At 55.4% G+C, this 115,343-nt stretch carries 98 protein-coding genes, 6 tRNA genes, 3 pseudogenes and 1 riboswitch (1 of these 108 only partly in view); of the genes and pseudogenes, 53 read left to right on the top strand and 54 right to left on the bottom strand.

The window, feature by feature from the left end:
* From DCS96_RS05565 to DCS96_RS05575, 3 genes are all read right to left on the bottom strand, one after another.
* On the bottom strand, positions 1 to 654 hold the 5' portion of the coding sequence (locus DCS96_RS05565; RefSeq protein ID WP_116473328.1) for an alcohol dehydrogenase family protein. 483 nt of this gene lie to the left of the window's left edge; the window shows 654 of its 1,137 coding nt (coding positions 1–654); the start codon lies at positions 652 to 654; its stop codon lies off the left edge, out of view.
* A gap of 122 nt (positions 655 to 776) precedes the next feature.
* On the bottom strand, positions 777 to 1,130 hold the full coding sequence (locus DCS96_RS05570) for a DUF1622 domain-containing protein (protein WP_116473329.1): 354 nt from the start codon (positions 1,128 to 1,130) through the stop codon (positions 777 to 779).
* A gap of 62 nt (positions 1,131 to 1,192) precedes the next feature.
* The gene (locus DCS96_RS05575; protein ID WP_116473330.1) at positions 1,193 to 1,873 is read right to left on the bottom strand and encodes a YoaK family protein; all 681 of its coding nucleotides are present in this window, start codon (positions 1,871 to 1,873) and stop codon (positions 1,193 to 1,195) included.
* Between the two features lie 296 nt (positions 1,874 to 2,169).
* Here DCS96_RS05575 and DCS96_RS19075 point away from each other — a divergent pair.
* Positions 2,170 to 2,250, top strand: a pseudogene (locus tag DCS96_RS19075) (hypothetical protein); the annotation flags it as partial.
* A 6-nt stretch (positions 2,251 to 2,256) separates the two neighbouring features.
* Entirely contained in the window at positions 2,257 to 2,889 is a 633-nt protein-coding gene (locus DCS96_RS19080; RefSeq protein ID WP_456300735.1) for a tyrosine-type recombinase/integrase, read from the top strand.
* A gap of 327 nt (positions 2,890 to 3,216) precedes the next feature.
* Here the strand turns inward: DCS96_RS19080 and DCS96_RS05585 are convergent, their stop codons facing one another.
* Positions 3,217 to 4,809, bottom strand: a complete 1,593-nt coding sequence (locus DCS96_RS05585; RefSeq protein ID WP_116473332.1) for an ABC-F family ATPase — start codon at positions 4,807 to 4,809, stop codon at positions 3,217 to 3,219.
* A gap of 358 nt (positions 4,810 to 5,167) precedes the next feature.
* Complete coding sequence (locus DCS96_RS05590) at positions 5,168 to 5,614, bottom strand: barstar family protein (protein ID WP_157953588.1); 447 nt, start codon at positions 5,612 to 5,614, stop codon at positions 5,168 to 5,170.
* A 462-nt stretch (positions 5,615 to 6,076) separates the two neighbouring features.
* On the opposite strand from DCS96_RS05590, the gene DCS96_RS05595 reads away from it, so the two are divergent.
* The 18 genes and pseudogenes from DCS96_RS05595 (at position 6,077) to DCS96_RS05685 (ending at position 32,468) form a co-directional block, all read left to right on the top strand.
* On the top strand, positions 6,077 to 7,261 hold the full coding sequence (locus tag DCS96_RS05595) for a capsular biosynthesis protein (protein ID WP_198649932.1): 1,185 nt from the start codon (positions 6,077 to 6,079) through the stop codon (positions 7,259 to 7,261).
* A gap of 337 nt (positions 7,262 to 7,598) precedes the next feature.
* On the top strand, positions 7,599 to 7,901 hold the full coding sequence (locus DCS96_RS05600) for a DVU3141 family protein (RefSeq protein WP_232818187.1): 303 nt from the start codon (positions 7,599 to 7,601) through the stop codon (positions 7,899 to 7,901).
* A 27-nt stretch (positions 7,902 to 7,928) separates the two neighbouring features.
* Positions 7,929 to 9,647, top strand: coding sequence for a polysaccharide biosynthesis/export family protein (locus DCS96_RS05605; RefSeq protein ID WP_232818188.1), 1,719 nt, complete (start codon positions 7,929 to 7,931; stop codon positions 9,645 to 9,647).
* Between the two features lie 11 nt (positions 9,648 to 9,658).
* Positions 9,659 to 10,447, top strand: coding sequence for an ABC transporter permease (locus DCS96_RS05610; protein ID WP_116473336.1), 789 nt, complete (start codon positions 9,659 to 9,661; stop codon positions 10,445 to 10,447).
* Positions 10,444 to 11,130 carry an ABC transporter ATP-binding protein gene (locus tag DCS96_RS05615; RefSeq protein ID WP_116473337.1) on the top strand — a complete coding sequence of 229 codons (687 nt, stop codon included), beginning with the start codon at positions 10,444 to 10,446 and terminating at the stop codon, positions 11,128 to 11,130. The genes DCS96_RS05610 and DCS96_RS05615 overlap by 4 nt, the downstream gene beginning before the upstream one ends.
* Before the next feature lie 177 nt (positions 11,131 to 11,307).
* The gene (locus tag DCS96_RS05620; protein WP_232818189.1) at positions 11,308 to 12,408 is read left to right on the top strand and encodes a chain-length determining protein; all 1,101 of its coding nucleotides are present in this window, start codon (positions 11,308 to 11,310) and stop codon (positions 12,406 to 12,408) included.
* Positions 12,409 to 12,864: 456 nt separating this feature from the next.
* Positions 12,865 to 14,205: a hypothetical protein gene (locus tag DCS96_RS05630; protein WP_116473339.1), complete on the top strand. Its 1,341-nt coding sequence runs from the start codon at positions 12,865 to 12,867 to the stop codon at positions 14,203 to 14,205.
* A 311-nt stretch (positions 14,206 to 14,516) separates the two neighbouring features.
* Positions 14,517 to 16,925 carry a coiled-coil domain-containing protein gene (locus DCS96_RS05635; RefSeq protein ID WP_198649933.1) on the top strand — a complete coding sequence of 803 codons (2,409 nt, stop codon included), beginning with the start codon at positions 14,517 to 14,519 and terminating at the stop codon, positions 16,923 to 16,925.
* Between the two features lie 66 nt (positions 16,926 to 16,991).
* Complete coding sequence (locus tag DCS96_RS05640) at positions 16,992 to 19,163, top strand: glycosyltransferase (RefSeq protein WP_198649934.1); 2,172 nt, start codon at positions 16,992 to 16,994, stop codon at positions 19,161 to 19,163.
* A gap of 64 nt (positions 19,164 to 19,227) precedes the next feature.
* Positions 19,228 to 22,143 (top strand): glycosyltransferase, encoded by a 2,916-nt coding sequence (locus DCS96_RS05645; protein ID WP_116473342.1) that lies wholly within the window; start codon positions 19,228 to 19,230, stop codon positions 22,141 to 22,143.
* A gap of 14 nt (positions 22,144 to 22,157) precedes the next feature.
* A complete protein-coding gene (locus DCS96_RS05650; protein ID WP_157953591.1) occupies positions 22,158 to 23,648 on the top strand; it encodes a class I SAM-dependent methyltransferase in 1,491 nt (496 codons plus the stop codon).
* Positions 23,649 to 23,745: 97 nt separating this feature from the next.
* Positions 23,746 to 25,758, top strand: a complete 2,013-nt coding sequence (locus tag DCS96_RS05655; protein ID WP_157953592.1) for a glycosyltransferase family 2 protein — start codon at positions 23,746 to 23,748, stop codon at positions 25,756 to 25,758.
* Positions 25,759 to 25,871: 113 nt separating this feature from the next.
* Complete coding sequence (locus DCS96_RS05660; protein ID WP_116473345.1) at positions 25,872 to 26,786, top strand: glycosyltransferase family protein; 915 nt, start codon at positions 25,872 to 25,874, stop codon at positions 26,784 to 26,786.
* A gap of 30 nt (positions 26,787 to 26,816) precedes the next feature.
* Positions 26,817 to 28,958, top strand: coding sequence for a capsular polysaccharide biosynthesis protein (locus tag DCS96_RS05665; RefSeq protein ID WP_116473346.1), 2,142 nt, complete (start codon positions 26,817 to 26,819; stop codon positions 28,956 to 28,958).
* A gap of 88 nt (positions 28,959 to 29,046) precedes the next feature.
* Positions 29,047 to 30,207 (top strand): hypothetical protein, encoded by a 1,161-nt coding sequence (locus tag DCS96_RS05670; RefSeq protein WP_116473347.1) that lies wholly within the window; start codon positions 29,047 to 29,049, stop codon positions 30,205 to 30,207.
* Positions 30,204 to 31,613, top strand: a complete 1,410-nt coding sequence (locus tag DCS96_RS05675) for a cytochrome P450 (RefSeq protein WP_116473348.1) — start codon at positions 30,204 to 30,206, stop codon at positions 31,611 to 31,613. The genes DCS96_RS05670 and DCS96_RS05675 overlap by 4 nt, the downstream gene beginning before the upstream one ends.
* Positions 31,610 to 31,957 (top strand): hypothetical protein, encoded by a 348-nt coding sequence (locus tag DCS96_RS05680; protein WP_116473349.1) that lies wholly within the window; start codon positions 31,610 to 31,612, stop codon positions 31,955 to 31,957. Before DCS96_RS05675 ends, DCS96_RS05680 begins: the two co-directional genes overlap by 4 nt.
* Before the next feature lie 160 nt (positions 31,958 to 32,117).
* Positions 32,118 to 32,468: pseudogene (locus DCS96_RS05685) on the top strand (four helix bundle protein).
* Positions 32,469 to 32,575: 107 nt separating this feature from the next.
* On the opposite strand, the gene DCS96_RS05690 reads toward DCS96_RS05685, so the two are convergent.
* Positions 32,576 to 34,264 (bottom strand): SLC13 family permease, encoded by a 1,689-nt coding sequence (locus DCS96_RS05690; protein WP_232818190.1) that lies wholly within the window; start codon positions 34,262 to 34,264, stop codon positions 32,576 to 32,578.
* Between the two features lie 158 nt (positions 34,265 to 34,422).
* Here DCS96_RS05690 and cysD point away from each other — a divergent pair, with 158 nt between their 5' ends.
* The 3 genes from cysD (at position 34,423) to cysQ (ending at position 38,398) form a co-directional block, all read left to right on the top strand.
* Positions 34,423 to 35,322 carry a sulfate adenylyltransferase subunit CysD gene (cysD, locus tag DCS96_RS05695; RefSeq protein ID WP_116473351.1) on the top strand — a complete coding sequence of 300 codons (900 nt, stop codon included), beginning with the start codon at positions 34,423 to 34,425 and terminating at the stop codon, positions 35,320 to 35,322.
* Entirely contained in the window at positions 35,322 to 37,232 is a 1,911-nt protein-coding gene (cysN, locus tag DCS96_RS05700) for a sulfate adenylyltransferase subunit CysN (protein WP_116473352.1), read from the top strand. Before cysD ends, cysN begins: the two co-directional genes overlap by 1 nt.
* Before the next feature lie 365 nt (positions 37,233 to 37,597).
* Positions 37,598 to 38,398 carry a 3'(2'),5'-bisphosphate nucleotidase CysQ gene (cysQ, locus tag DCS96_RS05705; RefSeq protein ID WP_116473353.1) on the top strand — a complete coding sequence of 267 codons (801 nt, stop codon included), beginning with the start codon at positions 37,598 to 37,600 and terminating at the stop codon, positions 38,396 to 38,398.
* Positions 38,399 to 38,562: 164 nt separating this feature from the next.
* Here the strand turns inward: cysQ and DCS96_RS05710 are convergent, their stop codons facing one another.
* Positions 38,563 to 39,423: a universal stress protein gene (locus tag DCS96_RS05710; protein WP_116473354.1), complete on the bottom strand. Its 861-nt coding sequence runs from the start codon at positions 39,421 to 39,423 to the stop codon at positions 38,563 to 38,565.
* 210 nt (positions 39,424 to 39,633) lie between these two features.
* On the opposite strand from DCS96_RS05710, the gene DCS96_RS05715 reads away from it, so the two are divergent.
* The 4 genes and pseudogenes from DCS96_RS05715 to DCS96_RS05735 form a co-directional block, all read left to right on the top strand.
* Positions 39,634 to 40,059, top strand: a complete 426-nt coding sequence (locus DCS96_RS05715) for a YbjN domain-containing protein (RefSeq protein ID WP_116473355.1) — start codon at positions 39,634 to 39,636, stop codon at positions 40,057 to 40,059.
* A 429-nt stretch (positions 40,060 to 40,488) separates the two neighbouring features.
* Positions 40,489 to 40,576 (top strand) — tRNA-Ser (locus DCS96_RS05720).
* Between the two features lie 377 nt (positions 40,577 to 40,953).
* Positions 40,954 to 42,654, top strand: coding sequence for a cation:proton antiporter (locus DCS96_RS05725; protein ID WP_116473356.1), 1,701 nt, complete (start codon positions 40,954 to 40,956; stop codon positions 42,652 to 42,654).
* 351 nt (positions 42,655 to 43,005) lie between these two features.
* Positions 43,006 to 43,395 (top strand): annotated as a pseudogene (locus tag DCS96_RS05735) (group II intron maturase-specific domain-containing protein); the annotation flags it as partial.
* A gap of 159 nt (positions 43,396 to 43,554) precedes the next feature.
* On the opposite strand, the gene DCS96_RS05740 reads toward DCS96_RS05735, so the two are convergent.
* From DCS96_RS05740 to prmB, 5 genes are all read right to left on the bottom strand, one after another.
* The gene (locus DCS96_RS05740; RefSeq protein ID WP_116473359.1) at positions 43,555 to 43,851 is read right to left on the bottom strand and encodes a YfcL family protein; all 297 of its coding nucleotides are present in this window, start codon (positions 43,849 to 43,851) and stop codon (positions 43,555 to 43,557) included.
* The gene (locus DCS96_RS05745; protein WP_116473360.1) at positions 43,852 to 44,976 is read right to left on the bottom strand and encodes an ATP-NAD kinase family protein; all 1,125 of its coding nucleotides are present in this window, start codon (positions 44,974 to 44,976) and stop codon (positions 43,852 to 43,854) included.
* A gap of 8 nt (positions 44,977 to 44,984) precedes the next feature.
* The gene (locus DCS96_RS05750; RefSeq protein ID WP_116473361.1) at positions 44,985 to 45,515 is read right to left on the bottom strand and encodes an elongation factor P hydroxylase; all 531 of its coding nucleotides are present in this window, start codon (positions 45,513 to 45,515) and stop codon (positions 44,985 to 44,987) included.
* 219 nt (positions 45,516 to 45,734) lie between these two features.
* Positions 45,735 to 46,820 (bottom strand): chorismate synthase, encoded by a 1,086-nt coding sequence (gene aroC / locus DCS96_RS05755; RefSeq protein WP_116473362.1) that lies wholly within the window; start codon positions 46,818 to 46,820, stop codon positions 45,735 to 45,737.
* 16 nt (positions 46,821 to 46,836) lie between these two features.
* Positions 46,837 to 47,763: a 50S ribosomal protein L3 N(5)-glutamine methyltransferase gene (gene prmB / locus DCS96_RS05760; RefSeq protein ID WP_116473363.1), complete on the bottom strand. Its 927-nt coding sequence runs from the start codon at positions 47,761 to 47,763 to the stop codon at positions 46,837 to 46,839.
* Between the two features lie 55 nt (positions 47,764 to 47,818).
* On the opposite strand from prmB, the gene smrB reads away from it, so the two are divergent.
* Positions 47,819 to 48,343 (top strand): endonuclease SmrB, encoded by a 525-nt coding sequence (gene smrB, locus DCS96_RS05765; RefSeq protein ID WP_116473364.1) that lies wholly within the window; start codon positions 47,819 to 47,821, stop codon positions 48,341 to 48,343.
* 138 nt (positions 48,344 to 48,481) lie between these two features.
* Here smrB and DCS96_RS05770 read toward each other — a convergent pair whose 3' ends face one another.
* The 6 genes from DCS96_RS05770 to fadI form a co-directional block, all read right to left on the bottom strand.
* Positions 48,482 to 48,697, bottom strand: coding sequence for a DUF1107 domain-containing protein (locus DCS96_RS05770; protein ID WP_116473365.1), 216 nt, complete (start codon positions 48,695 to 48,697; stop codon positions 48,482 to 48,484).
* A gap of 36 nt (positions 48,698 to 48,733) precedes the next feature.
* Positions 48,734 to 49,246, bottom strand: a complete 513-nt coding sequence (sixA, locus tag DCS96_RS05775; RefSeq protein ID WP_116473366.1) for a phosphohistidine phosphatase SixA — start codon at positions 49,244 to 49,246, stop codon at positions 48,734 to 48,736.
* 440 nt (positions 49,247 to 49,686) lie between these two features.
* Complete coding sequence (locus DCS96_RS05780; RefSeq protein WP_232818191.1) at positions 49,687 to 49,827, bottom strand: TIGR02808 family protein; 141 nt, start codon at positions 49,825 to 49,827, stop codon at positions 49,687 to 49,689.
* 72 nt (positions 49,828 to 49,899) lie between these two features.
* Positions 49,900 to 50,100, bottom strand: a complete 201-nt coding sequence (locus tag DCS96_RS05785; RefSeq protein ID WP_116473368.1) for a hypothetical protein — start codon at positions 50,098 to 50,100, stop codon at positions 49,900 to 49,902.
* Positions 50,101 to 50,210: 110 nt separating this feature from the next.
* The gene (gene fadJ, locus DCS96_RS05790) at positions 50,211 to 52,346 is read right to left on the bottom strand and encodes a fatty acid oxidation complex subunit alpha FadJ (protein WP_116473369.1); all 2,136 of its coding nucleotides are present in this window, start codon (positions 52,344 to 52,346) and stop codon (positions 50,211 to 50,213) included.
* Positions 52,343 to 53,656, bottom strand: a complete 1,314-nt coding sequence (fadI, locus tag DCS96_RS05795) for an acetyl-CoA C-acyltransferase FadI (RefSeq protein ID WP_116473370.1) — start codon at positions 53,654 to 53,656, stop codon at positions 52,343 to 52,345. Before fadI ends, fadJ begins: the two co-directional genes overlap by 4 nt.
* Positions 53,657 to 53,831: 175 nt before the next feature.
* Here fadI and DCS96_RS05800 point away from each other — a divergent pair, with 175 nt between their 5' ends.
* Positions 53,832 to 54,401: a sigma-70 family RNA polymerase sigma factor gene (locus tag DCS96_RS05800; RefSeq protein ID WP_116473371.1), complete on the top strand. Its 570-nt coding sequence runs from the start codon at positions 53,832 to 53,834 to the stop codon at positions 54,399 to 54,401.
* Positions 54,394 to 55,122 carry a DUF3379 family protein gene (locus DCS96_RS05805; protein ID WP_116473372.1) on the top strand — a complete coding sequence of 243 codons (729 nt, stop codon included), beginning with the start codon at positions 54,394 to 54,396 and terminating at the stop codon, positions 55,120 to 55,122. The genes DCS96_RS05800 and DCS96_RS05805 overlap by 8 nt, the downstream gene beginning before the upstream one ends.
* Positions 55,123 to 55,177: 55 nt before the next feature.
* Here the strand turns inward: DCS96_RS05805 and DCS96_RS05810 are convergent, their stop codons facing one another.
* Complete coding sequence (locus DCS96_RS05810; protein ID WP_116473373.1) at positions 55,178 to 55,735, bottom strand: porin family protein; 558 nt, start codon at positions 55,733 to 55,735, stop codon at positions 55,178 to 55,180.
* 206 nt (positions 55,736 to 55,941) lie between these two features.
* On the opposite strand from DCS96_RS05810, the gene putP reads away from it, so the two are divergent.
* Entirely contained in the window at positions 55,942 to 57,405 is a 1,464-nt protein-coding gene (gene putP / locus DCS96_RS05815) for a sodium/proline symporter PutP (protein WP_116473374.1), read from the top strand.
* 170 nt (positions 57,406 to 57,575) lie between these two features.
* The gene (locus DCS96_RS05820; protein WP_116473375.1) at positions 57,576 to 58,853 is read left to right on the top strand and encodes an outer membrane protein transport protein; all 1,278 of its coding nucleotides are present in this window, start codon (positions 57,576 to 57,578) and stop codon (positions 58,851 to 58,853) included.
* Between the two features lie 38 nt (positions 58,854 to 58,891).
* Here the strand turns inward: DCS96_RS05820 and DCS96_RS05825 are convergent, their stop codons facing one another.
* Positions 58,892 to 59,494, bottom strand: a complete 603-nt coding sequence (locus DCS96_RS05825; RefSeq protein WP_116473376.1) for a thymidine kinase — start codon at positions 59,492 to 59,494, stop codon at positions 58,892 to 58,894.
* Positions 59,475 to 61,052: a Na+/H+ antiporter NhaC family protein gene (locus DCS96_RS05830; protein ID WP_116473377.1), complete on the bottom strand. Its 1,578-nt coding sequence runs from the start codon at positions 61,050 to 61,052 to the stop codon at positions 59,475 to 59,477. The genes DCS96_RS05825 and DCS96_RS05830 overlap by 20 nt, the downstream gene beginning before the upstream one ends.
* 70 nt (positions 61,053 to 61,122) lie before the next feature.
* Positions 61,123 to 61,294: riboswitch (Lysine riboswitch) on the bottom strand.
* 557 nt (positions 61,295 to 61,851) lie between these two features.
* Here DCS96_RS05830 and DCS96_RS05835 point away from each other — a divergent pair.
* Entirely contained in the window at positions 61,852 to 62,253 is a 402-nt protein-coding gene (locus tag DCS96_RS05835; protein WP_116473378.1) for an H-NS family histone-like protein, read from the top strand.
* An 854-nt stretch (positions 62,254 to 63,107) separates the two neighbouring features.
* Positions 63,108 to 64,187, top strand: coding sequence for a PLP-dependent cysteine synthase family protein (locus DCS96_RS05840; RefSeq protein WP_116473379.1), 1,080 nt, complete (start codon positions 63,108 to 63,110; stop codon positions 64,185 to 64,187).
* 133 nt (positions 64,188 to 64,320) lie between these two features.
* Here the strand turns inward: DCS96_RS05840 and pyrF are convergent, their stop codons facing one another.
* The 6 genes from pyrF to cmk all read right to left on the bottom strand — a co-directional run bounded on the left by pyrF (position 64,321) and on the right by cmk (position 69,451).
* The gene (pyrF, locus tag DCS96_RS05845) at positions 64,321 to 65,031 is read right to left on the bottom strand and encodes an orotidine-5'-phosphate decarboxylase (RefSeq protein ID WP_116473380.1); all 711 of its coding nucleotides are present in this window, start codon (positions 65,029 to 65,031) and stop codon (positions 64,321 to 64,323) included.
* A 31-nt stretch (positions 65,032 to 65,062) separates the two neighbouring features.
* Positions 65,063 to 66,232, bottom strand: coding sequence for a lipopolysaccharide assembly protein LapB (gene lapB, locus DCS96_RS05850; RefSeq protein WP_116473381.1), 1,170 nt, complete (start codon positions 66,230 to 66,232; stop codon positions 65,063 to 65,065).
* An 8-nt stretch (positions 66,233 to 66,240) separates the two neighbouring features.
* Positions 66,241 to 66,528, bottom strand: coding sequence for a LapA family protein (locus DCS96_RS05855; RefSeq protein ID WP_116473382.1), 288 nt, complete (start codon positions 66,526 to 66,528; stop codon positions 66,241 to 66,243).
* Between the two features lie 112 nt (positions 66,529 to 66,640).
* Entirely contained in the window at positions 66,641 to 66,946 is a 306-nt protein-coding gene (gene ihfB, locus DCS96_RS05860; RefSeq protein ID WP_332870193.1) for an integration host factor subunit beta, read from the bottom strand.
* A 43-nt stretch (positions 66,947 to 66,989) separates the two neighbouring features.
* Positions 66,990 to 68,663, bottom strand: a complete 1,674-nt coding sequence (rpsA, locus tag DCS96_RS05865) for a 30S ribosomal protein S1 (RefSeq protein ID WP_116473384.1) — start codon at positions 68,661 to 68,663, stop codon at positions 66,990 to 66,992.
* A 107-nt stretch (positions 68,664 to 68,770) separates the two neighbouring features.
* Positions 68,771 to 69,451: a (d)CMP kinase gene (cmk, locus tag DCS96_RS05870; protein ID WP_116473385.1), complete on the bottom strand. Its 681-nt coding sequence runs from the start codon at positions 69,449 to 69,451 to the stop codon at positions 68,771 to 68,773.
* A gap of 218 nt (positions 69,452 to 69,669) precedes the next feature.
* On the opposite strand from cmk, the gene ribA reads away from it, so the two are divergent.
* Positions 69,670 to 70,278, top strand: a complete 609-nt coding sequence (ribA, locus tag DCS96_RS05875; protein ID WP_116473386.1) for a GTP cyclohydrolase II — start codon at positions 69,670 to 69,672, stop codon at positions 70,276 to 70,278.
* Between the two features lie 81 nt (positions 70,279 to 70,359).
* Here the strand turns inward: ribA and DCS96_RS05880 are convergent, their stop codons facing one another.
* Genes DCS96_RS05880 through ptsP form a run of 3 tightly spaced genes read right to left on the bottom strand, consistent with a single transcriptional unit; the run spans position 70,360 to position 76,240 of the window.
* Positions 70,360 to 72,090, bottom strand: coding sequence for a PTS fructose-like transporter subunit IIB (locus DCS96_RS05880; protein WP_116473387.1), 1,731 nt, complete (start codon positions 72,088 to 72,090; stop codon positions 70,360 to 70,362).
* Between the two features lie 11 nt (positions 72,091 to 72,101).
* Positions 72,102 to 73,037, bottom strand: a complete 936-nt coding sequence (pfkB, locus tag DCS96_RS05885; protein WP_116473388.1) for a 1-phosphofructokinase — start codon at positions 73,035 to 73,037, stop codon at positions 72,102 to 72,104.
* Complete coding sequence (ptsP, locus tag DCS96_RS19040; protein ID WP_232818193.1) at positions 73,034 to 76,240, bottom strand: phosphoenolpyruvate--protein phosphotransferase; 3,207 nt, start codon at positions 76,238 to 76,240, stop codon at positions 73,034 to 73,036. Before ptsP ends, pfkB begins: the two co-directional genes overlap by 4 nt.
* Before the next feature lie 170 nt (positions 76,241 to 76,410).
* Here ptsP and cra point away from each other — a divergent pair, with 170 nt between their 5' ends.
* Positions 76,411 to 77,388 (top strand): catabolite repressor/activator, encoded by a 978-nt coding sequence (cra, locus tag DCS96_RS05895; RefSeq protein ID WP_116474544.1) that lies wholly within the window; start codon positions 76,411 to 76,413, stop codon positions 77,386 to 77,388.
* 38 nt (positions 77,389 to 77,426) lie between these two features.
* Here the strand turns inward: cra and DCS96_RS05900 are convergent, their stop codons facing one another.
* The 5 genes from DCS96_RS05900 to sohB form a co-directional block, all read right to left on the bottom strand.
* Positions 77,427 to 78,116, bottom strand: a complete 690-nt coding sequence (locus DCS96_RS05900) for an SDR family NAD(P)-dependent oxidoreductase (RefSeq protein WP_116473389.1) — start codon at positions 78,114 to 78,116, stop codon at positions 77,427 to 77,429.
* Between the two features lie 21 nt (positions 78,117 to 78,137).
* The gene (locus tag DCS96_RS05905; RefSeq protein ID WP_116473390.1) at positions 78,138 to 78,674 is read right to left on the bottom strand and encodes a cytochrome b; all 537 of its coding nucleotides are present in this window, start codon (positions 78,672 to 78,674) and stop codon (positions 78,138 to 78,140) included.
* A 79-nt stretch (positions 78,675 to 78,753) separates the two neighbouring features.
* The gene (locus DCS96_RS05910) at positions 78,754 to 79,404 is read right to left on the bottom strand and encodes a TIGR01621 family pseudouridine synthase (RefSeq protein WP_116473391.1); all 651 of its coding nucleotides are present in this window, start codon (positions 79,402 to 79,404) and stop codon (positions 78,754 to 78,756) included.
* A gap of 124 nt (positions 79,405 to 79,528) precedes the next feature.
* Positions 79,529 to 79,619 (bottom strand) — tRNA-Ser (locus DCS96_RS05915).
* Positions 79,620 to 79,713: 94 nt separating this feature from the next.
* Positions 79,714 to 80,736 carry a protease SohB gene (gene sohB, locus DCS96_RS05920; protein ID WP_116474545.1) on the bottom strand — a complete coding sequence of 341 codons (1,023 nt, stop codon included), beginning with the start codon at positions 80,734 to 80,736 and terminating at the stop codon, positions 79,714 to 79,716.
* A gap of 213 nt (positions 80,737 to 80,949) precedes the next feature.
* On the opposite strand from sohB, the gene DCS96_RS05925 reads away from it, so the two are divergent.
* The 4 genes from DCS96_RS05925 (at position 80,950) to DCS96_RS05940 (ending at position 85,084) form a co-directional block, all read left to right on the top strand.
* Positions 80,950 to 81,717, top strand: coding sequence for a YciK family oxidoreductase (locus DCS96_RS05925; RefSeq protein ID WP_116473392.1), 768 nt, complete (start codon positions 80,950 to 80,952; stop codon positions 81,715 to 81,717).
* A gap of 102 nt (positions 81,718 to 81,819) precedes the next feature.
* Complete coding sequence (locus DCS96_RS05930) at positions 81,820 to 82,716, top strand: LysR family transcriptional regulator (RefSeq protein WP_116473393.1); 897 nt, start codon at positions 81,820 to 81,822, stop codon at positions 82,714 to 82,716.
* Between the two features lie 81 nt (positions 82,717 to 82,797).
* Positions 82,798 to 83,934: a MalY/PatB family protein gene (locus DCS96_RS05935; protein ID WP_116473394.1), complete on the top strand. Its 1,137-nt coding sequence runs from the start codon at positions 82,798 to 82,800 to the stop codon at positions 83,932 to 83,934.
* 172 nt (positions 83,935 to 84,106) lie between these two features.
* Positions 84,107 to 85,084, top strand: a complete 978-nt coding sequence (locus DCS96_RS05940; protein ID WP_116473395.1) for a TAXI family TRAP transporter solute-binding subunit — start codon at positions 84,107 to 84,109, stop codon at positions 85,082 to 85,084.
* 125 nt (positions 85,085 to 85,209) lie between these two features.
* Here DCS96_RS05940 and DCS96_RS05945 read toward each other — a convergent pair.
* Both DCS96_RS05945 and DCS96_RS05950 read right to left on the bottom strand, forming a co-directional pair.
* Positions 85,210 to 85,300 (bottom strand) — tRNA-Ser (locus DCS96_RS05945).
* Between the two features lie 52 nt (positions 85,301 to 85,352).
* The gene (locus DCS96_RS05950) at positions 85,353 to 85,562 is read right to left on the bottom strand and encodes a hypothetical protein (RefSeq protein ID WP_116473396.1); all 210 of its coding nucleotides are present in this window, start codon (positions 85,560 to 85,562) and stop codon (positions 85,353 to 85,355) included.
* 126 nt (positions 85,563 to 85,688) lie between these two features.
* Between DCS96_RS05950 and DCS96_RS05955 the strand changes: the two genes are divergently transcribed.
* Together DCS96_RS05955 and DCS96_RS05960 are read left to right on the top strand one after the other, a co-directional pair.
* Positions 85,689 to 86,210, top strand: coding sequence for an HPP family protein (locus DCS96_RS05955; protein WP_116474546.1), 522 nt, complete (start codon positions 85,689 to 85,691; stop codon positions 86,208 to 86,210).
* Between the two features lie 242 nt (positions 86,211 to 86,452).
* Positions 86,453 to 87,235 (top strand): nucleoside-binding protein, encoded by a 783-nt coding sequence (locus tag DCS96_RS05960; RefSeq protein ID WP_116473397.1) that lies wholly within the window; start codon positions 86,453 to 86,455, stop codon positions 87,233 to 87,235.
* Positions 87,236 to 87,299: 64 nt separating this feature from the next.
* Here DCS96_RS05960 and DCS96_RS05965 read toward each other — a convergent pair whose 3' ends face one another.
* From DCS96_RS05965 to seqA, 4 genes are all read right to left on the bottom strand, one after another.
* Positions 87,300 to 88,163: a hypothetical protein gene (locus tag DCS96_RS05965; RefSeq protein ID WP_198649935.1), complete on the bottom strand. Its 864-nt coding sequence runs from the start codon at positions 88,161 to 88,163 to the stop codon at positions 87,300 to 87,302.
* Positions 88,164 to 88,539: 376 nt separating this feature from the next.
* The gene (gene astE / locus DCS96_RS05970; RefSeq protein WP_116473398.1) at positions 88,540 to 89,565 is read right to left on the bottom strand and encodes a succinylglutamate desuccinylase; all 1,026 of its coding nucleotides are present in this window, start codon (positions 89,563 to 89,565) and stop codon (positions 88,540 to 88,542) included.
* 589 nt (positions 89,566 to 90,154) lie between these two features.
* Positions 90,155 to 91,798, bottom strand: coding sequence for a phosphoglucomutase (alpha-D-glucose-1,6-bisphosphate-dependent) (gene pgm / locus DCS96_RS05975; RefSeq protein ID WP_116473399.1), 1,644 nt, complete (start codon positions 91,796 to 91,798; stop codon positions 90,155 to 90,157).
* A gap of 18 nt (positions 91,799 to 91,816) precedes the next feature.
* Positions 91,817 to 92,311 carry a replication initiation negative regulator SeqA gene (seqA, locus tag DCS96_RS05980; protein WP_116473400.1) on the bottom strand — a complete coding sequence of 165 codons (495 nt, stop codon included), beginning with the start codon at positions 92,309 to 92,311 and terminating at the stop codon, positions 91,817 to 91,819.
* Between the two features lie 130 nt (positions 92,312 to 92,441).
* On the opposite strand from seqA, the gene DCS96_RS05985 reads away from it, so the two are divergent.
* The 5 genes from DCS96_RS05985 (at position 92,442) to DCS96_RS06005 (ending at position 95,440) form a co-directional block, all read left to right on the top strand.
* Positions 92,442 to 93,233 carry an alpha/beta fold hydrolase gene (locus DCS96_RS05985; RefSeq protein WP_116473401.1) on the top strand — a complete coding sequence of 264 codons (792 nt, stop codon included), beginning with the start codon at positions 92,442 to 92,444 and terminating at the stop codon, positions 93,231 to 93,233.
* Between the two features lie 55 nt (positions 93,234 to 93,288).
* Entirely contained in the window at positions 93,289 to 93,510 is a 222-nt protein-coding gene (locus DCS96_RS05990; protein WP_116473402.1) for a DUF2788 domain-containing protein, read from the top strand.
* A gap of 3 nt (positions 93,511 to 93,513) precedes the next feature.
* On the top strand, positions 93,514 to 93,798 hold the full coding sequence (gene ybfE / locus DCS96_RS05995; RefSeq protein ID WP_116473403.1) for a LexA regulated protein: 285 nt from the start codon (positions 93,514 to 93,516) through the stop codon (positions 93,796 to 93,798).
* Between the two features lie 44 nt (positions 93,799 to 93,842).
* The gene (fldA, locus tag DCS96_RS06000) at positions 93,843 to 94,370 is read left to right on the top strand and encodes a flavodoxin FldA (RefSeq protein ID WP_116473404.1); all 528 of its coding nucleotides are present in this window, start codon (positions 93,843 to 93,845) and stop codon (positions 94,368 to 94,370) included.
* Positions 94,371 to 94,540: 170 nt separating this feature from the next.
* Positions 94,541 to 95,440, top strand: a complete 900-nt coding sequence (locus tag DCS96_RS06005) for a L,D-transpeptidase family protein (RefSeq protein ID WP_116473405.1) — start codon at positions 94,541 to 94,543, stop codon at positions 95,438 to 95,440.
* Positions 95,441 to 95,500: 60 nt separating this feature from the next.
* On the opposite strand, the gene DCS96_RS06010 is transcribed toward DCS96_RS06005, so the two are convergent.
* A complete protein-coding gene (locus tag DCS96_RS06010; protein WP_116473406.1) occupies positions 95,501 to 95,743 on the bottom strand; it encodes an LPP leucine zipper domain-containing protein in 243 nt (80 codons plus the stop codon).
* 103 nt (positions 95,744 to 95,846) lie between these two features.
* Positions 95,847 to 96,344, bottom strand: a complete 498-nt coding sequence (locus tag DCS96_RS06015; RefSeq protein ID WP_116474548.1) for a DUF4442 domain-containing protein — start codon at positions 96,342 to 96,344, stop codon at positions 95,847 to 95,849.
* A gap of 211 nt (positions 96,345 to 96,555) precedes the next feature.
* On the opposite strand from DCS96_RS06015, the gene fur reads away from it, so the two are divergent.
* Positions 96,556 to 96,993: a ferric iron uptake transcriptional regulator gene (gene fur / locus DCS96_RS06020; protein ID WP_116473407.1), complete on the top strand. Its 438-nt coding sequence runs from the start codon at positions 96,556 to 96,558 to the stop codon at positions 96,991 to 96,993.
* 127 nt (positions 96,994 to 97,120) lie between these two features.
* Here the strand turns inward: fur and glnS are convergent, their stop codons facing one another.
* From glnS to DCS96_RS19045, 6 genes are all read right to left on the bottom strand, one after another.
* Positions 97,121 to 98,782, bottom strand: a complete 1,662-nt coding sequence (gene glnS / locus DCS96_RS06025; RefSeq protein ID WP_116473408.1) for a glutamine--tRNA ligase — start codon at positions 98,780 to 98,782, stop codon at positions 97,121 to 97,123.
* A 150-nt stretch (positions 98,783 to 98,932) separates the two neighbouring features.
* Complete coding sequence (gene phaC / locus DCS96_RS06030) at positions 98,933 to 100,717, bottom strand: class I poly(R)-hydroxyalkanoic acid synthase (protein WP_116473409.1); 1,785 nt, start codon at positions 100,715 to 100,717, stop codon at positions 98,933 to 98,935.
* 59 nt (positions 100,718 to 100,776) lie between these two features.
* Positions 100,777 to 101,112, bottom strand: coding sequence for a phasin family protein (locus tag DCS96_RS06035; protein ID WP_116473410.1), 336 nt, complete (start codon positions 101,110 to 101,112; stop codon positions 100,777 to 100,779).
* A gap of 222 nt (positions 101,113 to 101,334) precedes the next feature.
* Entirely contained in the window at positions 101,335 to 102,543 is a 1,209-nt protein-coding gene (locus DCS96_RS06040) for an acetyl-CoA C-acetyltransferase (RefSeq protein WP_116473411.1), read from the bottom strand.
* Between the two features lie 59 nt (positions 102,544 to 102,602).
* Positions 102,603 to 103,349: an acetoacetyl-CoA reductase gene (phbB, locus tag DCS96_RS06045; RefSeq protein ID WP_116473412.1), complete on the bottom strand. Its 747-nt coding sequence runs from the start codon at positions 103,347 to 103,349 to the stop codon at positions 102,603 to 102,605.
* A 1,037-nt stretch (positions 103,350 to 104,386) separates the two neighbouring features.
* A complete protein-coding gene (locus DCS96_RS19045) occupies positions 104,387 to 104,602 on the bottom strand; it encodes a transposase (RefSeq protein WP_408646006.1) in 216 nt (71 codons plus the stop codon).
* A gap of 550 nt (positions 104,603 to 105,152) precedes the next feature.
* On the opposite strand from DCS96_RS19045, the gene DCS96_RS06055 reads away from it, so the two are divergent.
* The 4 genes from DCS96_RS06055 (at position 105,153) to DCS96_RS06070 (ending at position 107,449) form a co-directional block, all read left to right on the top strand.
* Positions 105,153 to 105,228, top strand: a tRNA-Asn gene (locus DCS96_RS06055).
* 28 nt (positions 105,229 to 105,256) lie between these two features.
* A tRNA-Asn gene (locus tag DCS96_RS06060) sits at positions 105,257 to 105,332 on the top strand.
* A 29-nt stretch (positions 105,333 to 105,361) separates the two neighbouring features.
* Positions 105,362 to 105,437 (top strand) — tRNA-Asn (locus tag DCS96_RS06065).
* 179 nt (positions 105,438 to 105,616) lie between these two features.
* Positions 105,617 to 107,449, top strand: a complete 1,833-nt coding sequence (locus DCS96_RS06070; RefSeq protein WP_116473414.1) for an EAL domain-containing protein — start codon at positions 105,617 to 105,619, stop codon at positions 107,447 to 107,449.
* On the opposite strand, the gene DCS96_RS06075 is transcribed toward DCS96_RS06070, so the two are convergent.
* Complete coding sequence (locus DCS96_RS06075; protein ID WP_116473415.1) at positions 107,421 to 107,918, bottom strand: hypothetical protein; 498 nt, start codon at positions 107,916 to 107,918, stop codon at positions 107,421 to 107,423. The genes DCS96_RS06070 and DCS96_RS06075 overlap by 29 nt on opposite strands.
* Before the next feature lie 132 nt (positions 107,919 to 108,050).
* On the opposite strand from DCS96_RS06075, the gene DCS96_RS06080 reads away from it, so the two are divergent.
* Positions 108,051 to 108,449 carry a MerR family transcriptional regulator gene (locus DCS96_RS06080; protein ID WP_116473416.1) on the top strand — a complete coding sequence of 133 codons (399 nt, stop codon included), beginning with the start codon at positions 108,051 to 108,053 and terminating at the stop codon, positions 108,447 to 108,449.
* A 30-nt stretch (positions 108,450 to 108,479) separates the two neighbouring features.
* On the opposite strand, the gene aroA is transcribed toward DCS96_RS06080, so the two are convergent.
* The 4 genes from aroA to gyrA form a co-directional block, all read right to left on the bottom strand.
* The gene (gene aroA, locus DCS96_RS06085) at positions 108,480 to 109,763 is read right to left on the bottom strand and encodes a 3-phosphoshikimate 1-carboxyvinyltransferase (RefSeq protein WP_116473417.1); all 1,284 of its coding nucleotides are present in this window, start codon (positions 109,761 to 109,763) and stop codon (positions 108,480 to 108,482) included.
* 105 nt (positions 109,764 to 109,868) lie between these two features.
* Positions 109,869 to 110,969 carry a histidinol-phosphate transaminase gene (gene hisC / locus DCS96_RS06090; protein ID WP_116473418.1) on the bottom strand — a complete coding sequence of 367 codons (1,101 nt, stop codon included), beginning with the start codon at positions 110,967 to 110,969 and terminating at the stop codon, positions 109,869 to 109,871.
* Between the two features lie 384 nt (positions 110,970 to 111,353).
* Positions 111,354 to 112,439 (bottom strand): 3-phosphoserine/phosphohydroxythreonine transaminase, encoded by a 1,086-nt coding sequence (gene serC / locus DCS96_RS06100; RefSeq protein ID WP_116473420.1) that lies wholly within the window; start codon positions 112,437 to 112,439, stop codon positions 111,354 to 111,356.
* 139 nt (positions 112,440 to 112,578) lie between these two features.
* The gene (gene gyrA, locus DCS96_RS06105) at positions 112,579 to 115,233 is read right to left on the bottom strand and encodes a DNA topoisomerase (ATP-hydrolyzing) subunit A (RefSeq protein ID WP_116473421.1); all 2,655 of its coding nucleotides are present in this window, start codon (positions 115,231 to 115,233) and stop codon (positions 112,579 to 112,581) included.
* Between the last annotated feature and the right edge of the window lie 110 nt (positions 115,234 to 115,343).

Genomic DNA, 115,343 nt, shown 5'->3' on the forward strand with positions numbered 1-115,343 from the left:
GACCCCGCCGGACGCACCGGCCACCAGTACATGCTCTCCCTGGCCTACCCTGCTGCGGTGCACCATGTTTTCTGCCGTGCCGTAGGCACAGGGGATGGTGGCCAGCTCGGCATCGCTCCAGTCGCAGTTGACGGCAAACACCTCGCCGGCGGGCACCTTGACGAACTGGGCAAAGGCGCCGTCGAAATCGGAGCCCATCCAGATGTTGTCCATCGAGGTGAAGTCCGACCGGCGCATGCAGGCCCGTACCAGCACCCGTTCGCCGATGCGGCTTTCATCCCCGCCGGGGCCAACGGCAACGACGCGGCCACAGCAGTCGGTGCCCTGAATGAAGGGAAAGGGGGTGCGCTCGTTCCAGCCCCCGTCGGCCTTTTCGGTAGCCAGCTGTTCCTCGACCTTGGCCGCGTCTTCCGTGCCGCTGGTGACCGAAGAGGAGTACCAGCCGACACGGGTATTGATTTCGGTGTTGTTGACCCCGGCCGCCAACACCTGCAACAGCACCTCGCCCGGCCCGGGCTCGGGCAGCCGTACCTCGCGGCACCGGAGCCTGTCGTAGCCGCCGTTGCCCATGGTCACCACCGCCTTCATGGTTTTCTGCCCCGCTGCCGGATCAAAGCGGTCCTGTCCTGGTGTTGTATCCCACGCACTGTTCATGCCGTTGTTCTCCTTAGCTGCAAACCATACCGGCGCCAAAGGCTAACACCCCTACCCCGCGTTTTCACCCGCGGCCATTCGTGCCGTTTTCACGCCACGATACCGTTATCTGAGGAGCCGGGTCAGCGCGTGTCGCTTTCATCCTGTTGCCAGGGCCATCGTCCTTCCACTTCAAGATGAAGCGTCAGCCCAAGAAAGGTACGTATCAGGATGATCATGCCCAGCACGGCAACATTTTCCAGGGTATCCGCAACCACGACCGTACGGATAATGTCTCCGGCAATCAGAAACTCCAGCCCCAGAATAATGGATCGCCCCAGCTGCCTGCGGTAGGTGCGGTACGCCGCCCCTTCGGGCAACTGACGAAACGTACGGATAAACATGACAGAGGAAATAATTGAACCGACAATCACCACGAGTACTCCGACGGCCTCGATGGCGTATCCTGCAACTGATATGACTTCGGTAAATTCCATAACTAAGACTCACAGTTAAGGGGTGATAACCGGCTCTGCAAACCGGACGGCGTCTGGCCGTGTCAGCCGGCAGGACGACGCTCCGCACCGGACCTTGAAAGAAAATACCCATATACAATGGCCAGCAAGATTGCCAGGGAAGCCGGTGCAGCCAGGGCGTTAAACCGGTACAGGTTGAACATGAGCGCCCCCAAGACCCCGCCGAGTACAAACCCGGAGATCAATATGGCCAGCAGGATCAGCTTCCTTGAATCCAGCGAATGCCCGCGCAGCCTTGCACCGAGCATAATGCCGATATCGGTGAACAATCCAGACACATGGGTGGTACGAACAATGGCGCCGCTGAAGGTTGTGACCATGGCATTCTGCAGGCCACAGGCCATGGAGGCGAAATAGTGACCCGCCATGAAGCCGTGATTGAGGCAGAGCATGGCAACAACAAGCAGGACTCCCTCAACCACAAGGGCAAACCCGTACCTGCGTCCGGCCTTGAGCGCGACATGTTCTATAAAGAAACCACTGAACGCAGCCCCGAGCATAAAACTCAGAATGATAAAGACCAAATGAAGCGCCTCGAGGCCATGCAGATTGGCCAGCTTGACTCCCAGCAAGGTTGATGCGCCGGTGAGGTGCGATACCGATTGATGGCTGAAACCCAGCAATCCTACGGCATTGACATATCCGGCCAGGGCAGCCAGTAAAAACCCGCCGGTCTCGATCCAGCGCGGAAGTCTTGAGATCAACGCAGCGTACTCCTCTTGTCGGCCAACATAGCAGGCGTCCTTGTTGTGTGTTTACATGCATCATAATACTGATACGCATCTTCGGGCATCATCTCCACTTTGCTGTACCCGCACGCCGGGCATGTTATCTCTGACGTAAGCTTAGGTTTCACCAATCACCTTGTTCGAGAGACACCAGGCCCTTTACCCCGCCGAAATCCTTGCCAGACAAGGGTTTTTCATGATCTTGCCCTGAATTACTCCTCAACAGAAGTTGGCTATGATGGCCTGAGGTCTACTTTTGAACCCCGCTAAAAATGGGGGGATTACCGGTAGAAGTTCGTTCTTTTCTGTCCTGGCTCGCCAACGAGCATAATGTCGCCATTAACACCCAGAAAACGGCCTTGAATGCCCTGGCATTTCTCTATCACCAGGTGTTGAAAATCGAACTCGGCGAACTGGGTTTTCAACCTGCCAAACAACATCGGCGCCTGCCCGTTGTGCTCACTCGGGAGGAGGTAAAACTGATTTTTGATAAGCTGGACAACCATTATCGACTTATCTTCTCGCTGCTGTATGGCAGTGGCCTCAGGATCACCGAATGTCTGAGGCTGCGCATTCAGGATATCGGGTTCAATGACGGCTCGATCACGGTGCGCAATGGCAAGGGTAACAAGGATCGTAAAACCATATTAAGCCGCAGCCTGTATCCTGCTTTGCAGGAACAAGTCGAACACGTATTGGCCATTCAGCAGGCAGACAACAGGCAAGGTGTCGGCCCTTCGTTACCCCATGCATTGGGCAAGAAATATCCCAATGCCTTTCGTCAACGGGCCGCGATATCAGAACGGTGCAGGAGCTGTTGGGCCACAGCGATGTACGCACAACCCAGATCTACACGCATGTCATTGGCGAGCACTTTGCCGGCACCTGCAGTCCCCTTGATAATATCTGATATCGCTGTTTTACCTTCACATCAGGCACGCTACCGCCCGGATCTTGCGGGCGATCTGGCCTCTTGCCTGCCCTTGGTTTGAGGCGCGGTTGCCGGCATGAAAATATAACTCAAATGAAACTCTTGCATTATAGGCTGCTACCATTGCAAATTGGAAGGCGCAGCACGGGCGCTGCTGCATGAGGGAGGTTCTGTACTTGTGCACTTGCCAGATGGTGTGCACCACTTACATTGGCTGGGTAGCGGGTGCGCTGCTCAGTGACTGGTGGGCTGCACCATCACCGCCATGATCGCGGGCGCCAACGTCCCCCTGCTGATATTGCGGTAGACCCACCAGTATGGGTACTGAATGCATCAACAAAAAGGGCCGGTGATACAGGTATCACCGGCCCTTTTATTCAGGTGTTGTTTACACCACCCCTTGCTCGCGCAGGTAGTCTTCGTAGCTGCCGCTGAAGTCGCGGATGCCGTTTTCGCCGAGCTCCAGGATACGGGTGGCCAGCGATGACACGAACTCCCGGTCGTGGGATACGAAGATCAGGGTGCCCTGATACATCTCCAGCGCCATGTTCAGTGACTCGATGGATTCCATATCCAGGTGGTTGGTGGGCTCATCCATCACCAGGATATTGGGTTTCTGCAACATCAGCTTGCCGAACAGCATGCGACCTTGTTCGCCACCGGACAGTACGCCCACCTTTTTCTTGATGTCGTCCTGGCTGAACAGCAAACGGCCCAGTACACCGCGAATGGTCTGCTCGTCATCCCCTTCCTGCTGCCACTGGCTCATCCAGTCGAATACCGTAATATCCATGTCGAAATCGGCAGCGTGATCCTGGGCGTAATAGCCGATGGAGGCGTTTTCAGACCACTTGAACTGGCCGCTGGTAGGGGCCAGTTCACCAACCAGGGTCTTGACCAGGGTCGATTTGCCGATGCCGTTGGTACCCAGGATGGCGATGCGCTCGCCCACTTCCACCAGCATGTTCAGATTCTTGAACAACGGCTCTGCGCCATAACCCTGGGCCAGCTGTTCCACTTCCAGTATGTTGCGGTAGAGCTTCTTGTCCTGCTCGAAGCGGATGAAGGGGTTCTGCCGGCTGGAGGCTTTCACCTCTTCCAGCTTGATCTTTTCAATCTGCTTGGCGCGGGAGGTGGCCTGCCGGGCCTTGGAGGCGTTGGCGCTGAAGCGGGCTACAAACGACTGCAGATCGGCGATCTGGGCCTTCTTCTTGGCATTGTCGGACATCAGCCGCTCGCGGGCCTGGGTAGAGGCCAGCATATAATCGTCATAGTTGCCCGGATAAACCCGCAGCTCACCGTAGTCCAGATCCGCCATGTGGGTACACACGCTGTTCAAAAAATGACGATCGTGGGAAATGATGATCATGGTGCTGTTGCGCTCGTTCAGCGCCCCTTCCAACCAGCGGATGGTGTCTATGTCCAGGTTGTTGGTCGGCTCGTCGAGCAGCAGCACGTCCGGATTGGAAAACAGTGCCTGGGCCAGCAGCACCCGCAGCTTCCAGCCCGGTGCCACTGCGCTCATGGGACCAAAGTGCTGGTCGAGCGGAATGCCCACCCCCAGCAACAACTCGCCGGCACGTGACTCGGCGGTGTAGCCATCGTATTCCGCCACCTTGCCCTCCAGCTCGGCGGCTCGCATGTAATCGTCGTCGCTGGCTTCCAGGTTGGCGTAAATGGCGTCACGCTCGGCAATGGCGGCCCACAGCTCACTGTGCCCCATCATCACCACGTCCAGCACGCGTACCTCTTCATAGGCGAACTGATCCTGACGCAGCTTGCCGAGGCGCTCGTTGACATCCAGACTGACATTGCCCGCACTTGGCTCCAGATCACCGCCCAGAATTTTCATAAAAGTGGACTTGCCGCAGCCGTTGGCGCCGATCAGGCCATAGCGATTACCATCGCCAAACTTGATGGAAATATTTTCAAACAGCGGCTTGGCACCAAACTGCATGGTAATGTTGTTGGTAGAAATCAAGGAATTAACTCACTTTTAACGAAGAATTAAGGGGCGGGACCAAGCCCAAAGGCAACAATCAGCAGGGTTAACACGCCGATACTGGGCACCAAGGATACTGGTACTCGCGGCAAAGTTCAAAGCCAGAAGCAGGAAGCAGGAAGCAGGAAGCAGGAAGCAGGAAGCAGGAAGCAGGAAGCAGGAAGCAGGAAGCAGGAAGTGTGGATCAGATTTCATCTGGCAACTTATTGTCAGAACATCTGGGGGGCCACAGGTCCCCCCCAGGTCGGCCCTCGGGCCGACGATATTTCTGCATAGGGCATTCCTTTTGCTTCGGGCCGAGGCCCGACCTGCAAAACATCCCGCTGATATTACTGTTTCAATGATTTTCCAGCTCGGCCACCGACAAGGACTCAGGCGACGAGCTTAATACCACACACCAGAAGGGCAAGTCCTGTTCGCGCCAATATTCGGTGGCATCGGCCAGCAGATCCAGCAGCCGCAGCCAGCTGGGATGATCGTGATTAGCGAATGTCTCCACATTCTGCAAACACAACAGGCCACCCTGTTGATCGGTTTCCAGCAGCTCGATAAAGCCATCGTGCACCGCGTCCCAGTTTTGACTGAACCAGCCGGGAACCCCCAGGCTGTTGGTAAGCGTATCCACGCAGCCGGCCTTGTCGGTTACCCCACTGAAATCCACCGCCCAGAAAGCCAGACCCAGTTCGGTCGCAGCCTGCTGCAGCGCCTGGAAATCTGTCGAATCCAGACAGCAGGTCCGGGCCGGGCCCGCCGCCAACGTTTGCAAAAGCTGTGATTTTTTCATGGTTTCACCTGGCCTCGTTAACGCGGTTGTCATGATCCTTCGTATAATCATAGACCGCCGCCGGCTGTCCACCGCCCCTGCCACAACAAGGGTAGCCAGTTTCAGATGTATCGCTCCCATTTGTGACCCCCGATGTGAACCCCGCTTCCAAGCCCTGTTCCACAGATGAATGCATGAGAACCCTTTAAAAACAGATACATATGAGCCCTCACAGCAGTGAGATCCAGCTCAGACATCTCGATATCAGGGTTGAACACACCGCCAGTCAGCCTATATTGGGATAGAGGGGGATCAACATTCAGCGCAGCGGCTTATTGGTCCGCTGACAGACAGCAAGTAACGACAACATAAATCGAAGAAAGAAAGGTGGGTGCAAGCATGCGGTCAGTTTTGCTACTCCAAGGACCTCTGGGGCCTTTTTTTCAACACTTCTCCCGGTTTTTAGCCAGGCAAGGCATCCGGGTGCACAAGCTCAACTTCAATGGTGGAGATGACGCCTGGCCTTGTGCCGGAACGAATACCCGCTATCAGGGCAGTTTGCCTGACTGGCCCTGCTACCTGGCCGAGTTCGTCAACAATCATCGCATCGATGCGGTGTTCTGCTATAACGACTGCCGCGAATACCATAAGGCGGCGCGCCAGTTTTGCCTTGCGCGCGGGCTCAAGCTGTTTGTGTTTGAAGAAGGTTACCTCAGGCCCGATTACATCACCCTGGAGCAAGGCGGTGTCAATGCCCACAGTCCCTGGTATGGCCAACTGGCATCATTACTAACGTGCCAGGCCCCCGTCGATGAACATCTTCACTTTTCGGTCGCGCCCACTTTCAATAAACGCATTTACTATGCCGTTCGCTATTACCTGAATATGCAGCTGGATACCGGCCGCTTTTCCCACTACGTGCACCATCGCCATCGTCCGTGCTGGCGCGAAGCCACTGCCTGGCTAAGGGGCTGGTTTACCAAGCTTCACCACAAGCCCCATGACAGGTGTCAGCAACAGCGGCTTATCGACCATCATTCCGGGCGTATTTTCCTGATGCCGCTACAGGTGGCGGATGACTTTCAAATCCGGTCCCACTCTCCCTTTAAGAACGTGGCGCAGGCCATCAACCAGATACTAGATTCATTTTCAGCCCACTCTGCGGCAAATGATGTGCTGTTGCTCAAGCACCATCCCATGGATCGCGGATACAGCGACTACAGCCGGCAGATAAAACAGCGCTGCACACGGCTGGGTATCAACAACAGGGTATTCTACGGCTTCGAATTTTCCTTGCCCGAGCTTTACCGTCATTGCAAAGGGGTGGTCACCATCAACAGCACCGTCGGCATCTCTGCGCTGCTGCACAAGGTGCCGACGCTCACTCTCGGCAAGGCCTTGTATGACTTGCCCGGCCTCACCAGTCAATGTGGGCTGGATACCTTCTGGCAACGGCCTGAGCCGGTCAATTACCAATTGTTTACGCAGCTGCGGTATTTCTTGTTAAGCAATACCCAGGTTAACGGCAGTTTCTATGGTCAATATAGAAATACCTGCGAGCAAATCTGGCAACGATTGGGCGAGTCCGCTCAACTTGAAAATGCCGCTCCAAAGCCGGCTTTAATCGAAACCGATATACCAGAAACATCGTTACAACAGGCCAGTTGATTGCCGAAATATACATAAACATCAGGCCGACTACCGTCTGCCGACGATATAAAAAAGAATTTTAATATCCGGCGACCATTGACGACGATATTCAACAAGGTTTGACAAGGAGTTGTGAAACCAGCGGGTTGGGAGCTGTAACCTAAGGGCGGTAGCGTATCTGCTCCCGCTGAACAATAGTTCCAAGCAGAACCTCATTAATAAACAGGCCGCCGGCCTGTTCCTACACCACGTCACCGAATTAACAGGGCGCAATAGTCTGATGCAGCCAAGATTCATACAGGTACTTCAGTTTTTCGTGCTGATACTGGTGCTGCTTACCACCAGCGGATGCTCAATGATTCAAAACATGCTGACCGACTCTGCCGGCAACAGCCCGGAGGCCATTTCTCCCGAGTCTGATTTGAACAACTATCTCTCCTCTGCCGTTACCGGTGGTGTCGCGTCCCTGAAGCACAGCCCCTGGGGCAGCAATGTACAGGTACGGGCAGGTGCACCCTACTTTGCGGCCAGCGGCCGTACCTGCCGAAAACTGGACGTCACCCTGCCTTCCGGCGACACCCAGCAACATATCGTCTGCCGGACGGGGCAAAATACCTGGACCCCGGTGCGTCCGGTTACCCATTTGCTTGCCCGCTGAACACACAACCTGATTGGGTCACTCTATATGAACAGCCGTACCAACACTTTTGTTAAACAGATGGGCTTGTTTGCTGTCTTGGCACTTATCACCCACACCGGCCAGGCTCAGCTGATTGGCGCCAATGCCGGTGAACTGCCCACAGAGCAATACAGCCGTTTTAACGCCCCCTCCGAAGCCGACCAGGCCAGCAGCAACAGCAACACCCATTGGCAAAACGGCCGCTACGGACCGCTGCAATCACAGGCCACCGTTAACCAAACCATTTCAAGCTTCGGCACCCATTTATTCACCGGCGGCTTCAGGGGTGTACGCGCCGATGGCCTGAATGCCGATTACATCATCGCCCCCGGCGACCAGATCACCTTGCGGGTTTGGGGAGCCGTAGAGATAGACAGGGTGCTGCCGGTGGATGCCCAGGGCAATATCTTCATTCCCGCCATCGGCCCCGTCAAAGTGCAAGGTATTCGGCACAGCCAGCTGGATGCCAGGGTACGCTCCGCGGTCAATTCCGTGTATTCCAATAATGTAGAGGTATATACCAACCTGCAGGGTGTACAGCCCGTCTCGGTATTCGTCACCGGCTACGTCACCAACCCCGGCCGCTTCGCCGGTACCCCCAATGACTCGCTGCTTTATTTTCTTGATCAGGCCGGTGGCATAGACGATGCTCTGGGCAGTTACCGCAATATACGGGTAGTGCGTGCCGGGCGCCTCATTGCCAGTGCCGATCTGTATGCATTTTTAATAGACGGTACCCTGCCACGGCCGCAGTTTCGCGATGGCGACACCATAGTGGTGGACGAACGCGGTCCTACCGTCACAGTAGAAGGTGACGTTGCCCGCCCCTATCGCTATGAGCTAAACCCGGATGCCCTGTCCGGACAGGCCCTGCTGGAACTCGCCCGGTTAAAGTCCAACGTCACCCATGCGCTGCTGCGCGGTGCCCGCAGCACCGGCCCCATTTCCAGCTACCTGGCTCTGACCGATTTTACTCAGCAGCCACTGCGCAACGGCGACCAGGTGATATTCAACACCGACCTGCGTGATGACACCATAGTGGTACAGATAGAAGGCAGTTACTATGGGCCCTCCCGCTTTGCCCTGCCGCGCGATACCCAGTTACACGAGTTGCTGGACGCCATTCCGGTCCCCGAAGACATGACCGATGTGCACAGTATTTCACTTAAACGGATAAGTGTCGCCGAACGGCAAAAGCAGTCTCTGAAAGAGAGTCTCGCCCGGCTGGAAACCACCTACCTGGGAGCTTCCTCCGCCACTGCCGAAGAGGCCCAAATCAGGGTCCAGGAGGCCGCACTGATCAACAGCTTTATTAAACGGGCCGCCCAGGTAGAGCCCAATGGTCGGCTGGTACTGGCCAACAACGGCCAGATCACCAATATTCGCCTGCAGGACGGCGACATTATCACCATTCCCGAGCGCAGCGATTCGCTGTTGATCAGCGGTGAAGTACTGGTACCTCAGTCGGTGGTATTCACTCCCGGCCGCAAGGCCATCGACTATATAGAGGGCGCCGGCGGCTTTACCCAGCATGCAGATGAAGAACGTATCCTGGTGGTCCGCCAGAATGGCGAGGTCCGCGAAGCGGATGACATTAGCCTCCGCCCGGGGGACGAAGTCCTGGTGCTGCCGGTAGTCCCCACCAAAAACCTGCAGCTGGCCACCAGCATCAGCCAAATCCTCTACCAGTTGGCGGTGGCCGCCAAAGTCGCGATAGATTTGTAAGGGGAAGTGACATGCATACACGCACTCCCTGGCAGGTCACCCGCAGTGTCTGGTTTGCCATGTTTATGCGGGAAGCGATAACCCGCACCATGACCGACCGCCTGGGCTGGTTCTGGATGATCTTCGAGCCCATGGCGATGATAGCCATAATGGTGCTGATCCGTAGTCTGATCGGCCACGGCAATGGCCTGATCCTGGGGGCCGATTTTATTCCCTGGATGATTACCGGCATGATGGGTTTTTTTCTGGTACGCGAAGGCATGATGCGCAGCCTGGGTGCGGTCGATGCCAATCAGGCACTGTTTGCCTACCGTCAGGTGCAGCCGGTAGATACGGTACTGGTGCGCAACTTCGTGGAAGGCATGCTCAGAACCGTTATCTTTCTGTTGTTTGTGATGGGCGGACTGCTGCTGAAGCTGGATATTTTCCCCGATAATGCCATCCATGCCTTGTTCGCCTGGTTCTCGCTCTGGTCACTCGGCCTGGGAATCGGCCTGATCGTATCCGTGGCGGGGACGCTTGTTCCCGAGCTGGCCCGTATTGTGCGCATGTTGAGCCTGCCGCTGCTGCTCATCTCCGGCGTTATTTTGCCGCTGAATGTGCTGCCTCATAATGTACTGGAATATTTTATGCCCAATCCCATCGTCCATGGGCTGGAACTATTGCGCCTGGGCTTTTTTGAACACTACCGGATGGTCACGGGGACCAGCCTGACCTATTTATGGCTGTTTACGCTGTCACTCAATGCCCTGGGTTTATTAATGCATATACATTATCGCAACAGGCTGAAAGCCCAATGATCAGCATCAGAAATCTGTATAAACGCTACCACAATCGCGATGGGTCGGTTAGCGACTGGGTACTTAAAGATATCAACCTCACCATTCCCAAAGGAATGAGTGTGGGCCTGCTGGGCTGTAATGGTGCCGGTAAATCCACCCTGTTGCGGTTGATTGCCGGCATGGATAACCCCGAACGCGGGTCTGTGGAGCGCCAGTGCCGTGTGTCCTGGCCCATCGGCCTTTCCGGTGGCTTGCAGGGCTCCATGACCGGCCGGCAGAACGTCAAGTTCGTCGCCCGGGTTCATGGCGGCGGATTCAATGTGCAGCGCATTATCGCCTATGTAGAAGAATTCGCCGAACTGGGTGACGCCTTTGATCAACCCATTAAAACCTATTCTTCCGGTATGCGCGCCCGGCTTAATTTTGGACTGTCTCTGGCGTTTGACTTCGATGTGTATTTGTCTGACGAAGCGACCGCCGTAGGCGACCGCAGCTTCCGGGAGAAAGCCAGTCAAACCTTCAAGGATAAGGTCGGCACGTCCAGCCTGATCATGGCGTCGCACGGCGAAGGGATCTTAAGAGAGCTGTGCCAGGCCGGCATTTATCTTAAAGAAGGCGAGGCCAGCTGGTACGACGATATCGACCAGGCTATTGCGGCCTATCATCAGGAACGCCAGCCCCTTCGGGGAACGTTAAGCTAAGCGGTCGGCTGTAAGAAAAGACACCCGAGCCGGCAGATGCATTGATGCCATGTCGCTGCCGCTTTAGCCAACAGTTCCCTGCGAAGCAGGGAAATACCAACAAGCACATCAAAAATCAAAAACAACGCCGGCCTGCTTTCAGCTTAAAGCTGCGGCGCATACCGTCACCGAATTAAAATGAAAATTTGGGTACCCATGCAACACGTTATTAAAAAACAACCCCATTGGGCCCTTGCCCTTGTCGCCATCATGGCCGTTGCTTTCTACTGGTTTGCCTGGGCCGCGGACCGCTATGTTTCCCGCGCGACCGTCGTGCTGGAAAGCCCGCATATCGCCCCCCCTGAGATCAACTTTTCCAACATGTTAAAAGCGGGTGGCAGCAATAACGACCTTTTATTGTTGCGCGAGCATCTGCTCTCGGTGGATATGCTGAAAACAGTGCAACAAACGCTCCCCTTTCGCGAGCACTACGGCCAGAATGGCGATCTTTTTTCCCGGCTGACCGATATCGATGCCCCCATCGAAGCGCTGCATAAATACTATCGAAAGCGGGTATCCGTAGAGCTGGATGAATACGCCGGGGTACTGAATATCAAGGTGCAGGCCTTTAATCCCGAGTTTGCTCATGCCATGGCACAACTGCTGCTAAGTGCCGGGGAAGCCCATATGAACAACATGGGCCAGCGCCTGGCAGAAGAGCAGGTGCGTTTTCTCGAACATCAGGTCGAGCGGCTGGAACAACGGCTGGATGAAGCCAGAGGCATGCTGCTCGCCTACCAGAACGAGCACGGTCTGGTGTCTCCCATTCATACGGTAGAAAGCCTTAATCAGGTCGTGGCCACCCTGGAGGGAGAGTTGGCCAGGGGGCAGGCAAGATACAATGCCGCGCAAAGCTACCAAAGCACCCGTTCGGCCGAGCTGGTGCAAATAAAAAGCGAACTAAGCGCACTGCAGCAACAAATAGAGAAGGAGCGCAACCGCCTGGCGCAGGCGGCCGGCAATGCATTGAACCGAATTTCATCGGAGTATCAAACCCTGGAGTTAAAAGCCCAGTTCGCTCAGCAAACCTACTCCAGCGCCCTCGCCGCACTGGAAAACACCCGTATTGAAGCAGCACGTAAACTCAAGCAGGTGAGTGTGCTCCAGAGTCCGTTATTACCAGAGTACGCCACCGAACCTGAGCGTCTCTATAATACCAGTATCTTCGCCATCATCACCCTGTTCCTGGCGTTCATTGCCAATATGATCATGCTGATAATCCGGGATCACAGAGATTGAAAATATAAAAGGCCACCCTCTGACCATGATGAAAAACACGCCTCCCGGGAAGTAGAGCTGAGCCCGAAGACGTTATGATCACAAGGGTGCAGGTTTTATCCGCTCATCCTTAGTACGAAAACCTATTAGACAACCGCAATCATGAAGTCGTTAATATCGACAAACTGACCCATGACGGCAAAATTGAACCGGAGCCGGGCTGACGACCGCAGGAGAACGTCGAAAACGGCCTGCGTAACACCGAGCAAGGGTGTCTGGACAACACCCGCTGGTGTCAACAACCGGGTAGCCTGCTGGTGCATGACTCGAGCGACTATGTCTACCCCGGCGACGGTGACAATGACTGGAGCGAAGACAGCCCGGATGGCATTGAATGACGTCGGTCAAACCAAGCTGGAAAGCGACTGCCCGACCCCCAGGGTCGACAGCTCACCAAGATATCAGGAGCTTGTTTAAATGGAATTAATCGTAGCTTCCACTCCCTACAGTCAATGGCAGCAGCTGCGCCGCCTGTTGCACAGCCTGGGATGGACCCAACCCGAAACCCTTGGTCCGGATCAATGGGCCGGCAATGCAACACTGGCGAGCCAACAGGCCTGTCTATTACTCTATTCTCCGGCCCATATCGCCGTTGCCTATGCCCTGGAGCAGGGACTATCGCCCAGTGTCGCCCTTCAACAATGGCACACCGCCCTCGAGCAATGCCTGCGGTTTTATCGCCGCCATCGACGCCAGACCCTGCTGATCAATGTGACGCACGCCGTGCTCGCACCGCAGGAACTACAGCAGCATTGCCGGCAACACTTCGGCATCAATGCCAAGCCCGTCACCCTGGAGCCCATGGCCCCGCCCGCCGAACTGAATCTGCTGCTCGCGCAACGGCTGATCATGCAGCATGCGGAGCTGGCCGACCTGCTGCAAGAGCTGGAAGCCGGCACCACGCCATTGCTGAATCATGACGCCCCACCCAACATCAATATCGATCTGTTGCATCGGCTACTGATAAAACAGGCGCAGGAATGCGCCCAGCACAGCGATCTACTCGGCCAGCTGGAAGAAAAACAGCAGGAAAACAACCAACTTCTTGCGCAACTCCACCGGGCACAGGAAGACCTGGAAGCCCTGCGCCAGAAAAACACAAGCAATGAAAACGCACGCCATCAATATCAAACTCAGCTTCACGACCTGGACGAAAAACATCAACGGCTCCAAGCCAGGCTCGACTCGCTCAATCTCGACCACGATAATACTCAGGCCGAACTGCAACTCCTGCAGCAACACAATAAGGGGGTTGAAGAAGAAAACGACATGCTTCTGCAGCAACTGCATCAGGTACAGGAAGAGTTGGAGCGCTACTATCTGAACAACCAGCAGCTTATTCGGCAGCTCGATGAGCAACAACAGCAAATACAACGTAATCACCGGGTACTGCGGAAAATCACCAGCAGCATCAGCTGGAAAATCACCACGCCGCTCCGGGCCTGGGGCAAGTTATTCCGCCCCACCTCGCCCGAGCAACGCAAGCTGAAAAAACAGCTCCGGATGCTGGCAAGCAGCGAGCTGTTCAACGCCGACTGGTACCTGTCCACCTACCCGGACGTCGCCGAAAGCGGAATGGATCCCGGAGAGCATTATCTGAAATTTGGCGCCGACGAAGGCCGCAACCCCGGCCCCCATTTCGACACCCAGGGTTACCTGCGACTGAATCCAAACGCGGCAGAGACTGAACTCAATCCGTTGGTGCACTATCTTAAGTTCGGTCAAGAAGAAGGCCGCCAGCCCAAGGCAACTGCATAGCGATGCTCCCCTCCGGACCAATAGGGTGACTTATTGTCATGATCACTCAATTTCCGTACATGTTGAATACCCTGGTGCACATAGGCGCCGGTAAAGGCAACGATAACAGACTCTACCAGAGTGCACGGCAGCGGGTGTTGATAGAACCCTCCCCCGAGTCGGCCACCGCACTGCGCAAGCTTAGCCAAACCGACGACAATACGCGCCTCTGTCAACTGGCCATTGCCGACACCAACGGCAGTGCCTGCTTTCATCTCTACAACTGGGACCAGGCAAGCAGCCTGTATCCGGTCTCCGGTCTGAGTCAACTGATGCCGGGCCTGAAAATACAGCAAATCATCGATGTAAAAACCCGTACCCTGGCCTCCCTGCTGAGCGACATACAAATGGCAGAGAAGGGGAATAATCTGCTCATTATCGACGCTCCCGGCGCAGAACAGCTTATTGCCGACCAACTGGCACAACTGGGCCGGCACAACCCCTTCGCTCATGTGCTCCTTTATTGCCCCAGTGAACCACACTACAGCAGCAACAGTAGCAGCGCCGACGTACTGGATAGTCTGTACCAGCAAGGCTACGAGCTCACCATAATCGACCGGAGCGACCCGGACCGACCATTGTTCCAACTGAATCGCAATGCTCTGAAGCTGGAACTTGATGCCGCCAACCGGGCCCTGCTTCAGCAACAAATGATCAATAGGGATCTGCAGCAAACTCTGACGGGGCAAACCCGCCAACTGGCCACCACCGGCAATACCCTCACTGAGCTGCAACAGCGACTTGAAATAACCGGCAAGATCAATCGTGAGTTGAGGCTGGCATTTTCAGCCATCCAGACCGAGCATAAAAAACAACTTGCCGATCTGCAGCAGCGCCTGGATGCCACCCACCACACCAGCAGCGAGCTGGCGCAACAACTGGCCATAACAGAACAAGCCAATGCCGACTGGCAGCAGGCACTGGCCGATTCCCGAACCGAGCACGAACAACAACAAGCCGAACTCCAGCGGCAGCTGGATGAAACGCGCCAAGCCAATATCGAACTGACACAGCAGCTAGCCATAACAGAACAAATCAATGCCGACTGGCAGCAGGCACAGGCCGATTCCCGAACCGACCACGAACAACAACAAGCCGAACTCCAGCGGCAGCTGGATGAAACGCGCCAAACCAAGGACGAACTGACACTGCAGCTGGCCATGGCGGAACAAGCCAATGCCGATCTGCAGCAGCGCCTGGATGCCGTTCACTACACCAACAGCGAGCTGGCGCAACAACTGGCCATAACAGAACAAATCAATGCCGACTGGCAGCAGGCACTGGCCGACTCCCGAACCGACCACGAACAACAACAAGCCGCATTACAGCGGCAGCTGAATGAGATGAGCCAAGCCAAGGACGAACTGACTCAGCAGCTGGCCATGGCGGAACAAGCCAATGCCGATCTGCAGCAGCGCCTGGATGCCGTTCATCACACCAACAGCGAGCTGGCGCAACAACTGGCCATAACAGAACAAACCAATGCCGACTGGCAGCATACACTGGCCGATTCCCGAACCGACCATGAACAACAACAAGCCGAATTACAGCGGCAGCTGAATGAAACGCGCCAAGCCAAGGACCAGCTGACACAGCAGCTGGCCATGACGGAACAAGCCAATGCCGATCTGCAGCAGCGCCTGGATGCCGTTCACCACACCAACAGCGAGCTGGAGCAACAACTGGCGGCCAACCGGCAAGACAGCGCAGTGGTCAAAAACGAACGTGATAGTGCCAGAGAAGAGTGTAATGCCCTGAGACAGACCTTGACCATACAAGAAAAAGCGTTAATCAGTAACAAAGACATGCTGGGATGGTTTGAAAGCAATCGGCAGATAACGGAGCGTCTGGAGGAAAAAACCAGAAAAATTGTCGCCGATCAGATCCTGGAAGTCACCAAATCGTTGGCTGGATTAAAAAACCATATCAGTAGTGGACTAGTTAACGCAGCCAAGCAAATCGAATGCTTCATAGGCATCCAGAACTACCTTGATAAGGGATCCACACCATTCAACTTTCATGGCTGGCCAATCAGTCCCGATCTCGGTCTGTACCTTGTCGGCTTGATAGATGCGAACGACTACGACTGTATCATCGAATTTGGCAGTGGCACATCGACCCTGCTAATGGCGAAAACATTACAAATAAAACAGGAAATACAGAAAAACCATGAAAAATTAAAAACAAAAAACAAAAAACAGCAAGACAACCAGGGGCAGCACAAGCCACTCCCCCACATCGTATCATTTGAACACGACAGGCTGTACCACCAAAAAACCGCCAGTTTGCTGGCTGATAACAGTATTGAGCACCTGGTTGATCTGGTGCATGCCCCGCTGGTGAACTACCAATACAATGAAGACCAACAATTTTCATATTACGACTGCCAGGAAAAAATGAATGAGCTGACCGCAAGGTTCAAAGACAAAAAAGCGAATATTCTGGTTCTGGTTGATGGCCCCCCGGGCTCAACAAACACAAATGCACGATTTCCGGCGCTGCCACATTTAACCCATTCACTTCCGGAACATAAGATGACATTAGTCATGGATGACTATAACCGCCCGGAAGAAAAAGAGATCATTGAGCTATGGAAAAGAATGGCAGCTGAGAGTTCGATTAATGTCAAAATTGAAGTAATCGATACTGAAAAGGGGTTGGCAACTTTCAGTGTGCTATAAACCCTTATTTTAACCTTTATTGCATCAGGCTTTATGTTTACCCATCTCATACAAGGAGGTAAGAGTATGAATGGTAGCACTCTTGTACAGAATGCCAGAGCACACTATAACACTGGTCAGTTTAAATTGGCATTGGAATTATACCTCAGAGCCAGCGAAATTTATGGACGTAAAATATTCACAGCAAACATAAACCTGTGTAAGAAAAAGTTAACAACAAGCACACAGTCACATAATCCGAAAAAAAGTTTCATCAATAGCTACTTTGATCACGTATACCTTGTCAACCTCGAACATGACAAAACAAAGAAGCTAAAATCATCCCGCCAACTAAAAGACCTAAACATTGATTTTGAACTATTCAAAGCTACAGATGGATATATTGGCAAGCCAAAAGAGATGTTTGACGAGTATTTCTCCAAACCATTGGGCTGTTTAAAACGTTACTCCGACTTCAATGAGACTGAGATTAATAGAGCCTCTCACTTTATTGATTCACCTGGCGCAATGGGGTACATCCACACCTACCTTGAAATTATAAATGATGCAAAAAAAAATAATTACAAACGCTTTCTCATACTAGAGGATGACGTTATTCTATGCCATCACTTTGAGAATAAAGCAAAAGCGTTCTTATCAAAAATAAGCAATAACTGGAAAGTAATTCAACTAGGTGCCTCGCAATATAACTGGAATAGCGTTAATGAGCCTAAAGCCAAGGCTAATGGCTTTTATTATCCCCGCCAACTAGATACCTGTGGTTCTTTTGCTATAGCCTTTGACCACTCAATCATTGATGAATTGTCCATGGTACAAAGTACTTTTGAAGCCCCCTTTGATCACTTACCGCTTGGCGAGATATATGAAAAATACTTGGGAGAATGTTTTGTCGCATATCCCAACATTGCTATGCCAGATGTAAGTAACAGCTCTATCCGTAGCGGTAGGTGTCAATACACTCACGGGAAACGCATGAAATGGAAAATAGAAAACTTTCATTACCCATACCCCAAGCCGTCAATTGCGGTAATATTGTCTCACCCTAGAAACTTAAAGTACTTCAACTGTTTCTCTCATGAAGGCGAATTGCCATTCAACCTTAGACTTTACTATGATAGTGAGGATGGCCTAAGGCCATTACATAACGCAGACACATTTATTTATTCAGCCAGTGATATAAAAAAAACAAAACACCCCTTCCAACTCCCCACCGTTGATTTTTGCACAACATTATCTAAAGATGATATTTTAACGGAAGGTGACATTTTAAATTACATTGAATTTGAACTTGGCTTGAGTGATGCGAATAACACACCTCTGGTTAAAGTTAACCCGATTTTTACGGAGTGTGTAAAGGGAAGAGTCAGTGTTATCATCCCCACCTATAAACGCCCTGAAAACTTAGCAAACGCACTTGAATCCGTACTATCTCAAGATTATGAAGATGTTGAGGTGTTAGTTGTAAATGATAATGGTGAAAACTCACCGCACAACAAAGAAACAAGGAGTATAATTACCCAGAAAGCATCCTTACACCCCAACAAATCACTTAAGCTTATAGAGCACAGTGTCAATAGAAACGGCTCCGCAGCAAGAAACACAGCCATCATGATATCCACTGGCGAATACATTTGCTTTCTTGATGATGATGATATCTACCTTCCAGGAAGAATCACAAAGAGTGTTGAAACACTATCACAATCAAACGGTCTGTTTGGTGCAACTTACTGTGGTTTTTTAGGGTGGAACTCACCTAAGAACGATCTTAATCGTTACACAGAAGGAGATTTATCCTTAGAAATATTAATGCTCAATTATAAAAAACACTACCTCTGCACCAATACAGCAACATATAAACGAGAGGCGGTCCTTGCTATAAACGGATTCGACGAATCATATTGTCGGCATCAGGACCTGGAGTTTAACCTAAGATTTTTTGAATTGTACAAAATAAAATCAATCAAAGAATGCCTGGTTAGACTCAGTCCAGAACCCTCCATCATAAACAACAAATTACACAATAAGAACATACTTAATCTAAAACTAAAATTCCTAGAGGAGTTTGATAGTAAAATCATGTCATTCGGAGAGGTTGCCACAAAAGAAATATATGAAAAACATTGGCTCGAGGTTATCAAATATGTAACAAACAAAGATCTATTCATCTCTGAATTGTCACAGGATTATAAGGATGTAACCCTACAGGTGATTCAGAAACTAACAACAAGCGATAAGTAATATCAACCTTCATATACCTCTCCTTAAGGCTCTTTTTAACAATTATCGCCAAGCCAACAACGTCATGGAAAGACTCTTTCGCTGGTTACAACACCATCTGTCGACCTCTGGTCCGGCTTTGCCACCGGTGCCGGCAAATTTTGATGGGAGCGCCTATCTGCTTGCCAACCCCGATGTGGCCGCCGCCGGGATGGATGCCTGGACCCATTACTGTCGCTATGGCCGGGCGGAGCAACGTCCGCTGCAACGAAACCGGGCGCTGATTTACGAGCATCATCTCTGGCGTGGGCTGGAGCGACAGATGCAGCCCCTGCTGCAAGCCTTGCTGCAGGATAGCGAGGCCAGCGAACAAGAGCGCCATGCGGCGCGGTGGGCACTGGCACGCTGGGCCGCCTGGCAAGGCTCCTGGTCACAAGTCGTGAGGATTTTACAATCCTACTGTACATCAGCTGCGTTATCATCCTCCGGCCCCGGAGCCTGGCTGTTGCTGGCAACCGCGCTGCAACACACCCACCAGCCGGCCCGAGCGCTGACCTTGTTGCAACAGGCCCAAGCACAGCTGCCGCGAGAAACCGACCTGTTGCTGGCACAGGCCAATTTGTTGGCCAGCTCAGCCGAGACGCAGCTGGCCTTGCTGAACATGGTATTTAATTACCACGGGTTAGCCGAGGTAGATGCTAATCCGTCGGCAACATCCAGACTGGATAGTTTGCATGCCGGCACCGACTTAACGGCCGCAAAACTGCCTTCAGGCGTGACTGCAACCGGTGCCACCGTTACCGTCATTATACCGGTGCATAATGCCGCCGATGTTATCGGCACCGCATTACGCGCCTTGGCCGAACAAACCTGGCCCTATATCGAGCTGTTGCTGGTGGATGACGCCAGCTCCGATAATACCCTGGCAGTGGTTCACCGCTGGTTGACGCAGCATCCCCTGCCCCCCGGTAAAACCCTGCAGGTATTGAAACAGACCGTCAATGGCGGCGCTTACGCTGCCCGCAACATTGGCCTGGAGCAGGCCAGCGGCGCCTTTATTACCACCCATGACAGCGATGACTGGTCGCACCCGCAAAAAATCGAACATCAGGTGCGGACTCTGCTTGCCCAGCCAAACCGTATGGCGTCAATCTCATTCTTGGTGCGGGCAACGCCCCGGTTGCAGTTTGGCCAATGGCGAGCGGCTGACCGCTGGACCGAACGCAATGAGTCGTCACTGATGCTGCGCCGAGCTGTCGTGGCCGAACTGGGCTGCTGGGACGAGGTGCGGGTGGCCGCCGATACGGAATATCTGCTGCGAATACAGGCCGCCTACGGCACCGACAGTGTGGTCGAGGTGTTACCACAAGTGCCCCTGGCTATCGGCCGTCTTGTCCCGTCATCTCTTACTCAGAACAGGAATACGCACTTGGTCACCCAATTTACCGGGGTCAGAAAACACTACATAGATGCGGCGTGCCGCTGGCATGCCCGGACATGCCGACCGCAGGAGCTGTTTTTATCAGCCAACCCGGCTCAACGCCCGTTTGCAGCACCATCCCTGTTATGCCGCAAACACAAGGTGGTCGGCTGTCCCGACAGGCTGGACACCATTCAGCAAAGCGACTGGTTTGATGGGGTTTGGTACTGCAGCCATTATGCGGATTTACAGCAAAGTACCTGCGATCCGGTCTGGCATTATTGTCGGCATGGCGCCTTTGAAGGCCGGGATCCAGGCCCGCTATTCAGTACAACCGGTTATGCCGCCTTCTATTCCCGCATTGAACAGCCCATCTCTACTACCGAGGCATTGCTCCACTTTCTGTCGATTGGCCAGGTTCTGGGATATCAGGCTTGTCCGCACTGGGCCGGCGACCAACCCGAGCACCATAACCGCCCCTGGGTACTGGTCTGTGGCCATCGGGCGGACCAGCAGGTATATGGCGCCGAGCGCTGTTTGCTGGATGTGCTGGCGGCATTGTCTGCCCTGCAACTGAATGTGCTGGTTACCCTACCCAGTGCCCTGAACCCGGACTATGTTGCCGCTGTTCGCCGCCGATGCCGGCGGCTGGTGATCTTACCCTACGGCTGGTGGCATGCCGACAGGCCTGCCTGTGTGCAAACCGTGGCCCTGTTTGCCGGATTGATGAAGCAATATTCGGTATCCATGCTGCTGGCCAATACCCTGGTGTTGGATGAACCCCTATTGGCGGCACGGCAATGCGATATCACCATCGCCTGCTATGTGCATGAACTGATAGCGTCTGATACCGAGCTCTGTGCCGCGCTGGGATCCACGCCGGCCATCATCCGGCAGCGGGTCGCCAGTCTGGCCGATATGCTGCTTGCAAGCTCACGGGCGGTTGCCGACGACTGGCCACACACACCGTCGGTCGTAGTGCCGAACGTGGTCAATGTTGCTGATTATAATCTGCCCATTACCTGCTCCAGTCGCGTGCACGTGGCGTTACTCAGCAACAATTTGCCGAATAAGGGCGTGCAGGACTTTGTTCGCCTGGCACAACGGCTGGCCGATAACCAGCCTGCCGTGCAATGCCTGCTGATCGGCCCGGAAACCGCAGCGGTAAGCGCGTTAAAGTGCCGCCGGGATGCCGGCTCCTTACCGGATAACCTGGTGTTGATGAATTATATGCCGACCACTACCGCGCTGGCCCAGGCCGATATCGTGCTCAATCTATCACATGTACAGGAATCCTTTGGCCGCACCCTGCTGGAAGCCATGGCGGCGGGTAAACCGGTGATTGGCTATCGCTGGGGGGCATTGAGCGAGTTGGTCATCGATGGCGAAAACGGGTTTTTATTACCGTTGGGCGATATTGGTGGTGTAGCCGAGCGAATTACACAGTTGGCCTCGGATGCCGCATGGCGCCGGCGAATGGGGAATGCCGGCCGGCGCCGCGTAGAGCGGCTTTACAGCCCGGAAGTGATGCAGGCGGCACTGGCCAAGGTATGTCAGGCCCTCACGGACGAGTGTTATTAATATGGGAGTCAGGGATGCAATACCAGTCTTTTCCCGACGCTAAGGGCGGCTCCCGTTCCCTGGACAAACTCAAGGCATTGCGCCTGCCCCCTTTGAAAGGCAAGCGCTTTCTGGATGTTGGCTGCAATGAGGGGTTTTTTTGCGGTTATGCCCTGTTTGACGGCGCCAGCCGGGTTGTCGGCATGGATAATTCTGCCACGGCCATTGGCAAAGCCGCGCTACGCTTTCCTGAAGCGGTATTTCTTAACCAGTCATGGCAAGCGCTGCCGGACGGGCCATTCGATGTTATTACCCTGCTGTCGGCGTTGCATTATGCAGAAGATCAGGCCGGTTTAATCCATAGCTTGATGGCGATACTGGCAGACGATGGCTTGTTGATACTGGAAATAGGCATGGCGCCCGGTACCGAAGATGCGTGGGTCAGCATACGCCGTGATATTGACGAACGTTACTTTCCTACACGGAAAAAACTGGGAAACGAGCTCCAGGACTACGCCTGGAAGATAATTGGCCACAGTGTCAATCAGGTCGGCGATCCCTTACCGCGCTATGTAGTACATGTTCGCAAGCTCAAGCCCTATGCCTGGCTGCTAATGCGGGAACCGGGTTCCGGCAAGTCGACCATTGGGCGACGGATGTTTGGCGGAAAGCCGGGCATTCCGGTCATCTCGGGCGATCAAGCCTATTTACAGGTATTCGAGGGCCAACACCAGGTCTCCGACAAACTCCGTGCGCTGGTCAACGAGGAGTTTACTACCGCCAGTATCGACAGGCTTACCCGGCACCTGATGGAACAAGGCCTGGCAGGAGAGATGGTGGCGCTGTGGGTAAGCCTGGCGGGCTTCAGGGAGTTTGTACTCGACTCCTATGTACCCGAGACCTACCGGCCACAGGTTAAGGACGCACTGCATTCGCAGGGGTACTACCCGATGGAGCTTTGTTGGGATAACGAGCCGATAACAGACGCACAGCTTGCTTGTGAAAAAGCCAACGGTTACCAGCTGTATCTTAAAGAAGTGATTGGGGACCGTCCTGCTGAGTGCGTACGGATAACAAGGCAGCTTGGAAACGACCTGAAACCATGGGTCCGCTGGCACCTGGACTCGCCGACCGAAGGCGAATGGTTGATTAATACGGGCACCTTCAGGGTGGCCGGCTGGCTGGTGACAGCCAATCAACTGGAGGATGTATTTGAGATTTATGTTTCCGGCCGACAAGGGGACCGACAGTTTAAGCCAGAGCAGGTTCGCATTGATGTGCTCCGTGCGCTTTTTGGACGTGAAACCCATGCTCCCCTATTCTGGCAATTACATCCTTGCGGCTTTTCTTTTGAACTGCCGGCTCATTGGCTGGAAACCGGCTTTGAACTGGGAATGGTATCGGCTAACCGTCATATGCCTCTGGCATTTATTGCTAATACACAGAGGATACCGCATAAAACCGAGCATTTGGGATTGCGCCTTGCCCGCCGGCTTTTGCGGTATTGTGGTAAGCGTCCGGATTGAAGGTGCCATCGTGATCCTTCCTGCCCACTGTTCAGACACACGACGGAGACAGTGCCTCCAGATCGGTGTCGGCCAGGGCAAATTGCGACCAGGCTGGGTGCTGATACGTGCTTTATTGAAGCACCAGGGTTCAAGCCTGGAAGCAAGCCTGATAACGGAAGACCGGCAAGGAAATAGTCATCGTTTTGCTCTGCCCGTGACACTTAAAGGGACATTGCTTGAGCTGGTTTATTTACCAAAAGGTGCCCGCCATGTGTGGCTGGAACTCAAGAGTGCAGAACCGGTGAACTGTGCCGGCCCGATCCTTCTCGAGCCGGTCAGTCTGTTCACCAGCCGGATGTTGATGTGGCATCGAGTCCTCTCGACGCTCTTTAGTACCCCGTTACCACAGCGCCGCGCCCGCGGCCTTAGCTGGGCGGTAGCACTTTTTAGCCCGCGCAAGGCTTACCGCCTGGTGGGAAAAGCCCGTCATTTCGTGGCCTCTCCCTGCTATCCCGACTGGATAGCCCTGTGTGAGCAGCACACCGCTGCCGATCGAAGACGATTGAAAGGTGCGATAAAAAGATATGCACTGCAGGAGTGTCTCTTCGGTGTCGTAATTGATGCCCGTACACCTCAATCGTCTGCGGCACTTTCTCGCACGCTGACATCGCTTGACAGACAGCTGGAAATCCCTTTCCGGTCCTGGGTGTTAACCACAGAGCAGCACCATGCCGAACTCGAGGAAAACCTGCAGGGCCGGGCGACCGTGCTGGACGCCGGGGCGCTTCCGGCCCTATCGAAATCCTGTCGGTGGCTCTTGATGCTTGCGCCGGGGACGGAACTGGCCCCCTGGGCACTGGCCTGGATGGCTGTTGAGTCACGCAATGCCGATATCAAATTGATCTACCCCGACCATGATTATCTGATGGATGGTAAGCGCATCAACCCTCAGTTCAAACCAGACTGGTCTGAAGAGCTGGAGCGCGCCTCGGGATATGTAGGCGATACGTTTGCCGTGCGCGCCGATGTATTTCACAGGGTATTGCGACAATCGGGTTTTGACAGTGCTTTTCAGCTTGTACTGGATACCGCGGCCCTGGCAGGACCATCGGCGGTATGCCATATTCCTGCCATCCTCTGCCACCAAAGATACTGCCCGGAAACGGCGGCGGCCAATCAACAGGCGCTGGAAAACCACCTCTCTCGACTCGGCGTGAAAGCCGGTGTGGCGCTATCAGGTGACCATCTGAGGATACACTACCGGCTTCCGCAATTACTCCCTAAAGTCAGTATTGTGATACCGACCCGGGATGCGTTGCGCTACCTCAAAACCTGCGTTGACAGCGTGCTGAGAAAAACCTCCTGGCCGGACTTCGAAATATTGGTAGTTGATAATCAGAGCAGCGAGCCCGGAGCACTGGCATACCTCGAACAGTTGAACTCTGATCCCCGTGTTCGGGTATTGCGCTATAACCAACCGTTCAACTTTTCTGCGATCAATAACTATGCGGCCCAGCAGGCAAAGGGAACGGTGCTCTGCCTGTTGAACAACGATACCGAAGTTATCTCTCCCGATTGGCTTGAAGAAATGGTATCCCGCTTGCTTCAGCCCGGTGTGGGGGTCGTCGGTGCCCGGTTATACTTCAGCAACGGCCGGCTGCAACATGCGGGTGACGTGCTGGGACCGGGCGGTTGTGCCACCCACTTGCATGGTGTACTGGAGCCGAATGATCCCGGCTATATGCACAGGGCCGTGCTCCCCCAGGATCTGTCTGCGGTAACCGCCGCCTGCCTGGTAACCCGACGCAACCTCTATCTGCGGCTGGGTGGACTGAATTCAACTGACCTGCCGGTGGCGTTTAACGATGTCGATTACTGCCTGCGCATTAGGGAGGCCGGCTGGCGAGTAATATATACGCCTTATGCGGAGCTGTATCACCATGAATCCGTTTCTCGCGGCCAGGATGATGATCCGGAGAAACAGGCTCGTGCCAAACGTGAAGTCGATTACATGCGCAGCCGCTGGGGGCATGTCATTGAACGTGACCCCTTCTACAACCCCAACCTCAACTATTCACAGCCTGACTTTAATCTTGGCAAGGTTCCGCGCGTGGCCTGGCCCTGGTGATCAGGATTCCTGACCGAGTGTATTATGAATGATCAAACACGTTCGATATCCGATATCGTGCCAAAGTTCTTGGATATTGACTTCGAATCATCCAGATATTTGGGTAACCCGTGATGTCCGGAGTCCTGATTGTTGAGCAAGACCCCAACCCCACCACGGACTTTTTTATTCAACCGTTACTGAATTCTTTGGGTGTGGAGCCTGAGAAAACTCGGCTCAATGCACTGCCGCCGGTAACCCTTATTGCAGGTGACTCTGTGATATTCGTGCGCTATCTATCGCCCCGCTGGCGTCGGTGGGTAGAAACAAACAAGCATCGATTGGGGCAGATCATCTTTTTTATGGATGATGACCTCTTTGATCTGAAAGCACACACCGGCTTGCCGTTGCACTATCGTTGGAAGCTCTATCGTCTTGCCTGGCGGCATCGGCAATGGCTCAGGAGCATCGGAGCGCAGCTATGGGTATCCACTCCCTGCCTGGCTGAAAAATATGCGGACTGGAACCCTCGCGTCTTGTTGCCAAGATCGCCCTATGGCGATGCTAATCCACTGAAAACCCTGTTCTACCATGGTACAGAAGCGCACAATGATGAGATACGTTGGCTGTATCCGGTCGTCGAGGCCGTGCTTAAACAGGAGCCGAGCCTTTGCTTCGAGATCATTGGAGATAGTCGAGTACACTCGCTGTTTTCCGCGTTACCGCGGGTGCATGTTCTCCACCCGATGGCATGGCAGGCCTACCAGGTGCTGTTGCGGCACCCGGGCAGAACGATAGGTTTGGCACCGTTACTGGATAACACCTTTAATTCAGCCCGCTCCTATACCAAGTTTTTTGATATCACCCGGGCCGGGGCCCTGGGTATCTATGCCGATCATCCCGTGTATCAATCAATCATCCGCCACCAATACAACGGTCTGTTATTACCGATGGATCAACGGCGGTGGGTCGAAGCCATCTTACAATTGAGTCGCGATGACCTGGACAGACAGCGAATGGCAGACAATGCCGGCTCCTGTTTACAGTAAAACTCATCAACGCCGCAACACGGTCAATAAATGCTGCTAACCACTTCTCCGGGTATCTGGCGTCAGCGCCGGATACTTAACGGACTGCTTGCTCCCCAAACCCTGACCACGCGACCCTATGGGGCGCTGAACGCCGTTGTGGGCTGGGGAATGAAACCCAATACCGAGCGGGCCCGCAAGTGGGCAACACGCCGCGCCCTGCCCTTCTGGCAACTGGAGGATGGCTTTATCGGCTATATCGGTCATCCGGCAACCGGAGCGGTCAGGTTGTCATTGATTGTGGATGACGTCGGCATGTATTACGACGCCACCCGTCCCAGCCGGCTTGAACGAATGATCGATGACAACAGTTGGTGGAACCCTGCCTGGCAGCAACGGGCGGAGCAATTGCAGACGCTGCTGATTAGCGGGGGCATTACCAAATATAACTGTTATGGAGATAATCACCTGACGCCGGCAATTGCAGCCCGCCTGGATGCAACCCGACCCCGGGTACTGCTGATTGATCAGACCAGGGGAGATCTCGCCGTCCACCTGGGGCTGGCGGGTGAACACAGCTTTATCGACATGCTGAAGGCCGCCCGCCTGGAAAACCCCGGCGCCCAGCTGATCGTGCGCACCCATCCCGATGTGCTGCTGGGCAAGAAGCGGGGTTATTTAGTGGATATTGCCGATGATGATGTATTACTGCTGGCCGATACGGTCAATCCCTTTGCGTTGTTGACGACGGTGGACAAGGTCTATACGGTCTCGTCGCAGCTTGGCTTTGAGGCACTGCTGGCCGGCAAGCCGGTGGTCTGCTTTGGTGCCCCCTTTTATGCCGGCTGGGGGGTGACGGACGACCGGGTGGTTATCCCCCGACGGGGCAAAACACGCACTGTGTCACAAATACTGGCCGCCGCCTATGTACGCTACTGCCGCTACGCGGATCCCATTACCGGGCAACGCTGTGTACCGGAGGATTTACTGGACCTGATCCTGGCCCAGCGGCCACCGACCGCCCGGTTGAAAAAGCTGCATGTGATAGGGTTTTCATTGTGGCGACGGCGGTTTGCTCCCCATTTTTTACGCCGTTACGCAGATGAAATCGTGTTTAGCCAAGAGCTGAAAACCGGAAAATCACATCTGCAAGCTGACAGCTCGAAGCCGGAAGATAACAATTTACCCTCTGTAGCTTCGACTTTAACCGGACAGGCCGCTGTCAGCATCCATTCTGACCGACAATCGCCCGCGCCGCTCGTACGGTACGATGAGGCTGTGCTGGTGTGGGGGCAGGAGCCGGTTGCCCCGCAACCAATGCCGGTATGGCGCATGGAAGACGGCTTCTTACGTTCGGTAGGCCTGGGTTCGGATCTGCGCCGGCCGGGATCTCTGGTGGTGGACCAGCTGGGCATGTATTACAACCCGCACTCGCCCAGCACCCTCGAACGGCATTTAGCCACCCATCTATTCAGCGACCGTGAACTGGCATTGGCTGAACAGCTGATGAGCTACCTCCGGCAACAGGCGCTGACTAAATACAATGTAGGGGCGCAGTCCCTATTGAACTGGCGTACTCGGGCCGGTGACAAAACCATTATTCTGGTACCCGGCCAGGTGGATAACGATGCCTCCATCCAACTGGGCAGCCCAGTTGTCAAGGACAATGCCGCCCTGCTGCAGGCAGTACGCGACACGCATCCCGATGCCTTTATTGTGTTCAAGCCCCACCCGGATGTGGTGAACGGGAACAGGAAGGGGATCGTATCAACCGAAGTGCTGGCCCGCTGCACCGATGCGGTAGAGACCGAGACCAGCATTGTCACCTGCCTGGATGCCTGCGATGCGGTGCACACCCTCACCTCACTCACCGGGCTAGAGGCCTTGATCCGCGGTAAACCGGTCACTGTGTGGGGCCAGCCGTTTTATGCCGGCTGGGGACTGACGGAGGACAGATACCCGGTGAATCGACGTGGCCGTAGCCTGCCGTTGGCAGCCCTTGTGTACGCCGCTTATGCCTGGTATCCCACCTATATTGACTGGCCGACCGGCTTGTACAGCACGCCCCTGCGTATGGCCTGGCGCCTGGCCCAGGAGCGGGAAACCCTTAGCGAGAGCGGTCATCCGGTCAAGGCCTGGTGCCAACGCCGCTGGCGTAAGTTCAGGTTTTTATGGGAAGCACTGAGAGGGTAACCATAGCTCGGTTGCCGTGGAAACCCAGGTCCTTCATGGGAGACCCGACTGCGGCGACTGCATTCATGGCTGATAAAGGAGTCACCCGTTGACGATTAAACAACGCCAGGTGTTTTATATTTCCGGATTTGATCCCCGCGGTGCCGGTCATTACCACCGGCTCTACAAATCCCAGGCGGCGAAGCAGGCAGGGGCAAACGGGCTGGATATCGAGGTATCCAGGCGGATACGGTTGTCGTCCCACCTGCATCAATGGCGGCTGGATACCCGCGATACCCACAGCCGGTACAACTTCTTGAGCTGGGACGACATAATCCGCGCCAATTGGGCGCGAGGCTGGCCGGCCATTGTTACCGACTTCTGCTATTGCCTTTGGGTCTATATCGCTACCGGCCGCATCCTGGTGTTTGCCCGCGCCTCGCGCAAACAGATGCTGGCCGGCCTGTATCCGGTTTTCTTCATCCTGCTTGCACTGGCAACCAGTGGCTACCTGGGTTATCTGACCTTTGTGCTGTTCCCCTTGCCAGTCCTGCCGGGCTGGCTCGATAGCGGCCTAAGATGCCTGGTTGCCATGCTGTTCCTGTGGGCCGCGATGGCTGGTTTCAAGCACCTGGGCAACAAGCTGGCGGTATTCTGGCTGCTGCGCATCTATGCCTTTTCCGCCAAATGGGCCAACGGCGATATTCCCGGGCTGGATCAGCGTATCTCGGTATTTTCCGATGAAATTATCCGAGCGATTGAAGATACCGACAACCAAGAGGTGGTGATCATCGCCCACAGCGTGGGTACCATGCTGGCGGTACCGGTGATGTCCCTGGTGCTGACCCATATCCAGGACAAACCACTGTTTAAAGATCACAGGGTAATACTGATCACCCTGGGACACTGTATTCCCCTGCTCAGTTTTCAGCCCAGGGCAACGCCATTTCGCCATGCCCTGCAACGGCTGGCGCAAGATCCTCGGTTGTTGTGGCTGGATTACAGCGCTCCCACCGACGGCGCCTGTTTTCCCCTGCTGGATCCGGTTACCTCATGTGGCCTGATACGAACCCGGGAAGCCGGCCCCAGGATATTGTCTCCACGCTTTTTTACCCTCTATCATGCCGCCCACTACAAACGTCTCAGCCGGGCCTGGTATGCCATGCACTTTTTGTATCTGATGGCCACCGACAAGGCAGGACCCTACGATTTTTTTGCCTTTACCGCCGGTCCTGAGCGTATTGCCGCGCGCCTGGAGCAACTGCAATGAGCTGTCCCGTTTTCCCAAAACCGACCAAGAGCAAGGCTTCGCTGTGGAAGGTATTCTTTAGCAAGCGTCATTCCTGGCTGAATGCCCTCTATGAACGCAGCTACAGCATGAAGATGGGCGAATTCCGACTGCCGGGGATGACGCTGTATATGATCAACCAGCCCGAACTGGTACGCCGGGTGATGGTGTCGGAAACAGAGCAGTTTCCCAAGCACCAGCTGCTGGCCGATATTCTCTCCCCCCTGCTCGGCGAGAGCATCTTTACCACCAACGGCAGCCAGTGGAAGAAACAACGGGATATGCTGGATCCGGCGTTCAAGCATGCCCGGGTGCAGAAGGTGTTTGGCCTGATGCAGGAGGCTGTGGCCGATATGTCGGCCCGCCTGCATAGCATCGATCAGCAACCCGAGATCGACATCGACCCGGTGATAACCTATGCCACCGCCGATATCATCTTCCGCACCATCATGTCGACAAAACTGGCGCCGGAGCAGGCCAACCGCATCCTGGCAGCCTTTGTGCGTTTCCAGGCCGAATCTCCCAAGCTGGCACTGCTGAAGATGTTCAGACTGCCAGGCTGGCTGCGCCGTGGACGCAAGCAACGGGATGCCGCCCGGGTGATCCGCACCACCATTGAAGACCTACTCCGGCCCCGCTACAGCGAGGCATCCGCGGCCCGGGCAGGCTGCCCTCTGTCCAGGGCCGCATTGAATGCCCGTCAGGATATTCTGTCTACCCTGCTGTTGGCGGTGGACGAGGTCACGGGTCAGCCATTTACCTTTGATGAGATAGTGGATCAGATCTCCATGCTGTTCCTTGCCGGGCACGAAACCTCGGCCAGTGCGCTGAGCTGGTCGCTGTATCTGCTGGCGTTGTTCCCGGATATCCAGCAGGATGCCCACCTTGAGGCGACCCGGGTGCTGGCGGAGCAGCCCATGAGCGTGGAAGCATTGAAGAAGATGGTGCTGGTACGCGATGTGTTTCGCGAGGCCTTGCGCCTTTACCCGCCGGTGGGCTTCTTGACCCGTGAATGCAGTGTGGCCACCGAGATGCGCGATAAAACAATGCCCAAAGATGGGGCCTTGGTGGTCTCGCCCTGGCTTATTCACCGCCACAAGGCGTTCTGGGATAATCCTCATGGCTTTGACCCCTATCGTTTCACCCGGGATGGACTCAAGGTGCCACTGCACAAGTCTTATCTGCCCTTCGGCGTCGGCCCGCGGGTGTGCATCGGTGCCGCCTTCGCCCAGCAGGAAGCCAGCCTGGTCCTGGCTACCCTGTTGCGGGACTACCGGTTCAGTCTGGCTCCGGATTTTGTGCCCGAGCCCGTGGGGCGGCTGACCATCCGCTCCGCAAATGGCATGAAATTGGTCTTGCTACGAAGAAAGTCACAGGTATCAACATGAAAGAACGTATCGCCGGTTTTCTGCTGATGTGTATCGTCGTGCCCATGGCCATACTGGGTTATGTGATCATCTGCTATGTGGGCTTTATCGGCCGGGTTGAACGTGCTCGCTCCGGAGTGCGCGCCCTGGACCATTTTGTCAATGCCAGCGTGTTCAACGGCTATGCCTGGGAGTCGGTTTCGTCCCATGCCTGGCGCGAACGGGACCACAAACGCTGGGCCCGCCTTGTTATCCGGCTGACCGACAGCGTCCAACCCGATCATTGCCGACGCGCCAACAAGCGTGAACAGCCGATTGTCGACATGGTGCTGCAGAAAGGGTTGCACAAGCAGACCATCAAATAAGCGGGAGCTGGAAGCTGGAAGCTGGAAGCTGGAAGCTGGAAGCTGGAAGCTGGAAGCTGGAAGCTGGAAGCTGGAAGCTGGAAGCTGGAAGCTGGAAGCTGGAAGCTGGAAGCTGGAAGCTGGAAGCTGGAAGAGTTTGAACATCGTCCAGGGAGTAGCAATGGATTTTGAAAAACTGGATGTATGGAAGCGTTCCGCACGGCTTTCTGCGGATGTTTATAGGGCCCTTCAACCACTGCGTGATTTTGGCTTCAGAGACCAAATCACCCGCTCCGGGTTGTCTGTGCCATGTAATATCGCAGAAGGAATGACCCGAATTACCATAAAAGACAGGAGCCACTTCCTGATCATCGCCTAAGGATCATGTGCCGAGCTGAGAACACAAACCTACATCGACATGGATATAGATTATATTGATACCGATCTTGGCAAGCAATGGAACCAGGAAACCCGAGACATTGCCGCCATACTGTCGGGATTGATCAGAAAATTAAACGAAACTGGTGGTTAACCTAACTTTCAGCTCCAGACCAAATAGTGCTAAAAACGGGAGACTGCAGGATGGCGCTGGACTCTGTTTTTCTTCCAGCTTACTTCTTCCAGCTTTAAATGTCCGGCTTAAAACGGGAACACCACAGGCACCAGTGCTATCACCCCTGCGGAGTACAGCAGGCTCACCGGCAGACCGGTTTTTATGTAGTCCAGCATGCGATATCGGCCGGGGGAATAGACCATCAGGTGGGTCTGGTAGCCAAAAGGCACGATAAAACAGGCGCTGGCGCCATAGGCCACCGCCATGATAAAGGGCAAGGGATCGGCATTGAACACCTGGGCGGTAGACAGGCCGATGGGAAAGGCCAGCGCCGCCGCCGCATTGTTGGTCACCGTCTCGGTCAGCACCAGGGTGATCAGGTACACGCCGATAAAGGCCCCCAATACCCCATAACCATTAAATACCAGGCGCATGAAATCCGCTACCAGCGCCGCCGCGCCCGAGCTTTCCAGCGCCTTGGCGACCGTCAACGCCGAGCCGATGATCAGCATCAGTTCAAACGGGAAGCGTCGCCGCAGCTCGCTGACCGTCAGCACCCGGCTCAGCAGCAGGGCCACCAGTAACAGCAACAAGCCATTGAACAAGGGCCAGATGCCCAGAGCCGCCATGGCAATCACACCGCCAAAACCACTAAACGCCAGGGTACTTTGCAGGGGGCTCAATTTTGGCCTGAGCAGGGTGCCGTTCAGCACATGAAAGTTGCGATCCAGGTTCTTGTGCTGGATAAAGTCCGAACCCACTGCCAACAGCAGGCTATCCCCGACCCGCAGCGGCACCCGGCCCAATTGACCGGTCAGCCGCCGCTCCCCTCTCCTGATCCCCACCACGCCCGCGTTAAACATGGTTCGAAAATCCACTTCCTGCAGGGTACGCTTGGCCAGCTCCGACTCGTTGGAGATCACCACCTCCACCAGATTGGATGCCAGCAAGGCATCGGCCCGGCAGCCGAATACATCCAGGCCCTGAAAACGCTGCAGCGCCTGTACTTTCTGTACTTCTCCGGTAAACACCAGCACATCACCGGCCAGCAAAACTTCGTCAGGCGACACCGGCGATATCAGCCGGCCATTACGCTCGATTTCCAGCAAAAACAGGCCATCCAGGCTGCGCAGCTGGTTGGTTTCTATGCTGTTGCCAATCAAGGGCGAGCCGGCCATCACCTCGGCCTCGAGAAAATAGGCCTGGTTGGCCTCCTTATCCTGGGCATTGTTGCTGGGCAGCAACCGGGCACTGAGCAGCAGACCCGCCAGACATAGCAGCGCCACCGGAATACCCACCAGCGCAAACTGGAACATGCCCAGCGCAGGCAGGCCGGCATTGACCACAAACGAGTTCACCACCAGGTTGGTCGAGGTGCCCACCAGGGTGGTAATACCCCCCAGGATAGAGGCGAACGACAAGGGGATCAGCAGCCGCGAAGCCGGCAGGTAGCGCTGGCGGGAGATCACCCCGAGCAAAGAACCGACCACGGCTGTGTTGTTCAGAAAAGCGGAAAAGACGGCGGTCACCCCCATCAAGCGCAGGGTGGCGAAAGATTCCCGCCCCTTGAGCAGGATATCGGAAAACCGATCGAGCAACGGCGAGCGTTCCAGTGCCAGCGACACCAGCATCAGCACGATCAGGGTCGCCAGCGCCGGGTTGGAATAGCTGGCCAGCAGGGCTTTTTCATCAACGATGCCAAACATCAGGTAACCACCGGCCCAGCAGCTGAACAACACGGCCGGCGAGAATCGTCCCTGGATCAACAGACCCAACAGGGCCCCGATTGATGCTAATACCCAATACGCTGACATATATAACCACTCGCTCTTTAAGCAGGGCTATCATTGTAATCATATATCAAATAAACTGGATATATAGATTTGATATAACATTTAGCTATTAGCATAATCCATTGATGAGAACAGATACCATGACACTTACTCACCTGCAACGGCTGGAAGCCGAGAGTATCCATATTATGCGTGAAGTAGTGGCGGAGGCCGACAATCCGGTCATGCTCTACTCGGTCGGCAAGGACAGCGCCGTGATGCTGCACCTGGCGATGAAGGCGTTTTATCCGTCGGTGCCGCCGTTTCCGCTGCTGCATGTGGATACCCGCTGGAAATTCCGCGAAATGTATAGCTTCCGGGATCAGATGGCCGAGAAGCTGGGCATGGATCTGCTGGTACATGTCAACCCGGAAGGCATCGACAAGGACATCAACCCCTTTACCCATGGTTCGGCCATTCATACCGACGTGATGAAAACAGAGGGACTCAAGCAGGCCCTGGATAAGTATGGCTTCGATGCCGCCTTCGGCGGTGCCCGCCGCGACGAGGAAAAATCCCGTGCCAAGGAGCGGATCTTCTCGTTCCGCACCGCGGCACACCGCTGGGATCCCAAGAACCAGCGCCCCGAGCTGTGGAAGCTGTACAACGCCCGCAAGCACAAGGGCGAATCGATCCGGGTGTTCCCCCTCTCCAACTGGACCGAGCTGGATATCTGGCAGTATATCCACCTGGAAAACATTCCCATCGTCCCCCTTTATTACGCAGCCGAGCGTCCGGTGGTGGAACGCGATGGCGCCCTGATCATGGTCGACGACGAACGTATGCCGCTGAAAGAGGGTGAAGTACCGCAGATGCGCAAGGTGCGTTTCCGTACCCTGGGTTGCTATCCGCTGACCGGTGCCGTCGAGTCGGACGCCGATACCCTGCCGGCTATCATTCAGGAAATGCTGTTAACCAAAACCTCCGAACGTCAGGGCCGGGTTATCGACCACGACTCCGCTGCATCCATGGAAAAGAAAAAACAAGAGGGCTACTTCTAATGGCGCATGTATCCGATTTGATTGCCACCGATATCGAGCAGTATCTGAAGGCCCATGAGCAGAAGAGCCTGCTGCGTTTTATTACCTGCGGCAGCGTGGACGACGGCAAGAGCACCCTGATTGGCCGCCTGCTGTTCGAATCCAAGATGCTGTTTGAAGATCAGCTGACCGCCATCGAAGCCGACTCGAAAAAATATGGCACCCAGGGCGATGACATCGATTTCGCCCTGTTGGTCGACGGTCTGGCGGCAGAGCGCGAGCAAGGCATCACCATCGATGTGGCCTATCGCTTCTTCTCTACCGACCGACGCAAGTTTATCGTTGCCGATACCCCGGGCCATGAGCAGTACACCCGCAATATGGTTACCGGCGCCTCCACCGCCGATGCCGCCATCCTGATGGTCGATGCCCGCAAAGGCATCCTGACCCAGACCCGTCGGCACAGCTATCTAATGTCGCTGCTGGGAATACGCCATATAGTGGTGGCCATCAACAAAATGGACCTGGTGGGTTATTCGGAAAAGACCTTCCGCACCATAGTGGAAGAATACAACGCCTTCGCGAACCAGATTGGGCTGACCAAGGTGACCTTTATCCCCATGTCGGCGTTCAAGGGTGACAACATCATTACCCTGAGCGAAAAGATGCCCTGGTATCACGGCACCACCCTGATGGGCTATCTGGAAACCGTGGAAGTGGACGATACCCGCCTGCAACGGGACCCGTTCCGTATGCCGGTGCAGTGGGTGAACCGCCCCAACCTGGACTTCCGCGGCTTTTCCGGCGCCATCGCCAGCGGTGTGATCAAGCCCGGCGATCGCATTCGGGTACAGCCTTCGGGCAAGGAAAGCCATGTAGATCGCATCGTAGTGCATGGCGGCGATCTGCCCCAGGCGGTGGCCGGCCAGTCGGTGACCCTGACCCTGACCGATGAAATTGATATTTCCCGCGGCGATGTGATCTCCACCGTCGAGGCCCCGGCGGAAATCGCCGATCAATTTGAAACCACCCTGGTGTGGATGCACGAGGAGCCGCTGTTGCCCGGTCGCTCCTACCTGCTGAAAGTGGGTACCAAGACGGTGACCGCCACCATTACCGATATCAAGTATCAGGTGAACGTCAACACCATGGAGCACACCGCTGCCAAGAAGCTGGAACTGAACGCCATCGGCGTGTGTAACATCAGCCTTGACCGCGCCATTGCCTTCGACGCCTACCAGAACAACAAGGACACCGGTGGCTTTATCGTTATCGACCGGATGAGCAACAACACGGTCGGTGCCGGCCTACTGCACTTTGCCCTGCGCCGCAGCCAGAACATTCATATGCAGCATGTGGATGTGGACAAATCCGCCCGCGCCGTCACCAAGGGCCAGAAGCCCTGTGTGCTATGGTTTACCGGCCTGTCCGGGGCCGGCAAGTCCACCATCGCCAACCTGGTGGAGAAAAAGCTGCACGCCCAGGGACGTCACACCTATCTGCTGGACGGTGACAACGTACGCCACGGCCTGAACAAGGATCTGGGCTTCACCGATACCGACCGGGTCGAGAATATCCGCCGGATAGCCGAGGTATCGAAGCTGATGGTCGACGCCGGGCTGATCGTGCTGACCGCCTTTATCTCGCCGTTCCGCTCCGAGCGCCGCATGGCCCGGGAGCTGATGGAAGACGGTGAGTTTATCGAGGTATTTGTCGATACACCGTTGAGCGTGGCCGAAGAGCGGGATCCCAAGGGTCTGTACAAGAAAGCCCGTCGCGGTGAACTGAAAAACTTCACTGGTATCGACTCGGCCTATGAGCAGCCCGAGAACCCGGAAATTCGCCTGGATACCACGGGCCTGAGCATCGAGGCCGCTGCCGACGAGGTGATTGAGGCCCTCAAGCGTCAGGGCATTTTACTGGCGGATTAATAAACCGGCTTAAAGGCTAAATAACTGATACAAATACCGCTACTTTTTAGACAAAAATCAGGATTCGATAAGCAGACCCTCCGCGCCAGGGCCGGCGCGGCGGAGCCCCCAAGGATGGGTTTACGGCGAGTCTGCGTTCGAGCCTGATTGCTGTAGCACAATTAGGAACAGTTATTTAGAAGCTAGAATATTGTAAGTCCCCATGATAGAGCCCCCGCCAGGTTAAACCGGACAGGGGCTCTGCTTCCAGCTTATAACTGATAGCTTCAAGCTGATTTTGTAAGCCCGAACCGATAAAGCAGGTACTTCGACCGCTATTAACACGGCGAGGTACCTGCCCCCTCTACCTCATTCTGGAATAGCTCATGACTTACCTGACCAATGACCTGCTTGCACAGGTCGAGGCCATCGCCCGGGACGCCGGTGCCGCCATCATGGCCATTTATGGCCGTGAGTTTTCGATAGATGAAAAAGCAGATAAATCCCCGTTAACCGAGGCCGATGCCGCCGCCCACCAATTGATAGCCGAGCGATTGTCTGCCCTGCCCCTGCAACTGCCGATCTTGTCGGAAGAAGATACCGACGGCTTTGCCGGCGCCGACCCCCAGGGGCGCTACTGGCTGGTGGATCCCCTCGATGGCACCAAGGAGTTTATCAAGCGCAACGGCGAATTTACCGTCAATATCGCGCTGATCGAGCAGGGCAAGTCGGTGCTGGGTGTGGTCTATGCACCGGCTTTGGCGGTAGCTTATGTGGCCGCTGCCGGTATCGGTGCCTTCAAGATAGACAGCGAAGGTCGCCGCCAGGCCATCCGGGTCGCCGAGCATGTACCGGGGGACACCTGGCGCATCGTCGGCAGCCGCTCCCATGCGGGTGATTCGTTGCAGCAGTTACTGGACAAGCTGGGCGCACATGAGCTGGTAGCCATGGGCAGCTCGCTCAAGCTGTGCCTGGTAGCGGAAGGCGCGGCCGATGCCTATCCGCGACTCGGACCCACCTCGTTATGGGACACCGCCGCCGCCCATTGTGTGGTTGAACAGGCGGGCGGCACAGTCGTACGGCTCGACGGCCTGCCGCTCAACTATGCCGATACCCGGCAAGTGCTCAATCCCTTCTTCCTGGTGCTGGGTAAAAACGAGCTGGACTGGCCTGCCCTGCTCGCCTGAACCAGCACGACAAAAAGAGATACGGCACCCTTTATCGGCCCGAGGTTGAGATGCCGCTAGTCTTTGGCTGTTGATGGGAACGGCTACCCCGCCGCGATGATATCTGAAGGTATCGGATGGCCTCTCGGCCATTTCGCCGCGAGGTCGCGCCTCTTGCACGTGCATTATTTCGCCACCAGCACGTCACAGGGCGGTGCGCTCAAGAACCCCATGGCGACACTGCCCACCATCAAGCGACTGATCCCCTGGCGACCGTGAGTACCCAGCACCAACAGTTGCGACTGTTGTTTGTCCACCACATGGGCAATACAGGCCTGGGTTTCCCCGGAAAGTACCTGGGTGCTGATCCGACTTTGATCATCATTACCCAGAAAGTGGAGCATCTCTTCGGCTATCTCCTGCTTGATACGGGCATTCTGCCGGACCACCAACTCTTCCATATCCTGCTGGCGATAACGGGCCAGCCCCATGAATGGAGGATCAAATACATGTATCAATCGTATTTTTGCCTGTGGTGCCACCCACAGGGCCGACTTGAGGGCATGGTGAGAGCTGCGGGAGAAATCGGTGGCCGCCACTAATTTCCGGTAAGTCCCGGTTTCCCCGCCTGTCACCAGCAGTAAGGGAATATGACTATATCTCAATAGCTTCTCTGCCGTCGTCCCTGAAAACAAGTCCTGCAAAGGATCCTTATGATGCCTGCCGACGATAATCAAATCGGCCGCAATATTTCTGGCCGTGGAGAGCAATGCCTTGGCCGGTTTACCCAGGATAACATCGCAATGGCTGCGCGCCTTCAGCTCTTCGGGCAGGGTGTCCGCAAACTGCTGCAGAGCCCGCCTGGCGGCCTCTTCCAATCGATGGCGCATCGGGATCTCGACCAGCGACTCATAGAGGGTAAAGGTATCATCAACCACATGAACCAGGTGCAAATCGGCACCCAGCGAGCAAGCCAGTTCAGTGGCCCGCCTGACAACCACAATTGAATCTGGTTCTAAATCGATAGCGGCGAGCAGAGTCTTCATAACCTTCCCCTTAGTGAAAACGGCCCCATGACGAACAGATTACCCTGAGTTCACTGCTCCGTTAAGCATTCCCGCTTTTGTCGACAAACGCAAATAAAGCCTGCTTATTGTAAGGTTTCTCTGGCTATTATTTTGTTCGGGCAGGCCTTTGGTTTACACTAGAGCTCTTTTAACATTCCAGGACTTCCCGTGTTAACAGCTGAAGTTGCCATGCGTTGGTTGGTTGCCGGCCATATTAATCACTATGTCTGCGAAAATTGCCACGGCATTCATTTATCCGAGCTCCAGGGACTGGACGGGGTATTGGAAAGCCGGTTGTTTGTAGAGCATGAAAACGCCATCATGACCACAGAAGTGGAGATCCGTCCCACCGGCCTGTTGCCACTAATGGCCGAGCTGGGCAGGCTGAATATGAGCTACCCCAACCTGAAGGTATTTGTCGATATCATTGACGACAACCTGCCCCGGCTGATCGTTGCCGAATATATCCACACCCAGGCCGGTATTGAGCAACACCAGTTCACCTGGATTATGCAGCAAACCATGATGGCAACCCAACAATTGGTGCAGGAGATATCCGACTTGGGGTTGCTGGCCGTTGAAGAGCAGCAAAAACCCCGCTCCGCTGTTCACTAAGCACCCAAAGTGGCGGGAGTTAAGCCAGTTGAATTCTCAGCTGATAAAAACCCTTGATTCCCGCACGGCGAGCCGCTAAATTACGCCCCGTTCCCACAGCGATGGTGAACGAAGACGGTGAAGGTAACACCGTATCAAATACCGAAATAAAATTTGGTGAGGTGTCCAAGTGGCTGCCATGAGGCGAAGCCGGGGTGCTGGTCACGCAGCGTGCTGCGTCAGCCCGAGGACAAAGATCCGAAGTCAGCAAGACGGTGAAGGTAACACCGTATCAAATACCGAAATAAAATTTGGTGAGGTGTCCGAGTGGCTGCCATGAGGCGAAGCCGGGGTGCTGGTCACGCAGCGTGCTGCGTCAGCCCGAGGACAAAGATCCGAAGTCAGCAAGACGGTGAAGGTAACACCGTATCAAATACCGAAATAAAATTTGGTGAGGTGTCCGAGTGGCTGAAGGAGCACGCCTGGAAAGTGTGTATACGGCAACGTATCGAGGGTTCGAATCCCTCCTTCACCGCCAGATTAGATAAACCCTTGATTCTTAATAGGTTTCAAGGGTTTTTTCGTTTCCAAAAACGTCATCTTTCTCCTATTGGTACAGAATGAGTGTTATGACTACACCGTGTAAAGTCTCACTCAAAACCAAAGACCTGTCCGTCGCAAGTCCCCGCTTTGCCGCAGTCCCCACACCTTGCAACCAGGGGTCATATTACCGAGTTCTTCAGCCAGGTTGTGCAATCCAGGCTGGTATTTGATGTATCCTCCCTTCATACAGAACATTTTGACACTCGCGCACTTGGTCTGACAATCTGCTATTGATGTTCAAGCGACATAGCGTGTTGAAGTCATGGATCTCGAGAAGCAAATGAAGCCCGCGTTCCGGTGCAAGAGGGTATGATGCCAGACTTAACGTTTATCCACGCTTCCCCCTTCTACGAGCTGACCGCTCTTGTGGTATTGGCGGCGGTCATCGGTTTTCTTGGCGTGCTACTGCGTCAGCCGATGATTGTCAGTTTCATTGCTGTCGGCGTACTGGCAGGGCCGTCGGCACTGAATATCGTGCAATCTCACGAGCATATCGAGTTGCTAGCAGAGCTGGGTATCGCGGTTTTGCTGTTTTTGGTCGGATTAAAGCTCGATTTAAAGCTTATTCGTACGCTCGGATCAGTTGCCCTTGCCACCGGGCTTGGTCAGGTGGCATTTACGTCTGTTATTGGTTATGTAATCGGCATTTCTTTAGGGCTGAATACTATTTCCGCGCTATATGTTGCGGTGGCATTGACGTTTTCCAGTACAATTATCATCGTTAAGCTGCTCTCCGACAAAAGGGAAGTGGACTCTCTGCACGGCCGCATCGCTGTGGGTTTTTTGATAGTACAGGATTTGGTCGTCGTGTTGGCGATGATGGTGTTATCCGCCTTTGGTATTGGAGAGCAAGCGGGAGAGAAAGGCTCCGTATTGGCTCATATCGGCAGCGTGCTGATATACGGTCTAATGATGTTGGGTTTTGTGCTTCTTTTCATTCGTTACCTAGCAACCCCTCTTGTAAGCCGGGTTGCCCGATCCCAGGAGCTGCTGATCACCTTTGCCATCGGCTGGGCAGCCCTTTTGGCTGCTATAGGCAGTCAGCTGGGCTTTAGCAAAGAGCTTGGTGGTCTGCTTGCCGGCATATCTCTTGCCTCAACAGCTTTTAGAGAAGCGATAGTGGCGCGACTGGCTTCATTGCGTGACTTTTTACTACTGTTTTTCTTTATTGCACTCGGCTTTCAGCTTGATCTCGGCCTGCTTGGTTCGCAAGTTATCCCGGCTTTAGTATTTTCTGTTTTTGTACTGATTGGCAACCCGCTGATCGTCATAGTAATTATGGGGATGATGGGTTACCGGAAACGCACCGGCTTTCTGGCAGGGTTGACTGTCGCACAGATCAGTGAATTTTCACTTATATTCATGGCCATGGGCCTGACTCTGGGACATGTTTCGGCAGAGTCTCTCGGTCTGGTCACATTGGTCGGCCTTATTACCATCGCCATGTCTGTTTATATGATCACCTATTCTCACAGCCTGTACAGTAAGCTGGATCCCTGGCTGAATATCTTTGAACGCAGTAAACCTTACCGGGAAGAAACGCTGGAAGTGCAGCCTTCCTGCAAGCAAGCCTATGATGTCATCCTTTTTGGATTGGGGCGCTATGGCAAGGCCATAGCACATTATTTGCAAAAAGAGGGATTTAGTTTTCTGGCAATCGATTTTAACCCGGATGAAGTGCGCCGCTGGCGCAACCAGGGGCATATGGTCATGTATGGTGACGCCAGCGATCCCGCATTCGTTAGTGACTTGCCGCTTCAAGGTGTCAAGTGGGTAGTTTCCGCCATGCCACAGCATGATATTGGTGTGACCCATGAAGATCCACGCTTATCTCTGATTGAGGGACTCAAGCTGCAGCACTATACCGGAGGCATAGCCATATCCACCCAACAATTGCATGATCAGCGCATTCTCAAAGAGAAAGGGGCGACGTTGATTCTGTTGCCATTTCACGATGCCGCTGAACAGGCGGTTGAACGCATGAGGGCGACATTACCTGCTTCATCTCTATAATCCCAGGGGCGACGCATGATTGCTTTTCGCTCAGTCTGATCACGCTTCGATCAGTCCAATAGCAATATAAACGGTAAAGCTTGTCTCTTTCGCGATGAGAGAGTAAATAGTGGCGAACTTGACCAGCCTTGTTTCGTTACCGCGAGATGCCAGAAAAGCCGGCTTAACAGCAGGTTTTTTAAGGTGCACCAGGCATGGCGCGTAGCGCCTTGACGGGGGTTGTTCCGGTACGCGTGGTGGCGGCCGGATGGCTTGGAGGTACAAGTCCTCTGTGAGCCCGGTAAGGGAAATCACTGGCTGAACCTCAAGGGTGTCCATCTGTAGTGGCACACTCAAAGTGTTAAGCGCTTCAAGGACAACCTGAAGTCAGTGCTGCGCAAGGCCATGGGCTGGAACATCCGGCGCGCGACCGGTGTGCTCGCAACCAAACTGCATGGTTGGATAAACAACTTCCGCTACGCCAGGGCCAAAGGCATCTTCAATGAACTGGATGGCTGGTTACGTCGTCATCTGAGTAAAATACTGTGGCGACAATGGAAGCGAGGGCGCACCCGGGGGCGGATGCTGATGCGATTGGGTTTTGCCGAGAAGCGAGCGGTGCTGAGCACCACCAATAGGCGCGGCCCGTGGTGGAACGTCGGGGCATCGCACATGAATAAGGCGTTACCGAATAAGTTGTTTGACCGACTGGGACTGATATCGCTGATGGAGAGTTACCATCGACTCAGCCATCACCCATGAACCGCCGTGGTACGGAACCGTATGCCCGGTGGTGTGAGAGGACGGAGGCCGCCTCCTACTTGATCCCGCAATATTTGCACCAGATACAGGATTTAGTAGGAGAGCTGGCACACGGCAAATAATACCACTCACCGAGTGGTATTATTGCTGTTGGTGGGGTTATGGCTGCTCCGTCCGCTGCCTGTCCAGTTCATCGACCAGTTGCTGCCAGAACCCGAGAACCAGTTTCTGATCCTGGTCATTCAGCTCACCGCTGAGGATGGCCTGGTTGAGGCTGGTCTTGACCCGGGCCTTTACATCCTTGATATGGTTGCGGCCGGCAATCTCGCTCTGGGCCACCGCCAACGTGATATGGCCTCGCAAATAGCCACCGGCAAACAGCTGATCTTCGCTACAATGGGCGACGTTACCGTCGATTTCAGCCAGCAGCAGGCGTTCAAATTCAAAAATATTCATTTATTCTGCCTCATATTCCGGGTTTGCCACCCGAACCAGAACTTCATCACGATAGCCAGTGATCACCCGAACAAGACCGCATAGCTGCCGATCCAGTTCGGGATCATTGGTGTCAACTCGCAGCGGACGACCATGCAAGGAATTTATCTTGGATTTGGTCGCCAACAGCCAGATATTGTCGGGTCCCACGGCCCTGATGACCTGGGGACTCAGCTGTTGATTTCCACGACCAAAAATATGGCCCTGGCCACCGATCAGGGTGATCACCAGCTTGCACTTTTTATCCTTGATATATTCATACAAGCCTCTGGCATCCAGATCTGAGGCAATAAGCCGGCCCTGGTGTACCAGGTCCACGCCCAACAAGGTGTTCTCGAGGCCAAGGCGTTCCATCACAGCGGCGACCGTGGTGCCCGAGCCCATAATATAATAGCAGTCGTCCTCCATCCGCTCGATCACCTCATCGGCGATGTCGGTCAGCACCAGTTCGGCAGACTCCTTGCCCGCCACCTTGACCGCCTGGATATATTCCAGCTCGCCGGGCACCCGCATCTCTCCATAACGGCGGGCGCGCACCCTGCCCTCCCGAAAAGCCGCTTCATCGATGTCCATCACATCGGCCTGGATCAGGCTGACCGGCTCCCCCCTTACCAGCCGGGCCAGCAGCCGGCCGGTGCCGGCCGGGGTGACACCATAGACGCCGGAATGGATCTTCACGCCGGCAGGAATCCCCAGCACACACAGGCTTTCCGGAACCTCGGCACAGATATCCCGGGCGGTGCCATCCCCCCCGGCGAACAGCAGCAGATCGACCCCCTCGCGCACCAATAATTGTACCGCCTGGTGAGTATCGACCGCGGTGCTGGGCCGGCCCGGCTGATAAAGGGTTTGATAGGGCAAATCCAGGGCCTGGCAGACGCTTTCGCCCATCTCGCCGGCAACTGTGTAGATAAAAAATTGATCCTTAAGCGCCACCAGCTCGGCCAAGGCCAGCTGGGTACGTTGCAACGCGCGCGGCTCGGCGCCACGGGCCAGGGCCTCTGCCGCCATGCCATCGCTACCCTTGAGGGCAACACTGCCACCCAATCCTGCGAACGGGTTTACAATCAATCCAATACGAAACATGCCCTGCCCTATTGATAGTCAAAGTTGTCGGGAGTCAGCACGGGACGACCATAATGCTGCCTGAGTGCCGCCATAAAGCATTCGGCTCGCGGCGGAAAGCCGTTATCCAGGTAAGTCAGGGCCTGTTCCCGAACCCTGGCCTGAAAGGCGAGCCTGTCCGGCTCAACCGTACCGTTCAAATTGTCGCAGCTGACATTGAAGGAAAAGCCACAGCTCAGCGACAGGGCCCATTCTATTGCCTGGGGTTTGACCTCAACCGCTTCAAACTGTTGCTGCGCCCGGGCATCCCGACCGTCCGGGTGATACCAGTAACCGTAATCCACCTGGGTTCGCCGGGCCTCTCCCGCCAACAGCCAATGGGCGATCTCATGGAGGGCGCTGGCAAAATAACCGTGCGCAAATACCACCCTGTGATAGCTGACCCGCTCATCGGCAGGCAGATAGACAGGCTCGTCATCGCCTAATTCCAGACGGGTATTGTACGTGTCAAAGAAGGTTTGGTGAAACAGGGAAATCAGATCCCGGTAGCAAAATGACATGATAAAAGCGGCTCCCTGTGCGAAGCCGCTATTTTACTCAACAGGTCTGCTCTCACAAGAGATGATTGCAACAGGTCCGACCCCGTGGCGATAGTGGGAGGCACGGCCCCGTGGTGAGTTGGCTGACAAACCATCAAATACCTTCAGCTACCATCACGGCCGGGTCACCCCTACCACTGGAGTCAGCCTTCCCACAAAGTGACAAACGGTATCCTGTACTTACCTCAGCAACGGCGTGGTGATGCTGACTCCGGCATTTTGCGCCCGATGACGCATCAAATGATCGAGCAACACGATCGCCAGCATCGCCTCGGCAATAGGCACGGCACGGATACCGACACAAGGATCATGGCGGCCACGGGTCACCATCTCGGTCGCGTCCCCTTTTACGTCTATGGTTTTGCCCGGAACCATGATGCTGGAGGTCGGCTTGAGCGCTATGCTGGCCACGATATCCTGGCCGCTGGAAATACCACCCAATATGCCGCCCGCATGGTTGCTGGCAAAGCCTTCCGGGGTCATTTCATCCCTGTGTTCCGAGCCTTTCTGCTCGACCACATCGAAGCCGTCACCGATCTCCACTCCCTTGACCGCATTGATGCTCATCAGCGCATGGGCGATGTCGGCATCCAGCCGGTCGAACACCGGCTCTCCCAGGCCCACAGGCACGCCGCTGGCGACCACCTGGATCTTGGCGCCGATGGAGTTGCCTTCTTTTTTCAGCTCGCGCATGTATTCATCAAGCTCACCCAGCTTGCCGGCGTCGGCAAAGAAGAAAGGATTGGTCTCGATAAGATCCCGGTCAAAGGCCTCGGCCTTGATCGGACCCAGCTGGGTTAAATGGCCATAGATGGATACGCCAAACTGGGCCAGCACCTTCTTGGCGATGGCGCCGGCGGCAACCCGCATGGCGGTTTCCCGGGCAGAGGAACGCCCCCCGCCCCGATAGTCACGGATGCCGTATTTCTGATGATAGGTGTAATCCGCATGACCGGGGCGGAACAAGTCCTTGATGGCGGAATAATCCTGAGAACGCTGATCGGTATTTTCAATCAGCAGGCCGATGGAAGTCCCCGTGGTCTTGCCTTCGAAAACCCCGCTCAGGATTTTAACCTGATCCGCTTCCCGCCTCTGGGTGGTAAAACGGGATGTGCCGGGCTTGCGCCGGTCCAGATCCTGCTGCAGATCCTCTTCTGTCAGCTCGACGCCCGGCGGAACGCCATCCACCACGGCGCCCAAGGCCAGGCCATGACTTTCGCCAAAAGTGGAGACACGAAAAAGGGTTCCAATACTGTTCCCTGCCATTGTGGTTTCCTTTTGATTAAACTAAAAACTGATCACGAAAAGGGAGAAGATCATTGCGGTTGATAACAAAAACTCCGTGGCCGCCCTTCTCCAGCTCTACCCAGGTCAACGGCAACTCGGGGAAGCAGGACTCCATATGTACCTGGCTGTTACCCACTTCCACCACCAGCAGGCCCTCGTCGGTCAGAAAATCACAGGCCTGGGTCAGCAGGTTGCGGGTGAAATCCAGTCCGTCAAAGCCAGAAGCCAACGCCAACTCGGGCTCGTGCAGGAATTCCTCGGGCAAGTCGCTCATGTCCTCTTCATCTACATAGGGGGGATTGGCGACGATCAGGTCATATTTATCCCCCGGGGGGAGCGCCGAGAACAGATCCGATTCGATCGGGATGACCTGTTGCTCCAGACCATGGTTTTGAATATTGATGTCCGCCACATCCAGGGCATCCCGGGAAATATCCAGGGCATCCACCTCGGCTTGGGGAAAAGCATGGGCCAGCGCAATGGCAATACAACCCGAGCCGGTGCACAGATCCATGATGCGGCTGGGCTCAGTGGTCAACCAGGGTGCAAATCGGTTGTCGATAAGTTCGGCGATGGGGGATCGGGGAATCAACACCCGCTCATCCACATAAAATTCGTAGCCGGCAAACCAGGCGGTATGGGTGATATAAGGCGTAGGAAGACGCTGCTCTACCCTTTGTTGCAGGGCGTCCAGCAGCAACTTGCGCTCCGACGGCAACAACCGGGCATCCCGTATGGTGGGCGGACAATCCAGCGGCAGGTGCAGCAAAGGTAAAATCAGCTGCACTGCATCATCCCAGGCATTGTCTGTGCCGTGACCGTAAAACAGACCTGCCTGCTGGAACCGGCTGGTGGCAAAACGCAGCCAATCGCCTATGGTGTGCAGCTCGATGAGTGCCTCATCATGAAAAACCGTGTCCAAAACCCCTTCACCTCGATAAAATGGCTGTTTTTGAGCAAACGGACCCCATCAGAATATGACTGCATCCACCCCACCCGAAGATGATGATAAAACACTCTTTAAGGAGGCAGTGCAGGGTGTCCGTAAAATAAAGCAGGATACCATAAGTCCGCACCGGGCGCCGGTCAAGGTGAAAGCACAACAGCGAATAGCCAAGAAAGACAGGGCCGAAGCGCACCCGTTTTCCGATCTCTACGAGCCATACCTGGATCAGGAAGGGCCTACACGTTACCGTCAGGACGATGCCTCGCCCTATGAATTGAAGAAATTACGGCGCGGTGACTATGTACCGGAGCTGTTTCTGGATTTGCATGGCCTGACCCAGGAACAGGCCAAGGAGGAGTTATCGGCCCTGTTGTTGGCGGCCCGCCGTCAGCATGTGCGCTGCGTGTCCATCATGCATGGCCATGGCAAGCACATTCTGAAACAGCGTCTGCCCATGTGGCTGGCACAACATCCACAGGTGTTGGCCTTTCATCAAGCGACGCGGGAATGGGGCGGTGACGCCGCCCTGCTGGTATTGTTGAAAACCGAGTTATGAAGCGATAGACAGCAGGCCCGAGTTTGCTCGGTGCAAAATGCTATTCGAATAACCGTGAACCTACAGCATGTCCCGCAGTCATGCCTGTAAAATACTGCCGCCTCAGGTACGGCAACGCCGAAACACGAACCTTCACTTTTATGAAGCCGCGTCTGCAGGCATGTGCAGCCGATCTATCAGCCTGTTTATTTCCTGCACTGTGGTACGATGACGCTCATCTGCATGGGCAGGCATCACCAACATCCCTTTGGCATACCAAAACGCTCCCCGGCCACGAATATATAAGCGACCACTGAAAAAGGTTTTCACGTATTTGGCGATTAACAAAGGTTGATACTGTTTAAAAATACGCATGACTCACCTCTGCTTATTCTATTTTTTTACTTTACTCTACCCTAAAGACCTGCATTTCTGATAATAGTGTTCATAATGGGGTCGGATATTATGCGGCCCTTCCAACCAGTTAAAATCGGCACCCTGTCCCGGACGCAGAGTAATCTTGGCGATACCCGCGGTTACAAAGATCGGGGCCATCAGCGGTGGACACAGGCTTTCTACCAGGAAACCGACCAACGGCATATGGCTGACCACCAGCAGGTTGCCTGCCTCGTTAATTTCAGCATATGCCATTAGCAGGCTGGCTGCTATATCAGGATCCGCATTGGGCGTTAACTCCTCGCACCATTCCACCTGCGACGCCGGTATCTTGTCGGCGATCTGCTCCCAGGTTTGCTTGGCGCGTAAATAAGGGCTGACCAATACCCGATCAAATCCTGGTACCTGGGGTACCAACCACTGCGTCATTAAGCAGGTCTCATCCCTGCCTTGCTCAGTCAGGGGCCTCAGGGCATCACTGGATGCTTCCGGCGCCGACTGGCCATGGCGCATGATAAAGATATTCATCTCCACCTCACTTTAAGGCGAACTCCGCCCCTATCGGCGGGCATCATACCTTTGCTCTTCCCTGTGCTCAAGGATCCAGCTCACCCTTTGACCAAGAGGTCGAATGAGTCAAATCCAAGTCTACTTTTAGCTATAACATAAAGATCGCAACTTCACAGGAAATCCTGTTTTTCTTTGGCCGGGAAGCGGGAGACAAACGACAAGGCTAGCAAACCCTGGCTCAATTGCTGCCAAAGATTACCCTGAATTTATGACATTTTATTTAAAAAACAGAAAAAAAACTGGCCGAGAGGGCCAGTTAAAAGATGTCATACTAACGAGTGAACAGAAACCGAATCCGAGATCCCCCAGGTGACCATCAGGCTGTTAAGGTGACGCCAACAGTGCCCAGTTTAATCGCTCCCCTCATCGGCCTGCTTGATCTGAGTCAACAAAGCGCCTTATGCCTGTTTGCCGGTATCCAGCCATAACAGAACCAGGCAGGTAAATACGGCGACACCGATAAAGCCGATCAGGAAGATGACCGGCATGGCGGCGTAGCCCAATACATTCCAGATTAATTTTTCCAGGGTACTCATCATACCTCTCCAAACAGATCCTGATGAGACAAAGCCTAACCGCTGCGCCGGGCAACCGGTTTGAGCAAGATCAAGTCAGGCATGCCACAGGCTATATTTCATGCCCCGGGCGCACACCAGAGACCAACGCCGTTTGGCCATGAACAGCGGCAATACCGCAGGTCCGAACAGGCACCCCAGCAATGCCCAGCGACGCGGCGGCAGTGCACTTTGCACCGCCGCAACGTAATAAAACAAGCCGAAAAAAGGGGCAGTTAAGAGTAACAACAGCATCATCAAATACCCTCCGCAATGGCGCAAGCCTAGCACAGCAGAGGTGGATTTTTAAGCATATCCAACGAGAAAATCGTCACTGGCAAGCGGCTGTGGATCGCTCTGGCCACCTATCAGTAAAACCCCCGTCCCTCCTTTGCCCGACATTGCAGGGGCTCACAGGGTGCGAAGCGTTCGCCGTATTTACGGCTGAATTCCTGCATTTTCTCTACCAGTGACCCTATACCCTGCTGCTGTATATGGTGGAAGGGCCCGCCCAGGAAGGGCGGAAAGCCGATGCCGAAGATGGCACCGATATCTCCGTCCCGGGCCGAGCCAATCACCCCTTCCTCCAGGGCAAGCACCGCCTCGTTCAGCATCTGGAGCACACAACGCTCGGCGATTTCCCGGGCGGGCAACCTGGCGGCGGGCTTGACCCCCAGCAACCGATAAACGGTTTTATCCACCGGCCTGGTTTTCTGCTGGCCATCAAAGCGATAAAACCCGCGACCATTCTTCTTGCCATAACGCTTGTCGTCCAGCAAGGCGGCAAACACCTCCGGCGCCTGAAACCGCTCCCCCAGCTCTTGCGTTAACACCGGCGCTATCTTGACGGCGATGTCTATGCCCACCTCATCCAGCAGGCTGATGGGACCCAGCGGAAAGCCGTAGTCCACCAGGGCGCTGTCGATGGCCTCAATGGGCTCACCCTCCAGCAGCAAGCGGGCCGCTTCATTCAAATAGGGCGCCAGGATCCGATTGACATAGAAGCCGGCCTTATCTCCGACCACGATCGGGGTCTTGCCCTGTTCCCGGGCCAGCTTCAGTGCTGTCGCAACAGTTTCGGCACTGGTCCCCGCATGGGGGATCACTTCCGCCAACGGCATCTTGTCCACGGGGCTGAAGTAATGCAAACCGATCACCTGCTCCGGGCGCCGCGCCCTGGCGGCAATCTGATTGATCGGCAACGAAGAGGTGTTGGAGGCAAAAATGGTATGTGCCGGGCATTGAGCTTCGATTTCGGCAACCATATGCTGCTTTACCGCCAGATCCTCAAACACCGCCTCGACCACCATATCGACCCTGTCAAACCCCTTAAAGTCGATCCCCCCTGTCATACGTCCCAGCTGCAACATCATCCGGGATTGACTCAATTTCTTGTTCCGTACTTTGGGTATCAGCAAACCATAGGCGGTCGCCATGGCCTGATTGATGCCTTTGTAGTCGATGTCCTTGATGCGCACCGGCAATCCGGCCCTGGTTGCGGTGACATAGGCGATTCCGCCCCCCATCAGGCCTCCCCCCAACACACCGATACGCTGCAGGGGCAAAGGGTCGGCGCCGGCAAAGGTATGTGCTTTCTTCATCTCTGTGGTGGCGAAGAACAGATGCCGCAGCGCCACCGACTGGGAGCTCATCACCAGCGCACCGAAGGCCGCGGACTCGGCCGCCAGCCCTGATGACATGCCTTGCTCCAACCCGGTTCGCACCACCTCCAGCAGTTTTTCCGGCGCCGGATACTGACCCCGGGTTTTGTCCCTTAGACGACCCAACGCCTTGTTAAACACCAGCTTGCGACCGAGCGGATTTGCTTCCAGCAACAGTCTCTTGAGCCCGAACCGGCGCTTGTGCACGGGCTTTCCCTGACGTGCCAGCCGGATGGCGGTATCGAGCAGGATAGCTTCAGGTACCATATCGTCCACCAGACCGGCCTTGTATGCGGCGCGTGCGCTCAGCTGTTTGCCGGTGAGCATCATCTCCAGCGCCGGGGTCAGGCCGACCAGCCGGGGCAAACGCTGGGTGCCCCCGGAGCCGGGCAGCAGTCCCAGCTGCACTTCCGGCAAACCCAGCCGGGTGATATCGGCGTAGGAACACACCCGTCCGTGACAAGCCAGGGCCAGTTCAAGCCCACCTCCCAGGCAGGGGCCGTGAATGGCGGCAATAAGGGGCAGCTCCAGCGCCTCCAGTTCGGCAAAGATCTGCTGCCCGGCCCTAGCCAGGGCGGTCGCCTCGGCGGCTGTGGTACAGGCGGCCAGCATGTTGATATCGGCCCCCGCCACAAAAGAGTCCGGCTTGCCGGAGCACAGTACCAGCCCTTGAATTTCATCATCCGCCTTCAGTTCCGCCAGCAATGCCCGGATCTCCTCGGCAAAGCTGGCACGCAGGGTATTCATGCGCTCACCGGGCACATCCAGGGTAATAATACCGATACCGTCATTCTTACTCAGGGTGAAACTGTGCACCTTGCTGGTCTGGGTCTGTTGGTTCATTCCGCTGCCTCCAATACCATGGCTGCACCCAGGCCACCCGCGGCACAGGCTGTGGTTAACGCCAGTCCGCCCCCCCGGCGGTTCAGCTCTTTCAGGGTCTGGGTGATGATCCGTGCGCCGGTAGCGGCAAAGGGATGGCCATAGGCCAGGGAGCCACCCAGCACATTGAATTTACTCATGTCTACTTCACCGATAGCCTGGTTGCGATTCAGTTGTCGCTCGGCAAATTGTTGGCTTGCGAACATCTTCAGGTTGGCCAGCGTCTGGGCGGCAAACGCCTCGTGCATATCGATCAGATCCATATCGTTTAACCGACAACCGGCCCGCTCCAGTGCCAAGGGCGTCGCATAGGACGGGCCCAACAGCATATCCTGCCACACATCAATGGCACTATAGGCATAGCTGCGCAGATAACCCAGCGGCTTGATACCCAACGCTTTGGCGCGGCTTTCAGTCATCATCAATACGGCGGCGGCCCCGTCGGTCAAGGGCGTACTGTTGCCGGCGGTGACGGTACCGTGCCGCTTGTCAAAGGCTGGTTTCAACTTGCCATAGTCCGCCAGGCTGGACTCAGCACGAATCGTGTTATCCTGCAACAAGGGGGCCGTAAATGGGGGGACATAGGCGGCCATCACCTCATCGGCGAGCCGCCCCTGCAGCCAGGCGGCACTCGCCAGCCGGTGGGAGCGATGGGCCAGCTCATCCTGCTCCCTGCGGCTGATGCCGTGACTCTTGGCCATCTGCTCGGCGGTCTGTCCCATCGACAGGCCGGTAGAATACTCGGCTACCGCGGGCGGTACCGGCGCCAGATCCTTCAGAGCCAGACGACGTAAAATCTTTATCCTGGCCCCCAGCGTCCTGGCCTTGCTGAGGTCCAGCAAAACTTCGGCCAGCGCCCTGGAAACACCGATTGGCAACACCGATGAAGAATCGGCACCACCGGCCAGCCCGGTGCTGATCTGGCCCGCCATCATGGCTTCGGCAATATTGGAGACGGCCTGAAAGCTGGTAGCGCAGGCCCGCGAGACACTGTAGGCATCGGTTGTTACCGATAATTCCGTGCCCAGCACAATCTCCCGGGCAATATTGGGTGCCTTGGGCATCTGGATCACCTGCCCAAACACCAATAGTTCTATCTCGTCGGGCGGGATGGGCATGCGGGCCAACATTTCCGCCACCACCAGTGTGCCCAGCTCCAGAGCCGGGATGCCACGGTAGGCGGTCGCTTGTCGGGCAAAGGGGGTTCTCAGCCCGTCAACAATGGCGATGCGGTCGCCCCTGGAGGTAATTAACTTGCTAGCCGGCGTCATGTTCGTTCCTTGTTATCAAGAGGTCTGACCTCAATGAGATATTAGCAACCCTGCAGCAGGTTTAAAACAGTTGATTGAAATCCTCCCGGATCCGGATAAACCCTATCAATTAGGCTGGAGTGCTCCCAATTCGCACATTAGACTTGGAAAAGCCGCCCCCAATCTACGGTGATCAATGATTTCCCTGTTTAAGCGAAAGAAACCCAAGGCTGATACGGTCTCTAAAGGCATAGCGGTAAAACAAAAACGTTATGAGGCCTTGGTCTACACCCTGCATGCGGACTTGTTTCGTTATGCGTTCTGGCTGTGTCACGATCGTCAGGTGGCCGAGGATTTGGTGCAGGAAACCTTTTTACGGGCATGGAAGGCCCTCGACAGCCTCAAGGACGAAAAAGCGGCCAAGGCATGGTTGATTACCATTTTAAGACGAGAAAATGCCCGTCGCTTCGAACGCAAACAGTTTGACCTGGTGGATCTGGATAACCAGCAGGTTCCCGACAAGCACAGCCCCGGACCGGAGCAGGATATGGAAAACGAATTGCTCAGGCGTCATATCGGCGAGCTTGCCATCGAATACAGGGAGCCGTTGTTGTTACAGGTTATTGGGGGCTTTAGTGGTGAAGAAATAGCCAACATTCTTGACTTGAACAAGAATACGGTGATGACACGTCTATTCCGGGCCCGGAACCAGCTGAAAGAGGCACTGGATAATGACAAAACAATTAGAGGTCGAAACAATGGATGAGTTAGAGTTTCGCCGACGGGTTTATACCGACCCCAACGATATACATCCGGATTTTCTATCTGCTTCCACCGATCATGCAGCAAACCGGCAATTCCTGAATGAAATGAAAGACTTTAACCATAAATTAGAGCGGGCCATGAATGTGCCCCTGCCCGAGGACCTCCCCCGCACCCTGATGTTGGCCGCCCTGCCGGAGCAGCCGAAACACCGGGAAGGACCCAGCTGGCGCTACCTGGCTGTTGCCGCCTCGGTGGCCTTTGCCCTCGGCTTTGCTACCCGGTTTATCCACTTGCCCACCGAGGCCGTTACCGGACTGCCTTCAATTGCTCAGGTGGCCCTAGCACATGTGCACACGGAAATGCCCTTTACCCGAAATGTGGATGAGCAGGTCACGCTGATCGCCGCCAATGCCAAGCTTGAACCCTATGGCGCACGCCTGGGTGACATAAGCCGGGTGGGCAGGATTTACTACGCCAACCATTGTATGTTTCCCGGCGGCACGGTCGCACACCTGGTGATAGCGGGCGAGTATGAGCGTATCAATATCTTTTTGGTGCCCATGGACAGGCCCTTAAGGATAGAAAACCGGTTTGTCGGCCAGGGGCTCCAGGGCGAGGTGGTACAGATGCAAAATTACCGTCTGGTGATCGTCACCGGTATGCAAGAAAACCTGAGCCAGGTTACAGGTACCGTCAGGGCATCACTGGAACATGTCATTTAACTGCATCCATATCATTCAGGGGCCGCCAGGCCCCGGTTTATTACTGTGTGTTTACTCAGAAATGCCAGGTCAGCCCCACCGTCAGTGCATCCATTTCAAAATCGCGCTTGTCGAGTAGGCTGGCATACTCGGCAAAGAAGCCGACTCCCCGTAGATCGCGCTTGTTTAAGAAACGCACCCCCAGCCCATAGCTTACATCGCTTTCCGAGCCGGTATCTTTGAGACCGAAAGCCGAAACACTGGCTTCCGCTTCTGTCCAGCCCAGCAGGCCGTATACCGACACCACCTCTCCAATGGGAAATTGAGGCAGGATATAAACGCCATAATAATGTTCAAGCTCGGCTTTCGCCACACCCGCGACAGTGTCATCCCCCACGCCGGTTCCCACTCGTCCTTCTACTGCTAAATAGGACGACGGCTGATAACCCAGGTTGAGCCCGAGGGTATCCCAATTAACGGACTCGCTCAGCCCATCTTCATCATAATCGAGGTTGGCGTAATTCAGCCCTATATAAAACTGGCGGCCAGGGTTATCCCAGCCGGAATAAACAGGAGATTGTGCATATACACCGGTTGCCACCAGACAGGAAGCCACTAAGACAGGTTTAATCATTTCGACATCCTTGTTTTTGGTTCTTATTTTGTTGCGCGTTGACCCGTAAAAGTAAAGCTAGACCTTAAGTCAAAGTCCCACAACATAAGGGCTGATAAAATAAATTCCTGACTATGCTGTAAGTAAGCGTCCTATCTGGTGTAGCATGCTGCCGCCTCGCTCACATGGAAGCGAAAACACTGTTCGGAACAACAGGAACCTCCTCAATGAATATTGAATTCCCTATCTTGATTACCTTTGTCGGCTATCTGTTGCTCACCCTGATGATTGGCCTGGTAGCCTACCGGGCAACCCGCTCGCTGAGCGATTATATTCTGGGTGGGCGTCGCCTCGGGCCCGGCGTGGCGGCGCTGAGTGTCGGTGCATCCGATATGAGCGGCTGGTTGCTGCTGGGCCTGCCGGGTGCGGTTTATCTGTCTGGTGTCAATCAAGCCTGGATCGGTATCGGCCTGGTAATCGGCGCCTGGCTGAACTGGCTGTTTGTGGCCAAACGGCTACGCGTATATACCGAGCAAGCCAATGACTCCCTGACCCTGCCCGACTTCCTGGAAAACCGGCTGGCCGATACATCGGGCCTGCTGCGGGTAATCTCCGCCCTCACCATACTGGTATTCTTTGTATTCTATACCGCTTCCGGCATGGTCGGCGGCGCCATCCTGTTTGAACAGGTCTTCGGTCTTCCCTACCTGAGCGCCCTCTTTATTGGTGGCAGCGTGATCGTGGCCTATACCTTTATGGGCGGCTTCCTGGCTGTTTCCTGGACCGACTTTTTCCAGGGTATTCTGATGTTGCTGGCACTGATCGTCATGCCCTGGGCAGTCATGAATGAACTGGGCGGGCTGGATCAGACCCTGGACCTCCTGGGCAAGATGGATGTCAACAAGCTTGATCTGCTCCATGATTTCTCGCTGCTGAGTGGCCTTAGCCTGATGGCCTGGGGACTCGGTTATTTTGGACAGCCCCATATTCTGGCCCGTTTCATGGCCATCGACTCACCCCGCTCGGTGCCCTTGTCGCGCCGTATCGCCATGAGCTGGATGATATTGTCATTGATCGGTGCCCTGGGCGTGGGCCTGGTTGGTGCTGTGTATTTTGCCGATACACCGCTGACCAATGCAGAAACCGTTTTCCTGGCACTGGCCAATGCGGTGTTCAACCCCTGGGTTGCCGGTTTCCTGATCGCCGCCATCATGTCGGCCATCATGAGCACCATCGACTCCCAATTGCTGGTGTGCTCTTCCGCCCTGACCGAAGACTTTTACAAACGCTGGCTCAGGCCCCATGCCCATGACCAGGAACTGGTATGGGTCGGACGCATCGCCGTGCTGGTAGTGGCCGTTTCCGCCATGTTGCTGGCGCTGGATCCCCAAACCACAGTGCTAGGCCTGGTCAGTTATGCCTGGGCCGGTTTTGGCGCCGCCTTCGGTCCGGTCATTATTCTTTCCGTATATTGGCCCCGCCTGACCCGTAATGGTGCCCTGGCCGGCATTATCCTGGGTGCACTGACGGTGATCGGCTGGAAACAACTCAGCGGCGGCCTCTTTGATCTGTATGAAATCGTGCCCGGCTTCCTGCTTTGTGGCCTGGCCTGTATCCTGGTCAGCAAGCTGGACAAGGAACCGGAAAAAGCCGTCTTGTTGGGTTTCAGGAGAATGGAATCTGATCTCTAATCATTGATCTTACTATCAAAAAGGGCTTTTCGGCCCTTTTTTTGTAAACAAGTGTTTTACTTTTTAATTACACTTATCTATCTTGTCATCTGGTAAGAGTTCATACCACTTACCACCAATAATAAAATCCAAATACATCCGCAGGATACGTTGAGTAAGGGAATCTGCTTATGTGCCCAAAAAACCTGAAACTGTCTTTGCTCGCCGCGGCTGTGGCAACCGGGCAAGCCCACTCCGCCGCCTTCCAGCTAGCCGAGCAAAACACCACCGGCCTCGGCCGTGCCTATGCCGGTGAGGGAGCCATCGGCGACAATGCTTCTGTATTGGGTCGTAACCCGGCAGCCATGACCCTGTTTGACAGCGTAGCGCTCTCTGCAGGGGCCGTCTACGTTAATCCGGAGGTTGATGTAGCAGGTAAAGGAGCAACAGCAACAACGGGCCAGAGCGCCGGCTTGCCGACCCATTCCGAGGACATCGCCGACGATGCCCTGGTGCCCTTTTTCTATTACATCCAACCCATTAATGACCAGTGGGCAGCGGGCTTCGGCGCCTTCACCAACTATGGCTTGTCCACCTCATATCAGGACAACCATTATGCGGGCACGGTCGCCGGCAGAACCTCGCTTACCACCCTGAACCTGAATCCCAATATCGCCTTCAAGGCCAATAACCACCTGTCCCTGGGAGCCGGCGTCAACGCGGTATATGCCGATGCCGAACTGGTAAGGCACTCGGGCATAGCCGGGAGTGCCTTCAGTCTACAGCCATCTGATGAATTTGTTCGTCTGGAAGGTGATGACTGGGGCTACGGCTGGAATATCGGCTTGCTCTTTGAGGCCGATGACAATCATCGCTGGGGACTGAGCTATCGTTCAGAGGTTGAGCTCACCTTGAAAGGCAATTATTCAAGTGCATTGCCCGCTGTACCATTGCCTCCCGGGGTACCTGCAGGTACCAGTGATCAACGTATTCCGGGCACGCTGGATTTAACCCTGCCCGCCATTGCGGAGTTTTCCGGCTTCCATCGGCTCACCCCCGATTGGGCGCTGCACTACGGCCTGTTGTGGACCGAATGGAGCAGCTTTCAAGAGCTGAAAGCCGAGGGGGCGGCTGGTCAGGAGCTGTTCCAGAAAGACGAGCAGTTTAAAAACAGCTGGCGAATCAGTGCCGGCGCCACACATCTACTTGATGAACAGTGGACCCTGCGCGGCGGTGTCGCCTACGACAGATCGCCGGTACGGGAGGCGTTCCGCTCCATCTCGATCCCCGACAGTAACCGAATCTGGTACAGCCTGGGCTCGACCTACGCCTACAACCAGCAACTGAGCTTCGATGCCTCGTTTGCCTTCCTGGACGGGAAAAAGGTCGAGGTCAGAGAAGATAACTTTGAGTTTATCTCCGGTGGCGATGCCTACCTGTTTGGCCTGCAGGCAAACTACCGGTTCTGAGCCGGCAAAAATAGTTAAAGGCCCTTAACGGCTTGCCGTTAGGGGCCTTTGACTTCACCCTCAGGCCGGGCCTTACCCTGAATATAATGCCGCCGACAGAGCGCCACATAACGCTCGTTGCCGCCGATTTCCACCTGTTCGCCCTCTCTGAGCAAATGGCCGTCGGCACCAAGCCGGGCGTTCATATGGGCCTTATTCCCACACCAGCAAATGGTTTTCAACTCTTCCAGCTTGTCGGCCAAACACAACAGATGATAGGCACCCTCGAACAGTTCACCGCGAAAATCACTTTTCAAACCGTAAGCCATTACCGGGATATTGAGTTCATCGACGATCCTCGCCAGCTGATACACCTGCGCCCGGGTAAGAAACTGGGCCTCATCCAGAATAAATACATCCGGCCGTGTCTGCTCCTCCCGTGTCCTGATCAGCTCGAATAGATCACAATCAGCGCCGAAGGTATCCACTTCCAACTGCAATCCAACCCGTGCCCGAATAACGCCCGACCCCGACCGGGTATCCACACCGGGCGTCATGGCATAGGGCGACAGGCCCCGCTCCTGGTAATTAAAATGCGCCTGAATAAGCTGGGTCGACTTGCCCGAATTCATGGCAGCATATTTATAATGCAGCGACGCCATGGGCCCTCCCCCCTTGCCACCGACGCCAGCCAAAGAGGATCAAAGCGAATCCCAACAAGGCGGCGATAAAACCTGCAGCCAGGGAACCGCTATATCCCAGCACCAGATATCCGATCACACTGACCAGAGCAATCGACAATGCGTAAGGCAGCTGGGTAATCACATGATCAATATGATGACAAGACGCACCGGTCGAAGACAATATGGTGGTATCTGATATGGGTGAACAGTGATCGCCGAATACGGCGCCCGCCATCACGGCAGACAGGCCCGGTAGCAATAGCTGAGCATCAATCGCCATCACCATATCGGCGGCAATAGGCAGCATAACCCCGAAGGTACCCCAGCTGGTGCCGGTGGCAAATGCCATTATCCCTGCCAGTAAAAACAACAGGGCCGGCAGCAGATAAACCGGCAGGTTTTGTTGAATGAGGGAAGCCAGGTACTTTCCGGTTTCCAGCTCGGAAATCATACCGGCTATGGTCCAGGCGAACAAAAGGATATAAATGGCCGGCAACATCCCCTTGATACCCGTCCATAAGACATGACCCCATTGGCTGGCACCGGCCTGCTGACGCAACATAATCCAGACACAAACGACCAATCCGGCCACTCCCCCCAATACCAGGGCTCGGCCTACATTGGTATTTTCCAGGGCTGCCAGCAAGCCAAAAGGCTGCTCATTTTCCGCCAGACTTTGAGCGCCGGTGAATAACAGGCCGAATACCGTCACCAATGTCAGTGCACCAATAGTCAATACCAAATCACTGACCCGCCCATTGGATCCGGCGATATCGGGTACGCCTGGCGGTGTGCCTTTGCTGGCGTCAAACAGCTGCCCTTCAAGAGCCCGGGATTCGTGGTGCCCCATGGCCCCCAGATCCCAGCCTCCCTTAATAACCAGCACAACCATCAGCAGGGTAAAGATGGCATAAAAATTCATGCTGCCCATCAACAAAAAGGCACCGAAGGCACTGTGCCCGGCAATGCCGTAACTGGTCAAAATACCACCTACCAGGGCAATGATATAAGCCCCCCAGGAAGATACCGGCATTAACACGCATACCGGCGCCGCGGTGGAATCCAGCAGATAAGCAAGTTTGGTTCTGGAGATGTTGAACCGGTCGGTTACCGGGCGACATATGGTTCCCACCGATAAACTGTGAAAGTAATCATCGATAAAGAAGACAAAGACCAGCAAACCGGTCATCAGCTTGGCCTGGCGACGACTTTTAATGCGTCCCTGCGCCCATTCGGCAAATGCCTGGGTCGCACCAACCCTGCTGAGGATACTGATGATGCACCCCAGCAAGAGCAGGAATAACAATATATTCATGTTCCATGCATTAAAGCTACCCTGTTCCCAAAACAGAGATAAAACCTTATTAAACAAATGGCTAACGGCGGCAACCGGCTGAAACTCATTAACCAGCAGCCCTCCCAGTACAATGCCCGCTCCTAATGACAGCAGTACACGGCGGGTCACTATAGCCAGCAGAATGGCCAATAATGGCGGGAATAAAGACCAAAACGTTTGAATAAAAGGATGGGAATCCATTACAGCACCTATTCTTGCTTGCCAAAAGATCCACCAGGAAAAGGCAAGTCAGACTTGGTCCCTTCACATTCCCAGCAGTAGCGCATCATGGCGTATGCATGACAGTATCCGATCTATTCGATCGAATCCCAGCGACCTTACCCGATAGGCAATGGCCACTTCGGCGCGACTTCCTTTTAATCAGCATAAACGGCATCACCCTGAACTGATCGACTGATAAGACGCGCACCTCTACGCAGGTTCGAGGCGCGAATTTTACTAACTGAAGCAAGAAAATCAACAGATTAATCTACCGGAAGGGATCTAGACAGGCAAAACTAAAGAAACACTCAAATGAGTCCTCACCAATAACAAAAGGACTCTTTTGTATCCTTATTGCAACTTGCTTAATAGCATGATGTGAAACAGAGGATAAATAAAAGACAGCGGTGGCACCGTACAACTACCTACAACTGGTTGATGGTTGGCTACCTCCAGAAAATGTTGTGGTAAATACAGAGATAACAGTCTGTCGCTCATGGCCCCTGTCTGAACATACTGCTGGCGACACAATACGGAGGTGGTTATTTGATTTCATGCTATATAGATCTCACACCGCGCCAACTCCAGCGTACATTTAACACTTTCATTAACATATGATTTTTTGCAATTTGCAAGGCAATACCGAATACTGTTTTTGAATTGCCACTTACTCAATTTTTAATTTGAGTTTGTATTAAGTAAGCACGTGATATAAAATAATTACATTGATTTAAACCCGCTTAAAAATCTTAGCAAATCACTTATACAGGTAATCGCGATGACTGAATTTCTAAAGACCCTACTGAATATACGTAGTCTGCGCGCCGCTGGCCGTGAGCTTACCCTAGAGCAATTAGAAGAAGGCCTGGCAAAGTTAACATCAGTCGTGGAAGAGCGTCGCGAAGCTGAAGCAGAAGAACGCGCAGCCGCCGCCGAGCGTGAGCGCAAGCTGAAAGAATACATGGATATGTTGGCCGCCGACGGCATCGATATTAACGATTTGGTCGAACTGGCCGAGCCAAGCAAAAAATCTGTTGGTCGCAGTAAGCGTCCTGCTAAATACGCCTATACCGACGAGAATGGCGAGCAGAAAACCTGGACTGGCCAAGGTCGTAAGCCTTCTGTTATCCAGGCAGCACTGGATAACGGCGGCAGCCTGGACGATTTCTTAATCAAATAACCCTATTTCAGGGCCTTCGGGCCCTGAAATTCATTTATGCTCCTTATCCCTCAGTTTTGCCTGAAACCGGTATACCTCCTTTCCCCCTCGCAAGCACTGTACTTTTAGCCAAAATAGCCGCTCACTTAGCCTGCCAGATACCAGGCTTGAACTCAGATCCGCATGCAACACCTCATGGTTTTATGGTTAATACCCAACTGCATAAATAACCGATCTATTGGGTTGCTCTGTAAAGGTCGGGTAAATGGCCTACTCCTCCGACATGCTGTGAATACCTCCATATAGGCTCATCCGCACCACTGCCCGCCATTAATGGCGGAAATGCCGAAACGGCAGGGACATTTTCCGGCCCTGGCGCGGAGTCTCGGCGGAGCAGCTCCCCTCATCCTCCCTGATGCAACGGAGTTGCCTGTTGGCTCTGCCTTCGGGCAACACGGGGGACAAAAAGAGAGAACGAAGACGGGCTCCCATGACCGTTTAATGCCATGGACGTTAAATAGCATATATGGCATTTCCGAGCCCCCATGGAGGGCGAGGTAGACAGCGGGGTTGCCTCTTTGGTCCTGGCCCAATAGATGCTCAGAACTTAAGCGAGGTGGGTATTAGATGTTATCCTCAACAAGCCGTGCCGCCAGCCGATAACAGAACACGGCTATATTTGTACATGACCTGCTCTCCGGCAATGAAAACAGCCGCTGTGTTTAGCCTTATATAACAGCGCCAATTCTGCCCTCAGGTTCCGTCCCGGTACCTGCCGAACAATTTGGACAGCCTGGGCAAACGTAGCAACTCCGCCGATTCCATATTTTTTCCTTTCCTATAAACTATGAAAATTTGCAGCGACAGGAGCCGACATGAGTCGATCATGGGTCAATGAGGCCATCAACAAGATAGAAGCCGATTTTCAGCGCAGTGCCGATACCCACCTGTTCAAGGTGACGGCGCCCGCCTGGCCCGACCTTCATATATACCTGAAAGACGAATCCAGCCACCCAACCGGCAGCCTGAAACACCGGCTGGCTCGTTCCTTGTTCCTGTATGGTCTCTGTAACGGCTGGATCGATGAAGGCAGAACCATCATAGAGGCTTCCAGTGGCAGCACCGCCGTGTCTGAAGCCTATTTCGCCAAGCTGCTTGGGCTTCCATTTATCGCAGTGATCCCCAAGCATACTTCGGCGGAAAAAATCGCAAAAATAAATTTTTACGGTGGCCAGTGTCACCTTGTTGATGACGCCAGCCTTATTTATCCCGAGTCATATCGCCTGGCAAAAGAAACCAGCGGCCATTTCGTCGATCAATTTACCTTTGCCGAGCGCGCAACCGACTGGCGCGGTAATAACAATATTGCCGAAAGCATGTTCGAGCAAATGGCCAAGGAGCCTTTTCCTGAGCCTGAATGGGTGGTGATGAGCGCGGGTACCGGCGGTACCTCGGCGACCATAGGACGCCATATCCGCTATTCCAGGATGCGCACCCGACTGTGTGTGGTGGATCCCGAGCACTCGGTGTTTTATGACTATTACCGGCACCGGGATCCCGGGCTGACTTCTGCCATCGGCTCACGTATAGAGGGCATAGGCCGCCCCCGGGTAGAACCCAGCTTTATGCCTGATATTATCGATGAAATGCATCAGATCCCCGATGCGGCAAGCCTGGCGGCCATGCTGTTGCTCGAGGAAATATTGGGCCGTAAGTGTGGCGGCAGCAGCGGCACTAACTTTATGGGTATCCTGCTCAAGCTGAAGGCGATGGCGGAGCAAGGTCAGGCGGGCTCCCTGATCACCCTTATTTGTGATCAGGGGGATCGCTATCTGAACACCTATTACGATGCCCAGTGGCGTCGGGAGCAGGGACTGGATGTCACCCCCTGGCTGGACAGGCTCAGGGCCTTCTGGTACCGGGGGGAGCTGGATGCGCTGGAGACCTTAAGCTAGAAGCCGGAAGTAGCGCATGCTCACTTCAAGCTTTTAATGTTTATTCAGGGGCTGGCATGCAGGCCCTGATGAGTTCGGGCAGGTCGCCAAACCTGCCCCAGTCTCCGAATAAACGCGGTCCCACAAGGGGAACTTATGTCAGGCTGCGGTTAATGTCACCCAGCACCATGGCCGGATCATCCGCCTGGGTAATAGGGCGTCCGACCACCAGGTAGTCGCTGCCGGCTTTGATGGCCTGCTCGGGCGTCATGATTCGCCGTTGATCGCCAGCCTCACTGCCCGCCGGACGGATCCCCGGGGTCACCAGCTTGAAATCCGGCCCCAGTTCGGCCTTAAGCAGGCTGGCTTCCTGAGCGGAACAGACCACCCCATCCAATCCTGCCTGCCGCGCCTGTCGTGCCAGAGACAATACCTGCTCTGCCGGTGAGCGTAACACGCCGGTCTGGTGCAACTCCTCACCGGTCATGCTGGTCAGTACGGTCACCCCGATCAGCAGCGGCGCCTTGTCACCATAAGGCACCAGGGCTGCGCGTGCCGCCTCCATCATCCGCACACCACCACTGGCATGCACATTGACCATCCACACACCCAGCTCGGCCGATGCCGCTATGGCCTTGGCCACCGTATTGGGAATATCATGAAACTTGAGATCCAAAAACACATCGAAGCCGGCATTCACCAGATAACGCACAAACTCGGGGCCGAACAGGGTAAACATTTCCTTACCCACCTTCACCCGGCATGCCTCTGGGGACAGCCTGGCAACCAGGGCCTTGGCCTCCCGTTCATCGGCAAAGTCGAGGGCAACGATGATTTTTGGATCTTGCGTCTTGGAGTCTTGCATCTGCTACCTTTTATTTGTCTGTCTGGCGTGATTATTCACCGTCGAGGCCACGCACAGGTTTGATACTCCCCCACTGCTTACAGGAGGGGCATTGCCAAAACAGGGTATTACTGGAAAACCCGCACTGACCACAACGGTGGCTTGGTTTGGCGTGAATTTGTGCTTCAACCAGGTCCTTTAGCATGTCAAGACTTTCCCGAGCCCGTCCTGCTTCCGCGTTGGTCGCGTGGTATGACATCAGCCTATAAAAGCCTTTCATGGTCGGGTGCCGCTTTAATTGCCCCAGGACCAGCTGCTCTGCACTCAGCTGTCCCTGGGTTTCCTGCAACCAATCGGCCAGCATCAGCACGGCACTGGTCCCCGCATCCCTGGCGACCAACTGCTCCAACAAGGAAGCCAGCTCTCCGGGCTTGTCGAGCGCCTGATAACACACCTTCAGCTTGGGCAGTGCTTCACTGACAAAATCCATGTCCTGCTCGGTCACCTTGATCAGGTGGGCAATGGCAAGGGACCACTGCACCTGATCCATATAGAGATTGGCCAGCCGGAGGCTGGCTCGCACACAGGCCGGATCTGCCTGCAGCGATTTTTTAAGCATGGCGATGGCAGGCTTAAGCTGCTCCTGACGTAACTTATGCTCTGCCAGCTCACAGTAAAAATGACTCATGGGTACAGATACCTTGAGCCCTTGCAGCTTTTTCAGCCGAGCTGCCACCTCGATGGCTTTTTCCCATTCCTGCAGCTGCTGGTAGATAATCATCAGCTGACTGAGCGCTTCCTGCTCGTAGTCGGGATCATGCTTTAACTCAACCAAGATATGCTCGGCACGATCCAGCAGACCCGCGGCCAGGAAATCCCGGGCAAGCTCCAGCATCGCCAGGTGACGCTGCTCCAGCGTCAAATTAGGACGGGCAATCAGATTTTGATGAATTCGAATGGCGCGATCCACCTCACCACGGGAGCGGAATAGATTGCCAAGTGCCAGATGGGTGTCGATGGTCTCGCTGTCAACCTGCAACAACTGGATAAAGAGATCGACGGCTTTATCCGGTTCATCGGAAAGTAAAAAGTTGAGTCCGGCTACATACTGCCGGGAGAAGGTATTTGACTGTTTCTGGGCATCCTGGCGGACGCCCCGTCGTCCCATGTACCAACCATAAGCCGCGGCTACCGGAAGTAGCAGAAACAGCAATTCCAGCATGGGACTCGTCAATCCTTAGCAGGCAAAGCCCTGAGCTCTTCCAGTTCTTTATGCTGGCGATCGACTTTTTTACGCAGGCCCGCATTGTTCATCTTAAGACGCAACATCACCAGGCCAAGTATCAACCAACCCAGTACAAAGCCCGCTACAAACACTACCGCCAACAGGCTGGAAAGACGAAACTCGCCCTGGGCGATGAGATAATTAATCTGCACCAGTTGATCGTTTTGTGTTCCCAGGGTCAACCCTAGACCAAACAGAATAGCCAGGATAACCAAGACCAGAATAATTTTCACCTTACCCCCTCAACATCCTATTTTTGAGTTCGCCAATTATCCCGGAAAATAGCCTGAGCTACCAGTCGTGATGCCATGAAATATGAGATAAAACGGAGAATGCTATGGATTGTCAGGCGGGGTTGACACGCTCTCGTAATTCCTTGCCTGGCTTAAAGTGAGGAACATATTTTCCCGACAGTTCGACCTTCTCGCCGGTCTTGGGGTTACGACCCTGGCGGGGCGCGCGGTAATGTAATGAAAAACTGCCGAAACCACGTATTTCTATGCGGTCACCGGTCTGTAATGTGGATGCCATCTGCTCAAGGATTTCTTTAATGGCACTCTCCACTTCCTTGGCAGATAAATGATTATAGTGGGTGGCCAGTCGTTCGATTAAATCAGATTTGGTCATGGTTACTTGCTCCTTCTGCACCAAATAAAAAGGGGGCGCGAACGCCCCCTTTTAAATTCGGATAGGCTTATTCGCCTTTTGCAGCCTTGAAAGCTTCTGCCATGGCACTCAAACCAACTTCTTCTTGCTGTTGCTGGTTCAGGTTATCCATAACGGCTTTCTCTTCAGCTTCGTCTTTCGCACGGATAGACAGGCTGAGGGTGCGATTCTTGCGGTCTACACCAACGTAACGGGCTTCAACTTCTTCGCCTACGCTCAGAACGGTGGAAGCGTCTTCGATACGGTCACGAGAGATGTCGGCAACGCGGATGTAACCTTCCACGCCTTCTTCCAGCTCAACGACGGCACCTTTGGCATCGACGGCAGTGATTTTACCCTTAACGATAGCACCTTTCTTGTTATCTGACAGGTACTTATTGAAAGGATCTTCGTCGATTTGCTTCACGCCCAGGCTGATGCGCTCACGCTCGGGATCGACCTGCAGTACCACGGCATCGATTTCGTCGCCTTTCTTGAATTCACGAACGGCTTCTTCGCCATTGGCGTTCCAGGAAATGTCGGACAGGTGTACCAGACCGTCGATACCACCGTCCAGACCGATGAAGATACCGAAGTCAGTGATAGACTTGATCTTGCCGGAAACACGGTCGCCCTTGTTGTGGGTTTCTGCGAACAGCTGCCAAGGGTTGGACTTGCACTGCTTCAGGCCCAGGGAGATACGACGACGCTCTTCGTCGATATCCAGTACCATCACGTCTACGCTGTCGCCAACGGAAACCACTTTGGACGGGTGGATGTTCTTGTTGGTCCAGTCCATTTCGGACACGTGTACCAGGCCTTCAACGCCTTCTTCGATTTCAACGAAGCAGCCGTAGTCGGTCAGGTTGGTCACGCGGCCCGACAGGCGAGTGCCTTCCGGGTAACGGTTGGCGATATCGACCCAAGGATCTTCACCCAGTTGCTTCAGGCCCAGAGATACACGGGTACGCTCACGGTCGAATTTCAGAACCTTGACGTTGATTTCATCACCCACGTTGACGATCTCGGAAGGATGCTTAACGCGCTTCCAGGCCATATCGGTGATGTGCAGCAGGCCGTCTACGCCGCCCAGGTCTACGAAAGCACCGTAGTCGGTCAGGTTCTTGACGATACCCTTGACTTCCTGGCCTTCCTGCAGGTTTTCCAGCAGCTGCTCACGCTCGACGCTGTTTTCGGTTTCGATCACGGCACGGCGAGAAACCACAACGTTGTTACGCTTCTGGTCCAGCTTGATTACTTTGAACTCAAGCTCTTTGCCTTCCAGGTGCAGGGTGTCGCGTACCGGACGCACGTCAACCAGAGAACCGGGCAGGAAGGCACGGATGCTGTTCACTTCAACAGTGAAACCACCTTTAACCTTACCGTTGATAACGCCGATAACAGTTTCTTGATCTTCGTAGGCTTTTTCCAGCTGCAGCCAGGCTTCGTGACGCTTGGCTTTTTCACGGGAAAGCAGAGTCTCACCGAAGCCGTCTTCCACTGCATCCAGCGCGACATCAACGCTGTCACCAACGCTGATTTCCAGCTCGCCCTGAGCATTTTTGAACTGCTCGGCAGGGATGGCAGACTCAGACTTCAGGCCGGCGTCAACCAGAACGATACCGTTCTCGATGGCAACAACGATGCCTTTTACGATGGAACCCGGACGGGTTTCCAGTTCTTTCAGAGACTCTTCAAAGAGTTGAGCAAAAGATTCAGTCATGTTTAATGGATACACTTTAAAGTTGAACGTCCACAGGGCAATCCAGCACCGATGGGGTGATTAACATTGGCCGCCTCGTTCCTTAAGGCCGGCATTGCCAAATCGCGTCAGCGACCAAGAATAACCTTAGTATGGCTCAGCACCTTGTCCAGCACTTCGGCAATGGACAAATGGGTGGAATCAATGACCAGGGCATCCGCGGCTGCCTTAAGGGGCGCCACGGCTCGGTTTCTATCCCGGTCGTCACGCGCCTGAATTTCGCTTAAAAGGCGGTCAAAACTAACATCAAAGCCCTTATCTTGCAACTGTTTAAGCCGTCGCAGGGCCCTTTCCTCGGCACTGGCATCGAGGAAAATTTTGACTTCAGCATCGGGGAACACCACTGTCCCCATGTCCCGGCCATCGGCGATCAGCCCGGGGCTGGTCCGGAATGCGCGCTGACGTCGCAGCAGGGCTTCCCGCACCCGGGGAAATGCCGCCACCTGGCTGGCCGCCTCTCCCATTTTCTCGGTACGGATAGGGCGAGACACATCCTCGCCTTCCAGTATGGTTTTCACCTGCCCGTTTACTACCGGAAACTGCACGTCAAGATGCGCCGCAAGCGGCATCAGCCCGCTTTCATCATTCAGGGCTACATCATGATGCAGTGCCGCCAGCGCTAGCACGCGATATATCGCGCCGGAATCCAGCAGATGCCAGTCCATTTTTTCGGCCAGCAGTTGACACAGGGTTCCCTTGCCGGCACCGCCCGGGCCATCGACTGTGATGACGGGAGCTAGTTCAGACATTGCATCCTCCAGAAAATTGATTGATTGGGCACTCATGGGTGCCGCACCGGCCCATTATATCGAAATTGACCGGCAAAGGCATGAGATACAATTAATTAACATAAGTTTTTGAGGAAATGAGGGGGGCAGGAAGGGAATGCTATTGTGCCTATACCTCGGCGTCCATCCGCTTTACAATAACGCCATTTTATCACTCGCCGTAATTTATGAGGAAGGCCATGAGCAGTGTTACCCGGATGGCAAACTCAAAACTGCCGACTCCTTGGGGCACTTTTACCCTGGTAGGTTTTGAAGAAAAAGGAACTGGCAAGGACCATGCCGCCCTGGTGATGGGCGATATAACAGATGGTGAGCCGGTGTTGGGTCGTATTCATTCCGAATGTCTGACCGGCGATGCCCTGTTCAGCCTGCGCTGTGACTGTGGTTTTCAATTGCAGGCGGCGCTGGAAAACATCGCCAAAACCGGTCGCGGTGTGCTCTTGTATGTGCGCCAGGAAGGCAGAGGCATTGGCTTGTTAAACAAAATCCATGCCTATCATCTGCAGGATCAGGGAAAAGATACCGTCGAGGCCAACGTCGCCCTGGGGTTCGCCGCCGACATGCGCGACTACACCATTTGTGCCGATATGCTGCATAGCCTGGGCGTGACCCACCTGCGCTTGATGACCAATAATCCGCGCAAAGTGAAGGCAATGGAAAACTTCGGGATCAAGATAGTGGAGCGGGTTCCCCTACAGGAAGGTCGCAACCCCTTTAACGAACATTATCTGGATACCAAGGCCGGCAAGCTGGGACATATGCTCAAGGACAAAGAACAGGAAAGCTGAAAGAAGAGTATAAAGAAGAAGAGTAAAGAAGGGCCGTGGAGTAATCCACGGCCCTTCTGCTTAGTGCGACATCAGCAAGGCTCAGGCCTTGGCCGCTACCCCGGTGGTGCCGATCAGTTCCGCATCGCTGCGCTTGAGCACCGAATAGAGTACCCCTGTCAGCAAGGCGCCAGCAGCAATGGCGATGACATACCACAGCAGGGCGGTTACCGCATTGGGAATAAAGAACACGAAGATACCGCCATGGGGTGCCAGCAGCTTGGCTCCAAACAGCATCGACAGGGCACCGGCCAGGGCGCCGCCCAGCATGCAGCTCGGGATCACCCGCAACGGATCCCGGGCGGCAAAGGGGATGGCGCCTTCGGAGATAAAACACAGCCCCAGCACGAAGGAGGCCTTGCCCGCTTCCCGCTCGCTGTCGTTAAACTTGCGTCGTGCCAGGAAGGTGGCAATGCCCATGCCCAGCGCAGGCACCATGCCGGCCGCCATCACAGCTGCCATTGGCGCATAGGTTTCCGATGCCAGCAGCCCCACACCAAAGGCATAGGCCGCCTTGTTGACCGGCCCGCCCATATCGAAGCACATCATGGCCCCCAGCAATATGCCCAGCAGAACCGCATTGGCCGACCCCATGTTATTGAGGAAAACGGTCATCCCGTTCATGATGCCGGAGACAGGACCGCCCACCACATAGATCATCACCAGGCCGGTAAACAGGCTGGCGAACAGCGGGATCACCAGGATCGGCTTCAACGCTTCCAGGGCTTTGGGCATGGGCACCCTGGTCGCCAGCCAGCGAGCGCTGTAGCCGGCCAGGAAACCGGCGGCAATACCGCCGAGGAAACCGGCACCCAGGGAGCTGGCCAGCATGCCGCCAATCATGCCGGGGGCAATCCCCGGGCGGTCGGCAATGGAATAGGCGATGTAACCGGCCAGCACCGGGATCATCAAGGCAAAGGCCGAGGCGCCACCAATCCGCATCAGCGCCGCCGCCAGGGTACCTTCTTCTTTGAAGGCCTCGATCCCGAACACGAAGGACAGGGCGATGATCAGGCCACCGGCCACCACCATCGGCAACATAAAGGACACCCCGGTCAGCAGATGCTGATAGGGACCGGCTTTTTTCTTCTCGTCCGCCTTTTCATTGTTGCTCTGCGCCTGATGCCGGTGCACCTGGGCCTCGGCCAGCGCCGTCTCTATGGTCGGTTTCGGCTTTTTCAACGCCTGTCCGGTACTGGTGCGATACAACCGCTTGCCGTTGAAACGGCTCAGGTCCACTTCGATATCGGCGGCGATGAGCACACAATCGGCGGCAGCAATATCCTCGGCGGTCAGCGCATTTTGCGCTCCGACCGAGCCCTGGGTTTCGACCTTGATCTCCATCCCCATGGACCTGGCAGTTTCATCCAGTGCCTCGGCTGACATAAAGGTATGGGCAACCCCGGTAGGACAGGCCGTCACCGCCACCAGGCGGGTCTTGCCTGGCGCCGCCGCGCTGACCTGCTGAACCTCAGCCGCCGACACCGCCTGCTGCAGATAGTCCTTGGGGTTATTCAACGCCGACTGGATATCGGTATGATATATGCGTTTACCGTTGAAGCGGGACAAATCCAGCTCGGAACCGGCGGCCACCACCACCAGCTCAGCCCGGGCCAGCTGCTCTGCGGTAAAGGGTACTATCGGTTCCAGCTGGCTATGGCATTCCACCGCCACATCCCAGCCCAGCTCTGTAGCGGCCTGGCGCAGCACCCGTGCCGCCATGTAACTGCTGGCCATGCCCGTCGGGCAGGCGGTAACAACAAGCGCTTTCATTTGAATCTCCTTCATACTTCTACTCGCTCGACCACAATGGCCTGCTCATAGCCATGCAGTTCCTTCTGATTGCGAATACCTACCCCAACCTGGGTCACGGCCATCACCGACAGGGCGCAGGCCCGGCGCAGTGTTTGTTCTTCAGACAAGCCCTCGACAAAACCGGCGCACAGGCCGGCAACCAGGGAATCACCGGCACCAACGGTGCTGACCACCTTGACCTGCGGTACCTGGGCGCGCCAATAGCCCCTGGGGCCAAACCAGTGCACCCCCTCTTCCCCGGCCGAGACCACCACATGCGCTATGCCCTGGGCCTGTATTTCCCGGGCACAGGCCACCAGATCCATACCCTCGCTGACCGGACGGCCCACCAGATCCGCCAGTTCATCGATATTGGGTTTGATCAACGAAGGCAGCCCCTTTATACCGGCCTTGAGGGCACCGCCACTGGCGTCAAGCAGCACCTGCTTGCCCCGCTCGCGCCACATTTCAATCATGCCCTCCAGCTGCTGGGGACGAACCCCGGGTGGCAGGCTGCCCGCCACCACCAGGGTATCGAAACCATTGGCCAGGGATTCCAGCCGGGCCAGTAGCCGATTCCATTCGGTATCGGACACCTGCAGCCCGGGCAGGTTGATATCGGTCACCCGACCGCTTGCTTCGCTGACCTTGACGTTGACCCGGGTATTGCCGGTCAGGCGTACGAAAGCATCATCGATACCGTGCTGGTTGAATAGCGCCCGAAACGCGGCGTCGTTGTCCAGGCCCAGGAAGCCGCTGACCTTGGGGGTGTGCCCCAGATCACTCAGTACCCGGGCGACATTGATGCCCTTGCCCGCCGCGCCCAGGTGTCCCGATTTGGCCAGGTTCACACTGCCCAGCGCCAATTGCTCAAGTGAAACCGTCAAATCCAGCGCCGGATTGAGGGTCAGAGTCAGAATACTCATTTTGCTTCTCCTACCAGGGCACGCACGGCCTCGGCATCTTGTGCCACCAGGGCCTGTTCGGCCAGTTCACGACAGCGGGCCAGGCTCCAGTCCCTCACCTGAGCCTTAACCAGCGGAACCCGTTTCAGGCTGACCGACAATTCGTCCACCCCCAGGCCCAGCAGCACGGGTAAGGCCTTGGGATCGGACCCCAGCTCGCCGCAGACCCCGACCCATTTGCCTTTGGCGTGGGCGGCGTCCACCGTCATCTTGATCAACCGCAACACCGCCGGATTCAGGCCGTCGGACAAGGTAGCCAGCTCGCCATTACCCCGGTCCACCGCCAGGGTATACTGGGTCAGATCGTTGGTGCCGATGCTGAAGAAGTCGGCCTCTTCGGCAAACACATGGGCATTGAGGGCAGCGGAAGGTACTTCAACCATGATGCCCAGCTGGACATCAGGGGCTTGTATCTCGGCCTGTACCCGATCGAACATCTGCTTGGCCCAACGCCACTCGGACCAGTCGGCGACCATGGGGAACATGATGCGGATCGGCTGATTGCCTGCGGCGGTCAGCAGGGCCCGCAACTGGGTTTCGAGCAGTTCAGGCTGCTTCATGCACAAACGAATGCCACGCACTCCGAGGAAGGGGTTCTCCTCTTTCGGCACCGGCCAGTACGGCAGCGGCTTGTCGCCACCCACATCCAGGGTCCGGGCCACCAGGGGGCGTCCGTCCAGGGCATCGATGGCTTTCTTGTATTCGGCAACCTGGCTGGTCAGATCCGGGGCACTGCTCTGGGCCATGAACACAAACTCGGTACGCAGCAAACCGACGCCTTCAGCACCGGCCTCCACCGCTTCCACTGCCTTGGCGGTGTCACCCAGGTTGGCACAGACTTCAACCCTGTGCTGATCACGGGTGGCCGCATGCTGATGGCGGCTTTCCCAAGCCTTTTCAGCCAGCTCCTTTTCTTTCTGCTGACGGGCCTTGGCCTGCTCCAGGGCCTTCGACTCGGGGGCGACCCACAGGGTGCCGGCCTCGCCGTCAAGGATAACCTGGGTATCCTGGGCCAGAGTCATCACGCCCCCCCCCATGCCGACCAAGGCCGGAATGCCCAGAGAACGAGCAAGGATGGCGCTGTGGGAAGAGGCCCCGCCACCGGCGGTCACCATGCCCAACACCTTGTCTGGATCCATGTTCACCACGTCCGAGGGACCTATGTCCTCCGCCACCCAGATATAGGGTGTGGCCGGTTTTTCCAGTAAAGGAGTGTTACACAGGATAGCCATCACCCGACGGCCGATATCCCGGATATCGGCAGCCCGTTCGGCCAGCAAAGTATCGGGGTTGGCCGCTTGCAGGGTGGCGGCGGAATCGATCTCCGACCACCAGGCAGCTTGGGCGGATTGGCCTTGTTTAATGCGTTCCACCGCGCCTTCAGCCAGGGAGGGATCGTCCAGCAACTCCCGGTGCATGGCCATGATTTCTTTCGCCTGGGTCTGCGTTGCCTCGGCCACACTGGCGGCCAGATCCTCATCGGCCTGCTTGAGCGCGGCATTCAGCTTCGCCTGCTCCGCGGTGGCGTCGTCGGCCCGCTCCGGGTAGTCAAACACCATGGCCGCCTCGACGAATACCGGTCCTATGGCGGTGCCCGGCGAGGCGGCCACCCCCTGCAGCTCGGTATTGGGCGCGATGTCGTGTACCTGGTGCATCTCGGGCTGGCTACCCACCTCCGCCGCTGCCTCCTGTGCAGCAGGCGTTGCCTGGGGGCTTATCTCTTCGCCCAGGCCGGACTCCACCGCCTCGACCAGACCCGCCAGGGCTTGCTCCGCATCGACGCCATCGGCCTTGAATACCAGCTGGTGACCGGCCTTGACGCCCAGGCTTATCACCTTCATCAGGCTCTTGGCCGAGACGCTGTGACCGTCGCCGTCCAGATTGCGCAGCTCAATCTTGGCTTCATATTTCTTGGCGGTCTGCACCAGCATGGCGCCGGGGCGGGCGTGCAGGCCATGGGCATTGCGCACCGTTACCAGCCGCTCGTTGGCAGCCAGGGCCGGGGTTGAGGTCTGGGTATCGGATTGGGCTTCGGACTGAACTGGCTCGACAACCGGATCCACCGTATCTTCACCCAGGCCGGACTCCACGGCCGCCACCATGCCTTTTATCGCAGCATCTGCATCATCGCCCGAAGCGCTGAAGGCCAGGGTATGGCCCAGCTTTACTCCCAGGGTCATGATTTTCATCAGGCTTTTGGCCGACACCGGCTTGCCTGAGCCGTCCAGGTTGCGTACCTGGATATCGGCCTTGAATTGCTTGGCTACCTTCACCAGCATGGCACCGGGACGGGCATGCAGACCATGGGGGTTGCGCACCTGTACCTGCAGCTCACCACCAATGGTTCCGCCCGGGCCGCTATCCAGGGCTGCCCGCAGAGCGTCGGCCGATGCGTGACCGGCCAGCTCCGAGCCTTGCCCGGCCACCAGCCAATCGGCCAGCTGATTCAGGATATTTTTATGGGTACTGCCGCGTGAAGCCAGGGCAAGCAAGCCTTGCACCGGTTGCTGTTGATGCTCAAACGCGGCGGACGGGGTAACCAGTGCCGCCTTGGCCTCTTTGCTGGCGGCGACCTGGCTCAACCACCAGCCTTGCCCCAGGTAACTCGCACTGCCAAGCGCCTGTTGCTCCGCCGCATCCGCGTCCATCAGTTCACATGCTTGCTTGGTCAGCTGTGACAGGGAGCTGGCCGGCACCCGGACACCCAGTTGCCGGCCGCTCAGGGCCAGTTGTTCTTCCTCACCTTGCAGCAGCCGTAGGATATCCTGTGGCTGACGGGCGGCACGGACCTGCTCGGCCAGGTCATCCTGTGACAGGGAGCGAGCCAGCTGTTTCAGCAGGCCAAGGTGCTCGTCGGAGCCGGCGGCAATGCCCAGCACCAGGTAGGCTTTTTCGCCGTCACCCCATTCCACGCCGTCTGGCAGGTGGAGCGCCTTGATACCGGTTTTTAGTACCAGATGCCGTGTATCCGGGGTACCATGGGGAATGGCGATCCCCTGCCCCAGATAGGTGGCGGTTTGCGCTTCCCGGGCCAACATACCGGCGTCATAGCCGGACGCCACCAGGCCATCCCGCTCCAGCCAGCTGGCCAGTTCGGCAATGACCGCGTGTTTATCGGCCAGCCGGATACCTATTTGTACGTCTTGTGTAGACAGTGAAAGCATGACATCACCCGCTAATTTACAAGGATCATTACATCCTGGATCAAGATTGAAACAACAATGATTATTTTATAACTGAACCAATACTGAATCGTTTCAGCATGTCGCGCAAGTTATCCGCCCAGGTGGATGATGATGATATGATCCAGTGCACATTTTTACGGACTTTTAACATGAAACTGGATGAAGTGGCCCGCCTGGCCGGCGTATCTCGCACGACCGCCAGCTACGTAATCAACGGTAAGGCCGAACAACACAGGATAAGCCAGGCCACCCAGGACAAGGTAATGGCGGTGGTCAAGGCCCACAACTACCAGCCAGACCGGCAGGCGGCCGCCTTGCGCGGCGCCCTTTCCCATACCTTTGGCCTGATCGTGCCCGACCTGGACAACCCCAGCTATGCCCGCCTGGCCAAATTGCTGGAATCGCAGGCCCGCCAGGCCGGTTTTCAGCTGCTGATCACCTGCTCAGACGATGACGCGGATACAGAACGGGAACTGGCGATGATGCTCAAGGGACGCCGGGTCGATGCCCTGATCGTGGCGTCCTGCCTGCCGCCGGAAGAGGATTTTTACCTGCGGCTTCATCAGGACATGCCGGTGATCGGCGTTGACCGCTCCCTGCCCCCGCCGCTTATCTCCGTCAGCAGCGAAAACCGGGCGTCGTCGTTCCGCCTGGCCCAGACCCTGGCTACCCCGGATCTGGAGCAGGTCTGGCTGATATCCGCCGCGCCAGGCCTGGGGGTCAGCCTGGAGCGTGAGCAGGGTTTTATCAAGGCGTTGGAGTCCTCCGGGGTTTCTTATCAGGTGCTGTATGGCGATCGATTCGACCGGCAAACCGCGTTCCGTCTGCTCAATGAGCTGGAGGACGTGAACTGGCAACATCCCCAGGCCATCGTCACCACGGCGTTCGTGTTACTGGAAGGAGTGCTGGATTATTTTTACCAGTATGAAGCCCGACTTCCGTCCGGGCTCAAGCTGGGTACCTTCGGTGATCACCGGCTATTGGACTTTATGTCCACGCCGATCAGCACCATAGCCCAGGATCACCATATGGTGGCACAGCAGGTGCTGTCCCTGACCCTGGATGCCATACGCGGCAACTATCGCAGCGGCCACTACCCGATACCGCGGGTCCTGCATCGCCGTTGACACGATTGGGCGTTAGTCAATGGGCAGGAACCAGCCGCTCAAGGCTGGATCAGGCTGCCATCCCAGGCATAAAGATAACCCGACTGCGCCGGCGTTAATTGGTCCAGTACCTGCAGTAAATGCACGGCTGCCTGTGCAGGCTGCCGTAACTGACCTTCGGGCAAACCGGCATGGAAGGGTGCCGACAATCCGGTGGCCACAGTCCCCGGATGCAGTCCCACCACGCAGGCGGCAGGAAAACGCCGCTGCCATTCTACCCCTAGGGTCCTGATGGCCATGTTGAGTGCCGCCTTGCTGATACGATAGCTATACCAGCCACCACCACGATTATCGCTAATACTCCCCACCCGGGCAGACAGGGCGGCAAACAGCAGGGGATACTGCCTATCAAGCCGACGGGAAAGCAACTGGCCCATGGCCAGGGTTGGCCAGGTATTGATATGAACACTGGCAAGTAAAGCAGCCTCATCCAGCTGCTCTATCCGTTTTTCCGGCTGATGACAGTCGTCATGCAACATGCCGACCGTATTGATCACCCGGTCCGGCAGGGGCAGATTGGCCGTCTGTCTGTACAGGGCCTCGGCATCGGTATTGTCAACCTCAACCCATTCATCAACGCTGACTCCTGGCTGAGTCCGGCTGAGCAAAGTCACTGCATGTCCCTGCCTACGGCACTGGCTGGACAGTGCACAACCGATACCGCCCGCACCCATAATCCAGTATTGCATGATGCCTCCGTTACATTATCATTAACGGCCGAACATCCGCTCCCATACCCCATCCCGAGCCACCAGCTTGTGGTACAGGGCCGCGGCCACATGCAGTACGATAACGGCAATCAGTAGCTTGGCAGCCAGCAAATGGCCACTGTGAGCTGCAGAGCCGAGCCATTCTACCTTGCTATCCCAGCCGGGGATGGTGAACCAGTTGAAGACCTGTACATCGCGGCCACCGGCTACCGACATCACCAGTCCCAGCGCCGGCATGGCAACCATCAGGGCATAGAGCAGACAATGACCCGCTTTAACCAGTTTAGCTTGCCGTCCCTGCACAAGGGCAGGCGGTACCGGAGAAAACCGATGCCAGATCAGCCGGACAATGGCCAGCCCCAGCAACAGTACGCCAACGCTCTTGTGCCAGAAGAAAAGCTCCCCTTTCTCAGGCCCCCTGGGCAGGCTGTCTGCATACCAGGCCAAGGCAACAATCACAAACACCAGCAGCGCCATGCCCAGATGAAACAGGCGGCTTGTTTTCCCGTAGATATGTTTTTGATTACCCCATGGCATGATGTCATCTCCCGTTGAAAATTCAGGAGAGCATAGCCATTTGATACTGCACAAACATGTCACTTTGTAACAAAGTGTGTCAGGGCGCCAGGCTGGCAGCCCACATGGTCATGGCCTCCCCATGTTTGACAAACAAAGCGCCTTCCTCCAGGGATGCCTGCAAGTGAAAGTCCTCGCCGCCATAGTGGAAGTCCAGCCGCCAGGCATGCAGGTAGCCCCGATCCGCCGGTGTGCCGCCATAGCGTACATCACCCAGTATGGGACAGCCGATGCTTTTCAGCGCCACCCGGATCTGGTGGGTTTTGCCGGTCCGGGGGAGGATCACGAACGCCCTCAACCCCTGATCCAAAGCATGGGAGTAAAACCGGCTCACCGCCGGGTTATGTTGGGTACGGGTCAGCTTCCAGCTGCCCCGTCGGGCCTTTTCCATATCCCCTTTCACCCAGCCTTGCTTCTTGGCCGGCCTGCGATCGCTTAACGCCAGGTAGGTTTTTCCGATAGTCCGTTCGGCAAACTGCCGGCTTAACACCCGGTTTGCCTCAGGGTTACGGGCCAGCAACAGTACGCCTGTGGTCATTTTATCCAGTCGGTGCACCGGATACAGGGTCTCGCCCAGCTGCTCACCCAGCACGCGGACCAGGCCGGCCTCCGGCCCTTCCTGGTGCATGCCGATGCCGGCGGCTTTATTGACAGCATAAAAGTCCGGGTGGGCCAACAATATCTGTGTCATAGGGGAAATACACCAAGCTGGAGGGAGTTAAATGGCAGCAATAGAATAGCAAAAAGCCCAGCATGGCAAGATGCTGGGCTTTTGTTTACCCGTCAAGTGGCTGACGAGTCATCCATTTTCAATATGGCGGAGGAGCAGGGATTTGAACCCTGGGTGGGCTATAAACCCACGCCGGTTTTCAAGACCGGTGCATTAAACCACTCTGCCACCCCTCCGACGGGCGCCAATATTACGCAGCCTACCCTGGCTTGTAAACCATAAAATCAAGGCACGCGTGCGAGTGGGCAATAAATGGGCAGAAGAGCCCATTCAACCAAAGGGCCGCTGTCCCGCCTCGTACAATTTAAGCAGCGCGCGGTTGACACCGGCTTCCGCCGCCTTGGCCAATTTGTCTTTCAGGGTTTGCTTCGGTTTGTGTCTCAGGCTGATGACATGATGACTGTCAACCTTGTCCAGCAGATACTGGCTACTGGTCATCAGCCGGTCTACCAGACCCAGTTCCTTGGCGTCTGCCGCCAGCCAATGTTCGCCGGTGGCCACCTTGTCCAGCGCCAGCGCCGGGCGGTTGGTCTGGATAAAGTCCTTGAAACGCTGATGGATGACTTCCAGTTCCTCGCGGAACTTGGCGCGACCTTCATCGTCATTTTCACCAAACAATGTCAGGGTACGCTTGTACTGCCCCGCCGTATGGAGCTCGATATCGATATCTTTCTTCTTCAACAACTTGTTGAAATTAGGCAGCTGGGCAACCACACCAATGGAGCCGACGATGGCGAAGGGGGCCGCGAGTATCTGTTCACCGACACAGGCCATCATGTAACCGCCGCTGGCCGCCACCTTGTCGATAGCGATATTCAATTTCAAGCCATGCTCCTTCAGCCGGCCAAGCTCGGCTGCCGCCAGCCCATAACCATGGACCACGCCGCCACCGGACTCCAGCCGCAGCAGCACTTCATCGCCGGGTTGGGCCAGCTGTAACAGGGCGGTGACTTCCAGGCTCAGATCGCTGACCTCGTGGGCGTCCATGCTGCCCTTGAAATCCAGCACATACAATTTGGGCTTGAGGGTCACAGCGGCTTTCTTGGCCTCCTTCCTGGCCCGTTTTACTTCCTGTTTCAACGCCTTGCGCTCCGCCTCTGTTACGGCACTCGCCAGCTGCAGGCGCTGTTTCTGACGCTGTAGCCGGGCACTGATATCATCCACTTCCAGCCGCTCGGCTTGTTGCTTCTGCCTGGCCACCACCCCAGCCACCAGGGCGACCAGCAGCACGATGGCCAAGACCCAAGTCAGGCTCTTGGCCACAAATAAACCGTACTCATAGAAAAATTCCAGCATGGGATCTCCTCAGTTATGCCAGGCGCTATTCTAAATATCTGATCCTCATAGCGCTACCTTGGGATCAAGGCTCGATGCTGAATGCTCACCAGGTCCCCCGGACGTCATGACAGCTCAGAATCCTCCGCTTTTTTAAGCCAGCCACTGGCATCCGACGCCAGAGTCTGGTTTGATCCCTGCATTCCATAACATTCAAGTGAAAGAGGCTTCATGCAGGACTATCACCCATCGGCCGATCTATTGAAAAACAAGGTTATTCTGGTTACCGGCGCCGGTGACGGCATCGGGCGCCAAGCAGCGCTGAGCTTCGCCGCCCACGGCGCCACCCTGATCTTGCTGGGTAAAACCGTGAAAAAACTGGAAGCCGTATATGATGAGCTGCTGGAGCAAGGCAGCCCAGAACCGGCCATCATCCCCCTGGACCTGCAGGGAGCGACCCGCCAGCACTACCTGGATATGGCCGAAACCATCAAACAGCAATTTGGTCGCCTCGACGGGGTATTGTTCAATGCCAGCCTGTTGGGCACCCTGGGACCGCTCGACATGATCGGCGAAGATGAATGGGACAAGGTGATGCAGGTCAATCTCAAATCCCAGTTCCTGATGACCCAGACGTTGTTGCCGCTGCTGAAAGCCAGCGCCCCCTCCTCTATCATCTACACCAGTTCCGGTGTCGGCAAACAGGGCCGCGCCTACTGGGGCAGCTATGCCGTCTCCAAGTTTGCCACCGAGGGCATGATGCAGGTACTGGCCGACGAGTTGTCCAATACCCAGGTCAGGGTGAACTGCATCAACCCGGGGGCGACCCGCACCGCCATGCGCGCCCGCGCCTATCCGGGCGAGAATCCCGAAAGCCTGCGTACCCCGGCCGAGATCATGCCGAGTTACCTCTACCTGATGGGCGACGACAGCCAGGCGGTGACCGGCCAGTCACTGGACGCCCAGCCTGACAAAGTAAGCAAGCCCGCCACTGATTGAACTGGCAAGAATCGCTGAGCCGGTTAACAATAAACAAATAGTTTAATCGGAGTAACATCACAAGGGCCGCCCAGGTCCTTGTTCAGCGCAAAAGGAAATGCCATGTATCGTCCCAAAAGTACGGTAGAGCAGTGGCGTATTTTTCAGGCAGTCGTGGACTGCGGCGGTTATGCTCAGGCCGCAGAAGCCCTCAACAAGAGCCAGTCTTCTCTTAATCATGCGGTTGCCAAACTTCAACAGGGACTAGGTCTGGCCCTGTTGGAGGTCAAAGGCAGGAAGGCCTATCTCACCCCTGCCGGCGAAGTATTTTTACGCCGCTCCCGTAAGTTGACCCAGGATATAGAAGGCCTGGAGCAATTGGCCGATGTCCTGGCCAAGGGCTGGGAACCGCTCCTGCGTATCGTGGTTGAGGCATCGCTGCCGCGCCAGCCGCTATACGATGCCCTGGCCGCCTTTACCAATCAGTCCCGGGGCTGTCGCATCCATCTGCTGGAAGCCCAACCATCCGGCTGCCAGACGGTGGTCACCAAGCAGGCCGCCGATATCGTGCTGGCCAGCCGCACCTTCTCCGGGGCGAGCGCCCTGCCCCTGGCCACGACCACCTATGTTCCCGTGTGTGCCCCCAACCACCCACTGACCGAATTCGACGAAATCAGCCAGGTCGAGCTGGAACATCAGCTGGAATTGGTGCTGGCCGATGGCAGCGAGGAAGAAGAAGGCTGGGCCAGGACCGAACAAAGGTGGATTATCAACCACCTGCACGATACCTTATCGCTGCTGCGCCGGGGCGTCGGCTTCGCCTGGCTGCCGCTGGATGTGATCTCCCCCCTGGTGGAAGCCGGTCAGTTACAGCGCTTGCCCATGGCCCATCATGGCTTGCGCAAGCGCTTTACCCACCTTATCCTGCCCCGGGCCACACCGCCCGGACCCGCGGCAAGCCTACTGCTGACCCTGATCAGGCAGGATTACGGCCTGAGCAGCTCGGCCGTGTCGGCTTAGGGATACGTCCTCGCCAGCGAGAACTTGCCAGCCCCCGACGTCTTCCTTATGCTGGCCTTCTCGTTGTTAACAGGATGACCTATGTTTGATTTTGATCAGTGGATAGACAGGAAGCCAAGCCGAGCACTGAAGTGGCTGAAATATGAAGGGACCGACATTCTGCCCATGTGGGTCGCGGATACCGAATTCAAGGCCCCGCCGGCGGTGATAGAGGCGCTACGACAGCGGGTTGATCACGGCATCTTCGGCTACAGCCGTCCCAGCCCGGCGCTGACCGAACTGATTATAGCCCGTATGGCGGAACGTTATGACTGGCAAATTGAAGCTGACTGGCTGGTGTATATGCCGGGTGTGGTACCGGCCCTGAACCTGGCCTGCCAGACTTTCAGCGAGCCGGGCCACTCCATCCTGATGCCCAAGCCTATCTATTATCCGTTTCTGCATGCCCCCGGCTTCCACGGCCGCAAGGCCGCCCATGTGTCCATGGTCGAAAAGGAGGGTCGCTGGCTGCTGGATCTGGAGGAGCTGGAAGCCCAGGCCAAGGACGCCGAGCTGCTGTTGTTCTGCAATCCCCATAATCCGGGCGGCACCATCTACAGCAGGGAAGAGCTGTTGGCCATCAACGATATCGCCAAACGCCACAACCTGTTGGTGTGCTCCGACGAGATCCACTGCGATCTGCTTCTGGATAAAGGCAAACAACACCTGCCCTATGCCGCCCTGGACGAAGATGCCGCCGACCGCAGCATCATCCTGATGGCACCGAGCAAGACCTTTAATATTGCCGGTCTGTGCTGCTCGTTTGCGGTGATCCCCAATGCCGAGCTGCGCACCCGCTTCACCCGTGCCGCTCGTGGCATCATGGCCGATGTCAACCTGCTGGGGTTTGTCGCCGCCGAAGCCGCCTATCAGGATGGTGATGACTGGCTGGAGGCGCAACTGGCCTACCTGCGTCAGAACCGGGACATTATCGTCGATCGGCTGGGCAAGGTACCGGGGGTCAAGGTGCTGTCACCCGAGGCAACCTATCTGGCCTGGATCGATATCAGCGCGCTGGAGCTCGAGGATCCCATCGGTTTCTTCGAACAGGCAGGCGTGGGCCTGTCTCCCGGTGGCCAGTTCGGTGGCAGTGACTTTGTGCGGCTTAACTTTGGTTGTCCCCGAGCCATGCTTGATGAAGCCCTGCATCGCATGATAGCGGCCATCAATGCCCGCTAACGGGTAGCGGGAAGGGGCGTGACAGACGCCCCCTCCCCATCCGCTCACTGCCGATACATTCCCCCATAGCGCAAATCGTCTCCATTCAGCACCATTAACTGGCATTTATTGACTATCTTTTAAGGGCTTGAACACAAGCTACATGCTTGCCACGCCACTAAGGAAGAGCACTATGTCAATGATCACTCCCCTGGGTGCCGTCATCCTGGGCCTGAGCCTGAGCGCCCTCCTGCCGAACGTCCTGGCCACCGAGCAGACCTTTATCTCCATTGGTACCGGAGGCGTTACCGGCGTCTATTATCCGACCGGAGGGGCCATCTGCCGGTTGCTCAACCAGAGTCGAAGCGAGCATGGCATTCGCTGCTCGGTCGAGAGTAGCGGCGGCTCCCCCGATAACCTCACCGCATTGCGGGCTGGTGAACTGGAAGTGGCGTTGACCCAGTCGGACCTGGAGTATCAGGCGTATCATGGTGGTGGTTATTTCGCCGGCCAGGCGGCGTTCAGCGATCTGCGTTCCGTGTTCGCCCTGTACGGTGAAGCAGTGACCATAGTGGCGCGCAAGGATGCCGGGATCACCCGCTTCGACGACCTGAAAGGTAAACGGATCAATATCGGCCATCCGGGATCGGGCCAACATCAGACCATGGGGCACCTGTTCACGGCCTATGGCTGGACCTTGAACGATTTCAAGCTGGTGTCTGAGTTACGCCCTGCCGATCATGCTCAGGCGTTATGCGACAATCGCATCGATGCCTTTGCCTATGTCGTGGGTCACCCCAACGGTTCCATCAAGGAAGCCGCCAACCGCTGTGACGTCAGCCTGGTGCCGATCGGTGGTGAGGTTGTGGACAAGCTGGTGGCCGACAACGCCTATTACCGTTACATCAGCATCCCGGCGGGGATGTACAGGGGTGTCGATGAACAGGTGAGGACCTTCGGGGTTGGCGCCAACCTGGTCACCCGGGCCGAGATCTCGGAAGAGATCATTTATCAGTTGACCAGGGCTGTATTCGACAACTTCGAACGGTTCGTTCGTCTACATCCCAGGCTTGCCGACCTGAAAAAAGAGCAGATGGTCAAAGTCGGCTTGAGTTCACCGCTGCACGAGGGCGCCAGTCGGTACTTTAACGAAAAGGGCCTGCTGGAATAGCCCCCCAAGGCTTTCCCGGTGGCGAGTGACACCGCTGCCCGGGTGAAAGGAAGGCGCCAACGGGCGCATAAAAAAACGCCAGGCTAACAGCCTGGCGTTTTTTTGCTTTGCTAGCAAAGCGACTATGGCGGAGGAGCAGGGATTTGAACCCTGGGTGGGCTATAAACCCACGCCGGTTTTCAAGACCGGTGCATTCAACCACTCTGCCACCCCTCCGGAACGGAATGCATCATACTGCCGGTGCCGGTGCCTGTAAAGAGCCGCAGGTTTAATTGCCTTTAAAATCATCACTCTGGGTGTTTTTTATCTGATCGGGCTGCGGTTCACGCGGGTACTTGGCAAAGTAGTGTCGCAAGAAGTCCTCATCCAGTGGAGACAAATCGAAATGGTTCAAAGCCTCGGCGATCCGCTCTGCCGTAATCTGCTCCTGCTCCAACAACCATGCCAGCGCCTTGCGCAGGGATTCATGTTCACGCATCTTCATCCTCCAATATAAGTTATAAGCTTTTAACGGAGACACTGCCTTTTATTTTTTATGCATTATGAATACAATTTAATCCGTTTCTTTATAGCCATTCATAATATCCAACCCTTTGAGGTCACCATGCATTTCAAACACCGTCTGCGAGACGCCACCTTCGCCGGTATCGCTGCCTTCGTGGCGATTGTCTGCCTGAGCTATCTGAAGAGCTGGGCACACTTCATGGTATTGAGTGCACCTCTGGGCGCCACCCTGGTGCTGCTACTGCTGCTGCCTTCGGCGCCGTTATCACGCCCCAAACACGTGATCCTGGGGCACCTGCTGACCACCTGTCTGGCCGTGATCGGGCTGGAGTGGCTGCCGGATCCCGTGCTCGGCCTGGCCACCTGCTTTGGCCTTGGGATCACCCTGATGGTGCTGACCGATACCCTGCATCCACCGGCCGGCGCCAATCCCCTGTTGATCTATCTGTCGGGCAATCACCTGCCGCCGATGGACTTTATCCTGCCCAACCTGACCGGCACCCTGTTTCTGGTCGCCTTTGCCAGCCTGTACCACTGGGCCTTTACCCACCGACGCTACCCGTTTGGACCGAAAGTAGCCCATCATAACGACGCCCCGGCCAAGCATAAGACACACCCTTGAGCGGTAGTATGTGGCGGGCCGACAGCCGCAGACCCACTGTCGTTGCTTGCTCGGCACGTCTCTTCATAAGAAGAATCTTCACATGAAGATTAAATTAAAATTGTGACACTCATCACAAAACCACCCCCGACTGTTCTGTAACATTATCGCACCGTGAGTGTTATCCACATGTTTCATTTGGATAAACACGATTTATCGGCAACACGGATACCTTTCCTTTCCTTACATGACAGGGAGTCATAATGAAAAGATCTGCCTTGGCATTGCTGATTGCCGTTGCCGCTGCACCGGCCGTTGGTGCAGATTGGAGCAACACCGAATTGCATTACCAGCTGGGCGAACTCAAGCAAAATCCTTTCGGCCCCGATCCCGAGCAGAAGTCCACCACCAGTGTCTATACCCTGCAGCATGCCAGCGGCTGGCAATATGGGGATAACTTCTTCTTTATCGATTATTCCGACTGGGACGACGGGCAACGTCGGCGAGACTGGTACGGCGAGGGCTATTTCAACTTCAGCCTGGGCAAGATCAGCGGCACCGAGCTGAGCCTCGGGCCGGTGAAAGATGTGGGCCTGGTCATGGGTGTCAATGCCGGTGGCGACAGCAAGATACGCAAGTATCTGCCCGGTCTCCAGCTGGCGCTAAAGGTCCCCGGTGCCGCCTTCTTCAATACCCTGCTTACCGCCTATATCGATGACAGCACAGGGGTCGCCGATGGCGGCGCACCCAGGGAGGGAAACATCTGGATGCTGGATACCGCCTGGGCCTTTCCGTTCGCCTTCGCCAGCCATGACTTCAGCCTGGAAGGCCATGCCGAATATATCGGCAGCCGCGACAATGAGTTTGGTGACAAGGTCAAGGGCCACTTCTTGGCTCAGCCTCAGTTGCGTTACGACCTGGGTAAAACCCTCTTCAACGACCCTCAGCGGCTGTTCGTCGGTATCGAATACCAGTACTGGCACAACAAGTTCGGCAGTGACATTACCGAAAGTGCCGTCCAGGGACTGGCGGTCTGGCGATTCTGATCAGCAGGCGAGAGGCCATAACGCGCCCTCCCGCCTGAACCTGGGGTGTGCCCGCTATCCAGGTCTAGAAATGCCACTCAAGCTGGAAGGTCGGTGCCGTGGTGTTGGTGCCCGCCTTGCCATGGTTACCAAACTTGTTATGCCAGTATTCATACCCCACTCCCGCCCACAGGGTATTTTGCTTGTTGAAGGCCAACTGGCCTATATCCAGCATCAGCGAGCTGCGCATCAGGACCTCGGGCTTGGTTTCCACATTAAAGTAATCCCTGCCCTTTTCGCCGTTATAGTTGGCAAACCCCTGGAATTTCATCGGCAGAAGACCCGCCATAAACGGAATCCCCCAGGCCGCGCTGACCACATAATAGGGATCGAAGCTAATGTCCTTCTGATTACCCGGTAAGCCACAGGGCGTCAGGCCACAATGGTTTTTCTCATAAGCATAGAACAGGCTCAGATCGGCAAAACCCCTGGGCAGATCAAACTTCAGGGTCGGCCCCACCAGCAACAGGCGCTTCTTCGGTGCAAAGGCGGTATTTTTAGTGTTCCAGTCGAAGCCGGCTGACAACGCCACTTCCTTCACCGGACCAAAGCCCAGATCGGTCTCAAATACCTTGCCCAGGTGCAGCTGATGGCGATAAGTCACATAGGCTTCGGTCGCCCCCTTGTCGCCACCGTTTGCCTTGTCATTGCTGTCTGATTGCAGCAGATCCACATTCAGGAAATTCTGCCCATAGGCATAGCCGCTGGTATGGGTAAATTGGATGATATGCTTTTGTATATGATTTGGATTATTTGGCTCGGTAAATTCTGCTCCAAACCTGTATCCAATGTAGGTATCAGACCAGCTTAACGCGGCGGCATAAGGGGTCGTGGTGACGACCAGTGCCAGCGTGGAAAGGGTAAGAGCGCGTTTGCCGACATAGTTCATGATGTGTGATTCCTTCACGTTGAGAAATAATATTCCATCTGTTGTTCAGAAGCATAGTAAAAGAGTGAAGCAAGCCACCCTATTATTGAATACAAAAATGATTACACAATACATTAAATACAATCAACACATTGTTCACATATGTAATGAGTGATGTTGCATCATATACCCGTGAACATCTTGTAGAGCCGTAATGAACCCAGGGTCGTCGGCTACTCAGCAAGCAGGGAGGTAACAGCGGTCCTGCCATTGTGTGGCTATGTCATGGATGCGTCAGGGCAGAGACTGCCGCCGGTCCGGGTGGCACGGCAGCGGCGGATATATTAAGGGTGACGAGAGAGACTTCCCGTCGTCGGGCAACGACGGGGACAAGACATTAATCCAGCTCAGCGCCAGAAAGGGAATAATCAAGGACCATCAGTGCCGCCCGCTGACCCTTGGCCACGGCGGGATTGGGGAATACCACCGCCTCGCTCTGATCACCCACCCGCCAGCTATGCTCAGCGTCTTCGGCCAGCAGCTCACCCGGTTCGAAGGCGGTGAAGTTAGCCACATCCTTGCCAAAATGGAAGTGAAAGGCATCGCTCTGCTTGATGATTTCCCGGCAGACCTTGAACACCCGGATCTGACCTGGCTCCAGGGGTGCCGGCGCCCACTCCGGTTCGCTCACCAGCTGGCGCAGGCAATGATCGACCGCAGAGAACCTGCCCATATCATTCTGGCCGAAGGGCATGACCTTGCCCAGTTCGACGGTAAAGGCGTGGGCGCCGAACCGATGGGCACTGAAATAACTGAAGGTAGTGGTCGGCCCGTGGGCCAGCAGTATGGTGTCTACCTCGCAGTCCCGTAGAAATGCCAACTGGCGGCGACTGTAAGGTTGGCCGTGGGTATAGGGATAGATGGCAAACTTTTCGTACTTTGAAGGCCTGATGGCCGTATGCAGATCATAATGCAGACGCTCGGTATCGGTGCGTTGGCCGAAAAAACGGCCGACATACTGCTCCAGCCTGCCCGCCCGCTGCCGCTCCCGGCCGCCGTTTTCCCCGCGCTCATGGGCGCCGGAAAACAGCCGGTTAAGATTGACCTCAAGCTCGCGTACGCCCTGGTTCATGGCTGCCGGATGTCCAAATATCAGCAGCAATCGGTGCCCGCAGCTCAGTCTGCCCTCGACCAGATCCCGCAGCAGCTGCTCGCACAGCTCTATGGGTGCTGTTTCATTGCCATGGATACCGCAGGAAATCACGATATCTTTATTGCCCGGAGATGCCGGTTCAAAACAGAGTACCCCCGTATCCCAGGCGGACACGGTCCCGCCGCCTGCCAGGGGTTCGCTAAAGGGGGCCAGCTCCCATGGATGTTCACGGCTAAGTGACAAAAAATTCGTAATCCGGCTTCCCTTCATATATCCCTCCAGCTAAACCATTAAAAGCAACATTTCAGTTTGAAATAAAACATGAAGTCAGCATCAATGTCTAGCGGATTAAGGAGCCGGTCCGGCGGCGACTGACGGCAACCAAGCCCAGCGAATAAAAGCGTGCGCCAAGTTAAGCACCAGAACCGCAAACCTATGCCATTTTTACGGTTTCCAGCCAGTTGTTATGCAGATGACCGGGGCGGCCACAGCACCAAAAAAAATGAAGGGCAATAAAACCAAACAACGACAGGCCGGGGTTTCCGGCCTGTCGTTGTATAACATGACTTACCACTGTTCCGGGTCCATCAAGCCGCCCGGTGCACGCCTGGTTTCCAAGCGGCACCTCATCAGCGACATTGATCCTGTTGGCTTAAACCCATCGCATTAAACATGCGATCAATTTGACTGCCATACCTCGGACAAAGGGCCCACTGCACCGACACGCTCAAACACCGCCCTGTAACGCTCAGCACAGGACCTGACCGCCATGGATGTACTCGTAGCGTATCGTGGGAGGCGGCTATAGTGCCTCTAGGGGCAACCCAAAACCCTGATCAGATTGTTAATGTCATTGGTGTTAGACGCCGGCCCTGGCAAAGGCACCGCTCACCAGCTGTCTGGCCTCGTCAATCAGACGCTCGAGGTGCTCCTTATCGCGGAAGCTCTCGGCATAGATCTTGTACACCTGTTCGGTACCGCTGGGGCGGGCCGCGAACCAGCCCTGCTCGGTAGTCACCTTGAGTCCCCCCAGGGAGGCATTGTTGCCGGGTGCCCGGGTCAGGGTAGCAGTGATGGCATCACCGGCCAGGGTGTCAGCCTTGATATCATCGGCATTCAGGCTGGCCAATACCTGTTTCTGTGCCTGGTTGGCGGGAGCATCCAAACGGCGGTAGACAGGGTCGCCCAGCTCACTGGTCAGCCTGGCATAATACTGATGCGGGGTCAGTCCGGTCACCGCCAGGATTTCCGCCGCCAGCAGCGAAGGTATAAAGCCATCCTTGTCGGTGCTCCATACCCGGCCGTCCCTGCGCAGAAAAGAGGCACCGGCGCTTTCTTCACCAACAAAGCCCAGCCGCCCTTCCACCAGGTCGGCCACATACCACTTAAAGCCGACTGGCACTTCCATCAGCGAGCGCCCCAGACTGTCCGCAACCCGGTCGATTATGGAAGAGGATACCAGGGTCTTGCCCACCGCCAGGGTCGCCGGCCATTGGGTCCTGTGGGTAAACAGGTAATGAATACACACCGCCAGGTAGTGGTTGGGGTTCATCAGCCCTTCACTATCCACTATGCCGTGGCGGTCATAATCCGGATCATTGCCACAGGCGATATCAAAACTGTCCTTCAAGGCCAGCAGCTTCGTCATGCTGTAAGGGCTGGAGCAGTCCATGCGGATCTTGCCGTCATGATCCAGTGACATGAAGCCAAACGTCGGATCCTGGCTCTGATTGACCACTGTGATATCCAGCCCGTAACACTCGGCAATCCGTGACCAGTAGGCCATACCGGAACCACCCAGGGGATCGATGCCGACCCTGATACCGGCTTGGCGGATGGCCGCCATGTCGATGACTTGATCCAGCTCGGCCACATAAGGCGTGATGTAATCGTATTGCACCGCCCGGGCCAGGGCCTCGGCGAAGGGTAACCGGCGCACCTCCCTGCAGTCATCGGCGATCAGCCGATTAGCGCGGGCCTGGATCCAGCCGGTGGCCTCGGTGGAAGACGGACCGCCATCGGGCCCATTGTATTTGATACCACCGTCCCGGGGAGGATTATGGGAAGGAGTGATCACAATGCCGTCTGCCAGGGCGTTCTGGTGCAGCCGGTTATGGTTGAGGATGGCATGGGAGATCACCGGGGTCGGGGTATATCCCTGTCCCGCCTGAACCCTGACTTCCAGGCCGTTGGCCACCAGCACTTCCAACGCGCTGCCCCAGGCCGCTTCCGACAGGGCATGGGTGTCCATGGCCAGAAACAGGGGGCCATTCAGTCCTTCCTGTTGCCGGTACTCCGCCACTGCCTGGCAGATTGCCCAGATATGTCGCTGGTTGAAGCTCGCGTCCAGGGCACATCCCCGATGGCCGGATGTACCGAAGGATACCCGTTGGGATGAGACATTGGCATCGGGCGCCAGCTGATAATAAGCCGTCATCAAACGAGGAATATTGACCAGGTCCTCGGTACTCGCCGGCATCCCTGCTCTGGGGTGTATAGTCATAACTGTCCTTAATGGAGATCAAATACTTTGGCAGACCTGCTCTATCAGCCCATGAGAATACCCCATGGCGGCCATCAGCTGGGCGATGATATTGCGCTTGCGGCCGGTATTGGTATTGGTGATAACCCAATAGGGACTGCCGGCGATGGCCTTGGGTTTGGTGGTGTTGCCGGCGGCAAGCAAGGACTCTTCTGAATCAGAAAAGTAAATACGTTTACGCCCTTTAATATCACTTGCCTGGGCGAACGCCGCCGGGTTTTCCTTGTACAGTTCGGACAATATCAACATAAAGCGATCGATGGCTGCTTCTTGCCTGGCCAGCTCGCCTTGCTCCAGCATTTTCTGAATCCCCTGAGATGGCGTCGCCGGTGAGGACGGCTGCTGCCGAACCCGGGCCAATTGCTCATCCAGCTTGAGTAACCGCCGCAAAATATCGGATGCACTTTCCCCTATATGCCGGGTATTGCTGGCAATATAGCGATACAGCTCTTCATCTACCTCTATGGTTTTCATAGTGTTTGTTGACATGTCCACTCCCAATAATGGAGCCCAATTATACATAGGCTTATGCCCTTGCCCAAGCGCTTGCACCCTATCCCGGACAAGGCAACAATAGCGTCACTCTGTTTGAAGGATACTAGGTATGTCATTTAACGCTTCACTGACCCCGCCACTCAACTATCGCCGCCAGGGAACAGGCAGCCCAGTGCTGCTGATCCATGGTCTGTTCGGCAACCTGGACAACCTCAACGGGGTAAACCGGGTACTCTCGACCATGCATGACGTCATCGCCGTCGATGTACGCAACCATGGCCTGTCTCCCCGAACGGACACCATGAGTTACCAGGAGATGGCCTCGGATGTACTGGCACTGATGGACCAGCTGGAGCTGGAAAAGGCTGCCATCGTCGGGCATTCCATGGGGGGCAAGATAGCCATGATGGCCGCCAAGCTGGCGCCGGAACGGGTCAGCAGGCTGGTGGCGGCGGACATAGCGCCGGTCGCCTACCGGCAGGCCCGTCACGATGCGGTATTTCGGGGCCTGTTGGCGGTGCAGCAGGAGGGTGCCAAAGACCGGCAGGAGGCCGACCGGATCCTGGCCCGGCATATCGAAGAAGCCGGCGTACGGCAGTTTTTACTGAAATCCTTTGTGACGGGAGCACCGGAGAGCTGGCGTTTTAACCTACAGGCCCTTGTCGCCCATTATCAGGATATTATCGGCTGGTCCGAAAATGGGCTGAGCTATGCCGGGCCCATCCTGTTTATCAAGGGAGGAGACTCGGATTACCTGCTGCCGGAATACCAACCCGAGGTGCTGGCGCAATTCCCCGCCGCCAAGGTACGGATAATCCCGGGCACCGGGCACTGGCTGCATGCGGAAAAGCCCCAGCTGTTTAACCGGCTGGTACAGGATTTCCTGGCCCAGGCCAGTTAACAGGCTCGAATCCTTTATGGTATAGTGCTGCGAATTTCAATGGGTAGGCAAGATAATGTCATTTGAACAAATCGAGCTGCTGGAAAGCATTGGCCTCAAACTGTTTTTTGTGGTCATTTTTCTGCTGATCGGCTTGGCCATTCAGGATGTGCTCAAACGGGGCAATGTCCCCAAGTTTGGCCGTTTTATTGTCTGGTTGGTATTATTCGTGGGATGTGCCGGCTTTGTCGCCAAGGGCATCATAGAGCTCACCTGGGAAGGAAACGGACTCGGTTGACCCATGGCCAAACAGGATACAGACAGAACCACGCTGGACTTGTTTGCCGACGAACGCCGGCCTGGCAGGCCAAAAACCAACCCCCTGCCCCGCCAAGCCCAGTTAAAACTCAATAAACGTAATCAGCTAAAACGGGATCGTGAGCGTGGCCTCAGTCGCATCGAACTCAAGGTCGATGAACAACTGCTGAGTCAACTCAATGTACTGGCAGCCAAGCGGCAACTCAGCCGGGCTGAGCTTATTTATTCGCTCCTGTTGCAACAGCTGAAGCAACAGGATTTAGACTAGGCCAGAGGGTCTGCAACACACTTTTCGACAGGTACAGCATAATTATGGCAAGTGTAGGTCTGTTTTTTGGAAGCGATACCGGCAATACCGAAGCCGTGGCAAAGATGATCCAGAAAGAACTGGGCAAGCACCTGGTTGAAGTACACGATATCGCCAAAAGCACCAAAGAAGATATCGCCGGTTTCGATTTGCTGCTGCTGGGTATCCCGACCTGGTACTATGGTGAGTCTCAGGCAGATTGGGATGACTTCTTCCCCGAGCTTGAGCAAATCGATTTTAATGACAAGCTGGTCGCCCTGTTCGGATGCGGCGATCAGGAGGACTATGCCGAATACTTCCTCGACGCCATGGGTACCCTGAAGGACATCATTGAGCCCAAGGGCGCCATCATCATCGGTCATTGGCCAACCGAAGGTTATGACTTCGAAGCTTCCCGGGCCCTGGCCGACGATGCCAACTTCATCGGCCTGGGCATCGACGAAGACCGCCAGCCAGAGCTGACCCAAGACAGGGTCAAGGCCTGGTGCAAACAGATCTACGAAGAAATGTGTCTGAAAGAACTGGAAGCATAACACCCACAATCCGGTCTGCTTAAGGGATGCTGTAATGCGTCCCTTTTTTGTGTTTGGTTAAAAGTTAAACAGGCCTTAAAATACCCCGTAGTCGCGCAGCAGTTTCGAAGAAAAATACTGCCGTTCATCACGGATAGGCTTTCAAGCAACATAAAAAGAGTAAAGTACGCATGTTCAAACGTTTATTTCTATTACTACTGGTTCCCGCTTGGCTGGCCCAGGCCCAGGTGCCTACCCTCAACCTGCCGGAAGACAGGGGTCAGCCGGTCGGCCAGGTGGTATCGCACATAGTCCAGGATGGCGACAACCTGGCTGGCCTGGCCAGATATTACGGCGTCAGCCCCATTCTAATCATGGCCGCCAACCCAGGGAAAGACCTCTTCCTGCTGCGGGAAGGCGACAAGGTCACTATTCCCAACCAGCTGTTGCTGCCCAAAGCCGCGACCAAGGGAATAGTTATCAACCTGGCCGAACTGCGGTTGTACTATTACCCGGACAATGGCGAACAAGTTCATGTCTTCCCCATCGGTATTGGACGGGTCGGGCGTGAAACTCCCGAGATGAACACCCAGATCAGCCAGATGCGCAAAAATCCGACCTGGACCCCGACAGCCACCACCCGCAAGGAATATGAAGCCAAAGGCCAGCCCCTGCCAGCCGTGGTGCCTGCCGGACCGGATAACCCCCTGGGTGAATATGCCATGCGCCTGGCATACGGACGCGGTGAATACCTGATCCACGGTACCAACGATCCCCTGGATGTCGGTTTACGTGCCAGTGCCGGCTGTATCCGCATGTATCCGGAGCATGTGGAATGGCTGTTTGCCCAGGTTGACAAGGGTACCCCGGTACAAATCGTCAACCAGGCCCTGAAGGTCAGCACGGATCAATACGGCCAGACCTTTATGGAAGTGCATGAACCCTTGACCCCATCGGGCGAAGCGGGTGCTCCGCTGGATCTGACCCCTGTGGTTTCCCTGCTTGAACAGGGTATCGACCAGCAACAGGTCGATGAAATCATCAAACAGCAGCAAGGCATGCCCAAGATGATCGGTCAGCTGTACAACTAATTTGTTATCCAATAAAAAAGGCCTGACATTGTCAGGCCTTTTTTACGTAAAGCCATTATATTACTTGGTGTAACGGCCCATTTGGTCAAGACGGGAGTTGGCACGATCGGCAGAAGCACGGGCTTCAGCTACATCGGCGGCCAGACGGTCGATCTTGGAAGAGTTCATCTGCTGACCTTGCTGAACAGCTTGAATGTCCTGAGCCAGGCTATCTACCTTGCTTTCCAGGGCATCATTGGAGCTACAACCAGCCAGCAACAAAGCACTTACAATACCACCCATCAACATTTTCTTATTACGCATTACCTGCTCCTTGTTTTTATTGGGAGTCAAAATGACCACATTAGGCGTTCTAAGTATGGACGAAAACCTCGTAAAACCACAAATTATTTTATAGAGCATGACATTAGGAAATTTTGCTTAATGTCTTGGATTTCCTTGAAATTGTTCTTTTTTTGCGCACATATAGCGTCCGCTCAACCTCGGCGACCAGCCCACCATGCTCATCAACTAGATTAATACGAAAAACAGGAAAATATTTATCTCCTCCATCGGTGGCGCGACGGATTTCATCGATACGTTCACGACTCAAACGAAACTCAGCCAACACCCTTCCCCTCCCCGGTTTCATAAAGGTGATCTGAGCCGCCCTGTCCCAGATGTAATAATCCGGCCCCAGAACCGCCATCAGCATCATGCTATAGACGGGATCCGTCATCGAAAACAGACTGCCGCCATATTGGGTCCGGTTGGCATTCTTGTTCCACCAGCGTAATACCAGGGCAACCCGACAATAGCTATAATCCGGACTGATGGCTTCGATACATATTCCTGCCCCCCAAAAAGGCGGCCACAGGTTGAGTAATGCCTTTAACAGGCGAGGGCGAGCAAATACCAACCTCATCTTTCTCATCCGACCAGTTAATCATTCGGGTCACGTTAGCAAATGTTTGCCGTGAAAAATAGATGACATCGCCGGCGCCAAGCACACCCTTGACCCTAACGAGACCATCCCGGCCAGTTCCTGAGCGCCGGCACCAGATTCGGGTTGCCTTTGCGTGGCTGAACAAGCACAATAAAAGCAATACCCAAACGAAATACGAACATTTATCTTTATGGCTGATAATAACCAGGCGCTGAAAAAAGCCGGGCTGAAAGTTACCCTGCCCAGGGTCAAAATACTGGAACTGCTGCAGCAGCCCGAGACCCAGCATGTGAGTGCAGAAGATCTGTACAAGTTGCTGATCGAACATGGCGAAGAGATTGGCCTGGCGACCGTCTATCGGGTGCTCAACCAGTTTGACGATGCCGGTATCGTCACCCGCCACCACTTTGAAGGAGGAAAATCCGTCTTCGAATTAGCCACCCAGGAACATCATGACCACCTGGTATGCCTGGATTGTGGCAAGGTTATTGAGTTTCACGATGAAATGATTGAGCAGCGCCAACGCGAGATCGCCAGCCACTACAATATCAAGCTGACCAACCACAGCCTGTATCTCTATGGCCATTGCCTCAATGATCAATGTGATCATAATGATAGCGACGAATAACAATAAGCCATACTAGCCAGTCATCCACTAAAAAGCCGCAATCTCTGCGGCTTTTTAGTGGATGACTGGCAGCGCTAAAAAAGCCGCGACAGGCGCGGCTTGGCTTCAAGCTCGGTGACGGTCAGGCTCAGCCTTCTGCCTTACCCCAGGAATCGCGCAAGGCCACGGTCAGGTTGAACACCAGTCCATCGGACTTGCTGTCCCGACAGAAGTATCCTTCTCGCTCGAACTGATAGGCTCGCTCAGGATCTGCCCCCAGCAAGGATGGCTCCACTACCGCCTGGGCCAGCACCTGCAGGGATTGAGGGTTAAGCGCGGCCTCAAAGGACTCGGCTGCACCCGGATTGGGAACGCTGAACAGACGATCATAGAGGCGTATTGTCGCGGGCAAGCCTTCAGTTGCAGAAACCCAGTGAATGACCCCTTTCACCTTGCGGCCATCGGCCGGGTCCTTGCCCAGGGTATCCGGATCATAACTGCAATAGATGGTGGTGATATTACCCAGCTGATCCTTTTCCACCCGTTCGGCCTTGATCACATAGGCATTACGCAACCTGACTTCCTTGCCCAACACCAAACGCTTGTACTTTTTATTGGCTTCTTCGCGGAAATCATCCTGGTCGATAAAGATTTCGCGGGTAAACGGCAACTCACGGCTGCCCATCTCCGGCTTGTTGGGATGATTCGGCGCCATCAATATTTCAGGCTCCCCTGCCGCCATATTTTCGATCACGACTCGTACCGGACGCAGCACCGCCATGGCACGGGGGGCATTTTCGTTGAGATCGTCACGAATACAGGCTTCGAGCATACCCATCTCGACCGTATTGTCCTGCTTGGTCACGCCGATACGCCGACAAAACTCGCGGATGGACGCCGGCGTATAGCCGCGTCGACGCAGCCCGGAAATGGTCGGCATACGGGGATCGTCCCAGCCGTCTACATGACCTTCAACCACCAGCTGGTTCAGCTTGCGTTTGGACATCACTGTGTATTCCAGGTTCAGCCGGGAGAACTCGTACTGACGCGGATGACACTCAATGCTGATGTTGTCCAGCACCCAGTCATACAGCCGGCGGTTATCCTGGAATTCCAGGGTGCACAGGGAATGAGTGATCCCTTCGATGGCATCGGAGATACAGTGAGTGAAGTCATACATGGGATAGATGCACCACTTGTCACCGGTCTGGTGATGATGGGCAAAACGCACCCTGTAGATCACCGGATCCCGCATCACCATAAAGGAGGAAGCCATATCGATTTTGGCACGCAGACAGGCCTCTCCCTCCTTGAATTCACCGGCACGCATGCGGGTAAACAGTTCAAGGTTTTCTTCCACGGATCTGTCCCGATAGGGGCTATTACGCCCGGGAGTGGTCAGGGTACCCCGGTATTCTCGGATTTGATCAGGTGTCAACTCATCGACATAAGCCAAGCCTTTTTCAATCAATTCAACTGCATAGCCATACAAGCTATCGAAATAATTGGATGAATAACAGATATCCCCGCTCCAGGAGAAGCCCAGCCAGCTGACATCCTGCTTAATGGACTCGACGTACTCGACATCTTCCTTTTCCGGGTTGGTATCATCAAAGCGCAGGTTACACTGCCCCTGGTAATCCTGGGCAACACCAAAGTTCAGGCAGATGGATTTGGCGTGACCGATATGAAGGTAGCCATTAGGCTCTGGTGGAAAACGCGTATGCACCGACTGATGTTTACCACTGGCCAAATCTTCGTCGATGATTTGGCGAATAAAATTGCTGGGACTGTGGTCCGCCTGACTCATTCATACACCTCGGGGATGACTTAATTCAAACGCTCATGATCCATGATCTGCGTCCGGGGCTCAATAGCCGAACACGGAATATCGCCCCCCGGGTGACAAAGCGCCTAAAAAAACCGCCCGCAAGGGCGGTGACCCGGGTCCCAGCAATCGTTATTCTTCGATCGGCAGCGTCTGCTGCACGTAACGACCGGGTGCGGCCATCAAGGCCGGGTATTCCTCGCTGCCCACTTCACGGGCTGCGACCTGCTGATCTCCCAGATAAGGGGTCGCCCACTGCTGCCAATGGGGCCACCAGGAACCGGCGGCACGAGTGGCACCGGCCAGCCAGGACTCGGCATCCTCGAAACGCTGATCCGATGTCCAGTACCCGTATTTGTTCTTGCCCGGTGGATTAACCACACCGGCGACATGTCCGGATTCACCCAACACCAGGGTGCTCTCCCCTCCCAGCAAGCCGGCGCCTTTGAAGGTCGCATCCCACAGGGCAATGTGATCATCCTTGGTGGACAGGAAGAAGCTGGGGGTCTTCACCTTGGCCAGATCCAGGCCGAAGTTGCCCACCCTCACTTCACCGCCACGGCTCAGGCTGTTGTTTAGGTACAGCTCGCGCAACAGGAAGCGGGCACAGGCAGCACTCAGGTTGGTACTGTCACTGTTCCAGTAGAGGATATCGAAATCGGAGGGCTCTTCACCCTTCAGGTAGTTGTCGATATAGTAATTCCAGTACAGGCTGTTTTCCCGTAACAGGCTGAACGTCACCGCCATCTGGCGTCCATCGAAAAAGCCTTCGGCATCGTTCATCAGTTCCATGGCCCTAATCACGGGATCATTGATAAAGACACCGATTTCCCCCGGCTGGGTAAAATCCAGCAAGGTGGTCAGGAAAGTCGCACTTTTCACCCGCGGCTTCATCCGGCGGGCGGCATATAGGGCCATGGTCGAGGCCAACAAGGTACCGCCGATACAGTAGCCGATAGCATTGACTTCTTTTTCGCTGGTGATCTGTTCTATCACCCGGATGGCTTCCATGGTGCCGCTATGGATTAGGTCCTGAAAGCCGATATCGGCCTGCCCTTTGCCCGGGTTGCGCCAGGACATCAGGAAGACCGTATGTCCCTGATCTCTCAGCCAGCGCACCAGGGAATTCTGCTCTTTCAGGTCCAGAATATAAAATTTATTGATGAAAGGCGGAATAATCAGCAACGGGGTCTGGAAAACAGACTCGGTGCTGGCCTTATACTGGATTAGTTCAAAGATATCGTTTCTGAACACCACTTCGCCCGGGGTGGTCGCCAGGTCCTCGCCGAGGACAAAGGCCGAGCGCTTGGTCATGCGTATCTTCAACAACTCCCCGCTGGCAGCCAGATCTTCCTGGAACAGCTGCACGCCTTTAACCAGGTTCGCTCCTTTCTCTTCCAGGGTGCGCTGCAGCACCTCGGGATTGCTCCAGATAAAGTTGGTCGGCGAAAGCGCATTGATGGTCTGACGAAAGAAAAAAGCCAGACGTTGACGCACCGGCTCGGACAAACCCTCGATGGCATCCAGAGTCTTCATCAATGATTTGGCAAAATGCAGATAGGACTGACGCAAGAAGTCAAAATTGGGCTCGTCTTTCCAGGCCTTGTACTGGAAACGGCGATCTCCTGGCGGATCTTCAACGATGCTGGTGCTGTCCAGGCCCATGCTTTTGCCAAAGGCATTCTGGCAAATAGCCAGCTGTCCCTGCCACCACTGCATCTGCACGTCAAATAAATGCGCCGGGTTTGAAGCCACGGACTCATAAAAAGCGGCAAGATCCTGAGAATTCAATTCCGATAAAGCCTGAGTAACCGGATTATCACCCAGCCGCTCCCGCTGCATCTCAGACCACATCTGCTCGTTCCACTGGAAAAAATGGCGAATGGGATCTGCACCCTGGTTACTGTTCTGTTCCATTGTTCCTCCCTGATATTGATATGGCCCCCCAGGAAGGGGGGCAATGTAATGACAGGACGTTATTTTTTCTGGGATTCTGCAACCAGGGCTTCGACGCCGGCTTTAAACTCCTGTGCCAATTCAGCCACTTTTTTACCGTCTTCAATCATTTGCTGGCTTATCCTGGTCATGGTTTCCAATTGCTTGGAGCTGCTGGCCATCAGCGACTGCACATCTTTAACCTGGGCGCTGACTTGCAGCTGGGACAAGCCGATTTCGGCATACTGGCGTGCCGCATCCAACTGCAGGTTGGTCAGGTCGGTAAAGTTCTTGGTGACCAGCTGGTTGAATTTCACCACGGGGCCAAAGGCTTTTTCAGACTGATCGTTAAAGGTTTTAAACATATCGGTATACATTGCCAACTCCTGGTATTAAAAATAGACCCTACCCATGACCCCCATTCCGGGGATATATTTCTGGATAGAAGGCGACGCTACATTCCTTAGAGGCTCCACTGTTCGCCATGGCTGAAAGATGCCCTAACAACAGCGTTATTAGCGGCCCTCATAAGGAGAGCCGGTATACGGAACCAAATATTCAGGTTTTTAGCGACATTCATATCATTGATTTACAATCGGTTACACTTTCTTAAGAATAACCGCGGTACCCATGCCCCCACCGACACAGAGTGAGGCCAGACCCAGGCCGGCACCGCTGCGCTGCAGTTCATACAGCAGGGTAACCAGGATACGGTTGCCGGACGCCCCCAGGGGGTGGCCCAGGGCAATAGCGCCGCCGTTCACGTTGGTCTTCTCCAGCAGAGCCGGCTGGGAAATATCGTGCTGGGCGGACAGCTGGCTGACCACACCCAGTGCCTGGCCGGCAAAGGCCTCATTCAGTTCCAGACGCTCAATGTCGGCCAGTTTCAGGTTGCCGCGGGTCAGGGCCTGCTCAATGGCGGGAACCGGACCCAGCCCCATGACTTCGGGCGCCACGCCACCCTGGCCATAGGCGGCCACTTCGGCCAGCGGCGTCAGTCCCAGACGCTCTACGGCAGATTTGCTGGCAAGGATGATGGCGCTGCCGCCATCGTTGATGCCAGAGGCATTACCGGCGGTCACGGAACCATCGGCCTTGAATGCCGGACGTAGCTTGCCCAGGGTCTCGGTGGTGGTACCGGCCTTGGGATATTCATCGGTATCTACCACAACCGTTTCTTTGCGGCCTTTCACTTCAACCGGCACGATTTCGGCCTTGAAATAACCGGCCTCAATGGCTGCCACGGCCTTCGTCTGACTGGCCACAGCCAGGGCATCCTGGTCGGCACGGGTAATGCCTTCCTGTGCAACCACGTTCTCGGCGGTCACGCCCATATGATATTTGTTAAAGACATCGGTCAGACCATCGCTGATCAGCAGATCAGCCAGGGTCATATCACCCATCTTGTTGCCGTTACGCAGGTCACCCTTGGCAACAAACGGAATTTGCGACATGTTTTCACAACCGGCAGCAACCACTATCTCCGCATCACCGGCCTTGATATGGGCACAGGCGTCCATCAGGGTTTTCATGCCGCTGCCACAAACCATGTTCAGGCTGTAGGCGGGCACACCCACGGGAATACCGGCGGCCAGCGCGGCCTGACGGCCCACGCCCATGCCTTGGCCGGCCCCGACCACATTACCGACGATCACTTCATTGACCAGCTCGGGGGACAAATTGGCCTGCTCCAGGGCGCCTTTGATGGCAACACCGGCCAGCTGGGCGGCAGGAACGGATTTCAGGGCGCCGCAAAAGCTGCCGATAGGAGTACGTTTGGCTGCAACAATATAAACAGGTTCAGACATGGGTTATGCTCACTCTTATTTAATTAGGAATAAAAAGTCGATCGCGAGGGTCCATACCCTTATTGCATATACAGGCCGCCGTTGACAGACAGGGTTTCACCTGTGACATAACCGCCGTGTTCACCGGCCAGGTACAATACCGCACCGGCAACTTCTTCTGTGGTGGCAAGACGTTTGAGGGGAATGGTGGCCTTGATTGAGTCAAGTACATCTTCACGGATCGCCGTCACCATGGGCGTCGCGGTATACCCCGGCGCGACGGCATTGACACACACGCCAAAGCGGGCGCCTTCGGCGGCCAGCGCCTTGGTAAAACCAATCATGCCTGCTTTGGCGGCAGAATAGTTGACCTGGCCGAACTGCCCTTTCAGACCATTGACCGAGGAGATGTTAATAATACGACCGCCGCCCTGTTCACACATGGCGTTGAAAACCGGCTGACTGACACTGAACAGGCTGTCCAGGTTGGTGGACATAACATCGCGCCATTGCTCGAGTGTCATTTTCTTGAAAACGGAATCACGGGTAATACCGGCGTTATTAACCAGTACATCGATTCGCCCTTCAGCTTTGAGTAATTCACCCAGTGCCTGGCTGACGCCTTCATGATCCGCAACATCCAGGGCTAACAGTTTGATATCTTGATCAGCGAGGTTTTGTTCCTGCAGCCAGGCCTGTGCCTGCTCCGCCTTTCCGGGTCTATGGGTAGCAACCACTCTAAATCCATTATTAGCTAACTGACGACATATTTCGGTACCAATACCTCCGGCAGCGCCGGTTACTAATGCAATTTTCTTTTGTGTCATCAAATTCACTCCTTTGCTCTCTCGACTGTATACCAGACTGTATCAATAGTTGTTAGATATTGAATGTGCAGCACATATAGCATGGTTCAATACTGCAACTATTTCTGACAAGCTTGTCAGAAAAATAATTAACCTTGGTGATAACCACTATAAGCTTATTTATATGACAATGTCATGAACCATATACAATATAGTTTGTTAAAATCTTGTAAAAACAGGGGTTTATATCACATCATCAGCAGATTATATGGAGGGTAGCCTATTGGCCAGCTAGCAGAGTGAAATATTATTCTGGAAGGAGTCAAAAAAATAGCTTCCATGCTCAGTTAAACTGTTTTTTATACTAACAGCCACAATAAAAATATAAAAAATACGCGCCATGGTGCAGATATTACCTATTACCTTGCCGTCAACGGAAAGCACCTGTTCGACGAGAATATGGCAAACAGATGATAACGTGAAATAAATAACTGCTTTTTATTATACTGCCGAGATCAGAACCGAACGCGACTCGCCATGCTCCTCCCTGGTAGCTCCATTGCTCCCCCTCCTCCAAGGGGGCCCGGGCATGTCCGTGTGCCTTGCCCGGTCGATGCAGTATGTAGAGACCCTCTCTTATAACCAGTCTCGAGCAGCTATTTATATCGATATTTGAGGCCGATATTGCTGCTGGTGATTGACGACACCGTAACAAATCTGCTCCCCATTGCGCATCGCTGCGCCCAGCGCCTGCATCTTGTTTTTTCCTTTGGTCAGCAAGCGCTTCTTTTGCTGTCTTAGGTCCGGATTGTAGATACTGGCTGACACCGTCTCCATGCACATAACTGATACAAATACCGCACCATGCCGAGACCGAAGTCAGGATTCGATAAGCAGCCCCTCCGCGCCAGGGGGGAGCATGCTCGCCGTGACAAGGTGTTTCAACCCAACCGAACATCCAGTGAAGGTTCCCAGTGGGTTGAAACAATCGCGCGTCATGTCCTCACGGTGGATCTGCGTTTGAGCCTGATGTCTGTAGCACCATTAGGAACTGTTATTTACCGCTTTGCCCTGATCCTCGCCGGCCTTGTCTTGCTCAGTTTGGTATGTCCTTTGTATTTGCCTGACTCGACCAGTCTGGAGATTAGACCAAGATAGGCGGACACCTGCTTAGCGCTGTTGTCGTCTCTGCCGGGAAACAGACAAGTCATTTCCCGGGATACCACAGGACCAACGCCCTTGATGCCGATGCGAGTTTGACGGTGCTTGCGCAGACGGGGGGGCTATCTATGTGCTCGTCGTTCTCCTGCTCCAGCGCGACGATTTTCCACTGCAGCGTAACCAACATGTCGTGGATGGATTTCCACACCCTGGCCGATGTCGCTACTTGCTCGCACGCCTCCTGGCGGTTCAGCTCACGCTGATGGTCTTTCTCCAGGGCATCCAGATGGCGCAGCAAGACCTTGAGATGGCCAGCTTCGGGAGGCTCAGGCTGCCAGAGCGTGAGTTGCCGGCATTCAACGGAGTCATGCCGTAATGGGCCAGCATCACAGCGACGAATATCAACACTTTTCGTTCGCCGCGGTCCAATAGCGTGGCAATCCCCCCTCTAGCCCCTGTGTAAATTACAGATGGAAGAGAAGGGGACGACACACAGGTAATGGTAACAACCCGTAGCAAAAAACCGGGCTGGTTGCTGCAGAAATCGACCGAGCCTGCACATTCTTGCAGCAAACAGACTGATTTGCCAAGGAAAGCCGGTTTCGGTGTTGACAGCCCCAGGGGCAGACATTAACATGCGCCTCGCATTCAAGGGATGCCTCTTCCCCCTTAGTTCAGTCGGTAGAACGGCGGACTGTTAATCCGTATGTCGCTGGTTCAAGTCCAGCAGGGGGAGCCACTTTTCAGGTTAAAGAGTTACAAGTTGTTCCCCCTTAGTTCAGTCGGTAGAACGGCGGACTGTTAATCCGTATGTCGCTGGTTCAAGTCCAGCAGGGGGAGCCATTTTTCAGGTTTAAAGAGTTACAAGTTGTTCCCCCTTAGTTCAGTCGGTAGAACGGCGGACTGTTAATCCGTATGTCGCTGGTTCAAGTCCAGCAGGGGGAGCCATCTCTCACACGATTTTAGTCACAAATCCCCTTACGCCTCACCGCTTTTTTATTCTATTCTTAATTCTGCCGGTTCTTTGCTATGTCATTTGAGTACTAGGATGATATTCTGCGTCCGTATTCTATTGTTAATTCAGCGACCTGCTCAGAGACACCACTTGAATACAAGGATGAATATTTATGCGGGAATCCCGTACTTTTAATCAAATATTGATCTTGGCGGCGCTTATTTCCGTGCTGACGGGCCTGTTATTGCCCTGGTGGGGCGGTTATCGGCTCCTTGCACACCATGAACAGGAAACGGCCGCCAACCTGACGGCCTGGTTGAGTTCCGCTGAACAGGATCGGGTTTCGTCCCTTCCCGGTATTGCCCAATTTTCTTACGAACAGCCCCTGCCGCCCCAATCCTCCGCCTGGTGGTTTGGGAGCGCCGCAGAAACCAAGCAGCTGATAGTGGGAGAAACTCCGTTTTTTTACCAACTCGACACCCACTTTGCCACCCGCTACTGGCTATCCCTGTCCCTGCCGTTAATGGTCATCAGCCTGATGTTGTTTATCGGCCTCTACGTCCGCTGGTCAAAAGAACACCAGAGGCATGAGCAGCATTTGCACGATCTGATCGTCAATACTGATCCGGAGCTGGCCACCGGGGATACCCCGCTGGAACAAAGCATTATCCAGTGGCATCAAGCCTATCAAAACCAGATAGAAACACTGCAACAACAACTGAGCGAAGCCCATCAGCAAAGCCATCAAGACAGCCTGACCAACCTGGGTAATCGTTATGCGTTCCGGCGTGACCTGACCCAACTGCTGAATGATGAGAATAAGCTGGCTGTTTCCACCTTGCTGATGATTCGAGCCACCGCCCTGAACGAAATCAACAACCGTCTCGATCACCAGGCCGGCGATCAGTACCTGCAGGACATTACCCGCATAGTGCGCAAAGCCATCCAGCCTATGCTGGGTGCCAAGGCCTATCGTACCACGGGCACCGACATCGCCGTGCTGATCAAAGGCCAGTGCGATCCATTGGCGCAATCCCTGGGTACCCAGTTACATCAGGACTTCAACCACTACCAACACCTGCATGGGCTGGATTGTACCGCCTATATGGGGTTCACCCAGCTGCTGCCCGGCCAATCTCCGGAACAGGTCCTGGTGCGTGTCGATTCCGCCCTCGCCCACGCCCAGGTCAATGAGCCCAACAGCTGGCAAGTGGTCCATAAGAACGAGGACGACAAGGATCTCGGTGAAACCCAGTGGCGACAGCGGCTTGAAGCCATCCTGGAAGAAGAGCGTATCCACCTTATGGTGCAACCCGTCCAGTTCAAACGCGCGGATCAACCCGGCTACAATGAAATATTGTCACGCTTCCCCAATGAAACCGACGGCTGGTATCCCAGCTCCACCGTCTTTGCCATGCTGCAGCGGCTCGATTTGTCGATGCATTTTGAACGAAAAATCATCGAAACGGCGATTCATCGTATCGCAACAAAAAACCTGTCGACCCAACGCTGGGCGATCAACCTCACCCCGGCCAGTTTGCAACACCCTTCCTTTGTTATCTGGCTTGAGCGCATCCTGCTGCGGGATGTGAATGTGACCTCCTCCCTGGTGTTCGAGCTGGATGAACACATTCTCGAATACCAGCTGGTCGCGGGAAAACGACTGATAGAGATGCTCCGCCGCTGTGGTGCCCGTTCGGCCATCAGCAAGTTTGGTCATGGTTATGGCTCTTTCCGGCAGATCAAGGAACTCAAGCCCGATTACATCAAGCTGGATGCACAGTTGGTCAAGCACTTGCAGGATGACAGTGCCAATCAACAGTTTGTGCGCATGATAGTGGATTTGGCCCAGCGCCTCGGTTGTCAGGTAATTGCCGAGGGGGTCGAAACTCCGGAGCAAAAACGCACACTCGATACCATGTATATCGACGGTATCCAGGGGTACCTGATTGCCAGGCCCACCGATCTGGACGGCTTCAGCCGACGGGCTGTGTCTTCAGCTTGACCAGGTAGTTAATCAATTCGCCCAACTGGCGATAGCGCAGTAATTCCTCGGCGTTGTAACGTGTGGACATGGTCGAGGGATTACTGCGATGTTTGAGGTAACGCATGATTTGCAGTCGATTAAAGCCGCCAACCCGGTAAACCAGGTCCAATAGCTTTTTGAGCTGCTCATCGGAAAAGCCGCAAAACTCAGCGTAATCCACGTCCATCGGTGTCTTGATGTCGACATCAACTTCTGCCAACGAGCCGGCTTCATGCAAATACTCCAGCCACTGCTCTACATACATGGGTTTGGTACCGGCCAGCATTTCGAAAAAACCGGCGCCGCTACGGCAGCCCGACAGCAGTAGCACGGCCAAATGATCCCGGTTACAGGAAAAGTCCACCTCTCCCTGCTGACTCCAGTCCAGGGCCTGAATGCGAATTTCCGCATGGCCACCATCATGATCCTTGACCTTGAAGATAAACACAGCAGCTCCGATTTGCGGCAAAATAACCATCTTGACGCAATCATAACCCTGAGTCAAAGCAAGGCTTCACAGTCCGCCCATATGGGTGTATGGTCTGGCCCACCGAGGTAGCGCGCATCAGGAGTTTCGGATATGCCCAACAAAGAAGTCACCTATACCATTTCTGAATTGGCCGATGAGTTTGATATTACTCCGCGGAGTATCCGTCATTACGAAGAGCAGGGCCTGCTGCTGCCACGCCGCAAGGGCAACAATACCCGCATCTATAGCCATAAAGACAGGATCCGCCTGTCTCTGACCCTGAGAGGCAAGCGGTTGGGGTTCAGCCTGGCCGAAATACGCGAGTTGTTTGATCTCTATGATGCCGAACACCGCAGCCGTCCCCAGCTACACTCCATGATTGCCATGATCGATGAAAAACGCGCCAGCTTGCAGCAACAGCAGGAAGACATAGCAAAAGTGCTGGCCGAGCTGGATGCCGCCGATGCCAGGGCCAGGGAAACCCTGGAAAAAATGAAGCCCCATATGTAAACAAGGCCTGCTCTCGCAGGCCTTGACTGATTAACGCTGGCTGATACTTTCCAGCTTGTCGAAATAATCCGGGAAGGTCTTGGAGGTGCATTTGGGATCCAGGATCACCACGGGGGTGTCACTCAGTGCCACCAGTGAGAAACACATGGCAATACGGTGATCATTGTAGGTTGCTATCTCGGCCTCTTGCAGGCGGGCAGCCGGGGTCACTACCAGGTAGTCTTCCCCCTCATCTACCGTGACACCCAGTTTGGCCAGCTCGGTCGCCATGGCATACAGACGGTCGGTTTCCTTCACCCGCCAGTTATAGATATTGCTGATCCGGGTCGTGCCTTCGGCGAACAACGCCGTAGTGGCGATGGTCATGGCGGCATCGGGGATATGATTCATATCCATATCGACAGCCTTTAACGGCGCCACATGTTCGGCTTCGATAAAGTCGTCGCCCCAGGTAATCTTGGCCCCCATGGCTTCCAGTACATCGGCAAAGCGGATATCGCCCTGAATACTGTTACGGCCTATACCGGTTACCCGCACCTTACCCTTGATAGCGCCCGCTGCCAGAAAATAGGAAGCGGAAGAGGCATCCCCTTCCACCAGGAAGGTGCCCGGCGACACATAGCTCTGGTTGCCCTTGATATAGAAGGTCTGATAATTATCGTGCTCAAGGGTGACCCCGAACTGCTCCATGATCTGCAGGGTAATATCGATATAGGGCTTGGAGACCAGCTCGCCCTTGATATGGATACGGGTATCTCCCGACGCCATGGGGGCCGCCATCAGGAAGGCGGTGAGGAACTGGCTGGAGACAGAGCCGTCGATATGCACATCGCCGCCCCACAACCCCTTACCATTGATGTACACCGGCGGGTAACCATCGGTCTTCAGATAACTGATATCGGCACCGGCCTCCCGCAATGCTTCCACCAGATGGCCAATCGGTCTTTCCCACATACGCGGCTCGCCGGTCAGGGTAAATTCGCCGGTACCCAGGCAGAGGGCGGCACACAGGGGACGCATGGCGGTACCAGCATTTCCCAGAAACAGTGAAACCGGCTCCTGGGCGCTGAAGGCGCGTCCCAGTCCCTGTACCACGCACTCTGTCTTGTCATCCGACAGCTGATACTGAACCCCGAGGATCTTCAGGGCATCGAGCATATGGCGGATATCATCGCTATCGAGCAGATTGGTCAGGCGAGTGGTTCCCTGAGCCAGAGCCGCCAGCAGCAGGGCCCGGTTGGAAACAGATTTGGATCCCGGCAGGTTGACCTGGCCTTCGACCCGGTGAATAGGCAGTAACTTAAGGCTTTCCATAACTTTCCTGGATGCGAGAGAAAAAACAAAGGGGCTACTTAGACGTTAACAGGGCTGCCGCATCAGGGCAAGATAAACCAAGGCCGGTTTACACCGGCCTTGTTGTCAGACGAGGACCTTGGCCAGCGCCTCCATACAACGCTGGTTTTCATGCTCCAGGCCGATGCTGATGCGCAGACAGGTCGGCAGACCGTAGCCGCCGATGGGGCGTACTATCACCCCCTCCCGCAGCAAGGCCTGGTAAACGGGACCGGCATCCCTCTGCAGGTCCAGGGTAATGAAGTTGGCCCTGGAGGGAATATAGTGCAGGCCTCTCTGCTCGAAAAAGGCTTCGTATTTTGCCATTTCCTGCCGGTTCAGGTTCACGGCCCGCTGCAAATACTCGCTGTCGTCCAGCGCCGCTTCCGCCGCCGCCAGGGCCAGGCTGTTGCAGTTGAAGGGCTCACGCACCCGGTTCAGCACACCAATCAGCTCCGGGTGACAGACCATATAGCCGACCCGCAGGCCCGCCAGTCCATAGGCCTTGGAAAAGGTGCGTGAAACGATCAGGTTCGGATATTGCGCCAACCAGTCGATAGAAGGGAGCCGTTCGACTTCGTCAACATACTCGGTATAGGCTTCATCCAGCACCACCAGCACATTTTCCGGTACCTTGACCAGGAACGCCTCCAACTCTGCCTTGCCCAGAAAGGTTCCGGTCGGGTTGTTGGGGTTGGTAATGCATACCAGCTTGGTATTATCGGTGATCGCCGCTGCCATGGCATCCAGATCATGACCAAAATCCCTGGCCGGCACGGCTACCGCCCTGGCACCGTGCGCCTGGGTAGCCAGCGCGTACACGATAAAGGTGTACTGGGAATACACCACCTCCTGACCGGCGGATACAAAGGTATGAAACAGCAGGTCAATCAGCTCGTTGGAGCCATTGCCCAGGATCAGCTGGTCGATATCCACGCCCAATGACTCAGCGAGCTTCGCCTTCAGTGCAAAGCCGTTGGCATCCGGATAACGGGCCAGCTCGGGCAGGGCAGCTTCTATGGCGGCCTTGGCCTTGGGGCCCAGCCCCAGCGGGTTTTCATTGGAGGCCAGCTTGACGCTGTTGCTGATGCCCAGCTCACGCTCCAGCTCTTCCACCGGCTTGCCGGGTTGATAAGGCTGTAATTGGTCGACCCCGGCATTGGCCAGGGCCAGATAGTTAATACTCACAATGGCTCCTTTCAACTCTTTTCTATCAGGCGCGACGACAATGACTTGAACTTCGAGTTAACCGAAGACTGAAGGAAGAGGCAATCCCTGTTGCCTCTTGCATGACCCAGAGCTGTGTCATCAGACGACTCCGCTGCCCCGAAGAGGGCAAAGGCTGTCCGCTCCACCGACCACCCGCGCCAGGCCGAAAAATGCTCCTGCCGTTTCGGCATTCCCGCCATCCATGGCGGTCAGATGGCGCGGCTGAGCCCCCAGGGAGGGGTTTACGGCGTGTCGGTGGAGCCGTGCCCTTTGCCCGATTCACTGCTGTCATCTACGTCAACAAAAAACCGTGTTCAAAAGACAGGGTGTAACCAGGTGACAGGTTTACGCCCTGCCACTCCTTCAGCCGTGTTTCTTGGCGAAGTTTTCCATAAAGGACACCAGCGCCTGTACCCCTTCGATGGGCATGGCGTTATACAGGCTGGCGCGCATACCGCCTACGATACGGTGTCCTTTCAAGGCCAGCAGGCCTTCGGCCTTGGCTTCCTTGAGGAAGGCCTCATTCAAGCCATCGTCTTTCAGCCAGAACGGCACATTCATCCAGGAACGGGCGCTGGCGTCTATCTCGTTGCGGTAAAAATCGCTGCTATCGACGAAACCATACAACAGCTCGGCCTTGGCACGGTTGCACTCACCGATGGCCGCCAGACCACCCTGACGCTTGAGCCACTGGAATACCAGGCCGGACAGGTACCAGGCATAGGTCGGCGGCGTGTTGAGCATGGAGTCGGCCTTGGCCATGGCCGCATAATCGAGGATCGCCGGGGTCTGCGGACAAGCCTGATCCAGCAGATCGTCACGCACTATGACCACCGCCAGTCCGGAAGGACCTATGTTCTTCTGGGCGCCGGCATAGATGATGCCGAATCGGGATACATCGACCGGACGGGACAGTATGGTGGAAGACATATCCGCCACCAGGGGCACGTCACCCGTGTCGGGGATAAAATCGTATTCGATGCCTTCTACGGTTTCATTCGGGCAGTAATGGACATAAGCCGCGGTAGGATCCAGATCCCACTCGGTGGCCAGCGCCTGACGGCCGTCGGCCGTCTTTTGCAGGCCGTCGAGCACCCGTACCTTACCCACTTTCTCCGCTTCGGATACCGCCGACTTCGACCACTGACCGGTCACGATATAGTCGGCCCGGGCATTTTTTCCCATCAGGTTCAGGGGCACGGCGGCAAACTGGCCACGGCCGCCGCCCTGCAGGAACAGTACCTTGTAGTTGTCCGGGATCTGCATCAGCTCGCGCAGATCCTGCTCGGCCTGCGCCGCCACCGCCATATAGTCGGCGCCACGGTGGCTGAGCTCCATCACCGACACCCCCAGACCGTTAAAATCGCGAAACTCGGCCTGGGCCTGTTTCATCACCTCAACCGGCAACATGGCCGGGCCTGCGCTGAAGTTATACACCAATTTATCCATTTCCTTCCTGACTCATCCTAACCAATGGGCTTACTTGCTTTTACACGGCAGCGGGCTGCCGAGTCAAAGTGATTTTGTGTATAAGCGAGGGTCTTACCAAGCAAAAAGGGGCTCACGCCCCTTTTTTATTAGTCTTCCATTATTCTTCAGTATCGACAACACCCTCGGACAATGCCTCGTCGTCCTCGGTTTCCTCGATACGCTGCAGGCCAACCACCTGCTCATCCTCGCCGGTACGGATCAGTCGTACACCGGCGGTGTTGCGGCTGATCAGGCTGACCTCGGAAACCCGGGTACGTACCAGGGTACCGCCGTTGGTGATCAGCATGATTTCATTGCTGTCATCTACCTGGATGGCACCGACCACGGCACCATTGCGATCGCTGACCTTGATCGAAACCACTCCCAGGGTGGCCCGGCTCTTGGTCGGATATTCCTCGAGCTCGGTACGCTTGCCGTAGCCATTGGCGGTAGCGGTGAGGATGGCCCCTTCGCCCCGCGGCACAATCAACGACACCACCTTGTCACCGGCAGCCAGCTTGATGCCACGCACCCCACCAGCAGTCCGGCCCATGGGACGCACACCCTTGAAGCTGCCCTTGCTTTCGCCGCCATCGCCGTCTTCCAGACCGTCGTCGGTGTCTTCATCGGCATCGGCACGGCCGCTGCCTTCGGCGAAGCGCACCACCTTGCCGGCCTCGGAAAACAGCATGATTTCGTTGCTGCCGTCGGTGATATCCACACCGATCAGCTCATCGCTTTCCTTGAGGTTGATGGCCCGGATACCGGACGCCAGTGGCCGCTTGAACGCCGACAGGCTGGTTTTCTTGACGGTACCCTCGGCGGTGGCGAAGAACACATACTTGTCTTCAGCATAGTCCTGCACCGGCAGGATCGCGGTGATCCGCTCCCCCTCATCCAGCGGCAACAGGTTGACGATGGGTCGCCCCCGCGCCGCCCGGCTGGCTTCCGGCAACTGATAGACCTTGAGCCAGTAAACCTTGCCGGCGGTGGAAAAACACAGGATGGTGTCATGGGTATTGGCCACCAGCAGCCGCTCGACGAAGTCTTCTTCCTTCATGCGGGTTGCCGACTTGCCGCGGCCGCCCCGCCGCTGAGCCTCATAGTCGGTCAACGGCTGGTATTTGACATACCCCTGGTGGGAAAGGGTCACCACTACGTCTTCCTGGGTGATCAAATCCTCGATATTGATCTCGGCGCTGGAGGCCGTGATTTCGGTACGACGCGGATCGCCAAACTGCTCCTTGACGGCTTCCAGCTCTTCCCTGATCACCTCCATCAGCCGCAGCGGGCTGTTGAGAATATGCAGCAGCTCGGCAATCTGCTCGAGCAGCTTCTGGTATTCTTCCAGGATCTTTTCATGCTCGAGGCCGGTCAGCCGGTGCAGTCGCAGATCCAGGATGGCCTGGGCTTGCTGCTCGGTCAGGTAATAGAGGCCGTCACGAATACCGAACTCGGGTTCCAGCCAGTCGGGCCGGGCCGCATCGTCACCGGAGCGCTCCAGCATGGAGGCCACATTGCCCAGGGACCAGCCCTGGCTGATCAGGCCACTCTTGGCCTCGGCCGGGGTCGGTGAACGCCGGATCAGCTCGATCACCGGATCGATATTGGCCAGGGCAATGGCCAGACCTTCCAGGATATGGGCCCGATCTCGCGCCTTGCGCAGCTCGAAGATGGTGCGCCGGGTCACCACCTCACGGCGGTGCTGGATAAAGCACTCCAGCATGTCCTTGAGGTTGAAGGTGCGGGGCTGGTTGTTATCCAGAGCCACCATATTGATGCCGAACACAGTCTGCATCTGGGTCTGAGCATAGAGGTTATTGAGGATCACCTCGCCCACTTCGCCCCGGCGGATCTCGATCACGATGCGCATGCCGTCCTTGTCGGACTCGTCACGCAGGGCACTGATGCCCTCGATACGCTTTTCCTTGACCAGCTCGGCAATCTTTTCGATCAGCCGCGCCTTGTTTACCTGATAGGGCAGCTCGGACACTATGATGGTTTCCCGGCCGGTCTTTTCATCCACCTCGATCTCGGCCAGGCCACGTACATAGATCTTGCCGCGGCCGGTACGGTAGGCATCGATGATGCCCGATTTACCGTTGATGATACCGCCGGTGGGGAAATCCGGGCCCGGGATCAGCCCGATCAGCTCGTCAATGCTGATGTGTTCGTTGTCGATCACCGCCAGGCAGCCGTCCACCACCTCATTGAGGTTATGGGGCGGAATATTGGTCGCCATGCCCACGGCGATACCGGACGAGCCATTGACCAGCAGGTTCGGTACCCGGGTGGGCATAACGGCGGGAATCATCTCGGTGCCGTCGTAGTTGGGCACCCAGTCGACGGTTTCCTTATCCAGATCGGCCAGCAGTTCGTGGGCGATCTTGTCCATACGCACTTCGGTATAACGCATGGCGGCGGCGGAGTCGCCGTCCACCGAGCCGAAGTTGCCCTGGCCGTCGACCAGGGTATAGCGCATGGAAAAATCCTGGGCCATGCGCACTATGGTGTCGTAGACGGCGCTGTCACCATGGGGGTGATATTTACCTATTACGTCACCCACAACACGGGCCGATTTTTTGTAGGGCTTGTTCCAGTCGTTGCCGAGTTCGTTCATGGCGAACAGCACGCGGCGATGCACCGGCTTCAAACCATCACGGACATCCGGCAGAGCGCGCCCTACTATTACACTCATGGCGTAATCCAGGTAGGAGCGTTTCAGCTCTTCCTCGATGTTTATCGGCATGATTTCTCGGGCCAGATCGGTCATAGCAAGCCTTATCCCCAATTTATTGTTTATACGGCAATAAAAAACGCATCATTCTAACACACAAATGACAAACCACAGCAGTCATGCTGGCAGCGAAAAAGGAGTCGGCT

The sequence above is a fragment of the Zobellella maritima genome, from assembly GCF_003075035.1.
GTDB lineage: Bacteria > Pseudomonadota > Gammaproteobacteria > Enterobacterales > Aeromonadaceae > Oceanimonas > Oceanimonas maritima.

Bases quoted from the DNA above. Each gene is read 5' to 3' on its own strand.
- DCS96_RS06070 (WP_116473414.1), top strand. From the start codon at position 105,617: ATGCGGGAATCCCGTACTTTTAATCAAATATTGATCTTGGCGGCGCTT.
- DCS96_RS05750 (WP_116473361.1), bottom strand. From the start codon at position 45,515: ATGTCATTTTGCTACCGGGATCTGATTTCCCTGTTTCACCAAACCTTC.
- DCS96_RS05740 (WP_116473359.1), bottom strand. From the start codon at position 43,851: ATGAATATTTTTGAATTTGAACGCCTGCTGCTGGCTGAAATCGACGGT.
- fadJ (WP_116473369.1), bottom strand. From the start codon at position 52,346: ATGAACCAACAGACCCAGACCAGCAAGGTGCACAGTTTCACCCTGAGT.
- DCS96_RS05640 (WP_198649934.1), top strand. From the start codon at position 16,992: ATGAATGGTAGCACTCTTGTACAGAATGCCAGAGCACACTATAACACT.
- DCS96_RS05570 (WP_116473329.1), bottom strand. From the start codon at position 1,130: ATGGAATTTACCGAAGTCATATCAGTTGCAGGATACGCCATCGAGGCC.
- putP (WP_116473374.1), top strand. From the start codon at position 55,942: ATGAATATTGAATTCCCTATCTTGATTACCTTTGTCGGCTATCTGTTG.
- cysQ (WP_116473353.1), top strand. From the start codon at position 37,598: ATGACTTACCTGACCAATGACCTGCTTGCACAGGTCGAGGCCATCGCC.
- DCS96_RS05880 (WP_116473387.1), bottom strand. From the start codon at position 72,090: ATGAAAGCGCTTGTTGTTACCGCCTGCCCGACGGGCATGGCCAGCAGT.
- DCS96_RS06015 (WP_116474548.1), bottom strand. From the start codon at position 96,344: ATGAGGTTGGTATTTGCTCGCCCTCGCCTGTTAAAGGCATTACTCAAC.
- cra (WP_116474544.1), top strand. From the start codon at position 76,411: ATGAAACTGGATGAAGTGGCCCGCCTGGCCGGCGTATCTCGCACGACC.
- DCS96_RS05830 (WP_116473377.1), bottom strand. From the start codon at position 61,052: ATGGATTCCCATCCTTTTATTCAAACGTTTTGGTCTTTATTCCCGCCA.
- DCS96_RS05840 (WP_116473379.1), top strand. From the start codon at position 63,108: ATGAGTCGATCATGGGTCAATGAGGCCATCAACAAGATAGAAGCCGAT.
- aroC (WP_116473362.1), bottom strand. From the start codon at position 46,820: ATGGCAGGGAACAGTATTGGAACCCTTTTTCGTGTCTCCACTTTTGGC.
- pfkB (WP_116473388.1), bottom strand. From the start codon at position 73,037: ATGAGTATTCTGACTCTGACCCTCAATCCGGCGCTGGATTTGACGGTT.
- lapB (WP_116473381.1), bottom strand. From the start codon at position 66,232: ATGCTGGAATTGCTGTTTCTGCTACTTCCGGTAGCCGCGGCTTATGGT.
- DCS96_RS06040 (WP_116473411.1), bottom strand. From the start codon at position 102,543: ATGTCTGAACCTGTTTATATTGTTGCAGCCAAACGTACTCCTATCGGC.
- DCS96_RS05930 (WP_116473393.1), top strand. From the start codon at position 81,820: ATGTATCGTCCCAAAAGTACGGTAGAGCAGTGGCGTATTTTTCAGGCA.
- DCS96_RS05785 (WP_116473368.1), bottom strand. From the start codon at position 50,100: ATGATGCTGTTGTTACTCTTAACTGCCCCTTTTTTCGGCTTGTTTTAT.
- serC (WP_116473420.1), bottom strand. From the start codon at position 112,439: ATGGATAAATTGGTGTATAACTTCAGCGCAGGCCCGGCCATGTTGCCG.
- DCS96_RS05650 (WP_157953591.1), top strand. From the start codon at position 22,158: ATGCAATACCAGTCTTTTCCCGACGCTAAGGGCGGCTCCCGTTCCCTG.
- DCS96_RS05910 (WP_116473391.1), bottom strand. From the start codon at position 79,404: ATGACACAGATATTGTTGGCCCACCCGGACTTTTATGCTGTCAATAAA.
- sixA (WP_116473366.1), bottom strand. From the start codon at position 49,246: ATGAATATCTTTATCATGCGCCATGGCCAGTCGGCGCCGGAAGCATCC.
- DCS96_RS05665 (WP_116473346.1), top strand. From the start codon at position 26,817: ATGCTGCTAACCACTTCTCCGGGTATCTGGCGTCAGCGCCGGATACTT.
- smrB (WP_116473364.1), top strand. From the start codon at position 47,819: ATGACTGCATCCACCCCACCCGAAGATGATGATAAAACACTCTTTAAG.
- cysN (WP_116473352.1), top strand. From the start codon at position 35,322: ATGGCGCATGTATCCGATTTGATTGCCACCGATATCGAGCAGTATCTG.
- DCS96_RS05600 (WP_232818187.1), top strand. From the start codon at position 7,599: ATGATTCAAAACATGCTGACCGACTCTGCCGGCAACAGCCCGGAGGCC.
- DCS96_RS06005 (WP_116473405.1), top strand. From the start codon at position 94,541: ATGTTCAAACGTTTATTTCTATTACTACTGGTTCCCGCTTGGCTGGCC.
- astE (WP_116473398.1), bottom strand. From the start codon at position 89,565: ATGAAGGGAAGCCGGATTACGAATTTTTTGTCACTTAGCCGTGAACAT.
- DCS96_RS05590 (WP_157953588.1), bottom strand. From the start codon at position 5,614: ATGAAAAAATCACAGCTTTTGCAAACGTTGGCGGCGGGCCCGGCCCGG.
- cysD (WP_116473351.1), top strand. From the start codon at position 34,423: ATGACACTTACTCACCTGCAACGGCTGGAAGCCGAGAGTATCCATATT.
- DCS96_RS05965 (WP_198649935.1), bottom strand. From the start codon at position 88,163: ATGAACTATGTCGGCAAACGCGCTCTTACCCTTTCCACGCTGGCACTG.
- aroA (WP_116473417.1), bottom strand. From the start codon at position 109,763: ATGGAAAGCCTTAAGTTACTGCCTATTCACCGGGTCGAAGGCCAGGTC.
- gyrA (WP_116473421.1), bottom strand. From the start codon at position 115,233: ATGACCGATCTGGCCCGAGAAATCATGCCGATAAACATCGAGGAAGAG.
- phaC (WP_116473409.1), bottom strand. From the start codon at position 100,717: ATGGAACAGAACAGTAACCAGGGTGCAGATCCCATTCGCCATTTTTTC.
- DCS96_RS05905 (WP_116473390.1), bottom strand. From the start codon at position 78,674: ATGCCATGGGGTAATCAAAAACATATCTACGGGAAAACAAGCCGCCTG.
- seqA (WP_116473400.1), bottom strand. From the start codon at position 92,311: ATGAAAACCATAGAGGTAGATGAAGAGCTGTATCGCTATATTGCCAGC.
- rpsA (WP_116473384.1), bottom strand. From the start codon at position 68,663: ATGACTGAATCTTTTGCTCAACTCTTTGAAGAGTCTCTGAAAGAACTG.
- DCS96_RS05635 (WP_198649933.1), top strand. From the start codon at position 14,517: ATGCCGGGCCTGAAAATACAGCAAATCATCGATGTAAAAACCCGTACC.
- DCS96_RS06080 (WP_116473416.1), top strand. From the start codon at position 108,051: ATGCCCAACAAAGAAGTCACCTATACCATTTCTGAATTGGCCGATGAG.
- ptsP (WP_232818193.1), bottom strand. From the start codon at position 76,240: ATGCTTTCACTGTCTACACAAGACGTACAAATAGGTATCCGGCTGGCC.
- pgm (WP_116473399.1), bottom strand. From the start codon at position 91,798: ATGACTATACACCCCAGAGCAGGGATGCCGGCGAGTACCGAGGACCTG.
- DCS96_RS05710 (WP_116473354.1), bottom strand. From the start codon at position 39,423: ATGAAGACTCTGCTCGCCGCTATCGATTTAGAACCAGATTCAATTGTG.
- DCS96_RS05835 (WP_116473378.1), top strand. From the start codon at position 61,852: ATGACTGAATTTCTAAAGACCCTACTGAATATACGTAGTCTGCGCGCC.
- DCS96_RS05805 (WP_116473372.1), top strand. From the start codon at position 54,394: ATGGATGAGTTAGAGTTTCGCCGACGGGTTTATACCGACCCCAACGAT.
- DCS96_RS05620 (WP_232818189.1), top strand. From the start codon at position 11,308: ATGAAAATTTGGGTACCCATGCAACACGTTATTAAAAAACAACCCCAT.
- DCS96_RS05675 (WP_116473348.1), top strand. From the start codon at position 30,204: ATGAGCTGTCCCGTTTTCCCAAAACCGACCAAGAGCAAGGCTTCGCTG.
- DCS96_RS05610 (WP_116473336.1), top strand. From the start codon at position 9,659: ATGCATACACGCACTCCCTGGCAGGTCACCCGCAGTGTCTGGTTTGCC.
- fur (WP_116473407.1), top strand. From the start codon at position 96,556: ATGGCTGATAATAACCAGGCGCTGAAAAAAGCCGGGCTGAAAGTTACC.
- ribA (WP_116473386.1), top strand. From the start codon at position 69,670: ATGAGCAGTGTTACCCGGATGGCAAACTCAAAACTGCCGACTCCTTGG.
- DCS96_RS05605 (WP_232818188.1), top strand. From the start codon at position 7,929: ATGAACAGCCGTACCAACACTTTTGTTAAACAGATGGGCTTGTTTGCT.
- DCS96_RS06035 (WP_116473410.1), bottom strand. From the start codon at position 101,112: ATGTATACCGATATGTTTAAAACCTTTAACGATCAGTCTGAAAAAGCC.
- DCS96_RS05985 (WP_116473401.1), top strand. From the start codon at position 92,442: ATGTCATTTAACGCTTCACTGACCCCGCCACTCAACTATCGCCGCCAG.
- DCS96_RS05935 (WP_116473394.1), top strand. From the start codon at position 82,798: ATGTTTGATTTTGATCAGTGGATAGACAGGAAGCCAAGCCGAGCACTG.
- phbB (WP_116473412.1), bottom strand. From the start codon at position 103,349: ATGACACAAAAGAAAATTGCATTAGTAACCGGCGCTGCCGGAGGTATT.
- DCS96_RS05725 (WP_116473356.1), top strand. From the start codon at position 40,954: ATGCCAGACTTAACGTTTATCCACGCTTCCCCCTTCTACGAGCTGACC.
- DCS96_RS05960 (WP_116473397.1), top strand. From the start codon at position 86,453: ATGAAAAGATCTGCCTTGGCATTGCTGATTGCCGTTGCCGCTGCACCG.
- DCS96_RS05820 (WP_116473375.1), top strand. From the start codon at position 57,576: ATGTGCCCAAAAAACCTGAAACTGTCTTTGCTCGCCGCGGCTGTGGCA.
- fadI (WP_116473370.1), bottom strand. From the start codon at position 53,656: ATGACGCCGGCTAGCAAGTTAATTACCTCCAGGGGCGACCGCATCGCC.
- DCS96_RS05645 (WP_116473342.1), top strand. From the start codon at position 19,228: ATGGAAAGACTCTTTCGCTGGTTACAACACCATCTGTCGACCTCTGGT.
- DCS96_RS05925 (WP_116473392.1), top strand. From the start codon at position 80,950: ATGCAGGACTATCACCCATCGGCCGATCTATTGAAAAACAAGGTTATT.
- cmk (WP_116473385.1), bottom strand. From the start codon at position 69,451: ATGTCTGAACTAGCTCCCGTCATCACAGTCGATGGCCCGGGCGGTGCC.
- DCS96_RS05770 (WP_116473365.1), bottom strand. From the start codon at position 48,697: ATGCGTATTTTTAAACAGTATCAACCTTTGTTAATCGCCAAATACGTG.
- DCS96_RS05800 (WP_116473371.1), top strand. From the start codon at position 53,832: ATGATTTCCCTGTTTAAGCGAAAGAAACCCAAGGCTGATACGGTCTCT.
- DCS96_RS05715 (WP_116473355.1), top strand. From the start codon at position 39,634: ATGCGTTGGTTGGTTGCCGGCCATATTAATCACTATGTCTGCGAAAAT.
- DCS96_RS05660 (WP_116473345.1), top strand. From the start codon at position 25,872: ATGTCCGGAGTCCTGATTGTTGAGCAAGACCCCAACCCCACCACGGAC.
- DCS96_RS05780 (WP_232818191.1), bottom strand. From the start codon at position 49,827: ATGATGAGTACCCTGGAAAAATTAATCTGGAATGTATTGGGCTACGCC.
- DCS96_RS05955 (WP_116474546.1), top strand. From the start codon at position 85,689: ATGCATTTCAAACACCGTCTGCGAGACGCCACCTTCGCCGGTATCGCT.
- DCS96_RS05950 (WP_116473396.1), bottom strand. From the start codon at position 85,562: ATGCGTGAACATGAATCCCTGCGCAAGGCGCTGGCATGGTTGTTGGAG.
- DCS96_RS05940 (WP_116473395.1), top strand. From the start codon at position 84,107: ATGTCAATGATCACTCCCCTGGGTGCCGTCATCCTGGGCCTGAGCCTG.
- DCS96_RS05745 (WP_116473360.1), bottom strand. From the start codon at position 44,976: ATGTTTCGTATTGGATTGATTGTAAACCCGTTCGCAGGATTGGGTGGC.
- fldA (WP_116473404.1), top strand. From the start codon at position 93,843: ATGGCAAGTGTAGGTCTGTTTTTTGGAAGCGATACCGGCAATACCGAA.
- pyrF (WP_116473380.1), bottom strand. From the start codon at position 65,031: ATGCAAGACTCCAAGACGCAAGATCCAAAAATCATCGTTGCCCTCGAC.
- ybfE (WP_116473403.1), top strand. From the start codon at position 93,514: ATGGCCAAACAGGATACAGACAGAACCACGCTGGACTTGTTTGCCGAC.
- DCS96_RS05810 (WP_116473373.1), bottom strand. From the start codon at position 55,735: ATGATTAAACCTGTCTTAGTGGCTTCCTGTCTGGTGGCAACCGGTGTA.
- glnS (WP_116473408.1), bottom strand. From the start codon at position 98,782: ATGAGTCAGGCGGACCACAGTCCCAGCAATTTTATTCGCCAAATCATC.
- DCS96_RS05615 (WP_116473337.1), top strand. From the start codon at position 10,444: ATGATCAGCATCAGAAATCTGTATAAACGCTACCACAATCGCGATGGG.
- DCS96_RS06010 (WP_116473406.1), bottom strand. From the start codon at position 95,743: ATGCGTAATAAGAAAATGTTGATGGGTGGTATTGTAAGTGCTTTGTTG.
- DCS96_RS05630 (WP_116473339.1), top strand. From the start codon at position 12,865: ATGGAATTAATCGTAGCTTCCACTCCCTACAGTCAATGGCAGCAGCTG.
- DCS96_RS05900 (WP_116473389.1), bottom strand. From the start codon at position 78,116: ATGCAATACTGGATTATGGGTGCGGGCGGTATCGGTTGTGCACTGTCC.
- DCS96_RS05680 (WP_116473349.1), top strand. From the start codon at position 31,610: ATGAAAGAACGTATCGCCGGTTTTCTGCTGATGTGTATCGTCGTGCCC.
- DCS96_RS05825 (WP_116473376.1), bottom strand. From the start codon at position 59,494: ATGGCGTCGCTGCATTATAAATATGCTGCCATGAATTCGGGCAAGTCG.
- DCS96_RS05990 (WP_116473402.1), top strand. From the start codon at position 93,289: ATGTCATTTGAACAAATCGAGCTGCTGGAAAGCATTGGCCTCAAACTG.